The organism is Arthrobacter sp. AB6, from assembly GCF_031844545.1.
Taxonomy (GTDB): domain Bacteria; phylum Actinomycetota; class Actinomycetes; order Actinomycetales; family Micrococcaceae; genus Arthrobacter.
In genome coordinates this window covers 57672-171210 of sequence record NZ_JAUZVL010000004.1, presented here as the reverse complement: position 1 = coordinate 171210, position 113539 = coordinate 57672, and the positions used below count along the sequence as shown (strand labels likewise).

Annotated in this window: 102 protein-coding genes, 3 tRNA genes and 2 riboswitches (2 of these 107 only partly in view); of the genes, 32 read left to right on the top strand and 73 right to left on the bottom strand. The window is 66.8% G+C overall.

Annotated features, from left to right (window positions below; all coding sequences use genetic code 11):
- From Q9R30_RS04780 to Q9R30_RS04770, 3 genes are all read left to right on the top strand, one after another.
- A protein-coding gene (locus Q9R30_RS04780; RefSeq protein WP_311216920.1) for a DUF4439 domain-containing protein crosses the window boundary here: on the top strand, window positions 1-735 show its 3' portion. Its footprint begins 489 nt before the window's first position; the window shows 735 of its 1224 coding nt (coding positions 490-1224); its start codon lies beyond the left edge, outside the window; its stop codon occupies window positions 733-735.
- Window positions 736-930: 195 nt separating this feature from the next.
- The gene (locus tag Q9R30_RS04775) at window positions 931-1632 is read left to right on the top strand and encodes a VIT family protein (protein ID WP_104999674.1); all 702 of its coding nucleotides are present in this window, start codon (window positions 931-933) and stop codon (window positions 1630-1632) included.
- Window positions 1633-1681: 49 nt separating this feature from the next.
- Window positions 1682-2725 (top strand): aminoglycoside phosphotransferase family protein, encoded by a 1044-nt coding sequence (locus Q9R30_RS04770; protein WP_311216919.1) that lies wholly within the window; start codon window positions 1682-1684, stop codon window positions 2723-2725.
- Between the two features lie 17 nt (window positions 2726-2742).
- Here Q9R30_RS04770 and Q9R30_RS04765 read toward each other — a convergent pair whose 3' ends face one another.
- From Q9R30_RS04765 to Q9R30_RS04755, 3 genes are read right to left on the bottom strand one after another with little or no spacing between them, the layout of a single operon-like run.
- Window positions 2743-4134 carry a pyridoxal-dependent decarboxylase gene (locus tag Q9R30_RS04765; protein WP_104997383.1) on the bottom strand — a complete coding sequence of 464 codons (1392 nt, stop codon included), beginning with the start codon at window positions 4132-4134 and terminating at the stop codon, window positions 2743-2745.
- Between the two features lie 58 nt (window positions 4135-4192).
- A complete protein-coding gene (locus Q9R30_RS04760) occupies window positions 4193-4987 on the bottom strand; it encodes a TSUP family transporter (RefSeq protein ID WP_104997382.1) in 795 nt (264 codons plus the stop codon).
- Window positions 4988-4994: 7 nt separating this feature from the next.
- Entirely contained in the window at window positions 4995-6806 is a 1812-nt protein-coding gene (locus Q9R30_RS04755) for a proline--tRNA ligase (RefSeq protein ID WP_104997381.1), read from the bottom strand.
- 425 nt (window positions 6807-7231) lie between these two features.
- Here Q9R30_RS04755 and Q9R30_RS04750 point away from each other — a divergent pair, with 425 nt between their 5' ends.
- From Q9R30_RS04750 to Q9R30_RS04740, 3 genes are read left to right on the top strand one after another with little or no spacing between them, the layout of a single operon-like run.
- The gene (locus Q9R30_RS04750) at window positions 7232-8071 is read left to right on the top strand and encodes an ABC transporter ATP-binding protein (RefSeq protein ID WP_311216918.1); all 840 of its coding nucleotides are present in this window, start codon (window positions 7232-7234) and stop codon (window positions 8069-8071) included.
- Window positions 8072-8082: 11 nt separating this feature from the next.
- Entirely contained in the window at window positions 8083-8826 is a 744-nt protein-coding gene (locus Q9R30_RS04745; protein WP_104999672.1) for an ABC transporter permease, read from the top strand.
- A complete protein-coding gene (locus Q9R30_RS04740) occupies window positions 8823-9461 on the top strand; it encodes a TetR family transcriptional regulator (RefSeq protein ID WP_199775350.1) in 639 nt (212 codons plus the stop codon). The genes Q9R30_RS04745 and Q9R30_RS04740 overlap by 4 nt, the downstream gene beginning before the upstream one ends.
- Here Q9R30_RS04740 and Q9R30_RS04735 read toward each other — a convergent pair.
- The 7 genes from Q9R30_RS04735 to dxr all read right to left on the bottom strand — a co-directional run bounded on the left by Q9R30_RS04735 (window position 9458) and on the right by dxr (window position 15741).
- Entirely contained in the window at window positions 9458-10348 is an 891-nt protein-coding gene (locus Q9R30_RS04735) for a GNAT family N-acetyltransferase (protein WP_311216965.1), read from the bottom strand. The two genes, Q9R30_RS04740 and Q9R30_RS04735, sit on opposite strands and share 4 nt — an antisense overlap.
- Complete coding sequence (gene ispG, locus Q9R30_RS04730) at window positions 10311-11477, bottom strand: flavodoxin-dependent (E)-4-hydroxy-3-methylbut-2-enyl-diphosphate synthase (RefSeq protein WP_235521789.1); 1167 nt, start codon at window positions 11475-11477, stop codon at window positions 10311-10313. Before ispG ends, Q9R30_RS04735 begins: the two co-directional genes overlap by 38 nt.
- Window positions 11478-11511: 34 nt before the next feature.
- Window positions 11512-11805, bottom strand: coding sequence for a YciI family protein (locus Q9R30_RS04725; protein ID WP_104997377.1), 294 nt, complete (start codon window positions 11803-11805; stop codon window positions 11512-11514).
- Window positions 11806-11880: 75 nt separating this feature from the next.
- Complete coding sequence (locus Q9R30_RS04720) at window positions 11881-12396, bottom strand: hypothetical protein (RefSeq protein WP_311216917.1); 516 nt, start codon at window positions 12394-12396, stop codon at window positions 11881-11883.
- On the bottom strand, window positions 12393-13082 hold the full coding sequence (locus tag Q9R30_RS04715) for a MarR family transcriptional regulator (RefSeq protein ID WP_104997375.1): 690 nt from the start codon (window positions 13080-13082) through the stop codon (window positions 12393-12395). The genes Q9R30_RS04720 and Q9R30_RS04715 overlap by 4 nt, the downstream gene beginning before the upstream one ends.
- Window positions 13083-13207: 125 nt before the next feature.
- Window positions 13208-14539 (bottom strand): site-2 protease family protein, encoded by a 1332-nt coding sequence (locus Q9R30_RS04710; RefSeq protein WP_311216916.1) that lies wholly within the window; start codon window positions 14537-14539, stop codon window positions 13208-13210.
- 17 nt (window positions 14540-14556) lie between these two features.
- Window positions 14557-15741 carry a 1-deoxy-D-xylulose-5-phosphate reductoisomerase gene (gene dxr, locus Q9R30_RS04705; RefSeq protein ID WP_311216915.1) on the bottom strand — a complete coding sequence of 395 codons (1185 nt, stop codon included), beginning with the start codon at window positions 15739-15741 and terminating at the stop codon, window positions 14557-14559.
- 109 nt (window positions 15742-15850) lie between these two features.
- Between dxr and Q9R30_RS04700 the strand changes: the two genes are divergently transcribed.
- Window positions 15851-17320: a lipase maturation factor family protein gene (locus Q9R30_RS04700; protein ID WP_311216914.1), complete on the top strand. Its 1470-nt coding sequence runs from the start codon at window positions 15851-15853 to the stop codon at window positions 17318-17320.
- A gap of 11 nt (window positions 17321-17331) precedes the next feature.
- Here the strand turns inward: Q9R30_RS04700 and Q9R30_RS04695 are convergent, their stop codons facing one another.
- From Q9R30_RS04695 to Q9R30_RS04665, 7 genes are read right to left on the bottom strand one after another with little or no spacing between them, the layout of a single operon-like run.
- Complete coding sequence (locus Q9R30_RS04695; RefSeq protein ID WP_104997372.1) at window positions 17332-18171, bottom strand: CoA ester lyase; 840 nt, start codon at window positions 18169-18171, stop codon at window positions 17332-17334.
- Window positions 18168-18713 (bottom strand): MaoC family dehydratase, encoded by a 546-nt coding sequence (locus tag Q9R30_RS04690; RefSeq protein WP_311216913.1) that lies wholly within the window; start codon window positions 18711-18713, stop codon window positions 18168-18170. The genes Q9R30_RS04695 and Q9R30_RS04690 overlap by 4 nt, the downstream gene beginning before the upstream one ends.
- Complete coding sequence (locus tag Q9R30_RS04685) at window positions 18710-19477, bottom strand: CoA transferase subunit B (protein ID WP_311216912.1); 768 nt, start codon at window positions 19475-19477, stop codon at window positions 18710-18712. Before Q9R30_RS04685 ends, Q9R30_RS04690 begins: the two co-directional genes overlap by 4 nt.
- Window positions 19478-19479: 2 nt before the next feature.
- Window positions 19480-20289 carry a CoA transferase subunit A gene (locus Q9R30_RS04680; RefSeq protein WP_104997369.1) on the bottom strand — a complete coding sequence of 270 codons (810 nt, stop codon included), beginning with the start codon at window positions 20287-20289 and terminating at the stop codon, window positions 19480-19482.
- Window positions 20290-20309: 20 nt separating this feature from the next.
- Complete coding sequence (locus Q9R30_RS04675) at window positions 20310-21485, bottom strand: acyl-CoA dehydrogenase family protein (RefSeq protein ID WP_104997368.1); 1176 nt, start codon at window positions 21483-21485, stop codon at window positions 20310-20312.
- A gap of 2 nt (window positions 21486-21487) precedes the next feature.
- A complete protein-coding gene (locus Q9R30_RS04670) occupies window positions 21488-23659 on the bottom strand; it encodes a biotin carboxylase N-terminal domain-containing protein (protein WP_311216911.1) in 2172 nt (723 codons plus the stop codon).
- A gap of 8 nt (window positions 23660-23667) precedes the next feature.
- Window positions 23668-25275: a carboxyl transferase domain-containing protein gene (locus Q9R30_RS04665; RefSeq protein WP_311216910.1), complete on the bottom strand. Its 1608-nt coding sequence runs from the start codon at window positions 25273-25275 to the stop codon at window positions 23668-23670.
- A 144-nt stretch (window positions 25276-25419) separates the two neighbouring features.
- On the opposite strand from Q9R30_RS04665, the gene Q9R30_RS04660 reads away from it, so the two are divergent.
- Window positions 25420-26100, top strand: a complete 681-nt coding sequence (locus Q9R30_RS04660; RefSeq protein ID WP_104997365.1) for a TetR/AcrR family transcriptional regulator — start codon at window positions 25420-25422, stop codon at window positions 26098-26100.
- A gap of 46 nt (window positions 26101-26146) precedes the next feature.
- Here the strand turns inward: Q9R30_RS04660 and Q9R30_RS04655 are convergent, their stop codons facing one another.
- From Q9R30_RS04655 to pdhA, 3 genes are read right to left on the bottom strand one after another with little or no spacing between them, the layout of a single operon-like run.
- Window positions 26147-27541 carry a dihydrolipoamide acetyltransferase family protein gene (locus Q9R30_RS04655; RefSeq protein ID WP_311216909.1) on the bottom strand — a complete coding sequence of 465 codons (1395 nt, stop codon included), beginning with the start codon at window positions 27539-27541 and terminating at the stop codon, window positions 26147-26149.
- Window positions 27542-27549: 8 nt separating this feature from the next.
- On the bottom strand, window positions 27550-28560 hold the full coding sequence (locus Q9R30_RS04650) for an alpha-ketoacid dehydrogenase subunit beta (RefSeq protein ID WP_104997363.1): 1011 nt from the start codon (window positions 28558-28560) through the stop codon (window positions 27550-27552).
- Window positions 28560-29729, bottom strand: a complete 1170-nt coding sequence (pdhA, locus tag Q9R30_RS04645) for a pyruvate dehydrogenase (acetyl-transferring) E1 component subunit alpha (protein ID WP_104997362.1) — start codon at window positions 29727-29729, stop codon at window positions 28560-28562. The genes Q9R30_RS04650 and pdhA overlap by 1 nt, the downstream gene beginning before the upstream one ends.
- 194 nt (window positions 29730-29923) lie before the next feature.
- On the opposite strand from pdhA, the gene Q9R30_RS04640 reads away from it, so the two are divergent.
- Window positions 29924-30397, top strand: a complete 474-nt coding sequence (locus tag Q9R30_RS04640) for an Lrp/AsnC family transcriptional regulator (RefSeq protein ID WP_311216908.1) — start codon at window positions 29924-29926, stop codon at window positions 30395-30397.
- A 160-nt stretch (window positions 30398-30557) separates the two neighbouring features.
- The gene (locus Q9R30_RS04635; RefSeq protein ID WP_311216907.1) at window positions 30558-31124 is read left to right on the top strand and encodes a hypothetical protein; all 567 of its coding nucleotides are present in this window, start codon (window positions 30558-30560) and stop codon (window positions 31122-31124) included.
- Between the two features lie 117 nt (window positions 31125-31241).
- On the opposite strand, the gene Q9R30_RS04630 is transcribed toward Q9R30_RS04635, so the two are convergent.
- Complete coding sequence (locus tag Q9R30_RS04630; RefSeq protein ID WP_104997360.1) at window positions 31242-32858, bottom strand: cation acetate symporter; 1617 nt, start codon at window positions 32856-32858, stop codon at window positions 31242-31244.
- A complete protein-coding gene (locus tag Q9R30_RS04625; RefSeq protein WP_104997359.1) occupies window positions 32855-33235 on the bottom strand; it encodes a DUF485 domain-containing protein in 381 nt (126 codons plus the stop codon). Before Q9R30_RS04625 ends, Q9R30_RS04630 begins: the two co-directional genes overlap by 4 nt.
- 182 nt (window positions 33236-33417) lie before the next feature.
- Between Q9R30_RS04625 and Q9R30_RS04620 the strand changes: the two genes are divergently transcribed.
- The 4 genes from Q9R30_RS04620 to Q9R30_RS04605 all read left to right on the top strand — a co-directional run bounded on the left by Q9R30_RS04620 (window position 33418) and on the right by Q9R30_RS04605 (window position 37218).
- Window positions 33418-34614, top strand: coding sequence for a sensor histidine kinase (locus tag Q9R30_RS04620; protein WP_104997358.1), 1197 nt, complete (start codon window positions 33418-33420; stop codon window positions 34612-34614).
- Between the two features lie 66 nt (window positions 34615-34680).
- Window positions 34681-35397, top strand: coding sequence for a LytTR family DNA-binding domain-containing protein (locus tag Q9R30_RS04615; protein ID WP_104997357.1), 717 nt, complete (start codon window positions 34681-34683; stop codon window positions 35395-35397).
- Window positions 35394-35744 carry a hypothetical protein gene (locus tag Q9R30_RS04610; protein ID WP_311216906.1) on the top strand — a complete coding sequence of 117 codons (351 nt, stop codon included), beginning with the start codon at window positions 35394-35396 and terminating at the stop codon, window positions 35742-35744. The genes Q9R30_RS04615 and Q9R30_RS04610 overlap by 4 nt, the downstream gene beginning before the upstream one ends.
- A 7-nt stretch (window positions 35745-35751) precedes the next feature.
- Complete coding sequence (locus Q9R30_RS04605; RefSeq protein WP_104997355.1) at window positions 35752-37218, top strand: cation acetate symporter; 1467 nt, start codon at window positions 35752-35754, stop codon at window positions 37216-37218.
- A 29-nt stretch (window positions 37219-37247) separates the two neighbouring features.
- On the opposite strand, the gene Q9R30_RS04600 is transcribed toward Q9R30_RS04605, so the two are convergent.
- The 6 genes from Q9R30_RS04600 to rpsB all read right to left on the bottom strand — a co-directional run bounded on the left by Q9R30_RS04600 (window position 37248) and on the right by rpsB (window position 42245).
- A complete protein-coding gene (locus Q9R30_RS04600) occupies window positions 37248-37832 on the bottom strand; it encodes a DivIVA domain-containing protein (protein WP_104997354.1) in 585 nt (194 codons plus the stop codon).
- 89 nt (window positions 37833-37921) lie between these two features.
- Window positions 37922-38845, bottom strand: coding sequence for a phosphatidate cytidylyltransferase (locus Q9R30_RS04595; RefSeq protein WP_104997353.1), 924 nt, complete (start codon window positions 38843-38845; stop codon window positions 37922-37924).
- Window positions 38845-39402: a ribosome recycling factor gene (frr, locus tag Q9R30_RS04590; protein ID WP_066274709.1), complete on the bottom strand. Its 558-nt coding sequence runs from the start codon at window positions 39400-39402 to the stop codon at window positions 38845-38847. The genes Q9R30_RS04595 and frr overlap by 1 nt, the downstream gene beginning before the upstream one ends.
- Window positions 39403-39531: 129 nt before the next feature.
- On the bottom strand, window positions 39532-40269 hold the full coding sequence (gene pyrH / locus Q9R30_RS04585) for a UMP kinase (RefSeq protein WP_104997352.1): 738 nt from the start codon (window positions 40267-40269) through the stop codon (window positions 39532-39534).
- A gap of 140 nt (window positions 40270-40409) precedes the next feature.
- Window positions 40410-41246, bottom strand: a complete 837-nt coding sequence (gene tsf / locus Q9R30_RS04580) for a translation elongation factor Ts (RefSeq protein WP_104997351.1) — start codon at window positions 41244-41246, stop codon at window positions 40410-40412.
- Between the two features lie 129 nt (window positions 41247-41375).
- Window positions 41376-42245, bottom strand: coding sequence for a 30S ribosomal protein S2 (rpsB, locus tag Q9R30_RS04575; protein ID WP_104997350.1), 870 nt, complete (start codon window positions 42243-42245; stop codon window positions 41376-41378).
- A 468-nt stretch (window positions 42246-42713) separates the two neighbouring features.
- Here rpsB and Q9R30_RS04570 point away from each other — a divergent pair, with 468 nt between their 5' ends.
- Window positions 42714-43292, top strand: coding sequence for a M23 family metallopeptidase (locus tag Q9R30_RS04570; protein ID WP_311216905.1), 579 nt, complete (start codon window positions 42714-42716; stop codon window positions 43290-43292).
- 36 nt (window positions 43293-43328) lie between these two features.
- Here Q9R30_RS04570 and Q9R30_RS04565 read toward each other — a convergent pair whose 3' ends face one another.
- A complete protein-coding gene (locus Q9R30_RS04565) occupies window positions 43329-44519 on the bottom strand; it encodes an acyl-CoA dehydrogenase family protein (protein ID WP_311216904.1) in 1191 nt (396 codons plus the stop codon).
- A gap of 713 nt (window positions 44520-45232) precedes the next feature.
- Here Q9R30_RS04565 and Q9R30_RS04560 point away from each other — a divergent pair.
- Window positions 45233-46075 carry a class I SAM-dependent methyltransferase gene (locus Q9R30_RS04560; protein ID WP_311216903.1) on the top strand — a complete coding sequence of 281 codons (843 nt, stop codon included), beginning with the start codon at window positions 45233-45235 and terminating at the stop codon, window positions 46073-46075.
- Between the two features lie 148 nt (window positions 46076-46223).
- Here Q9R30_RS04560 and Q9R30_RS04555 read toward each other — a convergent pair whose 3' ends face one another.
- Entirely contained in the window at window positions 46224-46589 is a 366-nt protein-coding gene (locus Q9R30_RS04555) for a hypothetical protein (RefSeq protein ID WP_311216902.1), read from the bottom strand.
- Between the two features lie 606 nt (window positions 46590-47195).
- Between Q9R30_RS04555 and Q9R30_RS04550 the strand changes: the two genes are divergently transcribed.
- On the top strand, window positions 47196-47630 hold the full coding sequence (locus Q9R30_RS04550) for a tyrosine-type recombinase/integrase (protein WP_311216901.1): 435 nt from the start codon (window positions 47196-47198) through the stop codon (window positions 47628-47630).
- A 92-nt stretch (window positions 47631-47722) separates the two neighbouring features.
- Here the strand turns inward: Q9R30_RS04550 and Q9R30_RS04545 are convergent.
- From Q9R30_RS04545 to Q9R30_RS04525, 5 genes are all read right to left on the bottom strand, one after another.
- Window positions 47723-47796, bottom strand: a tRNA-Ile gene (locus Q9R30_RS04545).
- A gap of 77 nt (window positions 47797-47873) precedes the next feature.
- Window positions 47874-49070 carry a glycosyltransferase gene (locus tag Q9R30_RS04540; RefSeq protein WP_104997344.1) on the bottom strand — a complete coding sequence of 399 codons (1197 nt, stop codon included), beginning with the start codon at window positions 49068-49070 and terminating at the stop codon, window positions 47874-47876.
- Window positions 49071-49225: 155 nt separating this feature from the next.
- On the bottom strand, window positions 49226-50134 hold the full coding sequence (locus Q9R30_RS04535; RefSeq protein WP_104997343.1) for a DMT family transporter: 909 nt from the start codon (window positions 50132-50134) through the stop codon (window positions 49226-49228).
- On the bottom strand, window positions 50134-50757 hold the full coding sequence (locus Q9R30_RS04530) for a CDP-alcohol phosphatidyltransferase family protein (protein WP_104997342.1): 624 nt from the start codon (window positions 50755-50757) through the stop codon (window positions 50134-50136). The genes Q9R30_RS04535 and Q9R30_RS04530 overlap by 1 nt, the downstream gene beginning before the upstream one ends.
- Window positions 50758-50853: 96 nt before the next feature.
- Window positions 50854-51705: a phage holin family protein gene (locus Q9R30_RS04525; RefSeq protein WP_311216900.1), complete on the bottom strand. Its 852-nt coding sequence runs from the start codon at window positions 51703-51705 to the stop codon at window positions 50854-50856.
- 176 nt (window positions 51706-51881) lie between these two features.
- Between Q9R30_RS04525 and Q9R30_RS04520 the strand changes: the two genes are divergently transcribed.
- From Q9R30_RS04520 to Q9R30_RS04510, 3 genes are all read left to right on the top strand, one after another.
- Window positions 51882-53105 carry a multidrug effflux MFS transporter gene (locus Q9R30_RS04520; RefSeq protein ID WP_311216899.1) on the top strand — a complete coding sequence of 408 codons (1224 nt, stop codon included), beginning with the start codon at window positions 51882-51884 and terminating at the stop codon, window positions 53103-53105.
- Between the two features lie 4 nt (window positions 53106-53109).
- On the top strand, window positions 53110-53301 hold the full coding sequence (locus Q9R30_RS04515; RefSeq protein ID WP_104997340.1) for a hypothetical protein: 192 nt from the start codon (window positions 53110-53112) through the stop codon (window positions 53299-53301).
- Window positions 53302-53384: 83 nt separating this feature from the next.
- The gene (locus Q9R30_RS04510; protein ID WP_104997339.1) at window positions 53385-53792 is read left to right on the top strand and encodes a hypothetical protein; all 408 of its coding nucleotides are present in this window, start codon (window positions 53385-53387) and stop codon (window positions 53790-53792) included.
- Between the two features lie 51 nt (window positions 53793-53843).
- Here the strand turns inward: Q9R30_RS04510 and Q9R30_RS04505 are convergent.
- The 6 genes from Q9R30_RS04505 to Q9R30_RS04480 all read right to left on the bottom strand — a co-directional run bounded on the left by Q9R30_RS04505 (window position 53844) and on the right by Q9R30_RS04480 (window position 60194).
- Window positions 53844-53919 (bottom strand) — tRNA-Asn (locus tag Q9R30_RS04505).
- A 124-nt stretch (window positions 53920-54043) separates the two neighbouring features.
- A tRNA-Asn gene (locus tag Q9R30_RS04500) sits at window positions 54044-54116 on the bottom strand.
- 72 nt (window positions 54117-54188) lie between these two features.
- On the bottom strand, window positions 54189-56117 hold the full coding sequence (dnaG, locus tag Q9R30_RS04495) for a DNA primase (protein ID WP_311216898.1): 1929 nt from the start codon (window positions 56115-56117) through the stop codon (window positions 54189-54191).
- Window positions 56118-56169: 52 nt separating this feature from the next.
- The gene (locus Q9R30_RS04490; protein ID WP_104997337.1) at window positions 56170-57468 is read right to left on the bottom strand and encodes a deoxyguanosinetriphosphate triphosphohydrolase; all 1299 of its coding nucleotides are present in this window, start codon (window positions 57466-57468) and stop codon (window positions 56170-56172) included.
- The gene (dusB, locus tag Q9R30_RS04485; RefSeq protein WP_311216897.1) at window positions 57452-58630 is read right to left on the bottom strand and encodes a tRNA dihydrouridine synthase DusB; all 1179 of its coding nucleotides are present in this window, start codon (window positions 58628-58630) and stop codon (window positions 57452-57454) included. The genes Q9R30_RS04490 and dusB overlap by 17 nt, the downstream gene beginning before the upstream one ends.
- Before the next feature lie 55 nt (window positions 58631-58685).
- A complete protein-coding gene (locus Q9R30_RS04480) occupies window positions 58686-60194 on the bottom strand; it encodes a YibE/F family protein (RefSeq protein WP_199775398.1) in 1509 nt (502 codons plus the stop codon).
- Between the two features lie 85 nt (window positions 60195-60279).
- On the opposite strand from Q9R30_RS04480, the gene Q9R30_RS04475 reads away from it, so the two are divergent.
- Window positions 60280-61035 (top strand): alpha/beta hydrolase, encoded by a 756-nt coding sequence (locus Q9R30_RS04475; protein ID WP_104997334.1) that lies wholly within the window; start codon window positions 60280-60282, stop codon window positions 61033-61035.
- A gap of 97 nt (window positions 61036-61132) precedes the next feature.
- Here the strand turns inward: Q9R30_RS04475 and Q9R30_RS04470 are convergent, their stop codons facing one another.
- The 3 genes from Q9R30_RS04470 to Q9R30_RS04460 all read right to left on the bottom strand — a co-directional run bounded on the left by Q9R30_RS04470 (window position 61133) and on the right by Q9R30_RS04460 (window position 64701).
- Window positions 61133-62167 (bottom strand): GNAT family N-acetyltransferase, encoded by a 1035-nt coding sequence (locus Q9R30_RS04470; RefSeq protein WP_311216896.1) that lies wholly within the window; start codon window positions 62165-62167, stop codon window positions 61133-61135.
- Window positions 62168-62169: 2 nt separating this feature from the next.
- A complete protein-coding gene (locus tag Q9R30_RS04465; protein ID WP_104997332.1) occupies window positions 62170-63555 on the bottom strand; it encodes a glycine--tRNA ligase in 1386 nt (461 codons plus the stop codon).
- 144 nt (window positions 63556-63699) lie between these two features.
- Window positions 63700-64701: a DMT family transporter gene (locus Q9R30_RS04460; protein ID WP_104997331.1), complete on the bottom strand. Its 1002-nt coding sequence runs from the start codon at window positions 64699-64701 to the stop codon at window positions 63700-63702.
- A 33-nt stretch (window positions 64702-64734) separates the two neighbouring features.
- Between Q9R30_RS04460 and Q9R30_RS04455 the strand changes: the two genes are divergently transcribed.
- Window positions 64735-64962 (top strand): RNA-binding S4 domain-containing protein, encoded by a 228-nt coding sequence (locus Q9R30_RS04455; protein ID WP_104997330.1) that lies wholly within the window; start codon window positions 64735-64737, stop codon window positions 64960-64962.
- Between the two features lie 42 nt (window positions 64963-65004).
- Here Q9R30_RS04455 and Q9R30_RS04450 read toward each other — a convergent pair whose 3' ends face one another.
- Window positions 65005-65655, bottom strand: coding sequence for an alpha/beta hydrolase (locus tag Q9R30_RS04450; RefSeq protein WP_104997329.1), 651 nt, complete (start codon window positions 65653-65655; stop codon window positions 65005-65007).
- 151 nt (window positions 65656-65806) lie between these two features.
- On the opposite strand from Q9R30_RS04450, the gene Q9R30_RS04445 reads away from it, so the two are divergent.
- The 3 genes from Q9R30_RS04445 to Q9R30_RS04435 are packed head-to-tail and all read left to right on the top strand — an operon-like array spanning window position 65807 to window position 68332.
- Window positions 65807-66604, top strand: coding sequence for an SGNH/GDSL hydrolase family protein (locus Q9R30_RS04445; RefSeq protein ID WP_396136695.1), 798 nt, complete (start codon window positions 65807-65809; stop codon window positions 66602-66604).
- 44 nt (window positions 66605-66648) lie between these two features.
- Window positions 66649-67839: a winged helix DNA-binding domain-containing protein gene (locus Q9R30_RS04440; RefSeq protein ID WP_311216895.1), complete on the top strand. Its 1191-nt coding sequence runs from the start codon at window positions 66649-66651 to the stop codon at window positions 67837-67839.
- Window positions 67840-67852: 13 nt separating this feature from the next.
- A complete protein-coding gene (locus tag Q9R30_RS04435) occupies window positions 67853-68332 on the top strand; it encodes a hypothetical protein (RefSeq protein WP_311216894.1) in 480 nt (159 codons plus the stop codon).
- A gap of 99 nt (window positions 68333-68431) precedes the next feature.
- Here Q9R30_RS04435 and Q9R30_RS04430 read toward each other — a convergent pair whose 3' ends face one another.
- Together Q9R30_RS04430 and mmsB are read right to left on the bottom strand one after the other, a co-directional pair.
- Window positions 68432-69916 (bottom strand): CoA-acylating methylmalonate-semialdehyde dehydrogenase, encoded by a 1485-nt coding sequence (locus tag Q9R30_RS04430; RefSeq protein ID WP_104997327.1) that lies wholly within the window; start codon window positions 69914-69916, stop codon window positions 68432-68434.
- A 12-nt stretch (window positions 69917-69928) separates the two neighbouring features.
- On the bottom strand, window positions 69929-70831 hold the full coding sequence (mmsB, locus tag Q9R30_RS04425; protein ID WP_104999666.1) for a 3-hydroxyisobutyrate dehydrogenase: 903 nt from the start codon (window positions 70829-70831) through the stop codon (window positions 69929-69931).
- Between the two features lie 114 nt (window positions 70832-70945).
- On the opposite strand from mmsB, the gene Q9R30_RS04420 reads away from it, so the two are divergent.
- Window positions 70946-71869, top strand: coding sequence for a LysR family transcriptional regulator (locus Q9R30_RS04420; protein WP_311216893.1), 924 nt, complete (start codon window positions 70946-70948; stop codon window positions 71867-71869).
- Between the two features lie 22 nt (window positions 71870-71891).
- Here Q9R30_RS04420 and Q9R30_RS04415 read toward each other — a convergent pair whose 3' ends face one another.
- From Q9R30_RS04415 to Q9R30_RS04400, 4 genes are all read right to left on the bottom strand, one after another.
- Window positions 71892-73010 (bottom strand): zinc-dependent alcohol dehydrogenase family protein, encoded by a 1119-nt coding sequence (locus Q9R30_RS04415; RefSeq protein WP_104997325.1) that lies wholly within the window; start codon window positions 73008-73010, stop codon window positions 71892-71894.
- Between the two features lie 109 nt (window positions 73011-73119).
- A complete protein-coding gene (locus Q9R30_RS04410) occupies window positions 73120-74502 on the bottom strand; it encodes an MFS transporter (RefSeq protein ID WP_104997324.1) in 1383 nt (460 codons plus the stop codon).
- Between the two features lie 180 nt (window positions 74503-74682).
- Window positions 74683-75798 carry a homoserine O-acetyltransferase gene (locus Q9R30_RS04405; RefSeq protein WP_104997323.1) on the bottom strand — a complete coding sequence of 372 codons (1116 nt, stop codon included), beginning with the start codon at window positions 75796-75798 and terminating at the stop codon, window positions 74683-74685.
- 12 nt (window positions 75799-75810) lie between these two features.
- A riboswitch (SAM riboswitch) is annotated at window positions 75811-75926 on the bottom strand.
- Between the two features lie 95 nt (window positions 75927-76021).
- Complete coding sequence (locus tag Q9R30_RS04400; RefSeq protein ID WP_311216892.1) at window positions 76022-77347, bottom strand: bifunctional o-acetylhomoserine/o-acetylserine sulfhydrylase; 1326 nt, start codon at window positions 77345-77347, stop codon at window positions 76022-76024.
- Window positions 77348-77390: 43 nt separating this feature from the next.
- A riboswitch (SAM riboswitch) is annotated at window positions 77391-77506 on the bottom strand.
- A 433-nt stretch (window positions 77507-77939) separates the two neighbouring features.
- Between Q9R30_RS04400 and Q9R30_RS04395 the strand changes: the two genes are divergently transcribed.
- From Q9R30_RS04395 to Q9R30_RS04385, 3 genes are all read left to right on the top strand, one after another.
- A complete protein-coding gene (locus Q9R30_RS04395; protein WP_311216891.1) occupies window positions 77940-80084 on the top strand; it encodes a S8 family peptidase in 2145 nt (714 codons plus the stop codon).
- Window positions 80085-80198: 114 nt separating this feature from the next.
- The gene (locus tag Q9R30_RS04390) at window positions 80199-80837 is read left to right on the top strand and encodes a VOC family protein (RefSeq protein WP_104997321.1); all 639 of its coding nucleotides are present in this window, start codon (window positions 80199-80201) and stop codon (window positions 80835-80837) included.
- 132 nt (window positions 80838-80969) lie between these two features.
- On the top strand, window positions 80970-82439 hold the full coding sequence (locus Q9R30_RS04385) for a DUF222 domain-containing protein (RefSeq protein WP_311216890.1): 1470 nt from the start codon (window positions 80970-80972) through the stop codon (window positions 82437-82439).
- Window positions 82440-82551: 112 nt separating this feature from the next.
- Here Q9R30_RS04385 and Q9R30_RS04380 read toward each other — a convergent pair whose 3' ends face one another.
- The 6 genes from Q9R30_RS04380 to tdh all read right to left on the bottom strand — a co-directional run bounded on the left by Q9R30_RS04380 (window position 82552) and on the right by tdh (window position 88975).
- Entirely contained in the window at window positions 82552-83331 is a 780-nt protein-coding gene (locus tag Q9R30_RS04380; RefSeq protein WP_311216889.1) for a CPBP family intramembrane glutamic endopeptidase, read from the bottom strand.
- Window positions 83332-83442: 111 nt separating this feature from the next.
- On the bottom strand, window positions 83443-84231 hold the full coding sequence (locus Q9R30_RS04375; RefSeq protein WP_104997318.1) for a DeoR/GlpR family DNA-binding transcription regulator: 789 nt from the start codon (window positions 84229-84231) through the stop codon (window positions 83443-83445).
- A 98-nt stretch (window positions 84232-84329) separates the two neighbouring features.
- Complete coding sequence (gene hutI / locus Q9R30_RS04370) at window positions 84330-85541, bottom strand: imidazolonepropionase (protein ID WP_104997317.1); 1212 nt, start codon at window positions 85539-85541, stop codon at window positions 84330-84332.
- A gap of 11 nt (window positions 85542-85552) precedes the next feature.
- On the bottom strand, window positions 85553-86671 hold the full coding sequence (locus Q9R30_RS04365) for an FAD-dependent oxidoreductase (protein WP_311216888.1): 1119 nt from the start codon (window positions 86669-86671) through the stop codon (window positions 85553-85555).
- A gap of 40 nt (window positions 86672-86711) precedes the next feature.
- Window positions 86712-87920 carry a glycine C-acetyltransferase gene (locus tag Q9R30_RS04360; RefSeq protein ID WP_311216887.1) on the bottom strand — a complete coding sequence of 403 codons (1209 nt, stop codon included), beginning with the start codon at window positions 87918-87920 and terminating at the stop codon, window positions 86712-86714.
- Window positions 87921-87928: 8 nt separating this feature from the next.
- Window positions 87929-88975 (bottom strand): L-threonine 3-dehydrogenase, encoded by a 1047-nt coding sequence (gene tdh, locus Q9R30_RS04355; RefSeq protein WP_104997314.1) that lies wholly within the window; start codon window positions 88973-88975, stop codon window positions 87929-87931.
- Window positions 88976-89102: 127 nt separating this feature from the next.
- Between tdh and Q9R30_RS04350 the strand changes: the two genes are divergently transcribed.
- Entirely contained in the window at window positions 89103-90014 is a 912-nt protein-coding gene (locus tag Q9R30_RS04350) for a LysR family transcriptional regulator (RefSeq protein ID WP_104997313.1), read from the top strand.
- A 57-nt stretch (window positions 90015-90071) separates the two neighbouring features.
- Here the strand turns inward: Q9R30_RS04350 and Q9R30_RS04345 are convergent, their stop codons facing one another.
- The 5 genes from Q9R30_RS04345 to Q9R30_RS04325 all read right to left on the bottom strand — a co-directional run bounded on the left by Q9R30_RS04345 (window position 90072) and on the right by Q9R30_RS04325 (window position 95920).
- Window positions 90072-90653 carry a DUF5666 domain-containing protein gene (locus tag Q9R30_RS04345; protein WP_311216886.1) on the bottom strand — a complete coding sequence of 194 codons (582 nt, stop codon included), beginning with the start codon at window positions 90651-90653 and terminating at the stop codon, window positions 90072-90074.
- Between the two features lie 214 nt (window positions 90654-90867).
- A complete protein-coding gene (gene gatB / locus Q9R30_RS04340; RefSeq protein ID WP_104997311.1) occupies window positions 90868-92376 on the bottom strand; it encodes an Asp-tRNA(Asn)/Glu-tRNA(Gln) amidotransferase subunit GatB in 1509 nt (502 codons plus the stop codon).
- Window positions 92376-93956 carry an Asp-tRNA(Asn)/Glu-tRNA(Gln) amidotransferase subunit GatA gene (gene gatA, locus Q9R30_RS04335; RefSeq protein WP_311216885.1) on the bottom strand — a complete coding sequence of 527 codons (1581 nt, stop codon included), beginning with the start codon at window positions 93954-93956 and terminating at the stop codon, window positions 92376-92378. Before gatA ends, gatB begins: the two co-directional genes overlap by 1 nt.
- 4 nt (window positions 93957-93960) lie before the next feature.
- Window positions 93961-94257 (bottom strand): Asp-tRNA(Asn)/Glu-tRNA(Gln) amidotransferase subunit GatC, encoded by a 297-nt coding sequence (gene gatC, locus Q9R30_RS04330; protein ID WP_104997309.1) that lies wholly within the window; start codon window positions 94255-94257, stop codon window positions 93961-93963.
- A 145-nt stretch (window positions 94258-94402) separates the two neighbouring features.
- Window positions 94403-95920, bottom strand: a complete 1518-nt coding sequence (locus Q9R30_RS04325; protein WP_311216884.1) for a CitMHS family transporter — start codon at window positions 95918-95920, stop codon at window positions 94403-94405.
- A gap of 216 nt (window positions 95921-96136) precedes the next feature.
- Here Q9R30_RS04325 and Q9R30_RS04320 point away from each other — a divergent pair, with 216 nt between their 5' ends.
- Both Q9R30_RS04320 and Q9R30_RS04315 read left to right on the top strand, forming a co-directional pair.
- Complete coding sequence (locus Q9R30_RS04320; RefSeq protein WP_311216883.1) at window positions 96137-97867, top strand: ATP-binding protein; 1731 nt, start codon at window positions 96137-96139, stop codon at window positions 97865-97867.
- On the top strand, window positions 97860-98525 hold the full coding sequence (locus Q9R30_RS04315; RefSeq protein ID WP_311216882.1) for a response regulator: 666 nt from the start codon (window positions 97860-97862) through the stop codon (window positions 98523-98525). Before Q9R30_RS04320 ends, Q9R30_RS04315 begins: the two co-directional genes overlap by 8 nt.
- Before the next feature lie 16 nt (window positions 98526-98541).
- On the opposite strand, the gene Q9R30_RS04310 is transcribed toward Q9R30_RS04315, so the two are convergent.
- The 11 genes from Q9R30_RS04310 to Q9R30_RS04260 form a co-directional block, all read right to left on the bottom strand.
- Window positions 98542-98925 (bottom strand): RidA family protein, encoded by a 384-nt coding sequence (locus Q9R30_RS04310; protein WP_311216881.1) that lies wholly within the window; start codon window positions 98923-98925, stop codon window positions 98542-98544.
- Window positions 98926-98971: 46 nt separating this feature from the next.
- Window positions 98972-99475 (bottom strand): GNAT family N-acetyltransferase, encoded by a 504-nt coding sequence (locus Q9R30_RS04305; RefSeq protein ID WP_104997304.1) that lies wholly within the window; start codon window positions 99473-99475, stop codon window positions 98972-98974.
- A gap of 68 nt (window positions 99476-99543) precedes the next feature.
- Window positions 99544-100353 (bottom strand): inositol monophosphatase family protein, encoded by an 810-nt coding sequence (locus Q9R30_RS04300; protein ID WP_311216880.1) that lies wholly within the window; start codon window positions 100351-100353, stop codon window positions 99544-99546.
- Window positions 100350-102590: an NAD-dependent DNA ligase LigA gene (ligA, locus tag Q9R30_RS04295; RefSeq protein WP_311216879.1), complete on the bottom strand. Its 2241-nt coding sequence runs from the start codon at window positions 102588-102590 to the stop codon at window positions 100350-100352. Before ligA ends, Q9R30_RS04300 begins: the two co-directional genes overlap by 4 nt.
- Before the next feature lie 40 nt (window positions 102591-102630).
- Window positions 102631-102912, bottom strand: coding sequence for a hypothetical protein (locus tag Q9R30_RS04290; RefSeq protein ID WP_158677196.1), 282 nt, complete (start codon window positions 102910-102912; stop codon window positions 102631-102633).
- Window positions 102913-103362: 450 nt separating this feature from the next.
- Entirely contained in the window at window positions 103363-107808 is a 4446-nt protein-coding gene (locus Q9R30_RS04285; RefSeq protein WP_311216878.1) for an FtsK/SpoIIIE domain-containing protein, read from the bottom strand.
- Window positions 107805-108509 (bottom strand): hypothetical protein, encoded by a 705-nt coding sequence (locus tag Q9R30_RS04280; RefSeq protein ID WP_104999665.1) that lies wholly within the window; start codon window positions 108507-108509, stop codon window positions 107805-107807. The genes Q9R30_RS04285 and Q9R30_RS04280 overlap by 4 nt, the downstream gene beginning before the upstream one ends.
- Before the next feature lie 65 nt (window positions 108510-108574).
- Window positions 108575-110293, bottom strand: coding sequence for a serine/threonine-protein kinase (locus Q9R30_RS04275; RefSeq protein ID WP_311216877.1), 1719 nt, complete (start codon window positions 110291-110293; stop codon window positions 108575-108577).
- A complete protein-coding gene (locus Q9R30_RS04270) occupies window positions 110290-112149 on the bottom strand; it encodes an FHA domain-containing protein (RefSeq protein ID WP_311216876.1) in 1860 nt (619 codons plus the stop codon). Before Q9R30_RS04270 ends, Q9R30_RS04275 begins: the two co-directional genes overlap by 4 nt.
- Window positions 112136-113068, bottom strand: coding sequence for a protein phosphatase 2C domain-containing protein (locus tag Q9R30_RS04265; RefSeq protein ID WP_311216875.1), 933 nt, complete (start codon window positions 113066-113068; stop codon window positions 112136-112138). The genes Q9R30_RS04270 and Q9R30_RS04265 overlap by 14 nt, the downstream gene beginning before the upstream one ends.
- Window positions 113065-113539: the final stretch of an RDD family protein gene (locus Q9R30_RS04260; RefSeq protein ID WP_311216964.1), read on the bottom strand. Its footprint extends 770 nt past the window's final position; the window shows 475 of its 1245 coding nt (coding positions 771-1245); its start codon lies beyond the right edge, outside the window — the gene reads right to left on this strand; it ends in the stop codon at window positions 113065-113067. The genes Q9R30_RS04265 and Q9R30_RS04260 overlap by 4 nt, the downstream gene beginning before the upstream one ends.

The window sequence follows — 113539 nt, the reverse complement described above, 5'->3', positions numbered from 1 at the left end:
CTGGCCCGGCTGCTGGCCGGTGCCGGCACCGCCCAACTGCTCGCCGCCGAGGACGTGGCCGCCGCCGGCGGCGTCGCCGTGGAAACACTGCCGCACGCAGCCGCAGGGACGCCCGCCGGTGCCTCTCCATCCACAGCCGCCACACCCGCAGCCAGCCCCACGCGATCCCCGACGGAATCCGCCTGCCCGCCGTTTCTTCCGGCGCCCGCGGGTCCTCCCACGGCCGCGGCTCCGGCATCTGCTGGACAGGAAACAACCGGCACAGGGACGGTTGCAGCTGTCGCCAATGCGCTTTCGGCGGCCCTGGCCGCCGAACAGCAGAGTGTCTACGCCTACCAGGCGGCACTCCCCCGGCTGGCAGCCAAGGACACCGGCGCGGCGGGAGCCTTCCTTGCCGCGCATGAAGACCTTGCCGCCGAAGCCGCGGCGCACTCCCGGGCAGCATGCAGTGCCGCACAGATGCAGCAGCCCGGCTACGTACTGGACCCGGAATTCCTTGCCCACCCGGCTGCCGGGCTTGCCCGCCTGGAGCTGGTGTCGCTTCCTGCCTTCGGGGACGTCGTTGCCCTTGCCGACGGCGGCACGCGGGAGTGGGCCATCTCCGCCCTTCAGGCCGCGGCACGCCGCGCTGCCCACTGGGGCGCGGACCCGGGGCCGGTTCCCGGCGTCGTCCTCGACCAGGACCAGCTGCCGGACCTTCCCGCCAGTTCCGCTCCTGCGCCGGCAGAGCCATGAACTGAGGGGACGCGGCAGCTCCCATAATTACGGGAGTCAGCACCCCCACTCCGATGAACCCGGCCAGGGCGCCGCTTTCCTGTCCGTGCCGGGTGGCCCGGGACAGCTTCTGATGGTTTGCTGAAGAGCATGGACGCACATGAACCCGCGGAACAGGGTGCAGCGGACACCGGGGCCCCGGAACTTCGCCGCCACATGGAGACCGAACCGCACGGCAACGATACCGCCCAGCGGCTGAACTGGCTGCGTGCGGGCGTCCTGGGTGCCAACGACGGCATCGTCTCGGTGGCGGCGATCGTGGTTGGCGTGGCAGGGGCCACCGCCGAGTCCGGCCCCATCCTCGCTGCCGGGGCCGCGGGGCTGGTGGGCGGCGCGGTATCCATGGCACTGGGTGAGTACGTATCCGTGAGCAGCCAGAGCGACAGCCAAAAAGCCCTGATAGAGAAAGAGCGCCGGGAGCTGGCCGAGGAACCGGCGGAGGAACTGGCAGAACTTACCGCCATCTACCTCGCCAAGGGCCTCAGCCCCGAAACAGCCGGCAAGGTGGCCGAAGAACTCACGGCCCATGATGCCCTGGCCGCGCACCTCTCCGCCGAACTCAACATCGACGAGACGGACATCGTGAACCCCTGGCACGCGGCCTTCGCTTCAGCCATGGCTTTTGTTATCGGCGCGGTCCTCCCGATGCTGGCAATCCTTCTTCCGCCGCCGGAGGTCCGTGTTCCCTTGACCTTCGCTGCTGTCCTGGTTGCACTGGCCCTGACGGGAGCATTGGGCGCCTGGATCGGCGGCGGTTCCAAATCCAGGGCCGCGGTCAGGGTGGTGGCGGGCGGCGCCCTGGCCCTCGCCGCCACGTTCAGCATCGGCAGCATGCTCGGCGCCACGGGCGTGGTGTAGCGCCCGCCGCCCCCGGGACAGCACGGCCGTTGCCCTTAGGCTGGGACTGATGAGCCAGCCAACGGTACTCCCCATTCCTCCGGACCTTGCCGCGCGCTACGGCGGCACCCCGGAAGGCCGGGCCTGGCTGGCTTCCTTGCCCGGCATCGCCGAAAGCCTGCTGGCCCGGTGGCATCTTGCCTCCGGCCTTGGTCCCGGCGTCGTGCCCTGGAACGGCCACGGTGCGGTCGTGATTCCGGTGGTCCGGGAGGACGCCTCCCCCGCTGCCCTCAAGATCGCCTTCCCCCACGACGAAGCGAGGGTGGAGCGGCATGCGCTGTCACTGTGGAGCGGGCGGGGCGCCGTCGCGCTGCTGGCGTCGGACACGGGCACGTGTTCCATGCTCCTCGAAAGGCTCGACGCCGGCCGCCCGCTCAGCAACGTGCCGATGGCTGACGCCGTGGTGGTATGGGGCGGGCTGGTCCGCCAGCTAAGCCTCCTTCCCGATGACCGGCCGCAGTGGCGGGAGTTCGAGCACATCGCCGCCCGTGCCGAACAGTGGAGCGACGACCTGCCCGCGGATTGGGAACAGCTCGGCCGCCCCTTTCCACGGTGGCTGCTGGAAGCGGCGCTGGAGGTGTGCCAGATACGGGGCGCGGTGGGGCGCCGCTCGGCGCGGGACGTCCTGGTCCATACGGACCTGCACTACCTCAATATCCTGGCCAGGCCGGGCACCCGCGCAACAAACGGAAAACCGGCGCCGGACGGTTTCGCAGCCATCGACCCCCAGCCCATGATCGGCGAACCGGAATTCGGCGTGGCACCGCTGTTATGGAACCGCCTGCAGGACCTGCCGCTGAACCAGCCCGAAGCCGGCCTGCGTGGACGCTGCGCGGACTTCAGCGCCGCAGCCGGCCTGGACCCCGAGGCCGCCCGGCAATGGGCCGTGGCCAGGGAAGTGGCCAACGCGCTCTGGTACGCCGGGAAGCCCCGCCATCGCGGCGATTTGGCAAGGTCCCTCTGGGTTGCCAGTACCCTCGCCGGGCGCACCCTGGAAGGACTGCCGCCGGCACATGCTTTGCCGGAGCCCGGTCAGGCCGCGGGTCCGACCTGACCGGCCACGTTCCCAGGTCAGCTGCCGCGCACGGCGGCGAGTGCGGAACGGATGGCGTCCACGGCAGTGCCGACCTCGTCCCCTTCGGTGCGCCAGTTGCTGACCGACACCCGGAGGATGTCCCGGTCCCGCCACCGTGACCCGGACATCCATACCCTGCCGTCCCCGATGACGCGGGCCGTCACCGCCCGGGTGGTGGCGTCGTCGCCGAACGCCACGCAAACCTGGGTGTAGCCGACGTCGTTCAACACTTCCACGCCGTCCAGCCCGGCCAGCCCCGCGGCGATTTCCGAGGCCGCGGCGGCCATTCCCTCCACCTGGGCTGCCACGCCGTCGGAGCCGAGGCTCTTCAGGGCCGCCCACACCGTCACGCCGCGCGCCCGCCGTGACAGCTCCGGGACCTTTTCGAAGGGATCGCCGGGACCTTCCGCGTCATGCACCAGGTAGCTGGCGTGCAGGCCCATGGCAGAGCGAAGGGCTGCAGCATCCCGGACAATCGCGATGCCGCAGTCGTAGGGAACGTTGAGGGTCTTGTGGGCATCCGTTCCCCAGGAGTCCGCATCCTCATAGCCACGGATCAGATGGCGCAGTTCGGGGGCTGCGGCGGCCCACAGGCCGAAGGCGCCATCCACATGGACCCACGCTCCGTGTTTCCGGGCAACGCGGATGGCTTCGGGGAACGGGTCAAAAGCGCCTGAATGGACGTTCCCTGCCTGGAGGCAGACTAATGCGGGGCCTGAGCCTCCAGCCAGTGCTGCGTCCAGGGCTTCGGGGATCAACCGCCCCTGGCTGTCGGAGTCCACCACCGCGGGCTTGCCCAGGCCCAGGTAGCGCAGGCCAAGGTCCACGGTGTCATGCCGTTCCCGCCCCACCAGGCAGCGGATCCTCGGAGCGCCAGACAGCCCGTCACTGTCCAGGTCCCAGCCGGCGTCCGCAAGCAGCCGCCACCGTGCGGCGGCCATGCAGGTGAAATTCGCCATCGTGGCGCCGGTAACGAACCCGACGTCGGACTGTCCAGGAAGTCCCAGCAGTTCCAGGAGCCAACTGCCCGCGCCCTCCTCGACCGCCGCCATGGCAGGGGTGGCGTAGCGCAGTCCGGCGTTCTGGTCCCAGGCACTCACCAGCCAGTCGGAGGCAAGGGCGGCAGGTAGCGTCCCGCCGATCACCCAGCCGAAGAACCGGCCGGAGGGCATGGCCATGAGCCCCGGTTCTGCCGTCTTCGCCAGCAGGTCCACCACTTTCTCAGCCGGCATCCCCTCACGCGGCAGCGGGCCGCCAAAGGCGCCGGTGAGGTCATGGGCGGCCGCCGCCGGTCCCACGGGCCTCTCGGGAAGGCTTCGCAGCCAGGCCGCGGCGTGGCCTGCCGCTGCCGCCAGGGCCGGGGCGTACTCGTCATAGCCATGTGACATAGTCTGCATGCTACGCCTCCGCCGGCCGGGCCTCCGAGCCTGCTTTTCCAGGGCAGTTTCAGGCGAAGTTTTCCTGCCAGACGTCGTAGCCGAGCTTGATGATGAGGCCCGACACCACCAGCAGGAAGACCGCGCGGACAAAGCGGCTTCCCTGTTTGACTGCTGTCCTTGCTCCGAGGTAGCCGCCAGCCATGTTGGCAGCTCCCAGCAGCAGGCCGAGGCCCCACAGGAGGGAGCCGTGGGGCAGGAAGAACAGCAGTGCGCCCGCATTGGTGGCCATGTTGACGATCTTGGCTTTGGCGCTGGCTTCCAGGAAGGCATAGCCCATCGCCGAGACCAGGGCGATGACCAGGAAGGAGCCTGTCCCCGGGCCGATGAGGCCGTCGTAGAAACCGATGACGGCCCCGATCAGGCAGGCAATCACGTAGTGCCTACGGCCATCGTGCCGCAGCACGGTGATGCCGCCAACGTCCGGCTTCAGTGCAGTGAAAAGGGCGACGGCGACCAGCGCCGTGACGATGATGGGCTTGAAGACCGTAGCCGGCAGGGTTGCTGCCAGCACGGCGCCGCCAAAGCTGCCCGCCAGGGCGATCACGGCCATCGGCAGCGCCGTCTTAAGGTCCGGTCCCACCCGCCGGTAGTAGGTGGCAGCACTGGTGGCGGTGCCGAAGATGGACCCCATCTTGTTCGTCGCCAGCGCTTGGACGGGGGTGATCCCCGGGACCAGCAGCAGGGCGGGGAGCTGGATCAGCCCGCCCCCGCCCACCACTGCGTCCACCCAGCCGGCAGCGAAACCGGCTAGCACGATCAAAAGGAGTGTTGTCAGCCCGAGGGATTCGAGTCCGGACTCCACTGCCGGGTCAGCTGGTGCGGACAGCGTTGACTACGTAGTCAACTGCCTTGTCCACTGCCACGTTCTCGGCGTCACCACTGCGGCGGTCCTTGATCTCGACAACACCATCCACCAGGCCGCGGCCAACGGCCAGGATGGTGGGAACGCCCACCAGTTCGGCATCGCCGAACTTGACCCCGGGCGAAACCTTCGGCCGGTCGTCGAGCAGGACATCCAGGCCCGCTGCCTCAAGGTCGGCTGCCAGTCGCTCGGCGGTGGCGAAGATCTCCTCACCCTTGCCCACCGCAACAACATGGACATCGGCCGGGGCAACGGCACGCGGCCAGACGAGCCCCCGCGCGTCGTGGTTGGCCTCGGCCAGCGCCGCAACGGCCCGCGTGACTCCGACGCCATAGGAGCCCATCGTCACGGTGACCTGCTTGCCGTTCTGGTCCAGGACCTTCAGCTCCAGCGCTTCTGCGTACTTGCGGCCGAGCTGGAAGATGTGCCCCATCTCGATGCCGCGGGCGGTCTCCAGCGGGCCGGAGCCATCCGGGGCGGGATCGCCTTCGCGGACCTCCGTGCACTCGATGACACCGTCCCAGGTGAAGTCCCGGCCGGCCACCAGGCCGTATACGTGCTTGCCTGCCTCGTTGGCGCCGGTGATCCAGGTTGTGCCGCGGACCACGCGGGGGTCCACCAGGTACAGGAGCTTCGTTGAACTTTCGGCTCCCAGCAGGGGCTCCTCCAGGGACAGGCCGGGGCCGAGGTAGCCCTTCACGATGAGCGGCTGCTTCTTGAGGTCGTCGTCGTTGGCGGCTTCCAGGCCGATCTCACCGCCGATGGGCAGGAAGGAACCGATGTTCGCTTCGACGCGCTTCAGGTCCACGGCGCGGTCGCCCGGCACCCCGATAACCACCAGCTGGCGCTCGCCGGTGGGCAGGGTAACGGCGAGCACTACGTTCTTAAGGGTGTCGGCGGCGGTCCAGGCACCGCCGTCGGCTTCGCTGCGGGGGGCGAGTGTATTGGAGGCTGCCACCAGGGTGTCGATGGTGGGGGTATCCGGGGTGTCGAGCACCTCGGCGGCCGGAGCGCCGGTGAAGTCGATCTCAGCCGGGGCCACGGTGGTCACCGCTTCGACGTTGGCTGCGTAGCCGCCGGCAGACCGGACGAAGGTGTCCTCGCCGATGTCGGTGGGGTGCAGGAACTCTTCGCTCTTGGAGCCGCCCATGGCACCGGCCGTCGCGGTTACCGGGATGACCTCCAGGCCGAGGCGCTCGAAGATGCGCAGGTAGGCGCCGCGGTGGGCGGCGTAGCTGGCGTCCAGGCCGGCGTCGTCCACGTCGAAGGAGTAGGAGTCCTTCATGATGAACTCGCGGCCGCGCAGGAGGCCGGCACGGGGACGCGCCTCATCGCGGTACTTGTTCTGGATCTGGTAGAGGCTCAGCGGCAGGTCCTTGTAGGAGGAGTACAGGTCCTTGACCAGCAGCGTGAACATTTCCTCGTGCGTGGGGGCCAGCAGGTAATCGGCGCCCTTGCGGTCCTGGAGCCGGAACAGGCCCTCGCCGTATTCGGTCCAGCGGTTGGTGGCCTCGTAGGGCTCACGGGGAAGGAGGGCCGGAAAGTGGACTTCCTGCGCCCCGATCCCGGCCATCTCCTCGCGGATAACGGCTTCCACCTTGCGCAGGACGCTCAGTCCCAGCGGCAGCCAGGTGTAGATGCCGGGGGCCGCGCGGCGGATGTAGCCTGCGCGGACCAGGAGCCGGTGGCTGGCCACCTCGGCGTCGACGGGATCTTCGCGGAGGGTGCGCAGGAATAGCTGGGACAGTCTTGTAACCACGGGTGGGTATCCGTTTCTGGGGAGTGCTGGAGAGCAGGGCCGGGATTTCGTCTGGTACTAATCTACCGGCTGGCCGGGCCACTCCCCGCTGGCGGGTACGCATCGCGGCAGGCCGGCACTTACCCGGAACGCAGTTGAGCCACGCCCGGAGATGCAAAGCCCCTGGCCCCCCATGAGGCTGGTCATCGCATCCGGGCGTGGCTCGACGCCGTTATCGCCTAAGTACTGGTGAGGACTGGTGAGACCGCCCACGCCACTCCAGCGCAGCTAGATCGAACCTATGTGATGGCGGGCACATTGACAAGTGTTTCTCCTTTTCTTGCTGTTGACCGGACCCTTCCGGCACCCTAGCCTTAATTCATCAGGTGATGAATTACGGTGCCTCCAGGTGCCGGCAGGCCTGCTCCCGGCAATGGAGTGCGATCATGTCCCATGCGGCAGCAATACCGGAAGTTCAAGGCAGAACGGCCGGGGACGCCATTGTCGCCGCCGGACTGGATGTCACGCGGGGCAAAGTTCCCGTTCTTCGCGGACTGGACTTCACAATCCCGGCCGGCAGGATCACCGGGCTGCTGGGCCCTTCCGGAAGCGGAAAGACAACCCTCATGAGGGCCATCGTTGGAGTCCAGCGGCTGACGTCGGGAACGGTGCAGGTCCTGGGCCTGCCGGCCGGCAGCGCTGCCCTGCGGCACCAGGTGGGCTATGTGACCCAGTCGCCAAGCCTGTACCCGGACCTGACGGTGGAAGCGAACGTCCGCTACTTCGGAGCCATGCACCGGAAAAGGAAGCTTGAGGCAGCGGAGGCGATTGCCGCCGTCGGGCTTGAACGCCAGGCCCGGCAGAAGACGGCCGACCTGTCCGGCGGCGAACTCAGCCGCGCATCCCTCGCCTGCGCACTGGTGGCGCGTCCCCCGCTCCTGGTGCTGGACGAACCGACCGTAGGGCTCGACCCGGTACTGCGGGCGGACCTCTGGAGCAGGTTCCAGGCCATGGCAGAGGCTGGAACAACCCTCCTCGTGTCCAGCCACGTGATGGAGGAAGCCAGCAGGTGTGACGATTTGCTGCTCCTCCGTGGGGGCAGGCTGCTTGCCCGGCTGACGCCCAGGGAACTCAGCCGGCGCGGACACAGCAGCGATCTTGAGAGGGCGTTCCTCCACATCATCCAGGAGACGACGGCGGCGGATGCGGAGGCGGCGCCGGAGACGCCCGGGGCTCCGGCTGCGGGCACCGGGGAACCCAAGGCACAAGGTAGGAGCGTGCGGTAGTGGACCTCAGAATGATGCTTGCCACGACGCAGCGGGTGCTGGACCAGCTCCGCCACGACCACCGCAGCATCGCCATGATCCTGGTGGTGCCTGCCCTGCTGCTCACTGCGGTCTATTTCCTGTACGAGAACGAGTCGCTGCCCCCGGGAGTCCCCCGGACCTTCGACCGGGTAGGCCTGATGATGCTGGCCATCTTCCCCTTCGTGGTGATGTTCCTGGTCACCTCCATCACCATGTTGCGTGAACGGACCTCCGGAACCCTGGAACGGCTGCTCACCACACCCGTGCACAAAGCCGACCTCCTTTTTGGCTACGGCCTGGCGTTTTCGATCATGGCCGCCCTGCAGTCGCTGGTGGCCACTGCCGTTGCCTACTGGATTTTCGATCTCGACATCCAGGGGCCTCCCGGCTATGTGGTCCTGGTCGCCGTGATCAATGCGGTCCTGGGCGTGGCCCTGGGACTGCTGTGTTCAGCCTTCGCCAGGACCGAGTTCCAGGCAGTGCAGTTCATGCCCGTGGTGGTGGTGCCGCAGATCCTGCTGTGCGGACTGTTCGTGGCCCGGGACCGCATGAACGATGTCCTTGAAGCAATCTCCAACGTACTTCCGCTGACATTCTCCGTGGACGCGCTGCAGGAGATCGCTGCCAACACGGAAGCCACGGAACAGCTGTGGCAGGATGCCGGGATCATGGTGGCCATTGTTGTGGGCGTCCTGGTGCTGGCTTCCCTCACCTTGCGCAGGCAGAGCGCGTGAGCGCATCGAATGGACCGCCCCCGGCTGTGCGGCGGGGACGCCGGGGCGGGACAAACGCATCGCGGGGCCACATCCTCGAGACGGCCCGGCGGCTTTTCGCCGAGCACGGTTTTGAGGGGACCAGCCTGCGGCAGGTGGCGCGGTCGGCAGGGGTGGATCCGGCCATGATCCACCATTTCTTCAACGGGAAAGACGAGCTCTTCGCCCTCAGCGTGGAGCTTCCGGCGAATCCCGGGGAGGTGTTGGCCGGCGTGGAGGATTCTCCCCCCGGCGAGCGGGCCGAACTCATCGTCCGGGCAGTGCTGCGCCTGTGGGAGAGCCCTGCCCAGCCAGGACTGGTGGCATTCTTGCGCGGCACCATTGGATCGAAGGCGAAGACTGCCCTCCTTCGGGAAACCGCCACCCGGGCCATCATCAGCCGCATCATGGCCGGCGTGCCCGGGCCGAAGGAGGACGTGGCGCTCCGCGGCGACTTGGTAGCCACGCAGATGGTGGGATTGATGATGGTCCGCTACGTGGTCCGGCTGGAGCCGCTGGCATCCGCGGCACCCGAGGACGTGGTGCGGCTGGTCGCACCCAATGTGCAGCGCTACCTGACGGGAGACCTGGACAACCGGAAGAGGGAGCGGTCCTAGAAGAGAACGGTGGCGAAGGTCCCGACCTGCTGGAAACCGACCCGCTCGTAGGTGGCCCGGGCACGGGTGTTGAAGCCGTTGACGTAGAGGCTTGTGGTGGGTGCCACTTTCTGTGCCTGCTCCACCACTGCCGCCATATACCCGGAACTCAGCCCTTGGCCGCGGTAAAGGGGGTTCATCCAGACGCCCTGGATCTGGGTTACGTCGGAGGTGACGGCGCCGAGTTCGGCCTTGAACACCACTTCGCCGGCGTCATTCAGGTGCACCAGGGAGTGGCCTTGCCGAATCAGGCTTTCCACCCGGCGGCTGTAGAACTCCCTGCCGCCAAGGAAAGGGGAGTATCCCACTTCTTCCTCGAACATCGCTGCGCACGCCGGCAGGATGCGGTCGAAGTCGGCAAGGTTTCCCAGCCCCAGTCCCGGGTTCGGCTCAACGGACGGGGGGCCGGCGATGGTCATCAGCGGCTGGTCCGGGCGCACCTCGTGGGCCCGGTGCCCCAGCTCAACCAATTCGGCGTGAAGGGCCAGTACGGAACTGGCGGGGCCGAAGGCGGAGGCGTAGCGGCGTCCGGACGCGCTCGCCGCCGCAGCCACCGCTCCGGCCAGGTCCGGGTCCAGCTGGACGGGAACGAGGTTGGCCCCTGCCCAGCACGCACCTGCAAGGACGCCGTCGTCGAACACGCCGAAGACCCCGGCTCCGCCGCTGGTGGCTGCGGCGGAACCGGCGGCACGCAAGTGCGCCAGGATGAACACGTTCGTGACTGGATCACGCTGCGCCAGGCGCCTCAGCGCTGCAGTGTCCTCCCGCTCCAGGATACGGACGGAGATCCCCGGCGGGTCGGGGACGTCCTTACGAGACGCTAACCACGGGGCTACCCTTGACAGCATCTTCGCCATCGGCCTCCCCCATCTCTTCCGCGATACGCATGGCCTCTTCGATCAGTGTCTCAACAATCTGGCTCTCAGGGACAGTCTTGATGACCTCGCCCTTCACAAAGATCTGGCCCTTGCCGTTGCCCGAGGCAACGCCAAGATCTGCTTCGCGGGCTTCGCCCGGGCCGTTGACCACGCAGCCCATGACCGCTACGCGCAGCGGAATCTCCATTCCTTCAAGCCCGGCCGTAACCTGCTCGGCCAGCGTGTAGACATCCACCTGGGCGCGGCCGCAGGAGGGGCAGGAGACGATTTCCAGCTTGCGCGGACGCAGGTTGAGGGACTGGAGGATCTGGTTTCCCACCTTGATTTCCTCCACCGGCGGGGCGGAGAGGGAAACCCGGATGGTGTCGCCGATACCCCGGGACAGGAGCGCCCCGAAGGCCGTGGCCGACTTGATGGTTCCCTGGAACGCCGGGCCGGCCTCGGTGACGCCGAGGTGCAGCGGCCAGTCGCCCTTTTCGGCAAGCATCTCGTACGCAGCCACCATGATGACGGGGTCGTTGTGCTTCACGGAGATCTTGAAGTCGTGGAAACCGTGCTCCTCAAAGAGGGATGCTTCCCAGACGGCAGACTCCACGAGCGCCTCCGGGGTGGCCTTGCCATACTTCTTCAGGATTCCGGGCTCCAGGGAACCGGCGTTCACGCCGATGCGGATCGATGTTCCGTGGTCGCGGGCAGCCGCGGCGATCTCCTTGACCTGGTCATCGAACTTCCGGATGTTGCCGGGGTTCACCCGCACCGCCGCGCAGCCGGCCTCGATCGCCGCGAAGACGTACTTGGGCTGGAAGTGGATGTCCGCGATGACGGGAATCTGGGACTTCCGGGCGATGATGGGCAGCGCCTCGGCGTCGTCGGCGGACGGGCAGGCAACGCGCACGATGTCGCAGCCCGACGCCGTCAGTTCCGCGATCTGCTGGAGGGTGGCGTTGATGTCCGTGGTGGGCGTGGTGGTCATGGACTGCACGCTGATGGGCGAGTCCGAGCCGACCCCCACGGAACCAACTTTGATCTGCCGCGTCTTGCGGCGGGGGGCAAGGACGGGTGGCGGTGCTGCGGGCATTCCCAGGCTGACCGAGGTCACGAGGACTCCTTGAGATTCGAAAAGTTGAGGCGGCTTATGCGGCGAGGCCGGCCAGCACGCCGGTAATTGGCGACCATTCGGTGATGCGGGTTCCGGCGATGACTCCCGCTGCCGCGAACGGATCCTGCTTCAGGATCGAGTTGAGGGCGGCTTCATCAGCTGCCTTGAAAATCAGCAGCGCTCCGGCACCGTCACCGTACGGCCCGCTGGCCAGAATGGCGCCGTCCTGGGCCAGGCCGGCGGTCCATTCACGGTGCGCAGGCCGGACGGCATTGCGTTCTTCAGTGGATTCGGCGGCATAAACGTACTCAACGGCAAAAACAGTCATACCGCTACCCTATCGCCCTGCCTGCCTTCGCACGTATCCTGCGGGCTGCCTGCCACGGAAGGGGCAGACCTTTTGTCACGTCAGGAAGATGACCTTGACGGCCGCGGCCGTTCCTGCCGCCCACAGCATGGAGGTCAGTGTTCCGATGATGAACCGTTCAGCCGCCACGGGCGTTTCCTTCAGCTCCGCGAACCTGCCCAGGCCCTTGATGGCCACGATGTAGGCGATGGCCACCGGCTGGCCGGTAAGGATGGCAAGGCATACTCCGAGCCGCTCCAGGATTCCAATGATGGCGCCGCCCCGAAGGATCCGCTGGGTGGGAGCCGCCGGCTCGGAGCCGGAACCGCCCGACGGCGATGCGTTCCCCACGGCGGTCAGCTCATCGTCCACACTTTGGCCCCCTAGGGAAGGCGGGGGGTCGACGGTGACGTCCGCGGACGGATCGTCGGCTGCCCTCCCGGCTTCCTCGGCCGCTTTGGCGGCGTCCGCCTTGTCGTCGATGGTCTTGGCGAGCCGGAACACCAATGCGGTCACGGGCCAGCCGGCGAATCCTGCCACGAGCAGCGCAACCGTGATCCACAGTGCGTTCACTGGTTTCCTTCCGTCCGGGTGCCTGCAATCACGGACTGCGCATAGTCAAGGAGCATTGCCGCTGCAGGCCTTGCCGCCCATTCTTCCTGCCAGCCGGACCTCAGCACGGCACGGCTCACCGACTGCTCGGTGATTCCCAGGTCCCGGGCCACCTGCTTCTGGCTGCCGTGCCTGCCGTCACCCTGCACGCGCAGTTGGTCCACCACCCGCCACTGGGCCTCCGTACGCTGCTGCACCAGGCGCCCGATCAGGCGAAGCACTGCCTGTGCGTTGGAGCAGGCCATGGCGCCTTCCTGCGCCGAACTTTTCTGTTGCGGGGACCGAATGTCCTTTCCACGGACCATGGTGCCGGACACCACTGACAACGGGACCTGGCCGGCCGCGCCCTTGGCGAGTTCCACTGCCTTGCGCGCCGCCACGAAGCCGCTTCCGGACCCTTCGCGCGGGCTGGCACCCGGAACGAGGTTCACGGCGCCTATGCCGATCCCCACGTACCAGTACCCGCTGCGCAACGCATGCAAGGCGATGTCCACCACGTCCGCAGCCTGTTCCACGACACCCTGGAGTTCGTCACCCACTGAGCGCTCGAACGGAACCCGGGTGCGGCTCCGCAGCTCGGCGATCAAATCCGGGACGCGGTCCACGTCCGAGGTGCTCCCCCGCTGGTCAATGGTGAGAACGTACATGTTCCAACCTTAGGCAGCTGATCCCACAGGATCAACCACCTTCGGCTGATTATTAGATATCAGTCACATTGGGCTGAGAAGTGGTTTATCAGCCGCGAACTGCCCCTTCGAAGGAGTCGCCGGCGTCAGCCGAAGAGGTTCACGGGCTTCACGATGTCGGCATAGATGAGGAGCGCGCTCATCCCCATGAGCAGGGCGGCCACCACATAGGTCACCGGCAGCAGCTTGGCAATGTCGAAGGCTCCCGGGTCCGGCTTGCCGAGCAGCTTGGCCACGCGGCGCCGTGCACCCTCATACAGGGCGCCGGCAACGTGTCCGCCGTCCAGGGGCAGCAGCGGTATCAGGTTGAACACAGCCAGCGCGAAGTTCAGGCCTGCGAGCAGCCCGATCAGTGCGGCCAGCCTGGACTGCACCGGGATTTCTTCCATGGCGGCCACTTCACCGGCCACCCGTCCCACGCCCACCACGCTGATGGGGCCGTTCGGGTCACGGGGCTCCTCGCTGAAGGCAGCCTTCGCCACGCCTACGACGCGTGCGGGCAGGTTGAACACCACCCCCGCCACCTGGCGGATGTTCTCCCCCGCCATCGGAAGGACGGACGACGCCGGCTGGGCCACCAGTTCAGTCTGCGAACCGATGCCCAGGAAGCCTACGTCCTGGTAAAGGAGGGTGCCGGCGTCGTCCGTTGCCTGGCGCCCGTCCGCCCCGATGACGGGCCGGGCCGACAGCACCGGCGTCACCGTGGTGGACACCCGTGTGCCGTCCCGCTCAACGGTAATCCCCACCTCACGCCCTGCGGAGGCCCGGATCCATTCCGTCAACTGGTCCCAGCTGGTCACGGTCTTCCCGTCGAAGGAGGTGACCCTGTCGCCGGGCTTGAGGCCGGCCGCCGCGGCGGGGGTCAGCCGGCAGTCCGCCGAGTCGGGGTCCACGGTCTCCCCCGCCGCCACCTGGCACTTGGAGACGTCGGAGATGGTGGTGGTGGCCGTGGCTACGCCAAAGCCCATCAGCAGGACGGCGGTAAGGAGCACGCCGAGCACCATGTTCATGGCCGGCCCGCCCAGCATCACGATGATCTTCTTCCAGACCGGAAGCCGGTAGAACACCCGCCCCTCATCGCCGGGCCCCACTTCCTCATGGGCCGCGGACCGGGCTTCGGAGGCCAGTGTCTGGAACATGCCCGTGCTGGAGGGCCGGACCGAACCGTCCTCCTTGTTGGGCGGATACATGCCGATCATGGAGACGTAACCGCCCAGCGGGATGGCCTTCACGCCGTACTCGGTTTCGCCTTTCCGCCGGGACCAGAGAGTGGGGCCGAAGCCGATCATGTACTTGGTGACGCGGACCTTGAAGAGCTTGGCTGGTACCAGGTGCCCCACTTCATGGAGCGCGATGGAGGCAGCGATGCCGATCGCCACAAAGACGACGCCGAGGACAAAGAGGAGAACGGGGGTCATTGACGTGCTGCTGCTTCCTAGAGACTGCTGACTGCTAAACGTTCGTGGGCGCGGGTGCGTGCCCAATCCTCAGCATCCAGCACTGACTCCACCGTCAGCCCGGAGGAGCCTGAATGTTCGCTGAGGACGGACTCGATGGTGTCCACGATGTCGGTAAACCTGATGCGTCCGGCATGGAAGGCCGCCACGGCTTCCTCGTTGGCGGCGTTGAACACGGCGGGGAACGTACTGCCCTGCTTCGCGGCGTCCTTGGCGAGGCCGACGGCGGGGAAGGCTTCCGTATCCAGCGGCTCGAATGTCCACGTGGCGGCCTGCGTCCAGTCACAGGCCACCGCCGCTTTGGGCACCCGGTCCGGCCAGCCCAGCCCCAGGGCAATGGGGAGGCGCATGTCCGGCGGGGACGCCTGCGCAATGATGGATCCGTCGATGAACTGCACCATTGAGTGCACCACGGACTGCGGATGCACCACCACGTCTATCCGGTCCAGCGGAACATCGAACAACAGGTGCGCCTCGATCACTTCCAGGCCCTTGTTGACGAGGGTTGCGGAATTGGTGGTGACCATGACTCCCATGTCCCACGTGGGATGCGCCAACGCCTCCTGCGGAGTTACCCCGAGCAGGTCGTCCCTGCTCCTGCCGCGGAAGGGACCGCCGGACGCGGTGAGGATCAGTCTTTCCACTTCCGCGGCAGACCCGGAACGCAAGCACTGGGCGATCGCCGAGTGCTCGGAATCGACCGGCACGAGCTGGCCTTCGCGTGCAGCGGCCTTCACCAGCGAGCCGCCCACAATCAGGGACTCCTTGTTGGCAAGCGCCAGCGTGGCACCGGATTTGAGGGCGGCCAGGGTGGGCGCCAGCCCGATGGAACCGGTGATTCCGTTCAGGACCACGTCAGCCTCGACCCCCGCAATACGGGTGGAGGCGTCCGGTCCGGCAATGATTTCCGGCCGGTAATCCTGCCTGCCCGCCGCGGCTGCGGCTTCGGCCACCAAGGAGGCCAGTTGACCGGGGTCCCCGCCGGCGATGCCAATGACAGAGGCACCCGTGTGGACCGCCTGGCGCGCGAGGAGTTCCAGGTTGCCTCCCCCGGCACTGAGGGCCACCACCTCGAAAAGGTGCGGGGCGCCGTCGACGACGTCAATCGCCTGGGTGCCGATGGAACCGGTGGATCCGAGGAGGACGATTCTGCGTGGCTGCATTGCTTAAGTATCCCGCACCGCACTGCCGGACAACCGCAGCCCCAAACGGAGGTACACATCCCCTTGCCCCAGTGGCAGCACTGTTGGGAGCGGGCGTAACGTGGACTGCGTGGACTGGCTCTCCTGGTTTGATGCGCCGGAATACGAATTCGCCCGGCAGGTGCTGCAGCGCGGCGTGGCGGCACTGTATTTCGTTGCGTTCCTGTCCTCGCTGAACCAGTTCCCGGCGCTGCTGGGCGAACGAGGCCTTCTCCCGGCCCCCGAATACCTCTCCGGCTTCAGCCGCCTGCGCCGGCCCACCCTGTTCCTTTGGCGGTATTCGGACCGGCTGCTGCGCTGGGTATGCGCCGCAGGGCTGCTGGTGTCGGCGCTGCTCGTGGCCGGCATCCCGCAGCAGGGCCCGCCGTGGGTTCCGCTGATAGCGTTCCTTATCCTGTGGCTGCTGTACATGTCAATCGTGAACGTGGGCCAGACCTTCTATGGGTTCGGGTGGGAGATGCTGCTCCTGGAGGCGGGCTTCACGGTGGCCTTCCTGGGCTCGGACCAGACAGACCCGCCCCGCACCATCCTGGTCCTGATCGTGTGGCTGGTGTTCCGGCTGGAGTTCGGTGCCGGGATGATCAAGATCCGCGGCGGCCGGGAATGGCGTGACCTGACTGCCCTCTACTACCACCATGAGACGCAGCCCATGCCGGGTCCGCTCAGCCGGCAGGCGCACCTGCTGCCCAAGCCGCTGCACAAGGTGGAAGTGCTGGGCAACCACTTCGCCCAGCTGGTGGTGCCGTTCTTCCTGTTTGCTCCGCAGCCTGTTGCCAGCGTCGCGGCAGGCATTGTCATCGCCACCCAGCTCTGGCTGGTGGCCACAGGCAACTTCGCGTGGCTGAACTGGATTGCCATAGTGCTGGCCTTCGCCGCCGTGAGTGATCCGGTTGCCCACGCCGTCCTGCCGGCCATTCCGGTGGACTGGCACGGAGCGCCGGGCGTGGACCGGGAGACGCCGCTCTGGTGGCTGGCCATTACGCTGGCTGCCACGCTGCTGCTGGTTGTGCTCAGTTACTGGCCGCTGCGCAACCTCTTCTCCCGCCGGCAGCTGATGAATGCCAGTTTCAACCGGTGGCAGCTGGTCAATACCTACGGCGCGTTCGGTACGGTCACCAGGCAACGGATTGAAATCGTGGTGGAGGGCACCCTCGACGAGGACCCGGACAACTCCTCCGAGTGGCGCGAGTACGGTTTCAAGGGCAAGCCGGGTGACCTCGGGAGGCTCCCCCGGCAATGGGCGCCCTACCACCTCCGCCTGGACTGGCTGATGTGGTTCCTGCCGCTAAGGACGGTCCATGAGGAGTGGTTCTACGCTTTCCTGGGCAAGCTCCTGGAGGCGGACAGGCAAACGTTGCGGCTCCTCCGCCATGACCCGTTCGACGGTGCGCCGCCGCGTTGGGTGCGCGTGCGCAGCTACCACTACCGGTTCGCAAGCCGCAAGGAGTTCCGGGAGACCGGGAACCGGTGGGTGCGGCGGCTGCTGTACGAGCCGATCCCCCCGCTGTCATTGCGGCGGTCGCAGGGGCAGCCGGGATGAGGGCGGACCAGCTAGCCCACGGCCTGGGCGCGGCGGATGATTTCCTGGGCGTGCTTGAGGAGGGGCCCGTCGATCATCTTCCCCTGGTACTTGAACACTCCTGACCCCGCTGACTCAGCGGCCTCCAGGAGGGCTTCAGCCGCCGCCACCTCAGCGTCGGACGGCGCGAAGGCGGCCCGGACCACGGCTGCCTGGCTCGGATGGATGCACGCTTTGGAGCTGAAGCCGGAGGCCACGGCGTCAGCCGCTTCCTCCTCCAGCCCGGAAAGGTCCGGGATGTCCGTGTAAACCGCATCCACCGCCTCCTTGCCGCAGGCGCGCGCAGCCAGCAGCACGGCGGAACGGGCGTGCATCGCCACGGCCCGGTAGCCGCCGTCGGCCTTCCTGCTGGACGTACCGCCCAGCGATGCCAGCAGGTCCTCCGCCCCCCACATCAGGCCCACCACGTTGGGGGCGGCTGCAATGGCGGGGGCGTTCAGGACCCCCAGGGCCGTTTCACACAGCGCGATCACCTGGTATCCGTCAAGGGCTTCGAGCTGCTGCGCGGTTTCCGCCTTGGCCAGCATGATTGTCCGGTAGGGGGTGTGGGCCAGGCAGTGCAGGTCCTTCTCGAACTCCTCCGTGCCTGCCGGGTTGACGCGCACGATGGTGCAGCTGGGTTCAAGCTCCGGTTCCACGCCGGTGGTCCCCAGCTGGGCGAGGATGGCACCGCGGGCGCGCTGCTTATCCGCCGGCGCCACCGCATCTTCGAGGTCCAGGATGACGGCATCAGCCCTGGCGGCCGCCTTCTGGTAGCGCTCCGGCCGGTCGGCAGGGCAGAAGAGCAGCGCGGGGCCCATCACAAAAGTCATGATTGCATTGTCTCCTGTCCGTGGTCCTGCCGCTTGGCATGGGCCTCGCGGGTCCACATCAGGCAGCTTCGGGTGGCCAGGGCCACCACCGTCCCGTCCTGGTTGCGGCCGGTGTGCTCCATGGTGACGATTCCCTGGCCCGGCCGGGAACCCGAGAGCCGCTTTCCGCTGATCACCGTCTCGGTGTAGAGGGTGTCGCCATGGAGGAGCGGATGCGGGAACGAGACATCGGCCAGGCCCAGCTGGGCGATAATGGTGCCCTGGGTCAGCTGAGAGACGGACTGCCCCACCATGGTGGCCAGGGTGAACATCGAGTTCACCAGCCGCTGGCCGAAGGGCTGCCCCGCGCTCCAGGCGGCATCCAGGTGCAGCGCCTGGGTGTTCATCGTCAGCGTGGTGAACAGGACATTGTCGGCCTCCGTCACCGTGCGGCCGGGACGGTGGGCGTAGGTGACACCCTCCTGCAGCTCCTCGAAGTACAGCCCGCGCTGCTCAATGACGAGCGGCTCGCCGCCGACGTCCTGCTTGTCTCCCCCGCTCATACCGTCAGTTCCCGGTCTTCCTCGAAGAGGTCCGCCCCGGTGGCGGCGGCCACGTCCTCCACGGAGACGTTTGGCGCCAATTCGCGCAGTATCAGCCTGGACCCGGACTCGTCCGCAACAACGTCGATGACCGCAAGGTCCGTAATGATCCGGTCCACGCAGCCCTTGCCGGTCAGCGGCAGGGTGCACCGCCTGACAATCTTGGGATTCCCGTTCCGGTCCACATGCTCCATCATCACGATCACCTTCTTGGCGCCGAACACCAGGTCCATGGCGCCGCCCATGCCCTTGACCATCTTGCCCGGGATCATCCAGTTGGCCAGGTCACCGTTCTCCGCCACCTCCATGGCACCGAGGACGGCAAGGTCCACATGGCCCCCGCGGATCATGCCGAAGGAAGCGGCCGAGTCAAAGAAGGCCGCGCCCTTGTTCACTGTGACGGTTTCCTTTCCTGCGTTGATCAGGTCGGGATCAACCGCATCCTCCGCGGGATAGGGCCCGACGCCGAGGATCCCGTTTTCGGAGTGGAGCACCACTTCCACGCCGTCGGGAATGTAGTTGGGAATGAGGGTTGGCATTCCGATGCCCAGGTTGACGTACTGGCCGTTGCTGAGCTCCTTCGCCACGCGGGCGGCGAGTTCATTGCGGGTCCAGCCTTTGGCGGCGGTCCCGTCTGCCTGGACCGCGTGCTGTTGGACTGCCGCCCGGCGGTATTCGGGGCGGACGCCTTCGGGCCGTGGAGCGTAGGGGCTGTTGGGATCCATGGCTATGCTCCTGCCTGCTGGTTGGTGCCGGCGCCAATCCCGGACGTTCCGCTGCCCGGCCGGGGAAGGGCAACGGTACGTTTTTCAATGCGTTTCTCCGCGTTGGCGGCCAGCACCACCCGCTGGACGAAGATCCCTGGAGTGTGGATGTGTTCCGGGTCCAGTTCGCCAGGCTCCACCAGCTCCTCCACCTCGGCGATGGTGATCCTGCCGGCCATGGCGCAGAGCGGATTGAAGTTCATGGCGGTGGCGTGGAAGACCAGGTTTCCATGCCGGTCGCCTTTCCAGGCGTGGACCAGCCCGAAGTCCGGGGTCAGCGACTCCTCCAGCACGTAGTCCACACCGCCAAAGGACCGCACTTCCTTCGGCGCGGACGCGATCGCAATCCCGCCCTCTGCGTCGTACTTTTGCGGCAGCCCGCCTTCGGACACCTGCGTGCCCACCCCCGCCTTCGTGTAGAACGCCGGGATGCCGGCGCCGCCGGCGCGGAGCTTCTCGGCCAGGGTGCCCTGCGGGGTGAGCACCACCTCGAGTTCACCGGCCAGGTACTGGCGGGCGAACTCCTTGTTTTCGCCCACATAGGAGCTGATGGTGCGGCGGATCCGGCCGTCACGGAGCAGGATGCCCAGCCCCCAGTCGTCCACGCCGCAGTTGTTGCTGACGGTTTCAAGTTCCGCTGTTCCTGCCCGGTGCAGCGCGTCGATGAGGGTCACCGGGATACCGCAGAGGCCAAATCCGCCCACGGCCAGGGACGCTCCGTCCGGTATGTCCGCGACGGCTTCGTCAGCGCTGGCAACAACCTTGTCAATCATCGGTGATCCTCTCAGGCCGGCTACAGTCCCAGTTCGCGGGCGATCAGCATCAGCTGGACCTCCGTGGTGCCCTCCCCCACTTCAAGGATCTTGGAGTCGCGGTAGTGCCGTGCCACGGTGAACTCGTTGATGAAGCCATAACCGCCGAATACCTGGGTGGCATCCCGCGCGTTGTCCATGGCCGCCTCGCCTGCGACCATCTTAGCGATGGCTGCCTGGGTCTTGAACGGCTTGCCGGCAAGCATGCGGAACGCCGCGTCGTAGTAGGCAAGGCGGGCGGTGTGGGCCCGCGCCTCCATCCGCGCGATCTTGAACGAAATGGCCTGGTACTTGCCGATGTTTTGCCCGAAGGCGCTGCGTTCCTTGGCGTACTTGACCGACAAGTCCACGCAGCCCTGCGCTGCGCCGGTGGCCAGTGCCGCGATGGCGATGCGGCCCTCGTCCAGGATGGACAGGAAGTTGGCATAGCCGCGCCCTTCCACCCCCAGCAGGTTGGCCTCCGGGACGCGGACATCCTTCAAGGTCAGCGGATGCGTGTCCGAGGCGTTCCAGCCCACCTTGTTGTAGGGTTTCTCAGCCTTGAAACCCGGGGTATCGGTGGGCACGAGGATGGTGGAGATGTCCTTCTGCACCGAGCCGTCGCCGCGTTCCTTCCGGCCGGTGACGGCGGTGACGGTGACCAGGCGGGTGATGTCCGTTCCGGAGTTGGTGATGAACTCCTTGTTGCCGTTGATCACCCACTCTGTTGTGCCGCCGGCAGTCTCGCGCCGGGCGTGGGTCTTGGTGCCGCCCGCGTCCGATCCTGCCTCCGGCTCAGTCAGGCCGAAACCTGCCAGCGCCTGGCCGGATGCCAGCATGGGCAGCCACTCCTGCTTCTGCGCGTCCGTACCGAAACGGTAGATGGGCATGGCGCCCAGCGACACTCCCGCTTCGAGGGTGATGGCAACAGACTGGTCCACCCGGCCCAACTGCTCCAGGGCGAGGGCAAGGGCGAAATAGTCGCCGCCCATTCCGCCGAATTCCTCGGGGAAAGGCAGTCCGAACAGCCCCATCTCTCCCATCTGCTTGACCACCTCGTAGGGGAAGCTGTGCTCCTCGTCGTGCTTTGCGGAAACGGGTGCCACCACGGTGTCCGCGAAGTCCCGGACGGTGTCGCTGAGCTCCTGGTATTCCTCGCTGAGTTCAAAACCTGCCATGTCTAGGCTCCTTCGCCGTTGAGTAAGTCTGTGTCTGTGTCTGTGTCTGTGTCTGTGTCTGTGCCTGCGGTGCGGGGGTGGACCGTGGCCAGGACCTGGTCCGCCTTAACCAGGTCTCCAGGCCGGATGCTGAGGTGCACCGTCCCGTCAAGCGGAGCCAGCAGCTGGTGCTCCATCTTCATCGCCTCCACCGAAACCAGCACCTGCCCTGCCGTGACAGCCGCACCGTCGGTGACCGGAACGGACACCACGGTTCCCGGCATGGGTGAGCGCACCGCCGGGTCGGCAGCACCCTCCTCCCGCTGTATCGCTGCAAGTACCCGCTCCAGCCGCGTCTCACGCGTCAGGACTTCCAGCCGGCAGGACCAGCCCTCGCTGCCAAGGAAAAGCGCTGAAGATCCCGGCACGACGGCGTACGCGGTGGTGCGCCCGTTGAACGTCAGCGCAACACTTCGCGGGGAAATCATTTCCAGCCGTGCCGGACGGGGCGGTCCGCCGCCCACGGCCACCAGGGCACTGTCTTCCGGGACAGCGCCGTCCCCTATCGGGCCCGCCGCGTTGCTGCCGCTGATCCGCACCGTGGCCACGCCGCCGTCGGGCGTTCCCAGGCTGACGCAGCGCGGCGCCGGCGTGCCAAGGCGCCAGCCGTTGCGGGCATGCCAGACGCCGGGCGGCAGCGGGTTGTTCTGTTCCTCCGCATGGAGGGTGAAGAGCGCCGCCGCCGCCAGCTCGGCCTCGCCAACGCGGCGGAAGGCGAGGTGCGGCAGTTTGCGTTCAATCAGGCCCGTGTCCAGGCGTCCCGCGCGGACATCGGCATCATTGATCAGCAACCTCAGGTATTCCACGTTGGTGTCCAGCCCAAGCGCCGTGTAGCCCGCGAGCGCCGCGTCCAGGGTGTCCAGGGCAGCTGAACGGTCCTCGCCCCACGCGATCACCTTGGAGATCATGGGGTCGTAGCTGGACGATACCTCCAGTCCTTCCGCCAGGGACGAATCCACCCGCACCCTGCCGGCCGCCTGCCCGGGCAGTTCATCCAAGAGGAGCACTGTCCCGGTGGAAGGCAGGAAGTTTTTCTCGGGAACCTCGGCGTAGACGCGTGCTTCCACCGCGTGCCCGCTTAGTTCGACGTCGGCCTGCCGGATGGTGAGTTCCCCGCCGGCGGCGATCCGCACCTGCCATTCGACGAGGTCGATGCCGGTGACCATTTCGGTGGCGGGATGCTCCACCTGCAGCCTGGTATTCATCTCCATAAAGTAGAACTGGTCCGGCGCGTCGTCCGAAACGAGGAATTCGACGGTCCCGGCACCGCTGTAGTTAACGCTGCGGGCGGCATTGCAGGCGGCCTCGCCGATGCGGGCGCGAAAGGCGGCGCCTTCCGGGTGCGCTTCGAGCAAGGGCGACGGCGCCTCCTCGATGACCTTCTGGTGGCGCCGCTGCAGCGAACATTCACGCTCGCCCAGGTGTATGACGTTGCCGTGGTTGTCCGCGAGCACCTGCACCTCGATGTGCCGCGGGGTGGATACCAGGCGTTCCAGGAACAGGGTATCGTCGCCGAAGGCGCTGGCAGCCACCCGCCGGGCGGTAGCCAGCGTCGCGGGGAGGTCCGCCGGGCGTTCCACCACGTGCATGCCCTTGCCGCCCCCGCCTGCGGAGGGTTTGATCAGCAGCGGAAACCCCACGCCGCCGGCCGCCTGCAGCAGCTGCTCATCCGTCATGCCGGGCTCCGCCACTCCCGGCACCACGGGGACGCCGTAACCGGCCACGTGGTTCTTGGAGCGGATCTTGTCCCCCATCACGTTCAGCGCATCAACACCGGGGCCAATGAAGGTTATGCCGGCCCGGTCCAGGGCGCGGGCAAAGTCGGCGTTCTCGCTCAGGAAGCCGTAGCCCGGATGCACCGCCTCCGCTCCGGACCTGCGGCACGCATCGATGATGGCCTCGATCTTCAGGTAGCTCTCCGTGGCCGCGGCGGGGCCGATCCGAACGGCTGTGTCGGCCTCGCGCACATGGCGCGCGCCGGCGTCGGCATCGCTGTAAACCGCAACCGCCCGGATGCCCAGGGCGCGGAGGGTGCGGATCACACGGCAGGCGATCTCGCCGCGGTTGGCCACCAGGACAGTGCTGAACATGGGCCTGCTTGCCGTGGAGGTGCCGGTAAAGGAAGGGGTGGTCATGTGCTGGCTCACATCCTGAAGAGGCCGAAGGAGGTTTCCGGCAGCGGCGTGCGGGACACGACGTCCAACGCCAGGCCCAGCACGGTGCGCGTATCGCCCGGATCAATCACGCCGTCATCCCAGAGGCGGGCGGTGGAGTAGTACGGGCTGCCCTGGTCCTCGTACTGCTGCCGGATGGGCGCTTTGAATGCCTCCTCGTCCTCGGCGGACCACGCCTGGCCAGCGGCCTCGTACTGGTCGCGCTTCACCGTGGCCAGCACGCTTGAGGCCTGGTTGCCGCCCATCACCGAGATCCGTGCTGCCGGCCACATCCACAGGAACCTCGGGGAATAGGCACGGCCGCACATGGAGTAGTTGCCGGCGCCGAAGGAACCGCCGATGACCACCGTCAGTTTGGGCACCCGGGCGGTGGCTACCGCCGTCACCATCTTGGCGCCGTTCTTGGCGATGCCGCCCTGTTCAGAATCCTTGCCCACCATGAAGCCGGAGATGTTCTGCAGGAACACCAGCGGGATGCCGCGCTGGTCGCAGAGTTCGATGAAGTGTGCGCCCTTGAGGGACGACTCGCTAAAGAGCACGCCGTTGTTGGCCACGATGCCCACCGGGTGCCCGTGCAGGCGGGCGAAACCGGTCACCAGGGTGGCGCCGTATTCCTTCTTGAACTCATGGAACCGGCTGCCGTCCACCAGCCGGGCGATCACCTCATGGACGTCGTACGGGGCATTCACGTCCGTGGGCACGGCACCGTACAGCCCCTCAGGGTCTGCTGACGGTTCGACGGCGGCCTCCACCTCCCAGGCGGGCGGCGCCGGCGGCGGGAGGGTGGACACGATGTCCCGGATGATCTGCAGCGCGTGTTCGTCGTTTTCCGCCAGGTGGTCCGTCACACCCGAGATCCTCGAGTGGACCTCTCCGCCGCCTAGCTCCTCCGGCGTGACAATCTCGCCGATCGCGGCCTTCACGAGCGGCGGCCCGCCTAGGAAGATGGTGCCCTGGTTCCGGACGATCACCGTTTCATCGCTCATGGCCGGCACATAGGCGCCGCCGGCGGTGCAGGAGCCCATCACCGAGGCGATCTGGGGAACCTTGGCCGCGGACAGCCTCGCCTGGTTATAGAAGATGCGGCCGAAGTGCTCCTTGTCCGGAAAGACCTCGTCCTGCTTTGGCAGGAACGCGCCGCCGGAATCAACCAGGTAGATGCAGGGCAGCCGGTTTTCAAGGGCGATCTCCTGGGCCCTCAGGTGTTTCTTGACGGTCAGCGGATAGTACGTTCCGCCCTTGACCGTGGCATCGTTCGAGATCACCAGCACGTGGCGGCCGTGGACCAGCCCGATGCCGGCGATGACGCCGGCGCCGGGAGCCTCGTTGTTGTACATTCCGTTGGCGGCGAGCGGCGCGATTTCGAGGAACGGACTGCCGTCATCGAGCAGCTGGTCGATGCGCTCGCGAGGCAGCAGCTTCCCCCGGGCCACGTGGCGCTGCCGGGATTTCTCCGGTCCGCCCAGCGCAGCGTCCGCCAGCCTTTTCCGCAGGTCCTCCGCCAGTTCCAGCTGCGCTTCGCGGTTTGCCGCGAAGGTCCCGCTGGAGGGATCAAGCCGGGTGGCAATGGTCTCCATTGACGCATCCTGTTCATCTTGGGGCCGGTCGGCGAAAACCAACTCGGTTAGTATTGAGTAACTGAAATTCAGGTTAGTCTCGATTAACTGTGATGTCCAACACAGGGACTGCCTTGCTAGACTCTCCGGGTCCGAGGAGGAATTGTGCCAAGCACAGATGCGGCGCCGGCCGGCGAGCGCAGCAGTACAACACAGCGCAGCGGCAGTACAACGCAGCGGAGCAGGGCGAAGGAGAACCGCCGCCAGGCGCTGCTGTCCGCTGCCGCGTCACTCTTTGCCCTGCACGGCTTCAACCGCGTGTCCCTGGAGGACCTCGGTGCTGCGGCGGGCGTCAGTGGCCCGGCCGTTTACCGCCATTTTCCGGGCAAGCAGGCGGTGCTGGCCGACCTGCTGGTTACTGTCAGCCAGGAGCTGCTGGACGGCGGGCGCCGGGTGGTGGCGGACAATGCCGATCCCTTGGCAGCCCTGCGGGGACTGGTGGAGTTCCAGGTGGATTTTGCCCTGGGCAAGCCGGACGTCATCCGTGTCCAGGACAGGGACTTCAGCAGCCTGTCCGAACAGGACCAGGAGGCCGTGCGGATCCTCCAGCGCAGTTATGTGGAGGTCTGGGTGGACGTCCTCGCGAGGCTCCATCCCGCGACGGACGGTTCGGAGCTCCGGATGCGGGCCCACGCCACGTTCGGCCTGATCAACTCCACACCGCACTCGGTCCGCAGCCACGGCCGGAAGGTGGCCGCCGGAACCGCCCGCCCGCTGCTTGAGAGCATGGCGCTGGCAGCGCTGTTGGTTGACGCCAAGTCCCACGAACGGCCCCGGACCGCATAAGCGGTGCCGGGCAGCAACGCTCAAGCGGGCCAGGGCCGTCCATGGCCTAGACCATCGTGAGGACCATGCCGGGGTCGGCCAGGATGGCACCCACATCGGCAAGGAAACGCGAACCCTGTTCGCCATCCACCAGCCGGTGGTCAAAGGACAGGCTCATGGTCATCACCTGGCGCAGGGCAACCTCCCCGCGATGCTCCCAAGGCACCGTCCGCACGGCTCCCAGCGCCAGGATCGCCGCTTCCCCCGGGTTCAGGATGGGGGTGCCGGCGTCGATACCGAAGACGCCGATATTGGTGATGGAGATGGTGCCTCCGGACAGGTCCGACGGCGGGGTCTTGCCGGCCCGGGCGGTTTCCGCGAGCGCCGTCAGTGCTTCTGCCAGCCGGGCCAGGGACAATGAGTCCGCGTCCTTGATGTTAGGCACCATGAGGCCCCTCGGCGTGGCGGCCGCTATGCCGAGGTTGACGTAGTTGAAAGTGACGATCTCCTGGGTTTCCTCGTCCCAGTGCGAGTTGAGCGACGGATTGCGCCGGAGGGCTATAAGCACCGCCTTTGCCGCCAGGGTCAGCGGGGTCAGCTTGTATCCCGCGAATGCCCTGCTGTCCCGAAGCCGGGCAAGCAGTTCCATGGCGGGAGTGACGTCGATGGTCAGGAATTCCGTGACGTGCGGTGCAGTGAAAGCACTCTGCACCATGGCGGCGGCCGTGAGCTTCCGGACGCCCTTGATGGGGGTGCGGGACTCCCGTCCATCCGGATGCGCCTGCCACGCCGCTGAAGTGGCTGCTTCGTGGCCCGCGCCAGCGCCTGCACTAATGCCGCGGGATTTGCCATCCACAAAGTGCTGCACGTCCTCGCGGGTAATCAGCCCCTGCGGACCGGTCCCGGCCACCTCCGCCAGGTCCACCCCGAGGTCTTTCGCCAGCTTCCGGACCGGCGGCGTGGACCGGGGGCGGTCGGCCGTGGTCTCGGCAGGACTGGTTTGGGCAGGTTCGGTTTGGGCAGGTTTGGTGTCGACAGGACTGGTGTCGACAGGCCTGGCGACACTCTCAGGCACCGGGATGTTTCGCGGCCGCCGCGCGGGCCGGCCGGTGCTTTCCGGGACGGCGCCGTAGCCCACCAGGTTTGGCTCCCTTTTGGGCGCCCCCGACGCTGCCCCGGATGCCGCCTCCCCCGTTCCCCCCGAAGGTGCCTGCCCGGCGTCGTCCGCTACCTCGAAGGAGACGATAGGCTTGCCCACCTCCACCACCGAGCCCGGCTGCTCGTGCAGTTCCTTGATGACCCCGGCAAACGGGGACGGGAGCTCCACCACTGCCTTCGCCGTTTCAACTTCCGCAATCACCTGGTTCAGGCTGACGGTATCGCCCACTCCCACCTTCCAGCTGAGGATCTCCGATTCAGTAAGTCCCTCGCCCAGGTCCGGCAACCGGAATTCCTTGATCATGGTGGCGCTCATCCTTCCAGCCCGCTGAGGGAGTTAGGCCGGCCAAGGGCACGGTCCACGCCGTCGAGGATTCGGTCCAGGCCTGGCAGATGGTGCATTTCAAGCTTGGAGTAGGGGTAGGGAATGTCGAACCCGGTGACGCGGACCGGCGGGGCTTCCAGGTAGTAGAAGCACCGCTCGGTAATGCTCGCCGCCACTTCTGCACCCAGGCCGCCCGACTGCCCGGCCTCGTGGGTAATGACCATTCGTCCGGTTCGGCGCACGGAGGCAACAACCGTGCCATAGTCCACCGGCGCCAGCGAGCGAAGGTCGATGACCTCGATGGAAATCCCTTCGTCGGCGGCCGCGGAAGCTGCATCGAGGGCCGTCTTGACCAGTGGGCCGTAAGCCACCAGCGTGACGTCGGTGCCCTTGGCCAGGACGCGCGCCTGGCCCATGGGCGCCGCGGTGGCAGGGTCCAGTGCCTCGTCAACCTCGCCTTTGTCGTGGTAACGGCGCTTGGGTTCAAAGTAGAGCACGGGGTCGTCGCAGGAGATGGCCTGCTGGATCACCGTGTAGGCGTCCTGCGGATCCGCAACGGTCACCACGCGAAGGCCGGACGTGTGGGTGAAGTAGGCCTCCGGAGATTCGGAGTGGTGCTCGGGTGAGCCGATGCCGCCGCCGAACGGAATCCTGATGGTGATGGGCATCTTCACCGCTCCGCGGGTGCGGTAGTGGATCTTGGCCACCTGGCTGACAATCTGGTCGAATGCGGGGTACACGAAACCGTCGAACTGGATTTCCACCACCGGGCGGAAGCCCCGGTAGGCGAGGCCGACGGCGGTGCCCACAATGGCCGATTCAGCCAGTGGCGTATCAACCACGCGGTGCTTCCCGAAGTCCTTCTGCAGCCCGTCGGTCACACGGAACACGCCGCCGAGGGTGCCGATGTCCTCGCCCAGGAGCACCACTTTGGGATCGTTCTCAAGGGACTTCCGGAGGCCGGCATTGATGGCACGGGCAAAGGTCATCTGGGTCATCAGCGTGCACCTTCTTCTGGGACGGCCCCAGCGGGATCACCGAAGGAGGCGAGGTAACGGGCGTAGTGGTCCTGCTGACGGTCCAGCCAGGAGTTGGGTGTGCTGTAGACGTGCCTGAAGACGTCCAGCGGTTCGGGGTCCGGCATGGTGATGCACCCCGTGCGCATCTCGCGCGCCACGGCGTCGGCCTTGTCCTTCACCTGCTGCTGCAGTTCTTCGGTCAGCAGGCCCTTCCGGTCCAACAGTGCGGCAATCCGGCTGATCGGGTCCTTGGCAGCCCAGTCCTCGAGTTCGTTGGGGTCGCGGTAGCGGGTGGGGTCATCCGCCGTGGTGTGCGGGCCCATCCGGTAGCTGACCGCCTCGATGAAGGTCGGGCCGCCGCCGCGCCGTGCCCGGTCCAGGGCCACCCGCGTTGCCGCCATGACCGCCAGGACGTCGTTGCCGTCCACGCGCAGGCTGGGGATGCCGAACCCGGCAGCCCTGTCCGCGAGCTGGATGTGGGACTGGAGCCGCACAGGCTCGGAGATTGCCCAGTGGTTGTTGGTGCAGAAAAACACCACGGGGACCTGGAAGCTTGCGGCAAACACCATTGCCTCGTTGACGTCACCTTCGCTGGTGGCGCCATCGCCGAAATAGGTCACGGCCACCGAATCTGCGCCATCGTCCTGGATGCCCATGGCGTAGCCGGTGGCATGCAGGGTCTGGGCCCCGATGATGATCTGCGGGGTGGCCATGTTGACCGTATAGGGATCCCAGCCCGAGGACGCGTTGCCGCGCCACACCCGGACGAGGTCCGTCAGGTCCACTCCGCGGCAGTACGCCACCCCGTTCTCCCGATAGCTGGAGAAGACGAAGTCGTCGCTGCGGAGCGCGCGGCCGGAGCCAACCTGCGCCGCTTCCTGTCCCAGCAGCGGCGGCCACAACCCAAGTTCGCCCTGCCGCTGCAGGGCCGTTGCCTCGACGTCGATGCGCCGGATGACGCTCATGTCCTCAAAAAGGGAACACAATTGCTCGTCGGTGATGTCCCGGACCCAGTAGTCGAATTCCGGATGGCTGACCCGTTCTCCGGAAGGGGTGACCAACTGGACCAGGTCCCGTCCTTGTCCATGGGGTAACCGGGCACTGATGGAGGCGGTGGATCCGCCCTGGCCCGTTTCGTCTGTAGACACGATAGCCCGCAATCTTCTCACGTGGTTGACCCGCGGTTTGGGGACTTGTGGTCCCGCCGGCCGCCGGCCGCCCGGGCGCCTTTGCCCCGGATATTGTGACCCTACTCACAATGCTCAGGAGGTACAACCACCGGCGCGATCATTGAGCAAAATGCTCTGCGCGGCGGCCCGCGACCGTGCTAACGTTGCGCATTATGCAAGCCCTGGATGGCACCGACACCCGCCTGCTTTCGGCCTTGGCCCAAGACCCCCGGAAGACGGTGGTGGCGCTGGCCCAGAAGCTTGGCCTGTCCCGGAACACCGTGCAGGCGCGCATGGCGCAGTTGGAGAAAAGGCACGTCTTCCTGTCCTTCGAGCGGAGGATCAACCCCGCTGCCCTGGGCTACCCGCTGATGGCTTTCATTTCCGTCCACGTCCAGCAGCAACGGCTCGCCCAGCTGGCAAAGGAACTTGCAGCCATCCCCGAGATCCTTGAGGGCTACGGCCTGACAGGTTCGGCGGACCTGCTGCTGCGGGTGGTGGCACTGGACGCCGAGGACCTGTTCCGGATCAACGGGAAAATCCTGGCGTGCGCAGGCGTGGACAGGACTGACACGGCCCTGGCCATGGGGGAACTCATTCCGTTCCGGGTGCAGCCCCTGCTTGACCGTGGTTCCGAACGCCGCTAGCGGGCGTCCCGCATCGACGTAAAGTACGACGGCGGAAGGCGGACCGGAGTACGAGGCCGGCAGCCCGCGCTATAGGCTGGTGCCAGTTAATTGGCGGGGCCGGCACAGGATCCCCGCCACCGAGCGGTGCGCAGCACCACTTTTCCCGAAAGGCTCCATTTTGAGCACTCCTCAGGAACCGTACCAGCCGGGCCACACCGGTCTTGGGTCCCGGCAGCTGCCCCAGCAGCCGCACTTCGGGCAGGACCCGGACTCCGCGCCCTTCGGGCTCCCGGGGCAGCCGCCGCCAAGGACGCCAAGGAACCGGCGGAAACTGTGGATCATTGCGGCCGGCGCCGGCGGCGTCCTGCTGCTGGTGATCCTCGGGATCATCATCCTGGTCAACATAGCGGGCAGCGCCACCAACCAGGCGCGGGGCCTGGCGGACGGTTTCACGAAGCTGGTGATCGCCGGGGACAGTTCCAAAGCATACGACGAGTACCTCGACCCGGCGCTGCAGGAGCAGCTGTCCAAGGAGGCCTTCATTTCCGGCGTCAAAAGCCTGGAGATGGACCGATCCTGCAAACCGGCCTACACCGACCTTAAGGTTGCCACCGAGAACGGAACCAAGTCGGCAGATATTGTCGGACTCATTAGCTGCGAGGGCAAAGAGGTGGACCTCGCCTACCGCTTTGAAGGAGCCGACGAGCTCAAGATGACCAACATCAAACTGAGGCCCGCGGGCTAGCAGCTCCGGCAGGAACGGAAGAGCCTCCGTACCAGGAATGGAATGTTCCCGGTACGGAGGCTCTTCGGTGTTCTTGCCCTCGGCCGGCGGTTGATGACGGCCAGGGGCTGGCGCAGGTCAGTGGCTGGTGGCCTTTTCGGCACCCACCCCCGTGAGGGACCGGACTTCCATTTCGGCCTGCTTGGCGGTGTCCTCGCGCTTTTTGTCGAGGACGGTTCCCAGCCAGCCCAGCAGGAACGCGAGCGGAATGGACACGATGCCGGGGTTGCTCAGCGGGAAGAGCGCGAAGTTCGCGTCCTTGATCATCGATGTTGCTGCGCCGGAGACCACCGGCGAGAAGATGATCAGGACGATCGCGGAGCCCAGGCCGCCGTACATGCTCCAGACCGCGCCCTGGGTGGTGAACCTGCGCCAGAACAGGGAGTAGATGATCGTGGGCAGGTTGGCGGAGGCTGCGACGGCGAATGCGAGCGCCACGAGGAACGCCACGTTCTGTCCGTTGGCGAGGATGCCGCCCAGGATTGCGAGGACGCCGATGACCACGACGGTGCGCCGGGCCACCTTAACTTCCGTGTCGGCGTCGGCCTTCCCCTTGGAGATGACGCTGGCGTAGATGTCATGGGCAAAGGAAGCCGCAGCCGTGATGGTCAGGCCGGCCACGACGGCGAGGATGGTGGCGAACGCGACGGCTGAGATGAAGCCCAGCAGCAGCGGTCCGCCAAGGTAGAAGGCCAGGAGCGGGGCAGCCGAGTTCACGCCGCCCGGGGCGCTCTTGATGGTGTCGGCACCCACCAGGGCAGCGGCACCGTAGCCCAGCACCAGGGTGAAGAGGTAGAAGAGGCCGATCAGCCAGATGGACCAGACCACGGACTTGCGGGCTTCCTTGGCCGTGGGGACCGTGTAGAAGCGCATGAGCACGTGCGGCAGGGCGGCCGTGCCGAGGACCAGGGCCAGGCCGAGTGACATGAAGTCGAGCTTCGAGGTTTCGGTCTTGCCGTACTGCAGGCCCGGGTTGAGGACGGCCGGGTTGTTGGCCGTCTCCACTGCGGCGCCCAGGAGGCTGGAGAGGTTGAAGCCGTAGATGGCCAGGACCCAGAGTGTCATGACGGCGGCGCCTGCAATGAGCAGGATTGCCTTGATGATCTGCACCCAGGTGGTGCCCTTCATGCCGCCGATGAGGACATACATGATCATGAGGGCGCCGACGACGATGATCACCAGTGCCTGTCCGCCCCAGTCGCTGATGCCGAGCAGGAGCGAAATCAGGCTTCCGGCGCCTGCCATCTGGGCGAGGAGGTAGAAGAAACAGACGGCGAGGGTGGAGATGGCGGCAGCGATGCGCACGGGCCGCTGCTTGAGCCGGAAGGACAACACATCGGCCATGGTGAATTTGCCGGTGTTGCGCAGGAGTTCGGCCACGAGCAGCAGCGCCACGAGCCAGGCCACCAGGAAGCCGATGGAGTACATGAAGCCGTCATAGCCGTTGATGGCGATGGCGCCGGTGATGCCCAGGAACGAGGCCGCGGAGAGGTAGTCGCCCGCGATGGCGGTGCCGTTCTGCGAGCCGGTGAAGGAGCGGCCGGCAGCGTAGTAATCCGCGGCGGTCTTGTTGTTCCGGCTGGCACGGAAGACGATCACCATGGTCACGGCCACGAACAGGCCGAAGATCCCCATGTTCAGCAGCGTGGTGTCCTTGAGGGCGGCCACGTCCACCGCGGTGGCGATGCCGATCATTTGTTTGCTCCGCTCACTCGGTTGCCGTGCTTATCAAATTCGTGCCCTTCGATTTCGTTGCGGATTTCGGCCGCGATGGGGTCCAGCCGCCGGTTGGAGTAGCTGACGTACCAGCCGGTGATCGCGAACGTTGACACGAACTGGAGCAGGCCGAGGATCAGGCCCACGTTGATGTTGCCCCAGACCTTCGTGGACATGAAGCCCACGGCGTAGTCGGCGAGCAGGACGTACGCGAAGTACCACAGCAGGAATGCGACTGCCATGGGAAAGACAAAGCTGCGGTGACGCTTGCGCAGTTCCTTGAACTGCTCCGTCGACTGGACCTGCTCGAAGTCCACGGACGCCGCTGCGTCCGGAGTGTGGGCATCGTTACCCATCGTTCCTCCTCGTTGAGACTTGCCTGGACACACCCAACGGCAGGCCCCGAAGACGGGGTACCGCAAATGTGACTACAATCACTCTGCTGCGTGCGGGGTGCCACATTCCAGACTTAGCCGCCGGCGGTCGCTCAACGGTTGGGATGCTGCGACAAACGGCACCCGCGGCTACGCTGGGCACCATGCCGGACTCCCCCCTCCTGACTGCCGCAGCCGTGGCCGTCATCGCCATGGCCATCGCCGTCGTCGTCGGCGTGGGACTCAAGGTGCTCCGGTCCTTCCGGGACCTGGGCACCGACGCCGAGCGCGCCACCTACCACACGCTGCACGCCGCCTCCCAGGCGGGCCAGCACCTCCGCCGCGGACTCAACCCCGCGGGCGCGGCCAAGGCCAGCCGCCAGCTGCGTGCCCTGCTGGGCTGCGATGCGTTGGCGATCATGGACACCTCCGGCGTGCTGGCGTGGGACGGCGCCGGTGAAGACCTGAAACCGCGGATGATGGACCTTGCCGCCAGCGTCCTGGCGAGCGGCCGGACGGCTGTGCTCCCGGCCGGGGACGCAGGCCCCGCCACGGACACTACGGGGGGCCCGTTCGCAGCCGTGATCGCGCCGGTGCGGGCCGGCTCCCGGGTGGTGGGCGCCGTCGCAGCCTTCGCCCCGTCCGCCGGCGCGGGACTTGTCCGGGCCACCAGCGAAGTGGCGGACTGGGTGGCCGTACAGGTGGAGCTCGCGGAACTGGACGCCTCACGCACCCAGCTGATGGAGGCCGAAGTGCGGGCGCTGCGGGCCCAGATCAGCCCCCACTTCATCTACAACTCACTGAACGCCATCGCGTCCTTCATCAATACGGATCCCGCCCGTGCCCGGGAGCTCGTGGTGGAGTTCGCCGACTTCACCCGCTATTCCTTCCGGCGGCACGGGGACTTCACCACGCTCGCCGAGGAGCTCCGCTGCATCGACCGGTACCTGCTCCTGGAACGGGCGCGGTTCGGCGAGCGCGTCCAGGTGAGCCTTCGCGTGGCACCGGAGGTACTCAGCACCGTCATCCCGTTCCTGAGCCTGCAGCCGCTGGTGGAGAACGCGGTCCGGCACGGGCTCGAGGCCAAGGAGGGGGCCGGGCACATCAGCATCACGGCCAACGACGCCGGCGCCTTCGCCGAGGTGACCATCGAGGACGACGGCGTGGGCATGGACCCCGGCCAGCTCCAGTCCATGCTGGCCGGCCACACCGACGGCGAGCATGTGGGCCTGCGGAACGTCGATGCCCGCCTCCGCCAGGTCTACGGCAACGACCACGGGCTGGTGATCGAGACCGCCCCCGGAGAGGGAACGCTGATCACCATGCGGGTCCCGAAGTCGCAGCCGGGCCACGATGCGTGACCGGCCCCGGCCTGCGCCGACCGCCTCCGGCGCCAACTGCAGGCTCCGGAAAGCTACCCTAGGAGCATGATTAACGTCCTCGTCGTTGATGATGAGCTGCCCGCCGTTGAGGAACTGGCGTTCCTGCTGGGAAGGGACGAACGCGTGGGAACGATCCTCCGGGCAACCTCCGGCAGCGAAGCCCTCCATGCCCTCTCCTCCGTCACTGTCGACGCCGTCTTCCTGGACATCCACATGCCCGCGATGTCCGGCCTGGACATTGCCCGGGCCATCGCAGGGAGCAGCCGGCCGCCCGCCGTCGTGTTCGTGACGGCGGACGAGGACCACGCGCTGGACGCTTTCGAACTCGCCGCGGTGGATTACCTGCTCAAGCCGGTGCGGGCCGAGCGCCTGGCCCGCTGCGTGGGGCGCATCAGCGAACTGCGCGACGGCGGCGCCGCGCCGGAGATGATTACGGTGGACCAGGGCGGGACCACCAAAATGATCAGGCGCGACGACGTCACCTACGTCCAGGCGCAGGGCGACTATGCGCGCCTCCACACCGCCGAGGCCAGCTACCTGATCAGGGTTCCGCTGGCTGACCTCGAGCAGCAGTGGGCGGACGCCGGATTCATCCGGACGCACCGCTCCTACCTGGTGGCCCTGAAGCACGTGACCTCGATGAAGCTCGCGGCCGACGGTCCCAGCGTCACGGTGGCGGGCGCGGGCCTGCCCATCAGCAGGCGCCACCTTCCCACGGTACGGGAGAAGCTCGAGGCCACCCGGATCAGGCCCAATACATGACCAGGGTGCGGGTAACGGCACCGCGGACTGCGCTGCGGCCGGCAAAGGAGACGCGGGAAGCCGCCCAGGACTCCGAAGTCGGACAGGTTTTTGTCAGGTCCCTGATCCGGTCCCAGCTGCGGCTGGGCCTGGTGGTCGCCGGAGGCTTCCTGGTGATCCTTGGTGCCTTTCCCCTGCTGCTCACCACCGTCCCCGGGCTGGCCGAAACCCCTGTGGCCGGCATTCCGTTCGCCTGGCTCCTGCTGGGGGCCGGCATCTACCCGGTGATCGGGCTCAGCGCCTGGCTGTACATCCGGACGGCGGCGCGCAACGAGGCACGGTACCGGGACCTGGCCGAGGACCAGTGAGGGAACCGTGAACCCCGGCATCGCACTGGCTGCCCTGGTGGGTGTCTCCCTGGCCACCGCCGTGATCGGCTTCTACGGCCTGCGCATATCGCGGACCACGGGTGATTTCTACGTCGCTTCCCGCACGGTCCGGCCATGGTGGAACGCGTCCGCGATCGGCGGCGAATACCTGTCCGCTGCCAGCTTCCTGGGTGTCGCCGGGCTCATCCTGCTGTCCGGAACGGATGCGCTGTGGTTTCCGGTCGGGTACACGGCAGGGTACCTGATGCTGCTGCTCTTCGTGGCAGCGCCGCTGCGGCGGTCCGGCGCCTACACCATCCCCGACTTCACCGAGGCCAGGCTTGACTCCCGGCCGGTGCGGCAAGTCACCAGCCTGGTGGTGGTGCTGGTGGGCTGGCTGTACATCGTGCCCCAGCTCCACGGCGCTGCCCTCACCATCCGCATCACCACCGGGCTGCCGTCCTGGGTGGGGTCCGTCGCGGTGGTGATCGTGGTATGCCTCACCGTGGTGGCAGGCGGCATGCGCTCCATTACGTTCGTCCAGGCGTTCCAGTACTGGCTGAAGCTCACCGCACTGGCCGTTCCCATCCTGTTCATCATCTTCGTTCTCGCCGGCAGCGGGGCCCCTGCCCTCGCTGCGCCTGCGGTTAATCCCACGGGGGCGCCCCCTGCGGGACTCTACGAGAACGTATCGTTGCTGGTTGCCCTGCTTTTTGGAACCCTGGGCCTGCCGCACGTGCTGGTGCGCTTCTACACCAACCCCGACGGCCAGTCCGCCCGCCGCACCACGCTGATCGTCCTGGGCCTGCTGTCCGTGTTCTACCTGTTTCCCACCGCCTACGGGCTCGTGGGGCGGATGTTCGCTCCGGGGCTGGCGCGCGCCGGCCAGGCGGACGCCATGGTGCTGCTGCTGCCCGGGCAACTCGTGGGCGGTACGGCGGGCGACCTGCTGTCCGCGCTGGTGGTGGCGGGGGCCTTCGCGGCCTTCCTTTCCACCACCTCGGGGCTGGTGGTTTCCCTGGCCGGCGTCATCAGCCAGGACGTCCTGGGCGCAGGCGTGGGCAGCTTCCGGCTGGCAGCCGTCATTTCCGCCGTTGTCCCCTTGGGCTTTGCGTTCATGACCGACTCCTTCGCCCTGGCAGGGAGCGTCGGGCTGGTCTTCGCCTTTACCGCCTCCACGGTGTGCCCGGTGCTGCTGCTGGGGATCTGGTGGCGGGGGCTTACCGACGCCGGCGCCATCGCCGGCATGCTGACCGGCGGAGTCCTGTGCGGTGGGGCAATGATCGTCGGGGCCGTCGCCGGGGCAGCCAACACCCCCGGTTGGCTTGCCCAGCCGGCGGCATGGACGGTACCCACGGCCTTTGCGGTAATGGTCATCGTGTCCCGCGCAACGGCGCAGCGGATCCCGGGAACCATGGCCAGGGTGATGACCCGGCTCCACACCCCGGAGCGCCCGCTCGCCACCGAGCGCTGAGCTCCCCTGCCGTCCGGAAGCCGGGCGGCTCAGTCGATGGCAGCCATCAGCTCAACCACGCGGTCCAGGAACGCATCCACCTGCGATTCCTCGTACCCGTCCCTGCCCACGGCCGGGCGGAACACTGCCCGGCGCACACTGTCCACGCTGAGGGGCTTGTCATGCTCAAGGTAGGCAATCAGCTCGCGGCACAGCCGGTCGACGTCGGCCGTGTTGTAGCTGCGCGCCTTCTTCTTGGCGGGGCGGCGGAAGCGGTCGCCGTCCGGGCGGTGCAGCCGCCCGCGGAGGATGCCCGAAAGGTTGCCGATCTCGCGCAGCCAGGCCTCCTCCCCGCGGGCTGCGATCAGCTCGTCCCGCTCCCGGCGGGCGAAGGCGTCCTCGAGCCGGTCCAGCGCGGCATCCACCACCGCGGCAGAATACCCGCCTTTGACGGGATCGAAGGAGACAGCCCGGACGTCTGAACTGTTGACGGGCCGGGCCGCTGATTCCGGGGTCTCCAATGACACCCGGGCACGCTGCAGGAACTGGTCCACCTGTTTGGCGTTGTAGCCGTACTCACCGCGCTTCACGCGCTCAAAGGACGCAGGGATCTGCCGATGAATGTCCAATGCCACTTTTGCTTCCTTCAGTGCTCTTCAGCCGTAGTACTTCTGCACCAGCTTATTTGTGCCGGGGGTGATCTGGCGTTCCGGCGGGGTTTGTGTCAGGCACCGGCCACCAGCCCGTAGAGGACGAACGCTGCCGGCGAAGCAAAGACTATCGAGTCCAGCCTGTCCATGACTCCCCCGTGTCCGGGCAGGATGCTGCTCATGTCCTTGATGCCCAGTTCGCGCTTGACCATGGATTCAGCGAGGTCACCGGCGGTGGAAGCGGCGACCAGGCCAACCGCCAGGACGATGCCCACCCACCAGGGTTTGTCGAGTACAAACAGGCAGGCAAGGATACCGATGAGCATGGCCCCGCCGATGGATCCGGCGAATCCTTCCCAGGACTTCTTGGGGCTGATTTTTGGCGCCATGGGGTGCTTGCCCAGCGATGCCCCCACCAGGTAGCCGAAGGTGTCGTTGGAAACCACCAGCAGGAGCATCACCGCTACCTGCCAGGCGCCCTGGGGGATGGTTCCGCCCGGCCACAGTCCCAGCGGGGTTGCACCGCCCGCGGCGTGCAGCGGCAGTACGGCGAAGCTGATGAAGAACGGCACCCAGCCCAGGGTGAAGACGCCCGCGAAGATGCTGTTGGCCGAGCCGGCGGCACTTTCGATGGACCGCCAGAGCAGCACGGCCACCGAGCTCAGCAGCATGGCAAACAGGAGGCTTTCGATGCCCCCAAGGTAGGCGGCGAAGGGCATGGCCACCGTGCCGGTCATCACCGGCACGATGGGCATCCTGGTCCCGTTGGCTTCCAGGGCGCGGTAGATTTCCCAGACGCCGAAGATGGCGAAGGTGGTGGTTACCGCAACGAAGCCGAGCGGGAGCAGCAGCAGGCCGCCCAGAACGGCAAACAACATGGCCAGACCCACCACGACGGCGGCCGGAAGGTTACGTCCGGCCTTTGGTGTCGGGTTGCTCCTGGGCTGCTTCCCCCGTGTGCGCGCCCTTGCTGCCGGGGCCTGATCTGCCTGCCCCATCAGACTTCGAGCAGCTCTGCTTCCTTGCGCTTGAGCAGCTCATCGATGCCGTCCACGTGGGCTTTGGTAAGGCTGTCCAGCTCCTTCTCGGCGCGGGTGCCCTCGTCCTCCCCGGCCTCGCCGTCCTTGACCAGCCTGTCAAGGGTTTCCTTGGCCTTGCGGCGGATGTTGCGGATGGACACCTTGGCGTCCTCGCCCTTGGTCTTGACGATCTTGACGTATTCCTTGCGGCGTTCCTTGGTCAGCTCCGGGATGGTGATCCGGATGACGTTGCCGTCGTTGGACGGGTTGGCGCCCACCTCGGAATCGCTGAGGGCACGCTCAATGTCGCGCAGGGCCGTCTTGTCGAAGGGGGTGATGAGGATGGTGCGGGCGTCCGGGATAGCGAACGAGGCAAGCTGCTGCAGTGGAGTGGGCGAGCCGTAGTACTCCACCAGGACCTTGTTGTACAGGCCCGGGTTGGCGCGGCCGGTGCGGACGGAAGCGAAGTCTTCCTTGGCTACCTCTACTGCCTTGTCCATCTTTTCTTCGGCTTCGAGCAAGGTTTCTTCGATCACGGTCTCTCCTGAAGGTCCTGGTGCAGTCCGGGTGGCCGGGTCCCTGCACACAACGTGGTTCTCTGTTGCTGGTCCGTCCGTGTCCTTAACGGCACCGACGGAACTGTCCTGAAAACATCCTAGCCGCAGCTAGGCGGTCACCAGCGTGCCCAGCTTTTCGCCGAGGATGGCGCGGGTGACGTTGCCTTCGCCTTCCATGCCGAAGACCACCATGGAAAGGTTGTTGTCCTTGCACATGGTCATGGCCGTCTGGTCCATGACCCGGATGTCCCGGCGGAGCGCGTCGTCGTAGCTGAGGGTTTCCAGCCGCTCGGCTGTGGGGTCCTTCTTGGGGTCGGCGGTGTAGACGGCGTCCACACCGCTCTTGGCCATCAGGACGACGTCGGCGTGGACCTCGAGGGCCCGCTGCGCCGCAACGGTGTCGGTGGAAAAGTACGGCAGCCCGGCGCCGGCGCCGAAAATGACCACGCGGTCCTTTTCCATGTGGCGGATGGCGCGGCGGGGAATGTACGCCTCGGCGACCTGGCCCATGGTGATGGCACTCTGGACTCGGGTTTCGACGCCGGCCTGTTCCAGGAAGTCCTGGAGGGCAAGGCAGTTCATCACGGTGCCGAGCATGCCCATGTAGTCGGCGCGGGAGCGGTCCATTCCGCTCTGGGAAAGTTCGGCGCCGCGGAAGAAGTTGCCGCCGCCCACGACGATGGCCACCTCCACCTGGGGTACGGCTGCGGCGATCTGCTTGGCGACGTCGCGGACGGTTTCCGGGTCAACGCCCAGCTTCCCGCCGCCGAAGACCTCGCCGGAGAGCTTCAGGAGGACCCGGCGTCGACTTTTCTCTGGCTGGACTACAGTGTTGACGGCTTCCATGATGCCTTCCCGTTGGTGAACTCTAAAAAGGTTATCCTGCTGCGCGGCCAAAAGGTCCCATACGGGCCTGTCCCGTACGGGGCCTCCCCGCGCATGCAAAAGGGGCGGCCACCGAAGTGGCCACCCCTTTGCAGTTTCGGCTAGGAGCCGACGCGGAAACGCGTGAACGCGGTTCCCTTGACACCGGCCTCAGCGAGGACCTGTGCCACGGACTTCTTGGCGTCCTTGGCGAATGCCTGGTCAACCAGGACCTCACCCTTGTAGAAGCCGGTAACGCGGCCTTCCACAATCTTGGTGAGGGCGGCTTCGGGCTTGCCCTCGGCCTTGGCGGTTTCTTCGGCAATGCGGCGCTCGGACTCAACCAGGTCGGACGGAACGTCCTCGCGGGTCAGGTAGTTCGGGGCCATGGCCGCGATGTGGACTGCGACATCGTGGGCTGCGGTGGCAGCAGCTTCGCCTTCACCGTCAACAGCGAACAGCACGCCAACCTGGGCCGGCAGGTCCTTGGAGGTCTTGTGCAGGTAAGCGTCAACCGTTGCACCCTCGATGCGGGAGATGCGGCGGACAACAACCTTTTCGCCCAGGACTGCGCCTTCTTCGACGACGACCTCGGAGAGGGGCTTGCCGTCAACATCGGTGGCGAGAAGGGTCTCGAGGTCGGCAGCGCCGGACTCGACGGCAACGGCCAGGACCTTGTCGGCCAGCTGGATGAACTTGTCAGCCTTGGCAACGAAGTCGGTCTCGCAGTTGACCTCGATCATGACGCCGACGCCGTTGCTGACCTTTGCGGCCACCAGGCCTTCAGCGGTGGAGCGGCCTTCGCGCTTGGTGGCGCCCTTGAGGCCCTTGATGCGGATGATCTCGATGGCCTTCTCGGCGTCGCCGTTGGCCTCGTCAAGAGCCTTCTTGACGTCCATCATGCCGGCGCCGGTGCGCTCGCGCAGGGCCTTGATGTCCGCGGCAGTGTAGTTCGCCATGTGAACCCCTCTGTCTAGAAATTTGTTGTGGTGTACGGACCGACAGGACGGCAGCCCGTGGCGGGCCGCCATCCTGTCAGCAGCTCCGGCTACCGCAGGACGGCGCCGGAAAATCCGGATTTACTTGTGTTACTTGGCTTCTTCGGAAGGAGCAGCAGCTTCCTCCGCCGGAGCGGCAGCTTCAGCGGCGGCGGGTGCCGCAGCTTCTTCTGCCGGAGCTGCAGCTTCAGCCTTGCTGCCTTCGAGGAGTTCGCGCTCCCACTCGGCCAGCGGCTCTTCCGGAGCTTCAGTAGCGCCCGTGCCACGGCTGTTGCGGGCGATGAGGCCTTCGGCAACGGCGTCTGCAACAACGCGGGTGAGGAGGTTGACGGAGCGGATGGCGTCGTCGTTGCCCGGGATCGGGAAGTCGACCTCGTCCGGATCGCAGTTGGTGTCCAGGATGGCAACAACGGGGATGTTCAACTTCTTGGCCTCGTCAACGGCGAGGTGTTCCTTCTTGGTGTCCACGATCCAGAGCACGGACGGTGCCTTGGTCAGGTTGCGGATACCGCCGAGGTTGGACTCCAGCTTGGTGAGTTCGCGCTTGAGGAGCAGCAGCTCCTTCTTGGTGTAAGCGGAACCGGCGACGTCGTCGAAGTCGATCTCTTCGAGTTCCTTCATGCGCTGGATGCGCTTGGCGACCGTCTGGAAGTTGGTCAGCATGCCGCCGAGCCAACGCTGGTTGACGTAGGGCTGGCCAACGCGGGTTGCCTGCTCGGCAATCGCTTCCTGGGCCTGCTTCTTGGTGCCGACGAAGAGGACGGTGCCGCCGTGGGCAACGGTGGCCTTCACGAATTCGTAGGCGCGGTCGATGTAGGACAGCGACTGCTGAAGGTCGATGATGTAGATGCCGTTGCGCTCGGTGAAGATGAAGCGCTTCATCTTCGGGTTCCAACGGCGGGTCTGGTGTCCAAAGTGGACGCCGCTGTCAAGCAGCTGGCGCATGGTTACGACGGGCATTCCGACGCTCCTTATTTTCCGGCAGGTCATTCATGAGAAAACCCGGAGGCTTCTTACCCTGCCAATAGTTGACGGTTGATTAGCGTGGCCCGGACGGGCCGTGCTCCTGGCATCCATCAGGCTTCCCATCAGGACCGGAGTCCCGACCGCAAGAGGCCTGATCCTCCGCCAGCTCGGCCGGGGCGTCGCTAAGGAGGGCTGGATGCGCGTAGTCAGCTGCCGCTCCCCCACACTCCTGAATGAGATGTGCCGACGCCGCCCGGACAGGAACATATACCTTTGGAAGAACCACTGGATAGCCGCTGGACGGGAGGCATTGAGGGCGCAGCAAACTGCTCCATCAAGTGTACTACAGGCACCCTCGGCCAGAGGACACTGACGAGGACAGGAACGACGCCGGCGCGCACCTTATCCACATAGCCGCACCTGCCGCTCGCGGCACGATCAAGGCGGGCGCACGCTGGTGGCATGAGACCACCATTGCTGCTCGCGGCGTTCCTCCTGATGCCCGCTTCACTGGCCCCCGCCGGGGAGCCCCTCACCGCGGCGCCCGCCTACGGTGGACCCTTGGGAGCCGTGGAGGGGGCGGCTCCGGACGCCACCGCCGGCGTGGCAGACGCGGCCGCACCCTCCTGGCAATGGCCCCTCAGCCCCCGCCCCCGGGTGTTGCGGGATTTTGATCCGCCCCCGAAGCCCTGGCTCAGCGGCCACCGGGGCGTGGACCTCGGAGCAGCCTTCGACGGCGCACACGTCACCTCGCCGGCTGCGGGCACCGTCAGCTTCGCGGGGGTGGTGGTGGACCGCCCGGTAATCACCATCGACCACGGCAACGGGCTGCGGAGCAGCTTTGAGCCGGTTGCAAGCACCCTCGCAGCAGGCAGCGTGGTATCGGCCGGGCAGCCTGTCGGCACGGCACGTCCGGGGCATTGCCCTGCAGCGCCCTGCGTGCACTGGGGTGTGCGGCGCGGCGATGACTACGTCAATCCGCTGCAGTTCGTCATGGATCTCCGGCCGTCCATCCTCCTGCCGCTCGAAGCGCCGCCCTAGTACCTGGCCCGAGTATGCCGCGGCAGGCCGGGAAGGCTAGACAATCGCGGAGATGCCGGTGATCGCGCGGCCGGTGACCAGTGTGTTGATCTCGTGCGTGCCTTCATAGGAGTAGATGGCTTCAGCGTCGGCGAAGATCTTGGCCATCTCGAAGTCCGTCACAATGCCGTTGCCGCCCAGGATGCTCCGGCCGATCGCCACGCTTTCGCGCATCCTCGCTGTTGTGAATGCCTTCGCGAGGGCGGACTGTTCGTCGCGCGCCTGTCCTGCGTCCTCCAGCTGGGAGAGCCGCACCATCATGCCCATGGAACTGACGGCGTTGCCGAGGATCTGCACCAGCTGGCTTTGCACCAGCTGGAAGGATGCGAGCGGCCGGCCAAACTGGTGGCGTTCCACGGCATAGCGCCGGGCCACGTCGAAGGCGGCCAGCTGCTGGCCCACGGCCTGCCACGCGACGCCCAGCCGGGTGACCTTCAGGACCTTGTTGACGTCGCGGAAGCTGTTGGCGTGTGCCAGCTTGCAGAAGTCCGGGACCAGCACGTTGTCCAGGGCGATGTCGGCGTTCTGGACAGTCCGCAGTGCGATCTTGTTCTCGATCTTGGCAGCACTGAAGCCCTCCAGGGTGGTGTCTACCAGGAAGCCCTTGACCTGGTTGTCGTCCACATCCCTGGCGTAGATGACCACCCAGTCGGAGAACGTTGCGTTGCCGATCCAGCGCTTTGCTCCGTTGAGGATCCAGCCGCCGCCCTCCCGCCGTGCGGTGGTGCGGGTGCCGCCGGCAACGTCGCTGCCGCCCAGGGGTTCGGTCAGCCCGAAGGCGCCGATCTTGTTCAGGGCGTAAATGTCAGGAAGCCAGGCGTCCTTTTGTTCCTGTGATGCCAGCGCTTCAATGGAGCCGGTGAACAGGCCGTCGTGGACGCCCATGAAGGTGGAGATTGAGGCGTCGGCCCGGGTCACCTCTGCGTGGACCAGGCCGGCGAGGAAGTTGGAATAGCCCTGACGGCGCACCGGACTGACCAGGTCGATGTTGGCCAGCTTGGGGATGAGGTCCATCGGGAATTCACCGCGGTTCCAGAAGTCCACGGCGATGGGTTTGACCTCCCGCGCCAGGAACTCCCTGACCTCTGCCAGCCGGTCCTGTTCCTTTCCGGTGAGCAGCTGCTCAAAGGCGAAGAAGTCGCCGTCAGCGTAGGGAAGGTCGTTGAGGCCTGCAGCGGCTGTGGACATGGTTACCTCACAAGTGATCAGCGGTGACCGGTGCTCCGTGGAAGAAGCACGGTAAGTTACTGATGAGTAACATACCGCACATCGTGGCCTTAAGGAAGAAAACCGCGGCCGACGATGATCGTCGGCGCGGTTTTCCGCAGATGTAGGGCTACTCGGACTTGAACCGAGGACCTTAGGATTAGCCATTCCTGCCTTTCGTCCGTTTCCGGTGGATTCCATCACCCCGCGGATCCCAAGCAGTAGCGCCCCTCGAGCGATTCCAGCTGATCATTGCCTTCCGATCCTGCTCGTTGTTTCCGGTGGGTTAGCGGTGGACGAAAGCCACCGAATGTGCCTACCCGCAGCCCATTCGATGGAGGGCCGTCGGCAAGGATCTCGGTAGGCGGCGTCAGACGGCCGGGGAGCCTGGCACCCAGGTCGCCCGTGACCTCGGCAGGTCCAGGGCGACCCTGTACCGGCGGTCCGAGAGTTGCCGCAAGCGACGACCATCTGAGTTCGCCTTCTGCGGTGGATGGGTGGCGGTCTACAGGCATCTGTTGCGTCCCTCCGGGCCCGCCTACAAGCAAGACAGCTCAGGCTGTCATCTATCGGTGCATCAGTCGCCAGCGCGCCAACGTCGCGACACCCTCCAACGACGTTGAGCAGCGGTTTTGTCGGAGGTGCCGTGCATCCTGATCTTACGAGACCGGACGCACGTAACTAGGAGAAGACAGATGACTGAGGGCCGGATTACCCAGCAGGACCTGGATTGGTGGCTGGAGTTTGCAACCTCCCGGGAGTGGACGTTCGCTAGGACCTATGCCGAGACGGCACCCCACCACTACATCGTCGAAGGGCGCACCTCGGGCGTGACCCACGAGGACATGGTTCGCGCCGCGCGCGTGATCCACACCTTCGGGCAGCCGGGCAAGTACTACTCGCTGACCAAGATCTATCTCCTCAGCCCCGACGGGAAGTACCGCTGGTGGACCGAGGACAACCATTTCACCGACACCACACTGGTCAACCGCGCAACCACTCGGCTGTTCTACGGAATCCAGAACGCACCCTCCACGGTCAGCGACATCGAGTCGCCGTACGACGCGGTCGCCACTATCTGGGACGTCGAGCACCCCATCGGTTCCGGGGAGTCGAACCGTGTCAAGCGGCTCCTCGATGGTGTTCGGGGAAAGTACCCGCCCCACGTTCTCGACATCGGCTGTGGCACCGGTCGAGTGCTCGATCTTGGGCTCGCCAGTGCGGACCGCTACGCGGGCGTTGACTCTAGTCAGGCGATGCTCAACGTCCTGATCCGCAAGCATCCGAAGGCCGCAGCGATCTACCCGGTCGATGTCCGCGATGCACTCACCGCTAACACTTTCTCTCCGGGCCAGTTCGACTGGGTCTTCCTCGACGCTGCGGTCGAGATGACGGCCGAGCAGCACGTCCAGATAGAGCACATCGCCCGACTCGCGATGATCGTGGTCGACGGGCACGTGTGGACTCTTCGTGATGTGGGAGAGAACTCTGCGGAGCGCATCCGCGCGGAGTCCGGCTCGATGAGGGCCGCGTCATGAACCGGACATCGGAGCCTTCATCGCTCTAGACCCTAGGGCTTACGGATGGGGTTACACCCATCTCCCTGCCGCCGGCAGTCTCCGTTACGATGCGCCATTTTGGAGCGAAGGTCGCAAACGCTTCGATTGCGGCGTCCTGCAATGACCGTCAGAGGCCCTCAACTGCCAACGAGCGCACCAGTCGCACGCAGAGCTGTATCCGGTCCTCGCTATCCACTAGCCTGCCGCCTTCGGGATTCTGCTGGATCAGAACTCGCAACTGGTTCTCGGAGTTGAACGCCGTCAGCGCCCTGGCGACCTTGGTCTCGACGGTCTCAGGGTCGTCTGGAAGGACGAGTTCGAAGGAGTCGTCATGACAGCGAATCTGGATGCGGGACTTCTTGAGCGTGAGGCCGGGGTCGTGGCTGTGCCACCAAGTTGGAGTCTCTGCATCAGAATCGAGCGAGCCGTGGATCCAGGCCGCATGTAGCAGCGCGTCGCTGAAGGGGGCGGTGTAGTTGCTGCCGTGAAGCATCCGGAGGCGCTATAAGCGAATCCGCCGGTCGTGCTGTCGTAGGTGCCGTGGTAGTAGCCGTCGCCCTTCGAGCTGCGGGCGCCGGTGTAGCGGACGAGGTAGTAGCGCCAGTCGTAGAAGTTGCGGGACTCGCGTTCAGCGAGCCACTGGGCGCGGATCGCATCGAGGGTGTCGCCCGGATGGTTCGTGCCGGTCGCCGCCCGTGTGGCGACGTCGTCCAGCAGAGCCATCAGCGGCTCGCGGATGTTCGCGAGATTCGCCCGAGACCCCGTGGTGAGCATGTCGGTCCAGGAGTCGTCTTTCTGGGAACTTCCGAGCTGGCGACGCCTTCCGGCCCAGCCAACATCGCGTGAGTAGTCCCCTTTCGTGAGCAGCGCGGCGTCGAGCAGGAGCGACCCAGTCGCTTCGGAAGGCCCCTGAATCCTCCAATTCGCCGTGAACGATCAGCTTCTCGGTCTGTGCGACGTAGGCAGGCATGCGATTGGAGTCGAGGAATGCGGCAGTGACATTGCGTAGAGAACGCAGGGGCTTGGCGATCTCGTCCTGACCGATCGGGTCGTAGGCCTGCCGCGCGAGCAGGACTCCGCTGCCCGCCCCACTGTCACGGTGAACGGGACCATCGTCTACATGCCGAAACAGGGCCTGACCATCCAGGAGCACCCTAAGACCGCCCATTCCCGCCAAAGGTACTTCCTGCCCGCCTTCGCAGTGGAAATGCTCCTGAGGCGGCAAATTGGGCAGCTGGAGGCCAACCCGTGGGACGTCGTGTTCCCCTCGGCCGTCGGCTCGCTCCGAGACCCCTATAATTTTCGGAAGCAGTGGCGCTCAGCGCGTGACGAGCTCGGCTTTGAGTGGGTCACACCGCACACCTTCCGAAAGACGGTAGGAACCCTGTTGGAGGCCTCCTCAGGCATGGCCGTTCCATCCGCCCAGGTGGGCCATTCCAGCGAGAACGTCACGCGGAAGCACTACGTCCGAAAGACCCACGAGGCACCGGACAACACGACTCTGCTGGAGGCATTCGGCCAGAGCACGGAATGATTCCGGTGGGTTTCCGGTGGATGCCTACCTCGGAACTTCAAAAGAGAAGAGCCCCTGATCCGCGTTTCCGCAGGTCAGGGGCTCTTTCCGGGTAGGGCTACTCGGACTTGAACCGAGGACCTTAGGATTATGAGTCCCGCGCTCTAACCAGCTGAGCTATAGCCCCGAATCCCCGCGGCGGCCCGCCTCAAAAGCGATGCGTGCCTGCAGGGCAAAAACACTCTAGCAAACCCGGGAATGCGTTCAGACCACTTTGTCCTCGAACGCCGCACCCCGGTAAAGGTCCTCAAAGGTTTGCAGCGTTCCCTGGATGCTGTGCGGCTCCACCATCTGCCGGCTGGCATGGCCCATGGCAGCACGCTCAGCGGCCGGCAGTTCCAGGATGCGCGTGATCTTCTTGGCGAGGTCGTCGCTGTCATTGGGCGTAAAGAGGTACCCGTTTTCGCCGTCACGCACCAGATGCGGCAGCGCCATGGCATCCGCCAGCACCACCGGGGTGGAAGCGGACATCGCCTCCAGCGTCACCAGCGACTGCAGCTCGGCAGTTCCCGGCATGCAGAAGAGGTCCGCCTGGATATAGGCCTTCCGCAACTCCTCGTCGGTGGCAAGCCCGAGGAACTTCACCCGGTCCCCCAGCCCGAGCCGGTCGACAAGCTCCTCCAGGGCGGAGCGCACCTCGCCGCCGCCAACAATCTCCAGGTGCACGTTCAGCTCCGGCGGGGTTTTGCCGATGGCCTCGATCAGCACATCCACGTGCTTCTCCTCCGCCAGCCGGCCGGCGAACATCACTGTTGGGTACGGGTGGGGATCGATCTGCTCCCCGGGCTGCAGTTCGTAGGCTGCGGAGTCGATGCCGTTGGACAGCGGCAACACCTTGTGCAGGAAGGCGTGCTGGTGCATGGCCTTTGCCGCAAGGGGGGTGGGCGTGGTGACTACGTCCGCCTTACCCATGACCTTGCCCATGTCCTTCCACGAGATACGGCCGATGATGTCCTTGAACCACTGCGGAAACGGCAGGAACGGGTTGAGGTTTTCCGGCATGAAGTGGTTCGTGGCAACAATCCGCACACCGCGCTTCACGGCCTCGTACAGGACGTGCTCGCCGATCATGTAGTGGCTCTGGATGTGCACCACGTCCGGCTGCACGCGGTCGAAAAGAAGGCTGATTTCCTTCTTGATTTCCCAGGGGAGGCAGATCCGGAAGTATTCGTGTGTGGGAACGCCGTGGGAACGGAGCCTGTGGACCGTTCCTTCCGGGCGGAACTCGGTGAAGCTCTTTCCGTTGTCCGCGCGGCAGGCCAGGACGTGCACGTCGTGTCCCCGGCCGGTCATTCCCTTGGCCAGGCGGTAGCCGAACTGGGCTGCTCCGTTGATATGGGGCGGATACGTGTCCGCGGCAATCAGTATGGTCAGGGGACGCTGGTCGGCGGGCGTGGTCACGTGGAGAGCTCCTGATGGTCACGGTGCGGACAGCATGAACTGGCAGCACAGCTGGCCGAAGCACGTGGTGCCTGGCCTCGTGGTGAATTTGGGTTGACTGGATCTGGGCTGGAAATCTGCTGGTATTTGCTGGACAAGATATGTTGGACAGCCGGCTAACGCACCGCCCGGCCCACGGCCTTCCGCGCGTCCTTCTTGCGCTTCGTGACCTCGGGGTGGTGCCTGGAAAGGGCGATCACCCCAACGATAGCAAGGGAGGCCGCGGTTCCCATCGCAATGGCCATCACGGCGTGGACATCCGGGCGCAGTTCACCGAGGATCACAATGCCGATCGCGATACCCACCAGGGGGTCAATCACCGTGAGTCCTGCGATCACGAGGTCCGGCGGGCCGGAGGAATAGGCGTTTTGGACAAACCAGGACCCCAGCCCGCCGGCGGCGATAAGGGCCACCACGGAGTACCACTGAACGTTCAGCAGGAACAGCCCGTTCGGGTCGAGCAGATGCTTGCCGATGATCCGGGTGAGGACGGCCACGAAGCCAAAGAGCACCCCGGCGCCCAGGATGTAGACGAAGGCATTGATCCGGTGTTTGAACATGACGGCGAGCGTGCCGAAGACTCCAACGGCGAGGGCAAGCAGCAGCACGATCGTGAGCTCGTCCTCCACGCTCACGTGGTGGTTTTCCTGGGTGACGTTGACCGCCAGGAGGACAAAGAGCGCGGAGCCCGTCACGCAGGCGGCGATGGCCACCACCGTTGCCCGGTTGATGGTGAGGTCCTGGTCCCGTGCATTGATGATGGTGGTGATCACCAGGGCGATGGCACCGATGGGCTGGACGACCGTCAGCGGGGCGGATACGAGCGCCACCGCGTTCATGGCCATACCGGTGCACAGCAGCAACAGGCCGAACACCCAGCGCGGATTCCGAAGCAGGCGCAGGAAGCCGTTTGAGCTCAGGGCAAGGCCGCCGGTGTCCGCCTTGACAGCGCTCCCCTGGCGTTGGGCGCCGAGGGCCAGGCAGAAGGCGCCAAGCAGCGCAAGCACCACCGCCATCCACACCATCAGGTTGTCCCGTCGTCGTGTTGCCGGGCCATTCTGCCCTTTCGCAGGATGGCCCAGAAGTAGTTGTAGGCAGCAATCCAATGGCCAACCAGCCCAAGACCAAGCACTATCCAGGCGGCAACGAACAGCTCGCCGGAAAATCCCGTATCCAGCCGTGAAAGGACCAGTATCGGCGTTCCGAGCAGCAGCAGGCCGGTGCGCACCTTGCCCACCATGCTTACCGGGAGGTCCGGGTGCCCCCGGAAGAAGGACAGCGTCAGGGCGAGCAGGACGGCATCCGGGATCACCAGCGCGGCCAGGTACAGCCAGTGGACGACGCCGGCCATCACCAGCGTGACAGCCACGGCGATCAGGGCGAGGCGGTCGGCGATGGGGTCCAGGACCCGGCCGAGCCTGGAGGCCTGATCGAAGCGGCGGGCGATGTAGCCGTCAATCCAGTCCGTGCCGGCCATGACCGCCAGCACCACTACGCCGGCACCGTATTCCTTCTGCGCCAGGACAAGCCAGATGAAGAGCGGGACGCCCATGAAGCGCACCACGGTGAGCAGGTTGGGGATAGTGAACACCCGGTCGTGGTCCACCTGGGGGCGTCCGGGACGGGAGCCGGCACCAATGAACTTCACCCCGTGCCCCTTTCCTTCCTGCCGCCCCCTGCGAGCGCCTTGCCGTTCCAGCCATGGACCTTCTGCGGGTTCCCGCGACGGGCCCGCCACCTGCCCCTAGTACGTCCGCAGGAGCTTTCGGACGAGCACCAGGAAGGCCGTCCCCGCGGCGATGAAGGCCGCCATCGGCTTCCATCGCTTCTCGAGGTCAGCGGACCCGGCCAGGGCGGCAAACTTCTGCCCTGCAACATCCCGGCCGCGGCCGGCCAGGGCCTGCCCTTCGCGCAGCTTGTCCTGGGCGGAGGCCAGCAGGTACCGGGCTTGGGTCTTGACATCCAGCTCAGTGCCGAGTTCGTCGCGTACTTCGGTGAGGTGGTGGCGGCGCTGGTTGAGGCGGCGGGCCAGCTCGGGCTCGGATGCGTGCGGGAATTCCTTGTCGTGGTCAGCCGCTTTGGCTGCCTTCTCGGCCTTGGCCTTTGCCGCGGCTTCATCCTTCGCGGCTTTGGCGGCTTTGCCTTCCGGACTCTGGGGATCCAGGACTGCGGCGTTGAAGGCGGACCCGTCCTTTGCCACGCCGATATCGTGCTTGATGCCGCGGATGGTCTCCTCCGGCATGAGCGGCATGGCCTTCTTGAATTTCCTTGCACCGATCAGGCCGCCGATCAGCGCTATCAGCAGGAAGGCCGCCGACACCAGGAGCGCGGCCAGCCAGGCGGGCATGATGGTTGCCAGGCCCATGATTGCCGCCACGATGAGGCCCACCACCAGGAACAAAAGGAACACGAGGGCTACAGCAAAGAACGCAGCGGCTACTCCGACCTGCATTCCCTTGCGCTTGAGCTCGATCTTGGCGAAGGCGATTTCGTCATTGAGCTGGCGCGGCGCCAACCGGAAAAGGAGTTTTAGCGTCCTTGGGAGCGCTGTGATGCGCAATCCCTGGCTGGTACGCCCGCTGTGACGTCCGCTCATCGGTTCCGCCTAACTGGTTATGGGTCGAATCGGCTTCCGTGTGCTGCGGGAAAGTGCAGCCGCACAGTCCCCGCACCAAAACTATCATTCAGGTTAAGGACGAACTTCGGGGCTTGCCGGACGGCACCGCCTACAACGCTGCAAAGTTGGCCGGTGCGGGCCTAGGATTGATCTCCGTGACCATCCCCCGCAATCCGGGCGACCTCTTGAGCCGCCGCCGGAAACTCCTGTACATCCTCCTCCTCGGTGCCCTGACCGCCCTGGGTCCGTTCACGATCGACCTCTACCTTCCTGCGTTCCCCGCCCTGGAGGCGGGCCTGGGAGTGAGCGAGGCGCAGGTTCAGCTGACCCTGGCGGGAACTACCGTGGGCTTTGCCATCGGCCAGCTGGTGGTGGGCCCGTTCAGCGACAGGTTCGGCCGCAGGACGCCCCTGATCCTGGCCACGGCATTGCACATCGCAGCGTCCCTGGGGGCTGCCCTGTCCACGGACATCACCGCCCTGGGCATATTCCGCGTCCTAATGGGCGTGGGTGCTGCCGGCGGCGGTGTGGTGGCCATGGCGATGGTCCGGGATCTGTTCTCCGGCTACGCGATGGTCAAGATGTTTTCCCGGATGTCCCTGGTCAATGGCCTGGCGCCGATCCTGGCACCAGTGATCGGCTCGCAGCTGCTCCTGGTGATGGCATGGCCCGGGATTTTCGTCTTCCTTGCGGCCTACGGCACGCTGGTGATCATCGCCTCGCTGTTCCTGGTGCGTGAGACCCTTCCGCCGGAAAATCGCCGGCATGGCGGGATGACCGTCCGCCAGCGTTACCGGATCCTTTTCGGCGACCGGGTCTTTGTGGGACTGCTGATGGTGGCCGGCCTGAACTTCGGCGGCCTGTTCACGTACCTTTCGGCCTCGCCGTTCCTGTTCCAGGACATCTTTGGCTTCTCGCCCCAGCAGTACGGCCTGCTCTTTGGCATCAACTCGCTGGGCATTGTTGCCGGAATCCAAACGAGCTCCCGCCTCATCCGGCGGGTGCCGCCGCAGTGGATCCTTGCCGGCGCCACCGCCTGGATGTTCGTGATGGCCATGCTGATCGTGGTGTTCGACCAGTTGGGTTTTGGCCTCTGGGGAGTCATGGTTCCGCTGTGGTTCTACATCATGGGGACGGGCTTCATGTTCCCCTGCGTGCAGGTGCTCGCCCTGGCCGGCCACGCCGCCCAGGCGGGAACTGCAGCTTCCCTGCTGGGCTTCTCGACCTTCATGATGGCCGGCCTCATCTCCCCTGTGGTTGGCTGGCTGGGCATCACCAGCGCCGCTCCCATGGGAGCGGTGCAGGCAGTGTGCATCCTGCTGGCCATCACGGCGCTTTGGCTGGTAGTCCGGCCGCGCACCGTCCCATCGATCCACTGACGCCATGAAGGACACTGCCGGACGAAAGCCGCACCGCAACCGCCGGGGACTCTTCCTCGGGGCGGTGATTGGCGCCGTCGTGGGCTACTTCGCCGGCCGCGCGCTGGGGAATCCTGCCATGGGCATTGTGCTGGGGATGGTGGCCGGATCGGCCCTGCTGTACCGGGTCAACCCCGGCCCTTGGAACCGTCCCTGACCCTGCCGTGCCTCGGGCTTGCACCCCGAGCCGCGCGGGCTGGCTCTGCCGCCGAACCCCGCCCGCGCGATAAAATGTTGTCCGTGCCCAACTGGCAGGATCAACCGCCGCTTCCGGCCACGTGGCAACGGTGCGATAACCGGATACTGCCACTGTGGTGGGACCGGTTGTGTGCCCAGAGCGGCAGCCAGTCCGCCGCCCTCTACGCCGCAGGCCTGTTCACCGAAGACCGCCGCCGCCCCATTGCCCAGTGGTACAACCCCGCTTTCAAAGCCGCGTTGCTGGTGGCTCCGGAAACATCCCCCGAATGGCCCGTGCAGCGCTTTGGAATCTTCTATGCCCCGCCGGAAACCGGCTTCGTCCGGATCCATTCGGCACCCCACGAGTGGAACCCCCGCCAGCCACGGAAGTCCCCCACCGAGCAAGAGGCGTTCATCGCCGCCATCGCCGAAGCGGAGCGCTTCCTGCAGGTGGAAATGGACTTCGTCTAGGAAGACAAAAATCCCCGCCCCTCCACACGGGAGGAACGGGGATTTTTTTGATGGCTCCTCCTGCTGGACTTGAACCAGCAACCCTTCGATTAACAGTCGAATGCTCTGCCAATTGAGCTAAGGAGGAATGAAGCAGGTATGACATTAGCAAAGGTTTCCGGCCAAAGTGAAATCGGCGTTCCCGCCCGCCCGGGACCGCTTTCCGGCACATAAAAATCCCCGCTCCGGAGGACCGGAACGGGGATTGTGCGCTCCTCCTGCTGGACTTGAACCAGCAACCCTTCGATTAACAGTCGAATGCTCTGCCAATTGAGCTAAGGAGGAATGAAGCGGGTATCAGCCTAGCAAAGACCCCGGCTGGAAACGAAATCGAGGGAGCGGCCGGGGGTGCCGCGGCTAGGCTTCCGCCCGCAGGGACCGGCGTTCCATCTCCAGCATCATCAGTTCCCGGTTAAGGCGCTGGTACGTTTCTGGATCCGTTGCAGGGTCCAGCCGCTGGAGCTGGCCCATCTTGTCCGCCTTGACGCGTGTGATCTGAAGCTCGAACAGCCGTGACAGGATGTCGCGGCAATACTTCTGGACGGCTTCCTCGGTGCTCGCGGGCAGCGGCACCACGGCCAGTTCGGACACCAGGGGCCGCAACGGTTCGGGGACCTCATGCATCACCTGCTCCACCCACCGGACGGGGTCGCCGGTCAGGGCAGGGTCCGTGGCACGCATGGCATCATGGACCGCCTGGAAGGCGGGGGTGACGAACCGCGCGGCCGAAAAACGCTCCCAGATCCCACCGGCAAGCAGAGACGGTTCCTGCAGGGCAACCTCAAGGGCCTGCCGCTCCATTGACGCCACGGGGTCCCGGGGGTCCGGACGGTGGTAGGAAGGAACAGCGCCCGACGGCGGCCCGGCAGCCACGCCGGGTCCGCCTGCTTGGGCAGTGGCGGCGGAGGACCGTGGCACCTGCCCGGGAGCACCGCCCTGGTCGCCGCGCTTGCCGGCGTTTTTGACTTCGGCGTTGACCAGCCGCAGCACCTCGTTCGGGTCCGGCATGCCCAGCCAGCCGGTCAGCGCCTGGCAATAGCCCGTACGGGTGGAGGCGTCACGGATGGCAGCCACCACGGGCACGGAGGCCTTCAATCCCTGCACCCGGCCTTCCACCGTGTCCAGGTTGAACTGCTTCAGGGTGGTGCGGATGGCAAACTCGAACAGCGGCCGGCGGGACTGGACCAGGGCGTGCACGGCTTCGTCGCCCCTGCTTTGGCGCAGGTCGCAGGGATCGGCGCCGGAGGGCTCCACAGCCACATACGTCTGGGCGGTAAAACGCTGGTCCTCCTCGAAGGCACGCAGCGCGGCCTTCTGCCCCGCGGCGTCGCCGTCAAAGGTGAAGACGACTTCTCCCCCGGTGCCGTCGTCGGACAGCAGCCGGCGGGCGATCTTGATGTGCTCGGTGCCGAACGCCGTACCGCAGGTGGCCACCGCCGTCGTGATTCCCGCGAGGTGGCACGCCATGACGTCCGTGTAGCCCTCCACCACCACCAGCTGCCGGTCCTTGGCGATGCTGCGCTTGGCGAGGTCGATGCCGTACAGGACCTGGGATTTCTTGTAGAGCGTGGTCTCAGGAGTATTGAGGTACTTGGGGCCCTGGTCGTCCTCGTAGAGCTTGCGCGCGCCGAAGCCGATGGTGTCCCCCGCGATGTCCTTGATGGGCCAAATGAGGCGGCCACGGAAACGGTCATAAATCCCCCGGTTGCCTTCGGAAAACATGCCCGTCAGCTTCAGCTCGGCGTCGGTGAAGCCGCGGCCGCGGAGGTGCTTGAGCAGCGCGTCCCAGCCCTGGGGCGCATAGCCGACGCCGAACTGCTCCGCCGCCGCCCGGTCAAAACCCCGGTTGTGCAGGAACATCCGCCCTTCGGCAGCACCGGGCGTCAGGAGCTGGGCGCGGAAGAACTCGTCCGCGATCTTGTGGGCATCCAGCAGCCGCTGCCGCCGCCCTACTTCCTCCCGGTTGGGGCCGGTCCCGCCGTCCTCGTACCGGAGCTCGTAGCCGATCCTTGCGGCGAGTTTCTCAACAGCTTCCTGGAATGAGCTGTGGTCCTGTTTCTGAACGAACGCGATGACGTCGCCGTCCTCACCGCAGCCGAAGCAATGGTAGCGGCCCACCTGCGGCCGGACAGTGAAGGAGGGGGAACGTTCATCGTGGAAGGGGCACAGGCCTTTGAACGTCCCCAACCCCGCGCCCTTGAGCGTGACGTAGCCGTCAACAACTTCCTTGATATCCGTGCGCTGGCGTACTTCGTCGATATCTTCGCGTTTGATCAGCCCAGGCACAGAGCCATCCTAGCCCCGGGGCCGGACATCCAACGCGCGGGCATAACGCAGCTCACCACAGGGACGGCAGGCTCCCCACCAGGCGCTCGTACATCGCCAGCGCGGAGCCGTCGGTCAGCGAGGCCACCTGGTCGATCACCACGCGGAGGCGGGCGCCGTCGTCGGGCGCATCCCGCCAGTCGGCGGCAAACATTGGTTCCAGGTGCCGGTCGCCGGTGGCGCTCAGCGCCGTGACCAGGGCGTGGAGCACCTCGCGCTGGCGCTCGTAGATGGGCTGGCGGTGCTCGGTGGTCATCACGAAGGTGGTGGCCAGGCCCTTCATGACGGCGATTTCCATGACTGTTTCGTCCGGCACCATCAGCTCGGCGCTGTACCGGGTCAGGTTCTCCGGGCCGTAGACGGCACGGGTGGTTTCCAAGGCACTTTGGCAGAACCGGCCGATCAGCTGGCTGGTCATGTTCTTCAGCGCAGCCATGGACTTGCGGCTGCCGTCGGCCTCGCGCACCCAGACGTCCGTGGCTTCAAGCCGGGCCAGGGCGGCGTCGATGGCGGCCGGATCGTTGTGCGGCAGGTACCACTGCTTGGCATACCCCACAACCCGGGCGCGGTGGTCCGGGTTGTCCATCCAGCGCAGCTGGAAATGCCCGGCCACGATCGCGTCCTCAACGTCGTGCACCGAATAGGAGATGTCGTCGGCGAGGTCCATGACCTGGGCTTCCAGGCAGGACCGGCGCTCCGGGGCACCCTCCCGGATCCAGTTGAAGATGGGGAGGTCGTCCTCGTAGGCGCCGAACTTGCTGGTCCGCTGGCCGTGGATCACCGGGGCCTCCAGCGCGGACCACGGGTACTTTGCGGCCGCGTCGAGGCTGGCCCTGGTGAGGTTCAGCCCCGCCGGCTGCCCGTCCGGGGTCAGCACCTTGGGTTCCAGCCTGGTCAGCAGCCGCAGGGTCTGCGCGTTGCCTTCGAATCCGCCGATGGCGTGGGCCACCTCGTTGAGTGCCGATTCACCGTTGTGGCCGAACGGCGGATGGCCGAGGTCGTGGCTGAGGCAGGCGGTGTCCACCACATCCGGATCGCAGCCCAGGGCACGGCCCAGTTCACGGCCCACCTGGGCCACTTCCAGGCTGTGCGTAAGGCGCGTCCTGACAAAGTCGTCCGTGTCCGGGGCCACCACCTGGGTCTTGGCGCCCAGCCGGCGGAGCGCCGAGGAATGCAGCACGCGGGCGCGGTCCCGCTCAAAATCCGAGCGGTAGACGTTCTTGGGCGGTTCCTCCACCCAGCGGGCGGAGTCATGGGTGTCGTAGCCTGGCAGGACGGGGGCGGCAGTGCGCGTTTCAGCCACCGGAAACATCCAGTTCCGCCGCCGAGATGTCCCGGGTCTGGTCGGCATTGAGGGCACGGGATTCCAGCCAGTCCTTCGGCAGCGCCGGCCTCTTGGGTGAGCCGGCGCGGCCGCGGGGACCTTCGGCGTCGCCGCCCGGGTAGGGCGAGTCGGCATCCAGCTCGTCCAGCGCGGCGCGCAGCTCCTCAAGGCTGTTCACCAGCGCCATCCGCGTGCGGAGTTCGCCTCCCACCACGTAGCCCTTGAAGTACCAGGCGATGTGCTTCCGAATTTCCCGCAGCGCCTTGCCTTCGTCCCCGAAAGTCTCCACCATCAGTTCCGCGTGCCGGTAGACGCCCTGCGCAACCTGGCCCAGGTTGGGCCTGTGCCGGGTGTCGCTGCCCTCAAACGCTGCCTGCAGGTCGCCGAAAAGCCAGGGCCTGCCCTGGCAGCCGCGGCCCACCACCACACCGTCAACGCCGGTTTCGCGGACCATCCGGACCGCGTCCTCCGCGGACCAGATATCGCCGTTGCCCAGCACCGGGATATCCGGAAGCGCCTCGCGGAGGCGGGCGATGGCGGACCAGTCGGCCTGCCCGGAGTAGAACTGCGCGGCCGTCCTGCCGTGAAGCGCGACGGCGGCAACGCCGGCATCGCGCGCAATGCGGCCGGCGTCGAGGTACGTGAGATGGTCGTCGTCGATGCCCTTGCGCATCTTGATGGTCAGCGGGATGTTGCCCCTTGAGGCTTCCTTGACGGCCGTCTGCACAATCGACGTAAACAGGTCGATCTTCCAGGGCAGGGCCGAGCCGCCGCCCCGGCGGGTGACTTTGGGAACGGGGCAGCCGAAGTTGAGGTCGATATGGTCCGCGCGGTCCTCCTCGACGAGCATGCGTACGGCGGCGCCTACTGTCACCGGGTCCACGCCGTACAGCTGGACGGACCGGACTTTTTCGTCGTCGTCGTGGGAAATGATCCGCAGGGACTCGGGGGTCCGCTCCACCAGCGCCCGGGAGGTGACCATCTCTGCCACGTACATGCCGCCGCCGTACTCCCGGCACAACCGGCGGAACGCCGAGTTGGTGATGCCGGCCATGGGTGCCAGGATCACCGGCGTGTCCACGGTGATGGGACCCAGCTTCAGGGGCGGGAGTTCCAGCTTGGGGGCGGGAGTAGTTGCTGCAACAGTCACCTGTCTATTGTTGCAAAGCCGGGCAAATCGGGAGTCTACGCCCGTGCGGGACCGGTCAGCCCCGTTCCGCCCGGCGTCCCCGCCGGGTGGGCGGCTCGGTGCCCTCCCCTGCGGCCGACCGCCGGGAGCGCCCCTCCAGTGCGGCGGCTGCGAGGGCGCCTGTGTCCTCGACGTCGTCCACGATCGTGTGGCCGCCGTTGCCGTTGGCTGAGCCGGCCGGTGTCCAGCCCGGCCCGGCCGCTGCCATAGCAGGGGCGGCGGCCCCGGCGTCCGCCCGGATGCCGGTGGCCTTGACCACCAGGACCGCGATCAGCGTGGTGACGGGGATGGCCAGCACCAGGCCGATGGAGCCCACCAGGGTCCGGATGACTTCCTCTGACAGCTCCGCGCTGGTGAGCGTGTCCGCGAGCGGGCGGTCGTACAGCATCACGATGATGAGGATGGGCAGGGCCGCGCCGGCGTACGCGAAGGCGATGGTGTACACCGTGGAGGCGATGTGGTCGCGGCCGATCCGCATGGCTGAGGTGAACAGCTTCCGGGCACTGCTCCCCGGTGCCAGTTCATAGAGTTCCCAGACGGCGGAGGACTGGGTGATGGTCACGTCGTTGAGGACACCCAGCCCGGAGATGATGAGCCCGCACAGGATGACGCCGGAGATGGAGATATTGGCAGAAGTGTTCACCAGGGTGGTGGCATCGTGGCTGCCCACCCCGGCGAGGTTGGCGGCGCCCGTGGCCCAGGCGGCCAGGAGCGCCGTGATCCCCAGTCCGAACATGGTGCCCAGCAGCGCGGTGGAGGTCCGTGCCGAGAATCCGTGGGCGAAGTACAGGACGCCAATCATGATCACCGTGGAGCCCACCAGGGCCAGCAGCAGTGGCGGTTTCCCCTCCACCAGCCCCGGGAGCATAAAGCTGGCCAGCACGAAGTAGGCGCCGACGAGCCCGATCAGGGCACGCAGGCCCCGCCAGCGGGCCACCGCAATCACCACCGCCGCATACAGCAGTGCGAGCAGGACGATCGGCAGGGTCCGGACGAAGTCCACAAAAATGAACGCCGGCGAACCCTGGCCCGCGGAGGCGCCCTGGGCGTTGGACAGGTTGAGGTACCGGATCTGGTCACCGGGCTTGACCCCATGGGACTTGGCGACGTCCGGGTTGATGACCACCTTGACCGGGCTGCCTCCCTTGTCCGGCTCCGTGAAGGCGAAGGTGCAGTCCGATCCCGGCTGGGATTGCTGGCCCTGGGACTGGTCGCCCGTACCCTGGCCGCCCGAACCCTGCTGGCTTTGGCCCTGCTGTGACGCGCCCTGCATGCAGTCCTCCGTCACCACGCTTTGGATGGTGCCGGTGTCGAAGGTGACCCCGGGGGCGGCGGAGTAGGGGTTGGCCAGGGAAATACCCTCTTTGCTGCCCGAGGGCCAGAGCATCGCCATTCCCGCGAGCGTGAGCAGCGTCAGCGGGATCAGCACCGCCGCCAGGATGCGGTTGGCTTTCCGTCGGGCGGCCATCGCTTCCGGCGTCGGCTCCGAATGGCCTGTGGAAGCGTGGGAGTGACCGGACCCCATCAGCAGTAGAACCTCATACATTGAACTCTACGTCCGGCACCGTAGGGTTGATAAATGGAACTTTGGGGACTGGGAGGTACCGGGCATGGCCAGCAGCAGTACTGAGGAAAACGGCGGATCCCGCCCTGCCGGTGCACCCGCGGTTGCCCGGCAGGCAGTGCTCCGCGTCCTTCAACCGGCGGCTCCCACCCGGGGTGTTGCCCTGGTCCTGCATGGCGGCAAGTCCCAGAGCCGCGAGCCCGTCGAGGCCCGGCACCTGAGTCCGGCGAGGATGGTGCCCTTCGCGCGGCACCTGCACCGCGCCGGCCGCAAGCATGGGCTGGCTGTGTGGTCCCTGCGCAACAGCGTCCGCGGCTGGAACGGCGCTGAGATGACCCCGCTCCAGGACGCCCGCTGGGCACTTGGGCAGATCCAGGAGCAGCACCCGGGCGTGCCGATCTTCCTGGTGGGCCATTCCATGGGCGGGCTCACCGCCGTCTGCGCCGCGGACCAGCCCGGGGTGGAGGCCGTCGTCGCCCTTGCTCCCTGGCTCAGCCCGGGAACTCCCGTCTCCGCGGTTGCAGGCCGCAAGGTGCTTATTGTCCATGGCACCAGGGACAGGTGGACCAGCCCCGCGGCGTCGCAGTTGTTCGCCCGGCGCGCTTCGGCCGGCGCCGCGAGCATGCAGTACGTGGCGCTCAAGGGGGCAGGCCACTTCATGCTCCGCAAGATCGGGCTGTGGCAGACGCTCACTACGGGCTTCGTGATGAAGGCTTTCGCCGAAAGCACCGGCGCTGACGTTGCCCTGCCTGCAGCCTTCGCCCGGCTGCTCCCGGAATCAGCGGTCCAGGTGACCCTGTAAGCCCCTGCCCCCAGCCCCTCCCCCAACCAGGTAGCGCTAAGTGTCGTTTTGAGGCCCCATAACGACACTTGGCGCTACCTGGTTGGGCTTGGCGGGGCTAGTCCGAGACGATGAGGGTTTCCGGGCCGGCAAGCCGCGCCTTGCCGCTTTCCAGCAGGGGCTCGACGGCGGCACGGAGGGCCGTCATGGAGTCGTCCAGTTCCAGCATCACCGGGTGCTGGTACGCGATCAGCGCGAGCATGTCCCGGACCGCTTCCGCAGCATCATCCGCGGCGAGGCCGGGTTCATGGCCGACGAACACGTCCGTGGGCGCTTCAGGTCCGGCAGCTTCCTGGCCTGGTGCCGCGTCCGGGTTGGCGGGCGCGGCGTAGCTCACGGCGAAGGCCCGGATCCGGCCCTTCCTGGTGGGCGCCACGCCGGCGCCGAACGCAGACTCTGGCCGCGCCCGCAGCACGATGGCGCCGTGGGCACCGGTGAGGTCGTCCAGGAACAGCTTCTGCACCTGCCCCACCGAGAGCACTCCGGGCGAATCCCAGCCGTGGATCGAGGTGTAGTACCTGCCCACAACGTCGGTCAATTCAACGGACCCTGTTGCGAGGTCCATCACGATGTCGGAGCCCGCATTTGCATCGTTGGCGGGCCCGCCGCCGTCGTCCCCGGCAGGGAACACAGGAAGCCGCAGGGCTCCCGGTTCTATGACCACCAGCCGCGAACGCTGGATGGGCGCAAGCTCGAAGGCCTCCGCGAAAGCGGCCCCCGGAGTGCCCGGCTCCACTTTGGCGCGGAGTTTGGAAACGCCCGACGGCGACTGGCCGGCCTCGCGGCGCAGCATGGTCAGGAGGGTGGCACCGATGCCGGAACGCCGGTGGTCCCGGGCCACTTCGATGTAGGCCCAGAGCCGTTCAGGGTGCAGCGACGCCTCGTAGACCACGCCCGCCGCCACGGGGATGCCGACGCCGTCGATCACGTCCTCGGCAACGATGCAGCGGCGCCACGGCGTGCCGCCGCTCCCGTCGGAGGACAGGGTCAACGCGCCCCGGAACTGGCGGGCCTGCTGGGTCTCCGGGTCGCCCCAGATCTCCAGCAGGGCCAGGTCGTCACCTTCCCGCCATTCGCGGTATTCGATGGCCATGGCTAGGCGCCGATCAGGCGTGCGGCCAGGTAGCCCTCCACCTTGTCCAGGGAGACGCGTTCCTGGCTCATGGTGTCCCGCTCGCGGATGGTCACTGCCTGGTCCTCGAGGGTGTCGAAGTCCACAGTGATGCAGAACGGGGTACCGATTTCGTCCTGGCGGCGGTAGCGGCGGCCAATGGCGCCGGCGTCGTCGAAGTCGATGTTCCAGTTCTTGCGCAGCTGCGCACCCAGGGCCTTGGCCTTCGGGGACAGGTCCTCGTTGCGGCTCAGCGGCAGGACGGCGGCCTTGACGGGGGCAAGGCGCGGATCCAGCCGCAGGACGGTGCGGACGTCCACGCCGCCCTTGGCGTTAGGGGCCTCGTCCTCGGTGTAGGCGTCCACCAGGAAGGCCATGAAGGAACGGGTCAGGCCGGCCGCCGGCTCGATCACATAGGGGGTGTAGCGCTCGTTGGTGGCCTGGTTGAAGTAGCTCAGGTCCGTGCCGGAAGCCTTGGCGTGCGTGGAGAGGTCGAAGTCTGTGCGGTTGGCGATGCCTTCCAGTTCGCCCCACTCGGAGCCCTGGAAGCCGAAGCGGTACTCGATGTCCGTGGTGCCCTTGGAGTAGTGGCTCAGCTTCTCCTGCGGGTGCTCGAAGAAGCGCAGGTTTTCCTCGCGGATGCCCAGGCCGGTGTACCAGGCCATGCGCTCGTTCATCCAGTACTTGTGCCATTCCTCATCGGTGCCGGGCTCGACGAAGAACTCCATCTCCATCTGCTCGAACTCGCGGGTGCGGAAGATGAAGTTGCCCGGGGTGATCTCGTTGCGGAAGGACTTGCCGATCTGGCCGATGCCGAACGGCGGCTTCTTCCGCGAGGTGGTGAGGACGTTGTTGAAGTTCACGAAAATGCCCTGCGCCGTCTCCGGACGCAGGTAGTGCAGGCCCTCTTCGCTGGCAACCGGACCCAGGTAGGTCTTGAGCAGGCCGGAGAATTCCTGCGGTTCGGTCCATTCGCCGCGGGTGCCGCAGTTGGCGCAGGCGATGTCCTTGAGGCCGTTCTCGGCGGGGCGGCCCTTCTTTTCCTCGTACTCTTCCTCGAGGTGGTCTGCCCGGTAGCGCTTGTGGCAGGAGAGGCACTCCACCAGGGGGTCGGAGAAGACCTCCACATGCCCGGAGGCTTCCCACACCTGGCGGGGCAGGATGACGGAGGAGTCCAGGCCCACCACGTCCTCGCGCCCGCGGACCATGGACTGCCACCACTGGCGCTTGATGTTTTCCTTCAGCTCGGCGCCAAGGGGGCCGTAGTCCCAGGCAGAGCGCGAACCTCCGTAGATCTCACCGGCCTGGAACACGAATCCCCTGCGCTTGGAGAGGGAAATGACCTGGTCGAGAACGGATTTTGCTGCCATGGGGGTAACTCCAATTTCTACAGGGCCGCTGGGTGCGGTCCGCGGTTTGCTGGCCCGGTGGAACCAGCGGTGGGATATCTCTGGTTGCCGGGCGGGGCGGATGAAGGGAAAGCGAAAAAGCTGCGTGCCCTAGCCTACCGGCCGCTACCTGCGCAGCGCGCCCCGCGGCCATGGCAGCGTGGCAAGGATGATGGCGGCGAGGGTAAGGATGGTGCCCAGCACCGTGGCCGGCGCCACTACCGTCCCCGGAGTTGGCAGCACGACATCCAGGGCGAGCGAACCCAGCAGTTGCCCGGCAATCATGCCCAGTCCGGTGACCAGGACCCCCAGGCTGCGGACCAGCAGCGCGCCCAGCCCGATGAACACGCAGCCCATGGGACCGCCCACGTAGTACCACCACTCCCCCGGCAGCGGATTGCCCCATCCGGCCACCGAGACTTTGATGGCGTACGCGGCCCACAGTACGGCGGAGCCGGCCACGAAGTTGACCAGCGTTGCAGCGATGGGCGTGCCGTAGTGGACGGTGGCTGTTCCGTTCATGGCCTGCTGGAAGCTCATCAGGAACCCTGCCGCCACCGGCAACAGGAGCGGAACAAGCAGGGCCGCCGCGCCGCCGCCTGGTCCTGCGCCGGCGTCGGAGGCCATGCCCGTTGATCCAGTGAAGCGGGGCGAAACGGCCCAGGCCACGGCGGCAATGGTCAACAGGCAGCCAACGACGCGGATGCCGGTGACGGGTTTCCGGCCGGCCGGTCCGATGCCCAGCCGGTCCACCAGCAGCCCGCTGACGGTCTGGCCGGTGACCGTGGCGACCGTGAACAGGGCAACGCCAAGGAGTGCCACTGTGAAGGACTGGGCGAAGACGAAGAGCGCGCCGATGCCGCCGGCCAGGACGTACACGCGCGGAAAAGCCCTGCTCCGGACTGCGGGCAGGATCCTAGCCAGGCCGGCCCGGCCGCGCGGCAGGACCAGCGAGATGAGGATCATCAACACCAGTCCGGTGCTGAAACTCACCACTGCGGCGGCGATGCCGTCGTTGAGGCGGGCTCCAAGGGCTCCGTTGATACGGCCCTGGACGGGAATGGCGAGGCCCGCGCCCACCGCCAGGGGAAGGCCTGCGATCAGCGGCAGGCGGGGGCTGGGGGTCATTGAATCCACCTTACGTCAGGCATCATTGCTTCTATGAGCAATGTTGAAGAGATCACCATCCGCGACAGCATGATCCGCCTTGGCCAGCTCCTGAAGCTCGCCAACCTGGTGGAGGACGGGGTGGAAGCGGCGGAGCTCATTAAGAACGGGCTCGTCAAGGTCAACGGGGAAATCGACGACCGCCGCGGCCGGCAGCTGCACAACGGGGACACCGTCACGGTGAACGGGCAGACTGTGCGCGTGGCAGCGCCCGCAGCCTGACGCCGAAGGGCGGCACTGGCCCGCCGCCCGGCGTCATAGGTCCTACTTCTTGAGGACCTCGTGGGTGAGGAACTCGCCCACGTGCCCGATCTCCTGCTGGTTGATCCCGTGCCACATGCCGGTGTAGAGCACCTTGGTGAGCCTGACGTGCTTGCGGACCCAGGCCATGGTGAAGTCGATTTTGTCCGGGGTGATTACGGGGTCCTGCTGGTCACGGCCCCAGAACATCGGAATAGTTCCGTCCAGCTCGTCATCCCGGAAGCTGGGATCGTCGCCGGCGTCCACCACAAAGCCTGAGAGTCCGACGACGGCTGCGAAGTCCGTGGGCCGCTGCCGCAGGAGCGTGGTGGCCATGGCCATGCCCATGGAGAAACCGAGCAGGGACACCGACGGGTGCCCCGCCCTGATGGTGTCGATCCAGTCCAGCACGAAGGAGGACGCGGCTTTGACCCGCTCGAGCGAGTAGTCAATGGACGCGGTGAGCGGGAACCAGGTGAACCCGGGGCCCATGGCGATGGGCGCCCGGATCGAGGCGACCGCGAAGTCGCCGGGCAGCAGGTCGGCCAGGCTCAGCAGGTCCTGCTCGTTGGCTCCGTAGCCGTGCAGCAGCACCAGCAGCGGCTTGCCGTCGCGCTGGTCCTCCGGATGGGACCACAAAACGACAGGGGCAGGAAATACTTCGGCTTCAGTCATGGTTTCCATTCTTACCAGTTACTAAGAGGTAACAACCTACGTTCGCGTAGCCAGAGAAGCGAAAGGCAGGATGGAGACCGTGACTGAAGAAAGTGCTATCCAGACCCCGCCCGCGCATTCCGGATCCCACCCCTGGACCCGCTACGTGGCCATGGGCGATTCCTTCACCGAGGGCATTGGAGACCCCGAACCCTCAAGCCCGGGCGCGTTCCGCGGCTGGGCAGACAGGGTGGCGGAGGAGCTCAGCCGCACCAAGCCGGACTTCGCCTACGCAAACCTGGCGGTGCGCGGCCGGCTGCTGCAGCAGATCGTGGACCAGCAGCTCGCTCCGTGCCTTGCGCTGAAGCCCGATCTGGTCACCCTTTCCGCCGGCGGCAATGACCTGCTGCGTCCGGGCGGGGACCCCGACGCCCTCGCCGAGAAGCTCGACTCGGTGGTCCAGATCCTGGCCATGGGCGGTGCCACCGTGGTGCTCTTCAATGGTCCGGACACCGGCACTTCCGTGCTCGGCAGGATCCGCAGCAAGGTTGCCATCTACAACGAAAACCTGCGGACCGTCGCCGCCAGGCACGACGCCGTGATCGCGGACATGTGGTCCCTCCGCCAGCTCAGCGATCCCCGGATGTGGGACCAGGACCGGCTGCACTTCTCCCCCCTGGGCCACCACACCATCGCCGCCATGGTGCTGGACTCGCTGAACGTGGAGCACACGCTGGAGCCGCTTCAGCCCAAGCCGTTTCCGCCACGGACGTGGCGCGAGGCGCGCTCGGGCGACCTGGTGTGGGCCCGGCAGTACTTCGTGCCGTGGGTGCTTCGGCGGCTGCGCAACCAGTCCTCCGGTGACGGCATCACCGCGAAACGGCCGACGCCGGGCCCAGTCTTCGGGCCGGGCGTTCCGTTGGGTTCCGGCGAGGGCCCACTGGGCAGCACCGAGGCTGCCCGGCGATAGCGCAGGTTTCCGGGATAGGGCATCAGGCAGCGGATTAGCTGGCAATGGACATGGAACCGGACGCGGCAGTGCGGCTGCGGCTTCATGCCCAAATGCTCCGGGAACCCGCCGCCCCCTCGCCGGAGGCCGCACTGCGGAGCCTGCTGGCCCTTCAGGCGCAGGAGTTTCCCTATGCGAGGTGGAGCCTGGCGCAGCGCGTGTCAGGCACCGCCAATCCACCCGTTACCGCCTTGGACATCGAGCAGGCCGTGGCCGACGGCCGGATACTGCGCACGCACATCCTCCGGCCAACCTGGCATTTTGTCCACCGGGAGGACCTCCGGTGGCTCCTTGCATTGTCGGCGCCCCGGCTTGGGCAGGCCAATGCCCCAACCTACCGCCGCACCGGCATTGACGCGGCAACGGCCGCCCGCAGCGCGCAGGTCCTGGCCCGGGCAGTCGAGGACGGAAACCACCTTCCGCGCGAAGGCCTCGCCGAAAAACTGCGGGAAGCCGGGTTTGCGGCCAAGGGCCTGGAGCTCGCCTACCTGGTCATGCACGCCGAAATCAGCGGCGTCCTGGTGAGCGGAACGCCGGTGCGCAGCGCCGGGGGTGCCCTAAAGCAGACGTATGCGCTGTTCGACGAACGGGTTCCGGCCGGACCGGAGCCGGGCCCCACCCGCGCGGAAGCGTTGGCTGAATTAGCCCGGCGCTACTTCACCAGCCGTGGTCCCGCCACCGTCAAGGACTGCGCGGACTGGTCGGGTTTGACAATGACGGAGGTGCGGGAGGGCCTGAAACTCACCCTGGCGGCACAGCCCGCAACGCTCGCCGAAACGGCGATTGACGGCGTCGTGCACTACCACCGTGCAGACGCCGCCGTTCGCCCTGCCGGCACTGCAGCGGAGGCCGGGCCACGGATCGACCTGATCCAGTGCTACGACGAATACATCATGGGCTACTCCGCTACCCGGCACTATATGGGCGGTGGCGTCCCGGCCTTCCCCTTCCAAGGCCAACCGATGCACGTGGTTTTGCTGGACGGGCGGATGGTGGGGTCCTGGCGGCACACGCTGCTTCCCCGCAGGTGCGAGCTTGATATCCGGCTCCCTGGTCCAGGTGATTCTCCGGGACCGCCATTGCCGGCGGCAGTGTTGTCAGCCGCAGTCCAGGAGGCCGTGGACCGGTACGCCGCTTTCCTCGCGCTCCCGGCCGTCCGCGTCCGCTACGGGGCTAAGCTGGAAGGACACACATGAGAGGCACGGCACCGTGAGCAACTTGTTTTTCTGGATCATCATTTTGTCATTCCTGATCCCGATGGCCATGCGGATGTACCGGAAGTCCGTGGCCCGCCGCAACCAGGATCAAAGCTTCTCCGGACGGTACCCCGAACAGTCCCCGGGCGGCGGAATCTTCCCCGGCTCCAACGGCCCGCAGAGCAAGCAGCCCCGGGACGGCTTCACCCAGCAGGACTACTTCAGCGGCGGATTCCGCCAGCTTGACCGGCCCGCGCCGCTCCCGCCGATGGACCAGCAGTTTCCGCCGTACGGCCAGCCCCTGCCGCCCGTACAGCCGGCCCCGCACGCAGAAGCCCCGCAGCAGCCTGCGGCCCCGGCGACTCCCCCGCCGCCGTCGGCCCCGCAGGGCTACCGCGCCCGCAAGCTTGCCGAACTTGATGAGAAGTACAGCAACGGGGAACTTTCCGTGGAGGAGTACATGACCCGCCGCGGCGAAATCATGAACGGCTAGCCTTCCCGCAAAAGCAACGCGGGGTCACTTCATGCCCGATATCCGGTCTCGGACGGGCGTGAAGTGACCCCGCGTTGCTGTTTCGGGATGCCGCTGGTTTCAGTCCACCTGCGGGAAGCCCAGGTCAATCACGGACGTGGCAGGGTCCGGCCACCGCGTGGTGACCACCTTGCCCCTGGTGTAGAACCGGATGCTCTCCGGCCCGTACATGTGCGTGTCCCCGAACAGCGAGTTCTTCCAGCCGCCGAAGGAAAAGGTGCCCACCGGTACCGGGATGGGCACGTTGACGCCCACCATGCCCGCCTCGACGTCGAACTCGAACTGCCGGGCGGCGCCGCCGTCGCGGGTGAAGATGGCAACCCCGTTGCCGAACTCGTTGTCGTTGACCAGGCGGACGGCGTCGCTGTAGGTGTCCACGCGGACCACGGACAGGACGGGGCCGAAGATTTCGTCGTCGTACACCTTCATTCCCGGCTTCACGTGGTCCACCAGGCTGACGCCGATGAAGAACCCGTTTGAATCGAACTGCTGCGAGCGCCCGTCAACAACCACCGTGGCGCCCTCGTTTTCAGCACCTGCCACGTAGGAAGCAACTTTGGCGCGGTGTTCGGCGGTGATCAGCGGGCCCATCTGCGAAGCAGGGTCGGTGCCCGGACCGATCTTCAGGGTGGCCATCCGGGTTTTGATGGCCGCGACGAGGTCGTCGGCGATATTGCCGACGGCGACGAGCACGCTGACCGCCATGCAGCGCTCACCCGCGGAGCCGTAGGCCGCCGAAATGGCCGCGTCCGCTGCCATGTCCAGGTCCGCGTCAGGCAGGACCACCATGTGGTTCTTGGCGCCGCCCAGGGCCTGGACCCGCTTGCCGTGGTCCGCTGCGCGCTTGTAGATCGACTGCGCGATGGGCGTTGAGCCCACGAAGCTGACGGCTTTGACGTCCGGGTGCTCGAGCAGGACGTCCACAGCCTCCTTATCGCCCTGGACCACGTTCAGCACACCGGCAGGCAGGCCCGCCTCCGCGAAGACCTCCGCGATGAACACGGCTGAGGAGGGATCCTTTTCGCTGGGCTTCAGGAGCACGGTATTGCCGCAGGCCAAGGCACTGCCGATCATCCAGAGCGGCACCATGGCCGGAAAATTGAACGGGGTGATGCAGGCAACGACTCCCACAGGCTGCCTGACGGAGTGGACGTCCACGCCGCTGGACACCTGCTCTGCGCGTTCGCCCTTGAGCATGTGGGACAGCCCGGTGGCGAACTCGATGTTCTCCAGGCCGCGGGAAATCTCCCCTTCAGCGTCGGAGAGTACCTTGCCGTGCTCGCTGGTGAGGATGGCCGCCAGCTCAGGCTTCCGCTGGGTGAGGATCTCGCGGACGCGGAAGAAGATGTTGGTCCGCTTGGCCAGGCTCGTTGCCCGCCAGGCCGGCAGCGCGGCCTTGGCAGCGGCAATGGCTTCCTCCACCCGGGCCGCGGAAGCCAGGGCCACCTGCTTCTCCTGTTCCCCGGTGGCGGGGTTGAAGACGGGGCCGAAGCGTTCGGCGTCGGCAATGCGGTTGCCGTTGATGTAATGCGGAATGGTCTGCATGATGTCTCTCTTCTACTTTTCTGAATCCAGCGAGCCGTCAACGAGCTTGATGATCATGGAGCAGTCCTTGCCGGACTCGCCTGCGTCAATGAGGCGCTGGTAGAGCTGCTGGACGTGCTTGCCGATTTCCAGCGGCGTGCCGGTGTCCTCGGCAGCGCTGATGGCCAGGCCGATGTCCTTGTTCGCCAGTTCGGCCGTAAACGTCGGTTCGAAATCGTTGTTGGAGGCGGCAGTGGGGACCACGCCGGGTACGGGGTACCAGGTGCGCAGGGCCCAGCTGTCGCCGGAGGATACGGAGGCGATGTCCCAGAACACCTTCTTGTCCAGGCCGAGCCGGTCCGCCAGCACGGCTCCCTCGGCGGTGGAGGCCAGATTGATCAGGAGCATCAGGTTGTTGCAGATCTTGGCCGCCTGGCCGGTGGTGGCTCCGCCGGTGGGGATGATGTTGGCGGCCATCGGTCCGATGTAGGTGGTGGCGTCGGCCACGGCTCCCGGTTCACCGCCCACCATGAATGTCAGTGTCCCTGCCTTGGCGCCGCTCATCCCGCCCGAGACGGGGGCGTCCACGAAGCGGAAGCCGGCGGCAGCGGCGGCGTCGTGCAGTTCCTTCGCTGCGGCGATATCGATGGTGGAGGAATCCACCAGCAGTGTGCGGGCGTCGGCATGCGCCAGCACGCCATCCCCGCCCAGGTAGACGGCCTTGGCGTGCTCGCCCTTCGGAAGCATGGTGAAAACGACGTCCGCTCCGGCCACGGCCTCGGCGATGCTCCCTACCGGCTTCACCCCTCCGGCCTCCGCTGCGGCGAGCGCGGCAGGGTTGAGGTCAAACCCCCGTACGTCGTGCCCTGCCTTCGCGAGGTTCCCGGACATGGAACCGCCCATGTTTCCCAACCCGATCCAACCGACAACTGCCATGGCATAAGCTCCTTTGCTGTGCATCCGGCCGAGGGCGGCCGGGAGGTCCGTGTCCACCATCACACCCTGCTACAGTGCAATCAAGGGGAAAAATCACAGATGGTATGTGCACTGATGCACACGAATGAAAGGCATGCGGTGGCGCGGCTTCCAAGTCCGGACGACCTGCTGATTCTGTTGACCGTGGCCCGGCTGGGGCGTTTCAACGCCGTCGCTGAAACGCTGGGCACCACGCACACCACCATCTCGCGCCGGATCCTCGCCCTGGACAAGCAACTGGGCGGACGGACCCTGGAGCGCAGCCCGCATGGCTGGGAGTTGACGGAACTCGGCGCGTCGGCCGTCGCTGCGGCGGAGACTATTGAGGAAACTCTGGGGTCGCTGGCCGCCGTCACGGGCCAGGACCGGGACGCCCTGTCCGGCATGGTGCGCATCAGCACCTCCGACGGCTTTGGCGCCGAATTCGTAACGCCTGCGCTGGTCCGGCTCCAGCAGCGGCACCCGAAGCTGGATGTGGAGATGCTCAGCGCCACGCGCAAGGTCAGCCAGAACCGTTCCGGCGTGGACCTTGAGGTGGTGGTGGGCCGCACCGACGTGAGCAACGCGCAGACCATCTTCCTGACCAACTACTTCCTCAGGCTCTACGCCAGTCCCGCCTACGCGGCCGCCCGCGGCCTGCCGGAAACGCCCGACGGCGTGGGGCAGCATGGCTTCGTCTCTTACGTCGAGTCGGCCCTCCAGGTTGCCGAACTGGGCCACCGGTCCTCGCAGCTGCCGACGCCGAAGTCCAGCTTCCAGGCCACGAGTATCTTTGCCCAGGTTGAGGCGGTGCGCCGCGGCGGAGGCATCGGGCTGCTTCCCAACTTCATGGTGGCGCGGAACCCTGAATTCGTCCCGGTGCTCCCCGACGCCTTCGAACGCCAGATGCCCATCTGGGCGGTGGCCCGGCCGGAATCGCTGCGGTCCGCCCGGGTGCAGGCCGTGATTACCGCCCTCAAGGAGGAAGTGGCGGAGCGCCAGGAGCTGCTGGCAGCATAGGCTCCGGGCGCCTTGGGCCTGTTCAGGCCCGGAATAGCCGCCTGACCACCTGACCCGCGGCGAGCGCGTCGAGGCCTTCGTTGATCTCGTCAAGCGGCCGGGTGTCTGTGTGAAGGAGCTCAACGGGAAGCCTGCCCTCGCGCCAATATTGCAGGTACAGCGGAATGTCCCGCTCCGGCACGGCATCACCCATGTAGGAACCGAGCAACCGTTTCCCCGCCCCCGCGAACTGGAGCGCGGGGACCGTCAGTTCCGCGGTGGGGTGCGGCAGCCCCACTGAGACGACGGCGCCGCCGCGCGTCACGTGCTCCAGGCACGCAGCGATGACCCGGGCTGATCCCACGGCTTCGACGGCGATGTCCACGCCGTCACCGGTGGCTTCGGCAATCAGCCGGGGGGCGTCGTCGGGGGTTCCAACGGCGGTTGCGCCGCACTTCAGGGCGAGCCCGTGCTTGCCCTCGTTAGGATCGATGGCAATCACGGCGGATGCTCCCGCGAGCGCCGCGGCCATGACGGCCGAAAGGCCCACGGCGCCGAGCCCGAAAACGGCCACGGCCTGGCCGGGCTGGGCAGCCGCCGTGTTGAGCACGGCCCCCATTCCGGTGAGCACGGCGCAACCGAACATTGCGGCAACCGTGTCCGGGACGTCGTCGTCAATAGCCACCACGGATTCCCGGGCCACCACGGCGTAGTCGGCGAAGGCCGACACCCCCAGGTGGTGGTTGATCCGCTCCCCCGCCGGCGTCCGCAGCAGGGCCTCGCCATGCAGGAGGTCCCCCGATCCGTTGACCTCCGCCGCACGGTGGCACAGCGCGGGACGGCCAGCCCGGCAGGCACGGCAGCCGCCGCAGCTGGGGACGAACACGAGGACCACGTGGTCTCCCGGGGTGACGTCGGTGACGCCTTCGCCGACGGCGTCCACCCGTCCCACCGCTTCATGTCCCAGCGCCATGGGAAGCGGCCTGACGCGGGACCCGTCCACCACAGACAGATCGGAGTGGCAGAGGCTCGAATACGTGATGGTCACCCCCAGCTCCCCGGCCCGGGGTTCGGGGCGCTCAAGCTCCTGGACCGCCAGTGGCTTTGCCTCGGTGTAGTTGGTGCCGGACGGGACGGTGGCGTAAAGAACTGCTGCTCGCATGGCGGGTCCTGACGTCGAAGTGATGTGGGGCTGGCATGCGGCTGCCCGGACCTGCGATGGGCGGGTCCGGGCAGCTGCGGTGCATGGGTGTTGTTCTGTCCTGCCGCTGCTACTTCTTCTGGGCGGCCAGGAGGTCTGCCGTGCCCTTGGCATCGGCGGCGTCGACGTCGTGCAGGGAGATGCCGCGCGTTTCCTTGAGGAAGAAGACCGAAAGCCCTGTTACCACGCAGGCGCCCAGCAGGTAGAACGCCACCGGAACGGAGGACTTGAAGCTGCCCAGCAGGGAGCTGGCGATGATCGGCGCGAGCGAACCGGCCACGATCGAGGTCACCTGGTAGCCGAGGGAAACGCCCGAGTACCGCATCCGGGTGGGGAACATTTCCGCCATGATGGACGGCTGGCCGGCGTACATGAGCGCGTGGAACAGCAGGCCGATGGTGATGGCCGCCAGGATCATCATTTCGTTGGCGGTGTCCATCATGGGGAAGGCGAAGAAGCCCCAGGTTCCGGCGAGGATGGCACCGGCCATGTAGACGGGACGGCGGCCGAACGAATCGGACATCTTGCCCACCAGCGGGACGGCGCAGAAGTGGATGAAGTGGGCAACCAGCAGCAGGAGCAGGATGCGGGACGTGTCGGTCTGGACGACGACCTTCAGGTAGGTGATGGAGAACGTCACCACGAGGTAGTACAGGATGTTCTCCGCGAAGCGCAGGCCCATGGCGGTGAAGACGCCGCGCGGGTACCGGCGGAAGACCTCGGCCACGCCGTAGCCCTTGTGCTCAACCGTGACTTCCTTGCGTGCCTCGATGAAGATCGGCGCATCCTGGACCTTGGTGCGGATGTAGTAGCCGATGATCACGATGACTGCGGAGAGCCAGAAGGCCACGCGCCAGCCCCAGCCGAGGAAGGCTTCCTGGGACAGGGTGGAGGACAGGGTGAACAGCACACCGGTTGCAAGGAGGTTACCCATGGGAACCGCCGACTGCGGCCAGCTGGACCAGAACCCGCGGGACTTGTTGGGGCTGTGCTCGGCCACCAGCAGCACGGCGCCGCCCCATTCGCCGCCGACGGCGAAGCCCTGCACGAAGCGCAGGAACACCAGGAGGGCCGGGGCCCAGTAACCGATTTGGGCGAAGGTGGGCAGGCAGCCCATGAGGAAGGTGGCAACGCCCACCAGGATGATGCTCAGCTGCAGCAGTTGCTTGCGGCCGAACTTGTCACCGAAGTGGCCGAAGACGATGCCGCCGATGGGGCGGGCAACGAAACCTACGGCATAGGTGACGAAGGCGGCGATGATGCCGTCCAGTTCCGTCCCTGAATTGGGGAAGAACATCTTGCCGAACACCAGCGTGGCGGCCGAGGCATAGAGGAAGAACTCATACCACTCAACCACGGTGCCGGCCATGGAGGCCGTGACCACTTTCCTCAGGCCTGTGGCCTTGACGTCGGTTTCCTCTGGCCGCCGTGCGGCGGAGCTTTCCGTGCTCATTAGTGAACTCCTTCGGCGTCGTCTTCGACACCACTGGGACAGGCTGTGGCGGGTGCGTGTGATTTTGGACACGAACCGCCGGGTCCCAACGAGTATGGACCGCTTGGACGCCGAGCTCAACGGCGAATCATGCAGAGGCTGTCTGCAATAATGCACATTCCGCGGCGCCGGGGCGCGATGTTATGCCGAAAGGTGCTCCCGCAGCTGGCTGCCCAGCTGGCCGATTTCGGTGAGGAAGCCGTCGTGTCCGATGGGCGCCTCGATGAGGTGGACGTCCACGTCCCCGGGGAGTGCCCGCGCCAGCTCGCGGGATTGGGACGGGAAGTAGAGCCGGTCTGAATCCACGGCAGCCACAAAGAAGCGCGCCCCGGAGCGGGCCAGGGCCTGCTCGAGCGGCCCGCGGCCCCGGGACACGTCATGGCTCATGAGGGCCTCGGTGATGGCGATGTAGCTGTTGGCATCGAACCGCCGGACCAGCTTGTTGCCCTGGTGGTCCAGGTAGCTCTCCACCTGGTAGCGTCCGCGGGCAGCGAGCCGGTCACCCTGGAACGGGGATTCGGGGGCCTGCGGCGCGCGGCCGAACCGTCCATCCAGCTCCCCCGGGGAACGGTACGTGATATGGGCGATCCGCCGCGCCAGGGCAAGCCCGTCCTCCGGGAAAGGACCGCCGTAGTAGTCGCCGCCATTGAAATTCGCGTCCTGGCGGATGGCGAGGGTCTGTGCCTGGGCGAAGGCAATCTGCTCGGCAGTACTGGCGGCCCCCACGGAGATGACCGCGCAGCGGTGCACGCGGTCCGGGAACGTGATGGCCCATTCCAGGGCTCGTGCCCCGCCCATGGAACCGCCCAGCACGGCAAACCAGCTCCCGATCCCCAACTGGTCGGCCAACCGGGCTTCCGCTACCGTGCTGTCCCGCAGGGTCACGAGTGGAAAGCGCGAACCCCAGGGCGTTCCGTCCGGCGCGGGCGAGGACGGACCGGTGGACCCGTAGCAGCCTCCCACTATGTTGATGGACACCACGAAGAACTTGTCCGTGTCCACTGGCGCGCCGGGGCCGGCCAGCTGTTCCCACCAGCCTTCTTCGTCCGTGTCGCCGCGGGTCACGTGGGTGCTGCCGGTCAGGGCGTGTTCGATCAGGATGGCGTTGCTGCCGTCCTCGTTCAGGGTTCCCCATGTCTCGTATGCGAGGACGACGTCCGGCAGGTAGCCGCCGGCCTCGAGCTGCAGTCCCCCGATGGAGGCATAGCGGACAATCCCATGTTCGGGAACGGTAGTACGGGCGACGGTAACCGTCATGGCAAGACCTCTTCTACGCGCTTGCCCGCCGTCGAATGACCGGCAGGCCAGGTCTTCACCCGGGGCACCCCACCGCGGAAGGAGGGTTGCCGGCCAGCAAGCCGGGGCTGTCACTGGCACTCATGACCTGGTTCGAGTGTACGAAACAGCCCCTGCCTGCCGCCAAGAGTGTGACTGGTTGTGACTTCCCCGGCTTGCCGCCGTGCTGGGCGGCCGGGTGCTGCTAGGCTCCGGTTGCCTCCTTGGCAGCACGGAAGCCGGCTTCCAGGTCCGCCAGGATGTCGTCAATGTGCTCGATCCCCACCGACAGCCGCACCAGGCCCGGAGTGACCCCGGCCACCACCTGCTGCTCCGGAGAGAGCTGGCTGTGGGTGGTCGACGCCGGGTGGATCACCAGGGAGCGGACGTCGCCGATGTTTGCCACGTGGGAGTGCAGTTCCAGCGCGTCCACGAATCGTTTGCCGGCTTCGGCTCCGCCGGCGAGGTTGAACGACACAATCGCGCCGGTGCCCCTGGGCCCGTACTTGCGGCCCCGCTCGTACCACCGGCTGGAGGGCAGGCCGGCGTAGGCGACGGACTCGACGTCGTCACGCCCTTCCAGCCACCGCGCCACTTCGAGGGCGTTGGCAACGTGACGTTCCACCCGAAGGCTCAAGGTTTCCAGGCCCTGGGCGATCAGGAAGGCGTTGAAGGGCGACACTGCCGAGCCCAGGTCGCGGAGAAGCTGGACGCGGGCCTTCAGGATGTAGGAGAGGTTGGCGCCCAGGGCCCCGTCCTTGCCAAGGTCCCGGGCATACACCAGTCCGTTGTACGTGGGGTCGGGGGTGTTGAAGCCCGGGAATTTGGCAGGGTCCTGGCCGAAGTCGAACTTTCCGGAGTCCACGATCACCCCGGCGATCGCGGACCCGTGGCCGCCCAAGTACTTCGTAGCCGAGTGGACCACGATGTCCGCTCCCCATTCCAGGGGCCGGATCAGGTACGGGGTGGACAGGGTGTTGTCCACGATCAGGGGCACGCCGGCATCATGGGCGATGCCTGACACGCCCTCGATGTCCAGGACGTCCTGGCGGGGATTGGACACCGCTTCGGCGAAGAACAGCTTGGTGTTTGGCCGGACCGCGTCACGCCACTGGTCCAGATTGTCCGGGTCCGCCACGAAGGTCACGGAGATTCCGAACTTCTTCAGGGTGTGGGCGAAAAGATTGTACGTTCCGCCGTACAGGCTGGGGCTGGCAACGATGTGGTCCCCCGCCTCGGCGATATTAAGGACAGCCAAGGTCTCGGCTGCCTGTCCTGAACTCAGCAGGAGTGCTCCCAACCCGCCTTCAAGGCTCGCGATCCGCTGTTCCACGGCGTCCTGGGTGGGATTGCCGATGCGGGTGTAGATCGGCGCCAGTTCAGCAAGGGCAAAGCGGTTGGCGGCGCTTTCCGCACTGGGGAACACGAAGGACGTGGTCTGGTAGATAGGGAGCGCACGGGCGCCGGTGGCACTGTCCGGCTCCTGCCCTGCGTGGATCTGGCGGGTTTCAAAAGACCATCCGTTGGACAACTAAGGCTCCTTTGACATGGGCCCGGCATGCTGGAAGCGTCGCGGGCCGCGCTTGCCGCCCGGCCGTTGCCGGACAGCCAGGTCCTCACCCGGGGCACCCCACCGCGGATGGAGGGTTGCCGGCCAGCGAGCCGGGGCTTGGCGCTGGCACTCATGACCTGAGCCCAGTGTAGGAACAGCTCGCACCGACGTCACGAGTATGACTGGGTGTGACTTCCGCACGGGGTCAAACCAAGAAAATCAACTGCCTTCCTCAGATTTGCGCAAGGTCCCCGCAGGATCTCTTGAGGTTTGGCGTCCGCCGCCTCCGCTTCCGATAGATTGAGCTTCGGAATCTTCACTAGCCTGTTTCTCTATTCAGAGAAGGAACAAAATTCAATTGCCCCAGCCCTTTCTCCTGGCTCGCCACGCATTCCTTTCGTCTGTCGCGCTTTGCCTCATCAGCCTGGCAGGTGGGATCGTGGCGCCGCCCGTGGCAGCCGCGACCCCGACAGCCCCCCACGAAAGTGACAGCGGGCGCTACATCGTCCGATTCGCTTCTGGAACTGATGTCCGTGGTGAGGCGCGGACCCTGCGGGCCCAGGGAATCGAAGTGAGCCGCACCTTCGAAACGGCATTCCAGGGGGCTGCTGTCCGGGCGACACCAGGGCAGGCCGCCGCTGTTGCGCGTTCCGGACGGGCTGTGGCCGTGGAACCTGACCACATCATCAAAGTCTCCGAGACACAGCTAGACGCTCCCTGGGGACTTGACCGCGCCGACCAGCAGGCACTTCCCCTCTCCGGGACGTATACGCCCCCTGCCACCGGACTGGGTGTCAGCGTCTACGTAGTGGACACCGGGGTCCTTGCCTCACACGTCGACTTTGGCGGCCGGGTTGCAGCAGGATGGAGTGCAATGGCTGATGGACTGGGATCAGGCGACTGCAACGGCCACGGAACGCACGTTGCAGGAACCGTCGCTGGCCATGTCTATGGTGTCGCAAAATCGGCCACCGTCATTCCGGTGCGGGCACTCGCCTGCGACGGCTCAGGCCTCTACTCGGACGTAATCGCAGGCCTGGAGTGGATTGTAGGACAGCACCGGGAGGGAGCTCCCGCCGTGGTCAACCTCAGCATCGGCGGGCCAGCCAGCAGTACGCTCGACGCGGCGGTCCAAGCTGTCATTAAGGACGGGGTCTCCGCGGTCGTCGCTGCGGGGAACAGAGCCACCGATGCCTGCTCCGCATCCCCGGCCCGCACGCCAGATGCGGTAACGGTGGCAGCCAGCGATACATCCGACAGGCACGCCCCATTCTCCAACCATGGAAGCTGCGTGGATCTCTACGCTCCGGGGGTGGGCATCAAAGCTGCTTGGCACACCTCCCCTAATAGCACGGCTGCGCTTAGCGGAACATCTATGGCTACACCGCATGTGGCTGGCGCGGCAGCACTTCTGTTGTCCGGAAACCCACGGCTGACTCCTGCACAAGTGGCTGAGGCAGTCATCGCCTCAGCTACAATGAGTCGCATTGCTGGAACCAGTCTCGGAACGCCAAACCGTTTGCTGCATATCGCACCAGCGGTCGAGAGCAACATCACGTCCGGTGCGGGCAGCTTCTCGTCCCAGATACCTTTCAGGCAGCTAGACACCCGCAACGGTACCGGAGGAACCACCGGCCTCGTCGCCCCCGGCGCCACAATCCGCGTGCCCGTAACCGGACGCGGCGGCATCCCGGCCACCGGAGTGTCAGCCATCGCAGTCAACGTCACCGTCACTTCCCCAACCAGCGTCGGAAACATCACCGTCCACGCCGGCGGCACAACCGCCCCCGGGACCTCCAACCTGAACTTCACCCCCGGCCAAACCACCCCCAACCTCGTCATCAGCCCCGTAGGCACCGACGGAACCATCGCACTGACCAACAACTCCAGCGGCACCGTCCACCTCATCGCCGACACCTCCGGCTACTACATCGACGGGACACCCTCAAATCCGGGAGCGTTCTCGTCCCAAGTACCTTTCAGGCAGCTAGACAGCCGCAACGGTACCGGAGGAACCACCGGCCTCGTCGCCCCCGGCGCCACAATCCGCGTGCCCGTAACCGGACGCGGCGGCATCCCGGCCACCGGAGTGTCAGCCATCGCAGTCAACGTCACCGTCACTTCCCCAACCAGCGTCGGAAACATCACCGTCCACGCCGGCGGCACAACCGCCCCCGGGACCTCCAACCTGAACTTCACCCCCGGCCAAACCACCCCCAACCTCGTCATCAGCCCCGTAGGCACCGACGGAACCATCGCACTGACCAACAACTCCAGCGGCACCGTCCACCTCATCGCCGACACCTCCGGCTACTACATCGACGGGACACCCTCAAATCCGGGAGCGTTCTCGTCCCAAGTACCTTTCAGGCAGCTAGACAGCCGCAACGGTACCGGAGGAACCACCGGCCTCGTCGCCCCCGGCGCCACAATCCGCGTGCCCGTAACCGGACGCGGCGGCATCCCGGCCACCGGAGTGTCAGCCATCGCAGTCAACGTCACCGTCACTTCCCCAACCAGCGTCGGAAACATCACCGTCCACGCCGGCGGCACAACCGCCCCCGGGACCTCCAACCTGAACTTCACCCCCGGCCAAACCACCCCCAACCTCGTCATCAGCCCCGTAGGCACCGACGGAACCATCGCACTGACCAACAACTCCAGCGGCACCGTCCACCTCATCGCCGACACCTCCGGCTACTACATCGACAAATAAATCGGCGGGAGCTTCTTCCGACCCCACCCCGCCCGCAGGCACCGCCGGGATCAGAAGTCTCCAGTTAGGATTACCTAAGCTGAGAGGCCGATCACAAAGTGCCAAGATGTTGGCATGCGCATGGATCACGTCTCTTACGCCTGTGAACACGATGGCCTGGCTGCCACCACCGAACGTATTTCCTCTGCCCTCGGCGTTGAGGCAGTGAAGGGCGGGGTACACCCGCGGTTCGGAACCCGGAATATGATCATCCCGCTCGCGGGGCACAAATACCTTGAGGTGGTGGAGGTCCTGGACCACCCCGCTTCCGACAAGGCCCCTTTCGGGCAGGCTGTGCGTGCACGGTCTGCCGCGGGCGGCGGCTGGATGGGCTGGTGCGTCGAGGTGGACGACCTCGCTCCCTTTGAGGAGCGGCTGGGCCGCTCCGCCGTCAACGGCAACCGCAAGTTCCCTGATGGCCGCGAACTGGTCTGGAAGCAGATCGGCATCCTGGGCCTGATTGCCGACCCCCAGGTTCCGTACATGCTCAAATGGGAGGGGGATCCGTCCCTGCACCCGTCCAACGCCTACGAGAGCAACGTCAAGATGAGCTGCCTCACCATTGCCGGTTCCGCGGCCCGGGTTACGGAGTGGCTGGGCGAACCGGTCGAAAAGCCGCTGGAGGACGTCGCCGTAGAGTGGGTGGCGCCGCACGGAACTCCCGGGATCCTCTCAGTAACGTTCGAGACCGGCAACGGAGCCGTCACCATCTGACCCGCACTCCTGGCCTTCGGCCGCCATCAGCACGTGACAAAGGCGTCACCTGCCGATGGCGGCCGAATCCATTTCTCCGGCTCTCTGACGCCCGGACCCTTAAATGTCGTAGGCCGTTGCCATGATGGCTGTATGGGGAAAGCGGCGGTGGAAAAGGCGTTTGAGGACATCAATGCCGCTCTTGCCGTGCTCAATGCGGAGGCGGATGGGTGCGGTTCGGAACCTTTCTCGGCTGCTGATCCCTTGGCCGGGCTGGCTGACGGGTGCCTGGACATCCTTGCCGGCTCCCGGGAGGCGGAGGCCCGGTTCGCAGGCCTGAAGGCCCGTGCTGCCGCGAAGTATGCGGACACCGCCCGGGCCATAGCGCCGGACGCGCCGGTGCAAGCGCAGGAAGTGGCCATCGCTGCGGAAATCGGCAGCCTCCTGGCCGTCGGTTCCCGGGCTGCGGGTTCATTCCTGGCGGCAGCCCACGCCCTGACCAAGGAGTTGCCGCTGACACTCTCGGCGCTGCAGACCGGGACAATCTCGTGGCAGCACGCCACAGTCATGGTGGACGAAGCCGCCACCCTTGACCCCGCAGGCGCCGCCGCCCTGGAAGCCCACTTCCTGGACCCGGACACAGCAAGACCAGCCACGGCCGCCCCGATCGGCGAGATGCCCGCCTACCGGTTCCGGGCCAAAGCCCGGACCTGGCGGGAACGCCACCACGCCGACTCCATCGAAAAACGCCACGCCAAGGGTATGGCTGACCGGCGGGTCGAATACCGGCCCGACCAGGACGGCATGGCCTGGCTCGCCGCCTACCTGCCCGCCCACCACGCCTCCGCGATCTGGAACCGGCTCACCGCCATCTCCCGGGGCCTGCAGGGACCTGCCGAGGCCCGCACCCTCACCCAGCTCCGGGCCGACACCTTCACCGAAGCGGTCCTCAACGCAGGGCTCCTCACCAGCTGCACCACCAGCGGAGGCAACGGGACTGCCTCGCCCCGGGCCGAGGTCCTGGTCACCGTGCCCGTGTTCTCCCTGCTGGGCCTGACCGGGGAACCGGCCATGCTGGACGGGTACGGGCCCATCCCGGCGTCCATGGCCCGGGACCTCTTCGCCGACGGTGCGAACTCTTTCTACCGGGTGCTGGTGGACCCGCGGGACGGGGCGCCGCTGGAAATCGGCCGCACCAGCTACCGGGTCAGCAAGGCGATGCGGAACTGGCTCAGGCTAAGGGACGGCAAATGCCCCTTCCCCGGCTGCAGCAACCACTCCCTCGACAACGAAACCGACCACCTCCTCGCCTGGCACAAAGGCGGCACCACCGGGGTATCAAACCTCGGACAGCCCTGCCCGAAACACCACAAACTCCGGCACACCAGCGCCTGGAAACCCACCCCCGCCACCAAAACCGAACCACCCGGCTGGACCTCACCCACCGGCCGGATCTACAAGAGCGAACACCAGGACTGGGAACCACCCCGCTGGCCCCAACAATCAGGGTCCGTGACTAGCGAATCAGAAGCCGTGACCGGCAGACCGCCGGACTATGCCTACCTCGGGCTGTCCCCGGGAGAAGAAGCCATGGAACGGTTCCTGCACGCCCCGCCCGCCTGACCGCGTGCCGCCGTCGTCCTTCTCGTATGCCGTCCTGCTCGTATGCCGTCCTGCTTGTATGCCGTCCACGTCGCATCCCGCCCCGCATGCCTACCGTGTGCTGTCCGGGCGCCTAGCCCAGTCCTACGGCCTTGCCAAAGAGGCTGAAGCCTACAAAAGCGACGATATCCAGCAATGCATGGGCAATGACAAGCGGCATCACCCGCCGTGTCCGGGTATACAGCCACGCGAAAACCACACCCATCACGAAATTCCCGAGGAAGGGCCCGAACCCCTGGTACAGGTGGTAGCTGCCGCGCAGCAGCGAGCTCACCACTATGGACAGCGGCACGCTCCAGCCGAACTTTGCAAAGCGGTTCAACAGGTACCCCACCACGATGACTTCCTCCACCACCGCATGGCGCATCGCGGACAGGATGAGCACCGGCACCGTCCACCAGTACGCGTCCAGCGCGCTGGGAATAATGGCCGTCGTGATTCCCAGCGCCCTGCCGGCGGCGTAGAGCCCAAGGGACGGGATGCCGATCAGTGCCGCCAACCCCAGGCCTTGGAGCAGGTCCCGGCCCGGGCGGGCGAAGTTGAAGCCCAGTTTCTGGAAAGCAGAACCAGAGCTGGCGCCGTCACCCGATGCGGCCTGTCGTTGGTCGCTGAGGAAGTAGATCACCAGCATCACCGGCACCAGCGCAAAGAATATATCCAGCAGCTGGTACGTCAGGTCAAAGTATTCGCGCGTGCTCTGGGAGCGGTTGAGTGTGGAGGTGCCTTCCACCAGCGGCGCCCGGGTCATCTTGTCCAGGAGCTGCACCACCGAGTACACCGCAGACTGCCCCAAGGACAGGCCCAGGACAATCCAGACTTCGAGCCGCAGTCGGCGGCGGGAGGGAACCAGCATGTTCCCATCTTGCCTTCAGTTTCTGGATCCGGGCTGATTACCGCTTAGTGTCCTGTACCCGTCAGCGTCCTGCCTGCGCCGGAATGGCCGGGAGCCGAACAGCCCCTTGCCTCAGCTGCCGGCGACGATCACTTCGGTGCCGTTGGCCTCGAACGCTGCCTTGTCCCGGGCGGAAATCCCGGCGTCGGTGATCAGCCGGGTGAAGTTGTACCCGTCCATGGTGGCGAAGGCGCGCACCCCTACTTTGGAGGAGTCAGCCAGCACGTAGGAGACGCGCGCCCTGCTGGCGAGCAGGGCGTTGACCGAGGCTTCGCCCTCCCCCGTGTTGGTTGGCCCCACTTCGGGATCGATGCCGTTGACGCCGATAAAGGCAATGTCCAGCACCACCTTCTGCATGATGATGTCCGTGTACGGCCCCACCAGTTCGTACGAGCGGGGGTTGAGGATGCCCCCGGTGACCATCACCTTGATGTTGGGCCGGACCGCCAGCTGCCCTGCGATGTTGATGGCGTTGGTCACCACCGTCAGGGTGGGCTGGTTGGACGGCGCGTTGAGGTCCTCGCGGGTGGCCAGGATCTGCGCCAGGGCGGTGCTGGTGGTGCCGCCGCAGAGGCCGATCACGGCCCCGGGGGCAATCAGCGCAGAAGCGGCCTGGGCGATCTGTTCCTTGGCCTCGGCATGGTCGTCGCGGTTGTACCGGCCCGGCAGGTCATAGGCGAGGGCTCCCGTGGTGGCGCCGCCCCGGGTCCTGGTGAGCAGCCGCCGCTTGGCAAGACTGTCGAGGTCCCGCCTTGCGGTGGCAGGCGAGACATTGAGCGTACTGACGATCTCGTCGACCTCCACCTGGCCGGTCTTGGCCAGGAGGTCAAGGATTGCCGTCAGACGGTCGGTGCGGGTCATGCAAGGCCTCCAAAAGCTCCCGCCACCGGGCTGTGATGACGTTTTCTGATCATAACAGAACCCTAATGATCACCTAACGTCAGTTGATCGGCCACGAGCTACCGCTCCCGCCGGCCGGCCCGCCATACAGCGTACGTCAGGGGCATGCCAGGCCGGTAGGCGAGATGGGTGGCCGAGGGCGCGTTCAGCAGGTGCAGGTCCGCGCGGTGTCCGACGGCGACCGACCCCACCGCACGCTCGCCGTCGGCGTCGTTGCCTTTGTCCTTGTGGAGGGCCAAGGCGCCGCCGTACGTCGCGGCACGGACGGCTTCATGGACGCTGAGCCGCATCTGCAGCACCGCAGTGGTGACACAGAATGCCATCGAGCTTGTGTAGGAGGTGCCTGGATTGCAGTTGGAGGCGAGGGCCACCTGGACCCCGGCATCCAGCAGCTCCCGCGCGGGCGCAAGTGGCTGGCGCGTGGAGAGGTCGCACGCCGGCAGGCAGGTTGCCACGGTTCCGCGCGTCCCCGTCCCGCTGCCGGCATCCCAGCCGCCCCAGGTGCCGGCCAGCGCATCCACATCCTTGTCCGCGAGGTAGTTCACGTGGTCCACGCTGGCTGCTTCGAATTCAACGGCAAGCTGCACGCCCGGGCCTTCGCCGAGCTGGTTCCCGTGGACCCGCAGCCCCAGCCCCGCATCACGGCATGCCTGCAGGACCCGGCGGGACTGCCCGGCCGTGAAAGCCCCTTCCTCGCAGAAAACATCGGCCCACTGCACGTAGGGCCGGACGGCGGTGAGCATGGGGCCGCACACGAGGTCCGTGTAGGCATCCGGGTCCTGCCCGGAAGGGACCAGGTGCGCCCCGAGATACGTCACCTGGTCCGCCACGGTGGAAGCTATGCGGGCACTTCGGGCCTCGTGCTCCACGTCGAGGCCGTAGCCGGTCTTCGTCTCAAGGTAGGTGGTCCCCTGCGAGACGGCCTCGGCCACGCGGCCCAGGGCCAGGCGGGTGAGGTCGAAATCGGAGGTGGCACGGGTGGCGTTCATGGTCACCGCAATCCCGCCGGCCGAGTAGGACTCCCCCGCCATCCGCGCCTCGAACTCTGCCGTCCGATCACCGGCAAACAGCAGATGGGTATGGGAATCCACCCAGCCGGGAAGCAGGGCCCGGCCGCCGGCGTCCACGGCGTCGTCCGCGGCCGGGGCATCGGCTGCTGGACCGATCCAGGAGATCCGCTCACCTTCGACCACCACTGCGGCGTCCGTCAGGACCCGGTGCTCCAGGTCCTGCGTCATCAGCTCGGCGATATTGGTGATCAGCGTACTCATACAGCCATTGTTCAGCGCCGGACGGACCAGCGGGTGGCCGCCAGGGCCTGCGCTGTCCGGGATGCCGGACCATCCGTGCCGGCTGCGGCACCCGCACCGCCCTTGCCGGCCAGGATCTGGGCGGCCGCGAGCTCAGCCATGGCCGAAGAGGTCTGGAAACCGTAGCCGCCCTGGCCGGCCAGCCAGTAGAAGCCGGGCGCTTCGGCGTCGAACCCTGCCACGGGGACGCCGTCGGCAGCTTCCGTCCGCAACCCTGTCCACGCCCGGCGGATGTCCTTGATCCCGAGGGTGGTCACCTGGTTCAGCCTGCCCACCAGCCGCTCGATGTCCCCCGGCCGCGGACGGGCGTCCTCCGGCCCGCTCGGTTCCGATTCAGATGGCGAGATCAGCACATCGTCCCCATCCCGGCGGAAATAGAACGTGTTGTCCGCTGCCGCCACCATGGGACAGCGTTCAGGCAGGGGATGTTCGACGGCGGCAATCGCCGCGGTGCGCCGGTACGGCTGCAGCCCCAGCTTCTCCACACCGCTGATGACGGCGAACTCGTCCGCCCACGCTCCGGCGGCGTTGACCAGGACGCCCGCCTGGAAGCCCTCCGTCCCGGCACCCACCTGCCAGCCGGAGCCAAGGCGCTGCGCGGTGTGCACCCTGGCGCCAGTGATGATGTCCGCTCCGGCAGCCGCAGCGCGCTGCCGGTGGTCCTCCAGGAGCAGTGGCGCATCGCATCCGTAGGACCCGGCGTCCAGTCCTGCCGCCTGGAATGTGCCGGGGACCAGCGCCGGGCACAGTTCCAGCGCTTCAGCGGGCGTGATGGGCTGCATGTGCCCGCTGGCTTCGGCTGCCACTACTTCCTCGGAGCCGATCAGCATGAAGCTGCGCGGCGTAAGGACTGGCCGGGGCAGCTCGGCATCCCGGGCGGCAATCAGCTCAAGTGTCCGCACGGTCAGTTCCTGGACAACCGGCGGGCCGTAGCTGGGGATGAACTGGCGGGCCGAGCGGGAGGAAGTGTGGTACGCCAGCTCCTGCTCAGCCTCTACCAGCGCCACGCTGCAACTGTCCGCCAGCGCGGACGCCAGGGACAGTCCGGCAATGCCGCCGCCCACGATCAGGACATCGTAATGTGCTGCCATTTCTCCATCCTCGCAGAGTTGGTGCCCGGCCTTTCCTGTCTTAGCCTGCCACTTCCGCCCGGCTGGCGACGAAGGCACGCACGCAGGCTTCGACGTCGTCCGCTGAATGCGCAGCTGAAAGCTGCACCCGGATACGGGCGGCACCCCGCGGAACCACCGGAAAGCTGAACGCGGTGACGAAGACGCCATGCTGCAGCATCCGGTCAGCGACCTTGGCAGCCATCACGGCGTCGCCGAACATGACCGGAACAATGGCATGCTCGCCGGGCAGGAGGTCAAAGCCCTCCTCCGTCATCTGGCGCCGGAACAGGGCGGCGTTTCCGAAGAGCGTGCGCCGCAGGTCCGCCGAGTTCTCCACCAGGTCCAGCGCCTTGATGGTGGCGGCGACGATCGCGGGGGCCAGCGAATTGGAGAAGAGGTACGGGCGGGCCTTCTGCCGGAGCATTGCCACCACTTCGGCGCGGCCGGACACATAGCCCCCGGATGCTCCGCCCAGCGCCTTGCCGAACGTGCCGGTGTAGATGTCAACGCGGTGCGAAACTCCTGCGTGTTCGGGCGTTCCGGCACCGGTGGCGCCCATGAAGCCTACGGCGTGCGAGTCGTCAACCATCACCATGGCGTCGTACTTCTCGGCGAGGTCGCAGATGGCTTCAAGCGGGGCAAGGTAACCGTCCATGGAAAAGACCCCGTCCGTGACGATGACCTTGCGGCGGGCGGGCTGGTCCTGCGTGGAAGCCTCCACAAGCTTCGCCTCCAGGTCCGCCATGTCCTGGTTCGCGTAACGGTAGCGCTGCGCTTTGCAGAGGCGGATGCCGTCGATGATGGACGCGTGGTTCAGGGCATCGGAGATGATGGCATCCTCCGGCCCGAACAGGGACTCGAACACCCCGCCGTTGGCGTCGAAGCAGCTGGAGAACAGGATGGTGTCCTCGGTGCCCAGGAACCGGGAGACGCGGGATTCAAGGGCCAGGTGCAGGTCCTGGGTGCCGCAGATGAACCGCACGCTTGCCATGCCGAAGCCGCGTTCATCCATGGCGTCCTTGGCCGCGCGGATGATGTCCGGATGGTCCGCCAGGCCAAGGTAGTTGTTGGCGCAGAAGTTCAGCACGTCCGCGCCCTGCTGCCCCATCTGCCCGGCGGTGATGTGGCTGGACTGCGGGGAACTGATGCTGCGTTCTGTCTTGAAGAGGCCCGCGCTGCGGATGTCCTCCAGCTCTGTGCGCAGCTGGTCCTTGATCGAGGTGTACATGGCGTTCCTTAGAGTTGGGTCCAGTCGAGGACAACTTTGCCACCTGTGCCGCTGCGGGCAAGGGCGAAGCCTTTTTCCCATTGGCCGGCAGGCAAGGTGTCAGTAACGACGGCGGAAATTCCGGCGTGCAGTACGGGGTTGGAAGAGAGCATGGCGCTCATGGCGTACCAGGTCTCATACATTTCGCGGCCGTAAATGCCTTTGAGCGTGAGCATGTGGGTGACCACCTTGCTCCAGTCGATGATGATGTCCTGGCTGGGCAGCCCCAGCATGGCGATCCTGCCGCCGTGGTTCATGTTGTCGATCATCTCGGGCAGCGCGCCGGGGTGGCCGGACATTTCCATTCCGATGTCAAAGCCCTCGCGCATTCCCAGGCTGCGCTGGGCGTCGCGGACGCGGGTGGTGGAAACGTCGATGGCAAGGTCGGCGCCCAGCTGGCGGGCAAGCTCCAGCCGGGGGCGGGACACGTCGGTAATGGCGATCTTGCGGGCACCGGCATGGCGGGCGACGGCGATGGCCATTAGCCCGATGGGGCCGGCGCCGGTAATGAGGACGTCCTCGCCCACCAGGGGAAAGCTCAGCGCCGTATGCGTGGCGTTGCCGAAGGGGTCGAAGATGGCGCCGAGCTCCGGGGTGACCGAAGGGTCGTGGTGGACCCAGACGTTGGTCTCGGGAATCACCACATACTCCGCGAAAGCGCCGTCCCGCTGCACGCCTACGCTCACGGTGTGGATGCACATCTGGCGCCTGCCGGCCCGGCAGTTGCGGCAGATGCCGCAGACAACGTGGCCTTCGCCGGACACCCGGTCGCCCACCTTGACGTCGCGGACGTCTTGGCCAGTCTCCACTACTTCACCGTAAAACTCATGGCCGGGGATGAGGGGAGCTTCAATGATCCCCTGCGCCCAGGAGTCCCAGGACTGGATGTGCAGGTCCGTGCCGCAGATCCCGGTGGTCATGACCCGGATCTTCACGTCCGCGGGGCCGGCCTCGGGTTCGGGGCGCTCCACCAGTTCGAAGCCCGCCTGTGGGCCGGCCTTGTACAAAGCCTTCATCGGCTTCCTCACTCTTTGTCTGTCTCTGGCATGTCCTGCCTTCCCCATTACAGCGAGGGGAAAGCTTTAGCACAACAGTGGAATTCTCAATCGACGATGTAGCTTGCCTAATGCGTAGACTGGCGGGATGGAAATCCACCAGCTTGAAATCCTCCGGGAACTCGGCGCCTTGGGAAGCGTCAAGGCCGTGGCCGATACCCTCATGGTCACCCCGTCCGCCGTCTCCCAGCAACTGGCGCTGCTGCAGCGGAAAATCGACGTTCCCCTCACCCGCAAGGACGGCCGCAACCTGGTCCTTACCGAGGCAGGCCAGGTGCTGGCCGACGCCGGGGCAGCCGTCGTCAGTGCCATGGCCGACGCCCGGGGCGCCATCGGGAACTATCACGGCTCGTCGGCCGGGCGGGTGACCCTGTGCGGGTTCCACAGTGCCGGCCAGGCGGTGTTCGCTCCGTTGGCGCGGATCCTTGACGCCCCGGGCCAGCCGCGCATAGAACTCTCGGATGAGGACGTTGCCCAGCAGGACTTTCCCGCCCTGACCGCACGCTATGACCTGGTGCTCGCCCACAGGATGGACCACAGCCCGCGGTGGCCGGCAGAGCGCGTCACCGTGATACCACTGGCGCACGAACCGCTGGATGTGGCCTTGCCGGCCGGGCATCCCCTCGCGGCCAAGGCTGCGGTGACGGCGGACGACGTCGGCGGCGAGGCCTGGGTGACCAGCCACACCGGTTACTCTCCCGCCGACGTGCTGTCCGCCGTCGCCGCGGTTTCCAGCCGTGAGCCGAACATCGTCCACCGGATCAACGACTACTCCACGGTGGCGGCCCTGGTTGCTGCCGGCGGAGTGGTGGGCCTGCTCCCGAGGTACACCGCCGGCCCGGTGCTCAACCCGGACATCGTGCTGCGGCCGCTGGCTGGCATCAGCACCCGGCGCCGGATCGACCTTTTGGCCCGGCCGGAGAACCTGAAGCGCCGTTCGGTCACGATCGTCTCCGAGGCGCTGCAGAAGATCATGGCCGGGCTGGTGGAACGGGGCTGACCCAACTAGGTAGCGCTAAGTGTCGTTTTGAGGGGTCAAAACGACACTTGCTGCTACCTACTTTGCATGGCGTTTGCCGTGGCCTTTTTCGTGGCCCCGGCCCAGCCCGAGTCCCGGACCGTCACCGGCTCCTTCAACAATCCGCCCGGCCGTGGCCTGGTCCCCATTCCTGACGCCGGAAATCCGGACCGTGTCGCCGGCGGCGATGTCCGCGATGGTTCCGCCCGACGGCTTAAGCCGCTTGCCGCCGTCGGGCGTTGCCGAAGAGCCGTTGGCGGCGGGGGCAGGTACCTGCTTGATCTTCGTCTCCGCGTTGACAGCGTAGGTCTGCGAGTAGCCGTCCTCGCTCTTGACGGTGATCGAGGTGTCACTGACTGACTCCACCGTGCCGCGCTGCTCGAGGACAGTCTGGAAGGTGCCGTCCGCTTTCTTAACCACGCCCTCGCTGTGCAGGTGCTGCGGCCGCTGGGTCTTGTCCGGTTTGGCCGGCCGGTTCTCCTGCCCCGGCGCCGACTGCGACGGGGAGGGCTGCGGCGAGTCGGCGGCCCAGGCAAAGGCGACCCCGGCCCCCGTCAGGGTCAGGGCCACGGCTCCGGCGAGCAGGGCCTTGCGGATCTTCAATGCATCCCTGACGGACATGTCCATTCCTCCCACACAGCATCTCCCACAACACCGGCCTGCTTGTTCCTCGAAGCGGTGTCCTGCGGTTCAGTGTAGGACCGCGGCCGGCCAGTGAACATAAGTACTTTCGCGGCGCACGCACCTGAGTACTTAAAACAAAAACCGGGTAGCGCCAAGTGTCGTTATGGGAGCCCATAACGACACTTGGCGCTACCCGGTTGGGATGGGAGGGCTAGACGGTGACGCCCAGCTTCTCCAGGATCAGCTCGCGGACGCGCGCGGCATCGGCCTGGCCGCGGGTAGCCTTCATGACCCCGCCCACGATCGCGCCGATAGCCTGGACCTTGCCGCCGCGGATCTTGTCCGCGACGTCGGGCTGCGCGGCCAGGGCGGCGTCGATGGCTTCCAGCAGGGGCCCGTCGTCGGAAACAACGGCCAGGCCGCGCTCCTCCACGATCTCCGCCGGCGTGCCTTCGCCGGCGAGGACGCCGTCCAGCACCTCGGAGGCCATCTTGTTGTTGATCTGGCCTGCCTCCACCATTCGGGCGAGCTCCACGATGGTGGCGGGCTGGACGCCGAGCTGGCCCGGGTCCACGTCAGCGTTCTTGGCGCGGCCCACGATCTCGCCCATCCACCACTTCCGGGCCACGGAGGCCGAGGCTCCGGCGGCGATGGTTTCTTCGATCTCGTCCATGACGCCGGCGTTGACCACGTCGCGGAATTCGAGGTCCGAGTAGCCCCAGTCTGCCTGGAGGCGCTTGCGGCGGGCGGCCGGCGGCTCGGGCAGGGTGGCCCGGAGTTCCTCAACCCATTCGCGGGAAGCCACCACGGGAACCAGGTCCGGTTCCGGGAAGTAGCGGTAGTCGTCGGCATCGGACTTGGGTCTGCCCGAGGTGGTGGTGCGGGTGTCCTCGTGCCAGTGGCGGGTTTCCTGCACCACGGGGTTGCCGGCGTCCAGGACGGCGGCGTGGCGCTGGATCTCGTAGCGGACGGCGTGTTCGACGGCGCGCAGCGAGTTCACGTTCTTGGTTTCGGACCGGATGCCGAACCTTTCCCGGCCGTGCGGGCGCAGCGACACGTTGGCGTCGCAGCGCACGTTGCCGCGTTCCATCTTCGCGTCGGACACGCCCAGGTTCTTGACGATCTCGCGGACGGCGGCAACGTAGGCCTTGGCCAGCTCCGGGGCGCGGGAGCCTGCCCCCTCGATGGGCTTCGTGACGATCTCCACCAGCGGAACGCCGGCGCGGTTGTAGTCAACCAGGGAGAAATCGGCCCCGTGGATGCGGCCGGTGGCCCCGCCCATGTGGGTCAACTTCCCGGCGTCCTCCTCCATGTGCGCGCGCTCGATTTCCACGCGGAACACGGTGCCGTCGGAGAGCTCGATGTCCAGGTAGCCGTCGTATGCGATGGGCTCGTCATACTGGGACGTCTGGAAGTTCTTGGGGGTGTCCGGGTAGAAGTAGTTCTTCCGGGCAAACCGGCAGCTCTCGGCAATCTTGCAATTGAGCGCCAGGCCGATCTTGATGGAGGACTCCACCGCCGTCTTGTTCACCACCGGCAGGACGCCCGGCATGCCAAGGTCCACCTCGTTGACATTGGTGTTGGGCTCGTCGCCGAAGACGTTCGGGGCGGAGGAGAACATCTTGGTCTTGGTGTTGAGCTCAACGTGGACCTCGAACCCCAGGACGGGATCGTACTTCTCCATGGCCTCTTCAAAGCTCAGGATTGCTTCAGTGTTCATTATTTTGCCTCCTGGCTTCCAACAAGGGTTTCAACGGGCCCAACCGCCGAGGCGGCCAGCGCCGGGGCCTGGGCCAGCAGCGGGCCGCCCCACTTGGCCTCCAGCAGCGACTCCAGGACGGCGCCCACGCGGTACAGGCGGGCGTCCTCGCGGGCAGGGGCCAGCAGCTGGATGCCCACGGGCAGCCCGTCCTCGTCCGCCAGGCCGCCCGGCAGGGAGAGCCCGGGAACGCCGGCGAGGTTGGCCGGGATGGTGGCGACGTCATTGAGGTACATGGCCAGGGGATCGTCCAGCTTCTCGCCGAGGCGGAAGGCCGTGGTGGGGGCCGTAGGAGAAATCAGGACGTCCGCCACGGTGAACGCGGCGTCGAAGTCGCGCTGTACCAGGGTCCGGACCTTCTGCGCCGAGCCGTAGTAGGCGTCGTAGTAGCCGGCGGACAGGGCGTAGGTGCCCAGGATGATGCGGCGCTTCACCTCATCGCCGAAACCGGCGGCGCGGGTGGCACCCATGACGCGTTCGATGGTCATGGGGCCCTCTTCGGGGAGGACGCGCAGGCCGTACCGGACGCCGTCGAACTTGGCGAGGTTGGAGGACGCCTCGGAGGGCATGATCAGGTAGTAGGCGCCCAGGGCGTACTGGAAATTGGGGCACGAAACCTCAACGATCTGCGCGCCGGCCTCCTTGAGGAGTTCCAGGGCGTCGTTGAAGCGGTTCTCGACGCCGGCCTGGTAGCCCTCGCCGTGCAGCTCCTTGATGATGCCGATCCGCAGGCCCTCAACGTTGCCGGTCTTGGCAGCGGCGACGAGGTCGGCAAGCGGGTCCGGCAGCGAGGTGGAGTCGCGGGGATCGTGCCCGCCGATGACCTGGTGCAGGAGCGCGGAGTCAAGGACGGTCCGGGAAACCGGCCCGATCTGGTCCAGCGAGGACGCCATGGCGATGGCCCCGTAACGGGAAACGCTGCCGTACGTGGGCTTCACGCCCACGGTGCCGGTGACGGCGCCGGGCTGGCGGATGGATCCGCCGGTGTCGGTGCCGAGGGCGAGGGGCGCCTCAAAGGCGGCGACGGCGGCCGCGGACCCGCCGCCGGACCCGCCGGGAATGCGGTCCAGGTCCCAGGGGTTGCGGGTGGGGCCGTACGCGGAATGCTCGGTGGAGGAGCCCATGGCGAACTCGTCCAGGTTGGTCTTGCCCAGGATGGGCATCTTCGCGGCCCGCAGGCGTTCGACGACGGTGGCGTCGTACGGGCTGTGCCAGCCTTCGAGGATCTTGGATCCCGCGGTGGTGGGCTGGCCGATGGTGACGATGAGGTCCTTCACTGCGATGGGCACGCCCGCGAGGACATGCAGCGCTTCGGCCTCCGCACCGCCGGCGGCGCGGATGGCGTCCACCTCGGCGGCGACGGCGAGCGCTTCCTCTGCATTGACGTGCAGGAACGCGTTGACGCCGCGTTCACCGCCGTCCACCGCCGCGATCCGGTCCAGGTACGCCTGGGTGGCCTCGACGGAGGTGACCTCGCCGGCGGCGAGCTTTTCGGCCAGCTCGGCGGCGGAGAGGCGGATGAGTTTGTTCGTGTCAGTCATGGGTTTATGCCTCATCCAGGATTGCCGGGACCTTGAAACGGTTGTCTTCGGAGTCGGGCGCCCCGGAGAGTGCCTGTTCCGCCGTGAAGGTGTGGCCCACAACGTCTTCGCGGAACACATTGCTCAGCGGAATGGGGTGTGAAGTGGCCGGGACGTCGTCGCCGGCGGCCTGACTGACGGATTTGACCGAATCAACAATGACGGCGAGTTCGCCGGCCATCCTGTCCAGCTCTTGGTCACTCATCTCAATGTGAGCGAGCCGCGCGAGGTGCGCGACGTCGTCACGGTTGATCGCAGCCATGGATCTCCCCTGCAAAGTTTGAATTGATTTCCGATCCATTCTAGTGGGGAAACGATGATGCCCGTCTGACGACCCCCAGCGGGCGTCAGACGGGCACCTTCTTGCCGGGTCCCGCCACGAATGGCGGCAGCACGGCAGCTACAGACTAACCGATTCCAATGGCTCCAGTCAGCATGCCAATTCCCAGCATGACCAGGGACACTACCGCGCTGCGCCACAGGACTTTCTTGTGGTGGTCGCCGAGGTCCACCTTCGCCAGCGATACCAGGAGCAGGATGGCGGGAACCAGCGGGCTCTGCATGTGGAACGGCTGGCCGGTGATGGAGGCCCGGGCCATTTCGGCGGCGGTGATTCCGTAGTGGCCTGCGGTCTCGCTGAGCACGGGCAGGACGCCGAAGTAGAAGGCGTCGTTGCTCATGAAGAACGTCATGGGGATGCTGAGGATGCCGGTGATCACGGCCATCAGCGGGCCCATGCTGGACGGGATGATCTGTACAAGCCAGGCGGACATCGCTTCCACCATGCCGGTACCGGTCAGGACACCGGTGAGCACGGCTGCGGCCATGACCATGCTGACCACGGCAACGATCGACGGCGCGTGGGCCACGATCTGCGTGGCCTGGTCCTTGACGCGGGGGAAGTTCACCAGCAGGGCGATGGCCGATCCCACCATGAAGACGTAGGGCAGGGGCACGAGATCGGCGATGAGCATGCCCATCACGGCCACCGTGAGGGCCAGGTTGAACCCGAACAGTTTGGGCCGGAGCGTGGAGCGGTTGGGGTCCAGGGCCGTGTCAGCCAGCCCGGCATCATGTACGTCCTGCGAGCGCTGTGCGTCCTGCGAGCCCTGTGCGTCCTGGGGAGTTTCGGTGCGGTCCAGGACTGCAACGGAGGACCCCTCCGGGGACACACCGGCCGGGGCTGCTCCGCCGGGGTTGGTCTCCTTGCGTCCGCGGGCGGTTCCCGAACCACTGGCCCCACCGGAAGGCTGCGTGCCGCCGTCGAACCCTTCGACGGTTTCAGGGACAGACCAGATTTCCGGCGCCGTGGCGCGGAGGCGGTTGCGTTCCTGCAGTCCCAGGACCCAGGCGAAGGCCATGACCACGGCGACGCCCCCGAGGAGGGACGGGATCATGGGGACGAAGACGTCATTGACGTCGATCTTCAGGGCGCTGGCGGCGCGGGCGGTGGGGCCGCCCCACGGCACGATGTTCATGGTGCCGTTGGCCAGGCCCGCCACGCAGGTGAGGACCACGGGGCTCATCTTCAGCCGCAGGTAGATCGGCAGCATGGCTGCGGTGGTGAGGATGAAGGTGGTGGAGCCGTCGCCGTCAAGGGATACAGCTGCGGCGAGGATGGCGGTTCCCAGGACAACCTTGGCGGGGTCATTGCCCAACTTGCGGAGGATGAAGCGGACCAGCGGATCGAAGAGCCCGACGTCGATCATCAGCCCGAAGTAGATGATGGCGAACATGAGCAGGGCTGCGGTGGAGGTCATGGACTTCATGGAGTCCATCACCATGTCGCCGATGCCCAGGCCGGCACCGGCAAAAAGGCCAAAAACAGTGGGGACGATGATCAACGCCAGCACCGGCGTCAACTTCTTCGTCATGATCAGCACCATGAATACCGCGATCATGGCGAATCCAAGTAATACCAGCACGGCCGGCTCCTTCTTGTGAACAGCGGCACAGCGGTGTGACGCGTGCTACAGACTGTAGGGTGGCCGCCGTCACGGCAGTGCCTTTGGCTCAATTGATTGGCATACTGCTTATTGGGAGCATTTTGCTCATTGTGCTCACGTCGGTTTGTGTTCACTGCGGCCCGGCCACCTGCAGCGGGTCGGCACTGCCCGCCCGGACCCACATCAAGGAGGATCATGCAGCGCCCTGCGCCCCGGCCGCCGCTGCGGTTCTCCACCCAGACCCTCCTGCTGCAACTGTCCGTGGTGCTCCTGGTTGTCCTGTTCAGCGCAGCCGTCCACGCCTGGCTGACCTATGACCGCGCGGGCAGCGAGGCGGAAAACCGGGCCCTGACCCTGGCCAGGACGTTAGCCTCGGACGCCTCGGTGCGGGCGGACGTGCTGGCAATCAGCCAACAGCCGGGTACTCCCCCGGCCGCGGAACTGGCCGCGGGTCCCCTCATGGAGGCAGCCGAAGCCGCGCGGGCCCGGACCGGCGCCCTTTTCGTGGTGATCACCGATGAGACCGGCCTCAGGCTGGCCCACCCGGACCCGGAGCGGCTCGGCGAAAAAGTCAGCACCGATCCGTCCGAGGCCCTGGCAGGCCGGGAGGTCACCACCCGGAACACCGGAACGCTGGGCCCCTCCGCGGGGGCGAAGGTTCCCGTCTACGCTCCGGACGGCACCACCGTGGTGGGCGAAGTCAGCGTGGGGTACTCCATGGAAACCGTGGGACAGAGCCTGGTCCGCGACATCGGTCCGGTGGCCGTCACGGCGGCCGGCGCGCTGCTCGCCGGCGTGCTGGGTTCGTTCCTGCTGCGCCGCCGGCTGCAGCGGCTCACGCTGGGGCTGGAACCGGAGGAGATCAGCACGCTGGTCCACGACCAGGTGGCCGTGCTCGAAGGCGTTGACGACGGCGTGATCGGCGTTTCGGCCGACGGCCGGATCAGCGTGTTCAACTCCGCTGCGCAGCGGCTGCTGGGGTTGCCGGACCTGGCCGGAAGCCGCTGGGAGGAGGCGCCGGTTCCGGACCAGCTGAAATCGCTGACCCGGCCCGGTTCCGGCGGCCCGGAGGCACTTGAGCTCGTGGCGGGGGGACGGGTGCTGGTGGCCAATGCCCGCAAGGCCCTGCACCGGCGGGAGGACCTGGGCTGGGTGGTGATGCTCCGGGACCGCACGGAACTGCAGCAGCTCACCAGGCAGCTGGACGCCGTGGGAACCATGTCCACGGCGTTGCGGGCCCAGCGCCACGAGTTCGCCAACCAGCTGCACACCATTGCCGGCTTCATGAGCATCGGCCAGCACCAACAGGCCCGGGAGTACCTCGGCCGGCTGGCGGCCACCGGGCCGCTGAAGTTCCCGGTAGACCAGGCGGAGCTGCTCCAGGACCCCTACCTGCAGGCGTTCGTGGGGGCCAAGGGCGTGGAGGCGGACGAGCGGGGCGTGGCGCTGCGGATCGGTCCGGAGACCCTGGTCCGCGGGCAGGTGGCCGAGCCTCAGGACGTCACCACCGTGCTGGGCAACCTGATCGACAACGCGGTCAACGCTGCGGTGGCCGGCGCTTCGGAGGACCGCTGGGTTGAGCTGGAGGTGCTGGACGAGCCGGACGACGACGGCGGCACCCTGCACATCGTCGTCGCCGATTCAGGTGACGGGCTGGCGGTGGGAACGGACCGGGAGGCCTTCTTCGCCGAAGGGTTCAGTACGGCGTCCGGACCCGGACCCCACAGCGGCCGCGGCGGCGGCCAGGGTTTTGGCCTGGCGTTGGCACGCCAGCTGGCGAGGCGCCGCGGCGGCGACGTCAAGGTGCTGGATCCGGGCACCAAGGGCGGGCCCGGCGCAGTCTTCATGGCCACACTTCCGCGGACCACGGCAGCACGGGCCGGCCGGAACACCACGGGGCAAACCGGAAAGGACACCAATGCCTGAAGACTTTCGGGTGCTGATCGTTGACGACGACTTCCATGTGGCCAAGCTGCACGCGGCCTACGTGGATTCCGTGGCCGGGTTCCTGGCACTGGCGCCAGTGGGCACTGTGTCGCTGGCCCTGCAGTCCATCCACAGCCTGCGGCCGGACCTGGTGCTCCTGGACGTCTACCTGCCGGACGCCTCGGGGCTGGACCTACTCCAGCAGCTGGACGTGGACACCATCATGCTGAGCGCGGCCTCCGATGCCGCCTCCGTCCGGACGGCTTTCCGCCGCGGAGCCTTGGGCTACCTGCTGAAACCGTTCACGTCGGAGGCCCTGTCCCGGCAGCTGCGCTCCTACGCCCGGTACCGGCGCCTGCTGGGGCAGCCCGGGGCGCTGGACCAGGACGCGGTGGAGCGCGCCAAACGCGCCCTGATCCCGGGCGACGTCACGGCGTCGCCAAAACCGCGTTCGGCCACGGAGGCCGCGGTGCTGGAATCGCTGGTGCCCGGGGAACAGTACTCGGCGGCCGAGGTGGCCGGCCGGGTGGGCGTTTCGCGCGCCACGGCCCAGCGGTACCTGTCCGCCTTGGCGGACGACGGCGCCGTGGACATCCAGCTGAGGTACGGGACGACGGGCAGGCCGGAGCACCGCTACGGCCTGCCCCCGACGGCCTGAGCCGGGTGGCCCTGGGCTAGCTTGCGCTCCTGTGGGCAACGAGCTCGATTTCCACGAGCATCCTGGGGTCCAGGAACGGGAGGACGTGCACCAGGGACAGCGTGGGGCGGATCTCGCCGAACACCTCGCCGTGGGCACGGCCGGCTTCCTCCCACTTGCTGATGTCCGTCAGGTACAGCTTGGACTGGACGACGTCCTCGAAGCTGAAGCCGGCGTCAGCCAGGACCTTGCCGAGTTTCTGCAGGATGTACTGGGTCTGGGTGTAGAAGTCCTCCCCCACGATCCCGTCCTCGCCGCTGGCCGCGGTGGCCGAGATGTAGAGGGTGTTGTCCACCCGGACGGCGCGGGAGTAGCCGAGGGTCTGTTCCCAGACGGAGCCGGTGCCGAAGGTTTTGCGCATGGTGGGCCTTTCAATACTGGATTGGGTCGGCACCACTGTAGGGCTGCTACAGGTCCAGCCGGTAAACCAGCAGTTTTATGTCAGTTCCGGGAACCAGCCAATCGCGCTCGGGCACACGGGTAAAGCCAGTCTTGCGGTAAAGGCCGTGGGCGCTTTCCCAAGTTTGCCCGGTGGTAAGCGCGACGGCCCGGATACCGTCCAGTTGCCTGGCGTATTCGAGGATGGCTTCCACCATGGCCTTGCCTGCGCCGGTGCGCTGCACGGCCGGGTCCACCACCAGCATCCGGAACTCCAGCTCGTCATCAAGGGCGATATCCGCGTACGGTTCCCCGGCTCGCGCCAGTGTCACCGAACCAACCACCTTGCCGTCCCGCTCGGCCACCCAGATGGTGGCGTTCGCGGCCCTCAGCGCAACGTCCTGGATTGTGCGCATATAAGGGTGGTCGGCGTCCTCGAAGTAGCCCGCCGCGAGGTAGGAATCACGCGTGATGCGGGCAACGGCGTCGTAATCCGTTGCCACGGCGGGACGGACGGTTATGTGGTGCTGCACCCGTCAATGCTAGTGGTACCCGCCGGTAGCACCCCGCGAAAATCCCCTCTCCGTGACCGAACTATCAGTCAGAGCGGAAACTTGCCGGAGAGCTCCAGCCCGCCGGCGCAGGTCCAGGCGTCCAGGCGCTCCCCGTCGGCGGGTCCGCCCTCCAGCGGACTGGCCAGTCGGGGCCGCCGGACCCAGCAGCCGGCCTCTTCCGCGATCAGTGCACCCGCGGAGAAGTCGTGCTCGTTGAGGCCGCGCTCACCGTAGGCATCGTGGGTGCCGTCCGCAACGAGGCACAGGTCCAGGGCAGCGGAACCCAGCCGCCGGACATCCGCGAAACCGTCCAGCAGTTCGGCGAGGAAGGCGGCCTGCTCGGCACGGACGGCGGGATCGTAGCTGAAGCCCGTGGCCAGGATCTGCCCCTTCCTGCCGGGGACGGGCCCGTCCAGCCGGGTAACCCTGCCGCCTTCCTCAAGCCAGGCGCCGTGGCCCCGGGCGGCGTAATAGATGCGGCCCAGCGCCGGGGCGTTGACGACGCCGGCCAGCCAGGCGCCGTCGGCATCGGCCACAGCCACGGAGGTGGCGTAGTAGACGATGTTGCGGATGAAGTTGGTGGTTCCGTCCAGCGGGTCGATGGACCAGCGGTAGCCGGTGGGTGCTTCCGGCCGGGTGGTTCCGTGTTCCTCACCGGTGATGCTGTCGTCCGGCCGCGCGGCCGAGATGACGTCCCGGACCGCATGCTCGGCGGCAACGTCGAACGAGGTGACCCAATCGCCGGCGTCCCCCTTGTTGCTGGCCTGGAGTTCCTCGGCGTTCCTGCCTGCCAGGACCTGGGCGCCCGCCGCCGCTGCAGCCTTGGCGATCTCCAGCAGTTCCGTGGGGCTGGTCATGATTCACCGCTTTCTTCCAGGGCGGCCGGGCCGCCGGCCAGAAGCCGGCGGAAGCCGTCCTCGTCCAGCACGGGGATGCCCAGTTGCTCGGCCTTGTCCAGCTTGGTGCCGGCGCTTTCGCCGGCCACCAGGTAGCTGGTGTTCCTGGACACCGAACCCGCGGCCTTGCCTCCCCTGACCAGGATGGCTTCCTTGGCCTCGTCGCGGCTGAAGTTCGGCAGGGAACCGGTCACCACCACGGTCAGTCCTTCCAGGGTCCGCGGCATGGACTCGTCGCGTTCGTCCTCCATCCGGACGCCGGCGGCCGCCCAGCGGTCAACAATCTCCTGGTGCCAGTCCTCCGCGAACCATTCCTTCAGCGCTGCGGCAATGGTGGGGCCCACGCCGTCAACGTGTGCCAGGTCTTCCTCTGACGCCTGGCGGATGGCATCCATGCTGCCGAACGCCGTCGCCAAGGCGCGCGAGGCCCGCGGTCCCACGTGCCGGATGGACAGGGCCACCAGCACTCTCCACAGCGGTTGGGTTTTGGCTTTCTCCAGTTCCTTGAACAGTTTCTCGGTGGTGGCCGTGGGTTTGGAGGGGGTTTTGGCCGTGCCCTTGCTGTAGAAATAGGGCACCAGTTCGTAATCGCCGGTGGGGACGCCCTTGGACCGCTTCTCGCGCCGGATCCGGACTCCGGCCAGGTCCTCGGGGGTGAGGTCGAAGAGCGCAGCTTCCGAGGTGAGCGGCGGAACTTCGGGTTCGGCCGGCTGGGTCAGTGCAATGGCAGCCTCCCAGCCGAGGGCCTCGATGTCGAAGGCTCCGCGGCCGGCCAGGTGGAAAACCCGCTCCCTTAGCTGCGACGGGCACGATTTGGCGTTGGGGCAGCGGATGTCCACATCGCCCTCCTTGGCCGGAGCCAGCGGTGCGCCGCAGGAGGGGCATTCGGTGGGCATCACGAAGTCGCGTACCGGCGGGTCCTGCTGGTCGCGGAGGGCAAGGACGGGGCCCACGATCTCCGGGATGACGTCGCCGGCCTTGCGCAGGATCACGATGTCGCCGATCTTCACGCCTTTGGCCTTGACCACGTCCTGGTTGTGGAGGGTGGCCATCTCCACCGTTGAGCCCGCCACTTTGACGGGCTCCATGAGGCCAAAGGGCGTCACGCGGCCGGTGCGCCCCACGTTGACCTGGATGTCCAGCAGCTTGGTGTGCACTTCCTCCGGCGGATACTTGTAGGCGACGGCCCACCGCGGCACCCGGGTGGTGTAGCCGAGGGCCCGCTGGGTGGCGAAGTCGTCGACCTTGATGACGATGCCGTCGATCTCATGCAGCAGCTTGTGGCGTTTGTCCCCGTAGCGCCTGATGAATTCCAGGACCTCGTCCAGGCTCCCCAGCACCTCGGAGTAGGGGCTGACGGGCAGGCCCCACTCCTTCAACAGGTCATAGGTTTCGGACTGGCTGCGGGCCTTGAGGCCCTCGCGTGCACCGATGCCGTGGACGAACATCTTCAGCGGGCGCTTGGCTGTTTCTGCCGGGTCCTTCTGCCGGAGCGAGCCTGCAGCGGCGTTGCGGGGGTTGGCCAGGGGCGCCTTGCCCGCTTCGATCAGCGCCTCGTTGAACTCGGCGAATTCCTTGGAGGGGATAAATACCTCGCCCCGGACTTCCATTTCTGCCGGAAAGCTCCCGCCGCGGAGCTCCTGCGGGATTTCCTTGATGGTCAGGACGTTGTGCGTGATGTCCTCGCCGGTGGTCCCATCGCCGCGGGTGGCAGCACGCACCAGTTTCCCGTCGCGGTACAGGAGGTTGACCGCCAGGCCGTCAATCTTCAGTTCGGTCAGCCAGGCCGGCTTCTGCGACCCGTTGCCCAGTTTCTCGATACTTGCTGACGCTCTGGTAAGCCAAGCCTCCAGCTCCTCGAGGGAAAAGACGTCCTCGAGGCTGTACATCCGCTGGAGGTGCTCCACTGCTGCGAAGGCGGCCGAAACTTCCCCGCCCACCTCCTGGGTGGGCGAATCGTTGGCCACGAGTTCGGGGTGGAGCGCCTCGATCTCCTCCAGCCGGCGGAAGAGCTCGTCGAATTCCGCATCGGAGACCAGCGGGGCGTCTTCCTGGTAATAGGCAAAGCGGTATTTCCGGACGAGGTCCACGAGGTTTTCGTATTCCCCGCGGACCGATTCGCTGGGGATGGCGTTCGGCTCGACGGGTTCCGTGGTGCGGGTGGCGGTCTGTTCAGCGGGGCCTGGTCCTGTACTCACAGACCTATCTTGCCATCAAGGCAGGTGAGCGGGTCCCCGGTCAGTGCGCCCGGAGGCGGTTCCTGCCCCACCATGCGAAGGATGCGGCGGCGGCGCCCAGCAGCAGGATGCCGGCAATGACTGGCAGGAGGGCGGGGCCGCCACCGGAGTCCCCGTCGGGCGCGACTGCCGCAACCCGCGTGGCCTTGGCGGACTTGGTGACGGGCGTATTCCAGTCCCGCCCGCTTGATGCGCCGGTGGGCGGTGGGGAAGCCGTGAGTCCCGTTGCCGTGGCCGAAGGGGTGGCTGAATCTTCGGCTTCCGCCGACGGGGCTGCCTGCAAGGGATCAGGTTCGGCAGGTGGCGCGACCGAAGGAGCGGGCTGCTCCGGAGGGGCCGGCGCGGGATCGGCCGGTGAAACCGGCGGGCCTTCGGGTTCCTTGGGTTTCTGGGTCCGGGTGGGCTCCGCGGGATTCGGATTGTCTGCGGGATCTTGCCCGCAGAACACGAGGCACAGGCCAGGGGACGTTGTGGACGCCGGTTCGGGTTCCGGGGACTCGGCGGTCGCCGGGCTGGCCGGGAGGAGACACAGGGTGCTGGCCAGGACAGCGGCCGATGCCGTCGCCGAGGCAGCGCGGAATCCTGGTAGGGACGGGAACATTTGCTACCTTTCGACGCGCGCAGTCCCCCCGCTGCGGCTTTCTGGTGTCCCCGGTAGTCTTCTACACCCTCGCCAGGGGCCGCAAATCAGCCGCAATTCACAGGGATCTGCGGCCCCCGCCTGGCACGATCGTCAGTCCCTGTTTTCCGGGGGCAGCGCCACCTGGATTTTCCGTGCCTTGCCGCGTCCCACCACGTAGCCGCGGCCCGGGATGAAGTCCGGGCTGATCCGGCCCAAGGAGGTGTTGAGCAGGCTGTCGCCTTCGATGTCCCCGGGGTTCAGCAGCAGTCCGCGCCGGCCCGATTTGAAAGGCTGCGCGAGGGACCAGGCCGAGGACCAGGTGGAGGTTTCGGACTCCCCCACCACCCACTGGTCGGCCTTGATGGACGCAGTCACCAGCTGCGCCACGCCCGATTCGGCCAGCGTATCCGTGAACTCGGTCAGGCCCTCAATGAAGAAAGCCAGGGAGCCGGGGTTTCCGGAGGAATGTTCAACCAGGTCCTCCACAACCTCCGCGAGATCGTCCGCTCCCACCACGGAGCGGTTCCAGATGGGCAGGGAGGCGACGGCGGAGCGCCGTGCTCCGAGGTAGATCAGCTCGGTGTCCGGGTTGGACCGCCGCAGGGCGTAGGCAAGCGTCACCAGCGCCACGGTGCGGCCCGCTCCTGGCGGGCCCGCGAGGAGCAGCGGGCCCCGCGCCATGATCTCCGCCGGCCGCAGGGTTTCGTCGTCGACGCCAATGATCGGAAGTCCGGTGCTGCCGGACGGCAGGACATCCAGGTCCACCTGGTCCGGAAGCGTTTCAATGCCCGGTGCGGCATCCAGCCCCTGGCGGCGCATGGCTTCACTGAGTTTGTGCACCTCACGTGCCTGCAGCGCCAGGTTGGAGTTACCGCCAAGGACTGCCAGCTGGACTTCCAGCCCGTCCAGGAGTCCACGGCCGGGCGGCGAGGCAGCGGTGAGGACGTCCCGGGGCACGTCCATGGACATGTAGTCGTCCTCGGAGGAGAGGCGGAGCACCAGGCGGCGCTGGATGGAAGCGAGCAAAGAGGCGGGCACGGCGTTGGGCCGGTCTCCGGTAACCACAAGGTGGATGCCAATAGTGCGTCCGTCCGTCGCCAACTGCAGGAAGATGTCCCACAGCGCGGACAGCCTGCTGTGTTCGTAGGCTTCCCGGAACGCGGACATGCCGTCCACCAGCACAAAGATGCGCTTTTCGTCAGGCCTGCCGGCCAGCTTGCGGTACTCGACAATGGTGGACGCGCGGACCTCGGCAAAGCGGGCCGACCGCTGCTCGGCGACGTCCCTCAACAGGCGCAGCAGCCGCCCGACCCGTTCAACGTCGTCGCCGTTGATGACCTCGCCCACGTGCGGAAGTTCCGCCAGCATGCTCAGCCCGGAGGAGCCGCAGTCGATCCCGTACACGTGGACCGGCCCGCCGCGGGGCGTCACTGCGGCGGCGATGGCGATGCCGCGCAGCGCGGCCGACTTTCCCGAACCGCCGGTGCCGTAGATGGCCATGTTGCCGTCCTTGTCCGGCTCGTAGAACACGGTGGGCTGCGCCTGGCGGGCGGGATCGTCGGCCACGCCGAGGAGCAGCTGTTCGTCGGTGCGGGGGTTGGGAAGCCTGGAGAAGTCGTAGGTCTTGGCGAGTTCGTCCAGCCACGGCTTGCGGGGGGCGTTGATGGACAGGGCGTCCGCTGCCCGGACGATGGTGGACGTCATCCTGGCGATGTCGTTGGGGCCGGCGGGCCCGGCCGCTTCCGGTTTCTCCGGAGCCGGCGCCTCCCAGGCGGGGCCGGAACCGAAGGCCATTTCAACGACGTCGATCCGGGGCCGCTGCGGTTTCTCCGTGGTCCAGCCGCCGGCGTAGCCGGTCTGGAAGCCCTGGATCCGCCCCGGGCCGGTCTTGGCTGCACCGCGTCCGGGGATGGCCGGATCGAAGTAGGCGGCATCGGGGACGCCGAGGATGTCCGTGGCGTCGTCCTCATCGGCCATCCGCAGGGCAACCCTGAGGTTGGTATTGGCGCGGAGGCTGTCCTTGATAACGCCGGCCGGGCGCTGGGTGGCCAGGATGAGGTGCAGGCCCAGCGACCGCCCGCGGGCTGCAACATCCACCACGCCGTCAACGAATTCGGGTACATCGTTGGCCAGCGCGGCGAATTCATCGACGACGATCACCAGGTAGGGCGGCGCGTCCGGGTCTGCTTCCCGTTGCAGGGCCAGCAGGTCCTTGGCCTTCTTCCGGTTCAGCAGGTGCTCACGGTAGTGGAGTTCGGCACGCAGTGAGGTGAGGGCGCGCCGGACCAGGTGCGGCGAAAGGTCGGTGACCAGGCCCACGGTGTGGGGCAGGTTGATGCAGTCGGCGAACGCGGCCCCGCCCTTGTAGTCCACGAACAGGAAACTGACCCGGTCCGGGCTGTAGGCGGCAGCCATGCCCATCACCCAGGACTGCAGGAATTCGGACTTGCCGGCACCCGTGGTGCCACCCACCAGGGCGTGCGGGCCCTCGTTTTTCAGGTCCAGGTACAGGGGCTCAATGCCTTTGGAACCAACCAAAGCGCGGAGGGTGCCGTTGTCCTTCCGGTTGGCCACGGCGCTGGCGTGCACGGAGTTGTTTTCCGTCCAGCGCTCGGCCACGGCCTGCGGGTTGTCCAGGAAGTCCTTGCCGATCAGCGTGGCGTAGGAGACGGCCCGCGGAAGGTCTGAATCGTCGTTCACGGGCTTGCCCACATCCATGATTGGGGCAAGCATCCGGGCAAGCTGGGCGGCCAGTTCCGCGTCGACGCTTTCGCAGCTGACGGGGTACGTGTGCCTGCCCAGGCGGACCTGCCCTGTGGTGGTGCCGTGTTCGCCGTCCACCACCATGAAGTCCCGGCAGGCGGCGGGAAGCGACTGGATGTCGGTGGCCACCCAGACCACATGGACACCGGAGTCCGGTCCCCGTTCCGCAAGGCGGGTGAGCCTGCCGCGGTCCACCGGTGCGTCGTCTTCCACGATCACCAGGACCGCCGGCAGGACAGGTTGGTCCACATCGTGCTTGGCCGGGTCCAGCCCGGGACGGAGGTCCGGGCCTGGGCGTTTGGCAGCGGCTTCCCTTGCGTCGAGCAGGTCCTCGAGCCGGGCCAGCAGCGAGGAGCCGCCGGCCGAACCGGCAGCCAGGTGGTCGCCGGTAAGGGGGCTGTGCCCCGAACCCACGTGCGGCAGCCATTGCAGCCAGTTCCAGCGTTCCCGGGACTGCGCGGATGTGATGGCCGCGAGGACAACTTCCGCGGGCGAGTGGAGGCCCGCAAGCTGCAGCACCATGCCCCGGGCGACGTCGTCCACCAGGCCGCGGGCACCGGCAACGCCCAGGGACCCGGCGGTGCGCAGCTGGGAGACGACGGGAACACCCTCGATGTCGCGGAACTGCTTCAGGCAGTCCTGGATCTCCTGCGCGTACTGCGCCTCGGTGTCGTTGCTTGGCGGTTCCTCCAACAGAACCCGCGAAGGTGACGTGCCCAGGCCGAACCGAAGGCCCAGGAAGCCGGTGTGCTCCGGACGGTGCGTCCACAGCAGCGGACCGAGCTTGTAGATGGCATCCACGGTGTCGCTGACCGAAGGCTCTTCCTGCAGCCGGACGGCACGTTCAACCTGCTGCAGTTCCGTGAGGTCCTTCCGGAAGGCGGCCATGGCTGCCCGGAAGTGCTTGAGCTGTTCCTTCTGCTGGGCCCTGCTCCGCATCTTCTGGTCCACGTAGTGGCCCACTATGAAGAGCGGCATCATCATCATGAACAGCACCGAGAGCGCGTTGCCGGTCACCGCGAAGATCACCGCACCCATCAGCAGCGGGGCGATCATCATGATGTACGGGAACGGGTGGTCCTCGGGGCGCTTGGGTCCGGCCGGGAGGACGCGTTTGGGTTCCTCGAAACGGGGAACCACACGCGGTGACCGGTTGAAGTTCACCAGGGGCGACGTCGGTGCTGCCGCCTGGTTGTGCCCCAGCGGCACCACGGTCACGGTGGTGTCCCCCAGCGTGACCGCGTCCGAGGAGTTCAGGGTGGCGCGGGTGACGGGGAACCCGTCCATCAGCAGCCCGTTGGCGGAATTGGTGTCCACTATTTCCACGCCCTCACCCACTGTGATGCGGGCGTGGCGCTTGGACGTCAGGGGGTCCGAGAGGCGGATGTCCACGTCCCGGTCCCTGCCGATGTAGCTGGTGCCGACGGGCAGGGAAAACTCGCGGCCGGCGTCGGGCCCTGAAAGGACGCGAAGGGTGGCAGCCGCGGGACCGCGGCTGCCACCCGGCACGTCGAACTGCGAGCTTACCCGGGCCAGGGAAACCACGGAGCCCGGCCGGAGGCCGGACTCGAGGAGGTTGTCCGTCCGCGTAAGCATGGTCCCGCTCAAACCGGCGCCGACGAACGCCTCTTCGATGCGCAGGGAGAGGTTGTCCGGCACCGGGGTGCCCTTCCGCCCCGGATCCGCGGCCCAGAGCACGGCGGCGGTATCGGCCACGGTGGCCAGGCCGTCCACGGTGACGGCCAGGTCCTTCGTTTCGGCAGGGTCCCGGCGGAGGGTCAGTCGGATCCTCATCCCTCGTCCACGCCCCTCATCTTCTCCAGCAGGTGCAGGTCATCCGGGGTCACCAGGTGCGAGGTGACCGCGTGCTCCACAAGCCGGGCGCGGCGGTTGGTGGCAAGTTTGCCGCCGCCGCCCCGCAACCCGGCCACGCCTACGCGGTCGAGCTTGTCGCACACATTGTCGAGCTTCCGGTTGAAACGGGTCAGCGCCCATCCCAGTGTCTTCGCGGCAGCCGCCGACGAGGGGATGGCGCTGAAGCCGGTCCCTTCCCGCCGAAGCATGGGTTCTGCGAGCGCCACGATGAGGGCCTTCTGGGAATCGGTGAACACCACCGGGCCGATGGTGGTGTCGCCGTTGCTGTCGCCCTCGCGCGCTTCCTGCCGGAAGGAGGGGGTCTTGAGGTGCACGGCAAACTCGTAGGTGGTGGGCCCGGCCGTGAAGATGATGTTCGTGTGGCTGAAGACCAGCGGGATCCGGGCTCCGGGCGACAGCCAGGCCTGCATCCCGCCGGTGGCGTCGGCCACCGTGGCCGAGAGCATGCTGCCCACGTTGCTGAGCCACCAGATCCCGTCATAGCGGGCCACCTGCAGGAACTGACGGTGCAGGTAAGGATTGTCGTCAACTTCAAGGTCGCCTTCGCGGCCGATATTGAAGACGTCCTCGTCCGATGGCTCGTACCATTCGCCACAGAAATCTATTGCTAGATCCCCCATTTTCCGTGCCTCCTCGTTGGGCAGAACTGAGTTGTTTTGGGAGCTGGTTGCAGGGCTCGCCGCGGTCATGCGCCGGCGCAGGCGATCGAGCCCTCTTCCAGCGGCGAGAAGGCTCCGTCCGAGCGCACGATCATCACCTGGATGCAGGTCTGGCCGGACGGGTTTGCCGTGACGCGGACCGGTGGCTGTTCGATGGACTGGTATTCGCCGCCGCCTCCGATGCTGTACACCCGCCATTTGTAGGTGTCACCCTCCTTGGGCTGCGGGTTCAGCCACGTGAAGGAGGCGTTGCCGTCGCCGGACACCGTTCCGGTGAGGCCTTCCACGTCGGGCACCGTCCCGTTGTCCAGCGCGTCGGCCGGCGGCCTGCCGGCCTGCAGGGTTTCCACTGCCTTCGGTGTCTGCGGTGCAGCGTTTGCCACCACCAGGCCCACCACGGCGGCAAGGGCCAGCAGGGTGCCGCCCGAGATCGCCAGCCATAGATTGCGTTTTCCGTGGTCGGCAGCGGGCCGCGGCATGTCTGCCGGCTCGTCCCGACTTGCCGGCCGGTGGACGGTAGTGTCCGCGGCGTCAGCACCCTCATCACGGTTGCCGCCCTGTGCGCGCTCGCCGGGGCGTGCCGGCGCGGCGGCACCGCGCAGGACGGTGGCGTGTGCCCACTCCTGCGGCTGCGGCGCCGGTGCAGGAGTAGCGGGGCTGCTGGTCGGGGCGGGCGCGGGCTGCGCAAACCGCGACGGCGGGGCGTCCGCTGCGGCAGCTGACCCGCCAGCTGCCTGCCCGCCGGCGGCCTGCGGCCACGTGCGGGCGGGGAAGGTGGGCGCGCTGCCCGTCTGCTCGGGATCGATCGCGGCGATGCTCCGGACCCGCGTTTCTTCGAAGCCATCATCCGGCCGGCTGTCCTCGTGCTGCGGCTCCTCAAGCACCTCAAAGGGCGTGACGGAGAGGTTAAGCTCCGCCTGGATGCGTTGCAGGGCCAGGGCGAAGGCGTGCGCTGAGGAATAGCGGGACTGCGGCGCCTTGGCCATCGCCGTCGAAAGGGCCTGTTCCAGGGACTCGGGAACGTCCGCGCGGCCCAGCCGCGGCAGCGGCGTATTGCTGATCCGGTTGATCAGCTCACGCTGTGAGTTGTCCGCACCCGGCATGACGAACGGCGAGCGGCCGGCCAGCAGGGTGTAGAGCGTGGCTCCGAGGGCCCACACATCCACCATCACCCCGTCCACGGCACCATCGGTGAACTGTTCCGGCGGGGACCACGGGATGGACATGCCCGAGTCATCGTCGCCGTCACCGGCGAGGGTGCCGGAGATGCCGAAGTCGGTGAGGGCAGGGCGGTTGTAGTCGGTGACCAGGATGTTGGCAGGCTTGATGTCGCGGTGGGCGATGCCGGCGCGGTGGGCAGTCTCGACGGCGGACGCCACCTGGATGCCGACGGCCAGGACTTCATCCACGCTGAACCGCTGCCGGCGGTACCGCACATCCAGGCTTGGCCGGGAGCAGTACTCCATGGCCAGGTACGAGTGCCCGTCGTCGGTCACCTCCGCTTCAAAGATGGTGACGATGTACGGGTGCGAGGACAGCTGCGCCATGAGGTTGGCCTCGGACTCGAAGCGGCGGCGGGCACCCTCCGTCTTCAGGTCCGAGAGCAGGACCTTGACGGCCACCTTGCGGCGCGGCCTGTCCTGTTCATACAGGTAGACGTCGGAAAAACCGCCGGAACCGAGCAGGCTGATGTACGTGAACCCCTGGATGCGGGGCGGCGGCGCTACAGGCCGTTTGGAACTCAAGGAATCTCCTCAAAACGCAACGAGATATTGTCGCCCAGTTCAGCAATGTCCCCGTCCAGCAGGATGGCTATCTCGTTCTGCGCCAGGCGGCGGGGTGGCTGGCCTTCACGCACCAGGACGGTTCCGTTCGTGGCCTTGAGGTCGCACAGCATGACGTGCCATCCCTCCAGCCGAACTTCCACGTGGGACCGGGAAATGTCGCCTTCCAGGCTTGGCACCTGGACCAGCCTGGGCATGACGCCGCCCTGGACCCGGGACACGGAGGGCTGCCTGCCGATGACCAATGACTGGTCAAGGTCCAGCAGCTCCCCGGTGGACAGGCGTACCCGTCCCAGCCGGGGGCGGGGTACCTGTACCGCATCCGGATGAAGCCCTGCCCCGCAGGCAGCGCACTGCACGCGGGTGGGGGGATTCGCGTGGCCTTGGCTGCAGGCCCGGGCCAGGACGGTCGGCCCTGCCTGGGGGTCTGCAACCCCTGCCGGGGCGGGCTGCGCCGGCGAAGCCCCGATGCTGCTTTTCATGACCGTCTGTCCGTCATGGTCGTTGTCGAAAGCTTGGCCGTTGTGGAAGGCCTGGTTGCTGTGGAGGGCCGCATTTCCGGACGGAGTCGCGGGGACAATGGCCGGGACGGGTAGAGGCTCTGCCGCGGCATCGGCCCCGGCAGCGGCGGCTGTGGCGGTGCCGCCGCTGGTGCCGCCAGCACCGGTGGCCTTCTTCCACGGCACGGAATCGATGAGCACGTTGGCGGGCGGTTGCACTCCCGCCGGGTGCACGGCCGGCGCAGGTTCCACGGCAGGCGCCGCCCCGGGCGCGCGTTCGACGGCGGACTGGGCCTCCGTCACTGCCGCCTCCGCATTTCCGCCACGCTCGGGGACCGGGGACGCGATGCGTCCCTCCGCTTCCGGAGGGCCGTCGGAACCCGCGGCGCCTGCAGCGTCGGCGGAGGTCCCGGCGTCGGCAACCTCCGCCTCCTCGCGCACTGCGGCGTCCTCGATGCTCCGGATGACCGTCCGTTCCCACAAGTGGTCGTAGGAGCTGGTCTGGTCGCTCGCCGCCGTTGCCGCTTCTGCCGGCCGGTATTCGGCTGTTTCGGCGTGGGCAGGCGGCTCTGTGCCTGCGCCCGGCCCCACCCGGGGCCCTGCCGGGTGGACGTCGCCCTCATCGACATGCGCATCGATGTACGCATCGGCGTGCGCATCATCCCCGGGCACGTCGAGAACAGTCTCCGCCGAGGCTTCCGGCTCCGGCTCCGGCTCCGGCTCCGGCTCCGGCTCCGGCTCCGGGACGATTGTTATCTCGCGCGGCTCGTCCGTGCCCGGCGCGGCCCCGCGCCGGTCCTCTACGCCTGCGGAATCGACCGCCACTGCAGCCACCGCTGCAGCCGCCGGCGCCGGCGCCAGTTCGGGCCGGGCAGGGCCCAGCCCGAGGGCCAACGACTGCAGGAGGACCACACCTTCCCGCAGCGGCAGCTCCTGCCGGTCGCCGGTACCGGCGGCCGGGCTGCTGATCCGGCAGATTCCGGGCACGGCAAACCGGCGCTCGTTCCAGGTGGTGACATCCCGCCCGTCCAGTTCCACCCGGCCGTCCGGGAGTTCCACGGCGAGGTCGAGGTCGCCGCGGAGGAACACCCGCAAGGGACCGGAGAAATCGAGGATGCCGAATGGCGGGATCCGGGTGAGTGAGCCGCCCGAGCTGCTGGTGATGGCATGGAGTACTTCGTGGACTGCCGGTTTGCTTCCCAGGAGTTCCCATACTGCACCCGCCGTGGCCTGCGGAGTGTCCGGGCCAAGGAGGACCGCGGTACGCGAGCGGACGATGCCCAGCCAGGTACCCGGGACGTAGCTAGTGCCGGTCATCGTGCGGCTCCCCGCTCTCGGGCGTAGAAGCTCCGGTGTCCTGCTGGGGCAAGGGCTGCGTTGCCGCCTGGCTCCCACGGGAGCGGGGCAGCGTGTCTGCCCCTTCTGCGTCCGGATCGTGCCGCGGCGCGGTGGTGGCGGCGCCGGCGTCGTTCAGGACGTTCCGGGCATCAACCACTATCACCGTGATGTTGTCGCTGCCGCCGTTCCGGAGGGCAGCCTGGATCAGGGCGTCGGCGGCGTCCTGCGGGTGGCCCACCGTGCTGAGGATGCGGAGGATATCCTCGTCCGCCACTTCGCCGGTAAGGCCGTCCGAGCAGACCAGGACACGGTCGCCTTCCTCCACGGGGAGCAGCCAGTAGTCGGCCTCGGTCTCGTCTCCGGTGCCCAGGGCGCGGGTGACAACGTGGCGGCGCGGATGGACGGCGGCCTGCTCTGAGGTGATCTCGCCCGCGTCCACAAGTTCCTGCACCTCGGAATGGTCCACGCTGATCTGCTCAAACCGCCCCTGGCTGAGGCGGTACGTCCGGGAATCGCCGATGTTCATGACCAGCCAGTAAGGCAGGCCCATTTGTTCCACCACCACTGCGCCGGCCAGGGTGGTCCCTGCCCTTGCACCCGTAGCCTCCCGGATGGAAGAGTCCGCCCGGAGCAGGTACTGCTGGAGGACAGCGGCCGTAACAGTGCGCTCCGCGGTGGCGAGCTGCGGAATCCCTGCCAGGGCCCTAACGCACATGCCGCTGGCAACTTCACCTGCTTCATGGCCGCCCATCCCGTCCGCCACGGCAAACACAGGATCGGAAGCAAGGTAGGAATCTTCGTTCAGCTCCCGGCGGAGTCCCCGGTCGGTGCCGTAGCCGTAGCTCAGGCTGAGGCCCGGCTGGATGGTTGAGGGAACGCTGGCGGGCTGCTGGTTCATGCCTGTCCTAGGTAAAAGGTCCGGTCTCCGAAGTGGACACTGGATCCGGGCGTAACAAAAGTTGGGACACCCGGCGCAAGCGGCGTCCTGGCGCCGTTCGGCGTGGTCACGGCGCTGCCATTCGTGGAGTTCCTGTCCGTCACCCAGATCCCCGCGCCGTCAGTCAGCAGGTGGAGGTGGGTTTTCGAGATGGAACGGCCGGGGTCGTCGACGGCCAGGAGCTGGGCATGCTGTTCACCGGCCTGGCCCACGGGATTGCGGCCCACCAGGACACTGCGGTCCAACTGGAAGTCGCGCCCGTCGTCCAGGCGGATCCGGAGGACGGCGACGGGCACAGGCCCGCCCCGCGGGCGCACCTGCGTGCGTTCGACGTCGTCGTCCACGTGCCCGCCCTGCACCGGCACGGAGCCGCCGGCGGTTTCACTGGCGGCGGCAGGCGCGGCGGCAGGCGGAGGCGCCGGTGTGGGGGAC

Excerpts from the sequence above, each read along its gene's own strand:
- Q9R30_RS04745 (WP_104999672.1), top strand. The coding sequence starts at position 8,083 with ATGATGCTTGCCACGACGCAGCGGGTGCTGGACCAGCTCCGCCACGAC.
- Q9R30_RS04440 (WP_311216895.1), top strand. The coding sequence starts at position 66,649 with ATGGACATGGAACCGGACGCGGCAGTGCGGCTGCGGCTTCATGCCCAA.
- dxr (WP_311216915.1), bottom strand. The coding sequence starts at position 15,741 with ATGCAGCCACGCAGAATCGTCCTCCTCGGATCCACCGGTTCCATCGGC.
- Q9R30_RS04625 (WP_104997359.1), bottom strand. The coding sequence starts at position 33,235 with ATGGGTAACGATGCCCACACTCCGGACGCAGCGGCGTCCGTGGACTTC.
- Q9R30_RS04710 (WP_311216916.1), bottom strand. The coding sequence starts at position 14,539 with ATGACCCCCGTTCTCCTCTTTGTCCTCGGCGTCGTCTTTGTGGCGATC.
- Q9R30_RS04690 (WP_311216913.1), bottom strand. The coding sequence starts at position 18,713 with ATGAGCGGGGGAGACAAGCAGGACGTCGGCGGCGAGCCGCTCGTCATT.
- Q9R30_RS04630 (WP_104997360.1), bottom strand. The coding sequence starts at position 32,858 with ATGATCGGCATCGCCACCGCGGTGGACGTGGCCGCCCTCAAGGACACC.
- Q9R30_RS04455 (WP_104997330.1), top strand. The coding sequence starts at position 64,735 with ATGAGCAATGTTGAAGAGATCACCATCCGCGACAGCATGATCCGCCTT.
- gatB (WP_104997311.1), bottom strand. The coding sequence starts at position 92,376 with ATGAACACTGAAGCAATCCTGAGCTTTGAAGAGGCCATGGAGAAGTAC.
- Q9R30_RS04765 (WP_104997383.1), bottom strand. The coding sequence starts at position 4,134 with ATGTCACATGGCTATGACGAGTACGCCCCGGCCCTGGCGGCAGCGGCA.
- Q9R30_RS04640 (WP_311216908.1), top strand. The coding sequence starts at position 29,924 with ATGCAAGCCCTGGATGGCACCGACACCCGCCTGCTTTCGGCCTTGGCC.
- Q9R30_RS04680 (WP_104997369.1), bottom strand. The coding sequence starts at position 20,289 with ATGATTGACAAGGTTGTTGCCAGCGCTGACGAAGCCGTCGCGGACATA.
- Q9R30_RS04475 (WP_104997334.1), top strand. The coding sequence starts at position 60,280 with ATGGCCAGCAGCAGTACTGAGGAAAACGGCGGATCCCGCCCTGCCGGT.
- tdh (WP_104997314.1), bottom strand. The coding sequence starts at position 88,975 with ATGAAGGCTTTGTACAAGGCCGGCCCACAGGCGGGCTTCGAACTGGTG.
- Q9R30_RS04490 (WP_104997337.1), bottom strand. The coding sequence starts at position 57,468 with ATGTTTCCGGTGGCTGAAACGCGCACTGCCGCCCCCGTCCTGCCAGGC.
- Q9R30_RS04320 (WP_311216883.1), top strand. The coding sequence starts at position 96,137 with ATGCAGCGCCCTGCGCCCCGGCCGCCGCTGCGGTTCTCCACCCAGACC.
- Q9R30_RS04555 (WP_311216902.1), bottom strand. The coding sequence starts at position 46,589 with ATGCTTCACGGCAGCAACTACACCGCCCCCTTCAGCGACGCGCTGCTA.
- Q9R30_RS04360 (WP_311216887.1), bottom strand. The coding sequence starts at position 87,920 with ATGTACACCTCGATCAAGGACCAGCTGCGCACAGAGCTGGAGGACATC.
- gatA (WP_311216885.1), bottom strand. The coding sequence starts at position 93,956 with ATGACTGACACGAACAAACTCATCCGCCTCTCCGCCGCCGAGCTGGCC.
- Q9R30_RS04300 (WP_311216880.1), bottom strand. The coding sequence starts at position 100,353 with ATGACCAGCCCCACGGAACTGCTGGAGATCGCCAAGGCTGCAGCGGCG.
- Q9R30_RS04670 (WP_311216911.1), bottom strand. The coding sequence starts at position 23,659 with ATGACCACCCCTTCCTTTACCGGCACCTCCACGGCAAGCAGGCCCATG.
- Q9R30_RS04315 (WP_311216882.1), top strand. The coding sequence starts at position 97,860 with ATGCCTGAAGACTTTCGGGTGCTGATCGTTGACGACGACTTCCATGTG.
- Q9R30_RS04365 (WP_311216888.1), bottom strand. The coding sequence starts at position 86,671 with ATGGCAGCACATTACGATGTCCTGATCGTGGGCGGCGGCATTGCCGGA.
- tsf (WP_104997351.1), bottom strand. The coding sequence starts at position 41,246 with ATGGCGAACTACACTGCCGCGGACATCAAGGCCCTGCGCGAGCGCACC.
- Q9R30_RS04410 (WP_104997324.1), bottom strand. The coding sequence starts at position 74,502 with ATGAGCACGGAAAGCTCCGCCGCACGGCGGCCAGAGGAAACCGACGTC.
- Q9R30_RS04450 (WP_104997329.1), bottom strand. The coding sequence starts at position 65,655 with ATGACTGAAGCCGAAGTATTTCCTGCCCCTGTCGTTTTGTGGTCCCAT.
- Q9R30_RS04515 (WP_104997340.1), top strand. The coding sequence starts at position 53,110 with ATGAAGGACACTGCCGGACGAAAGCCGCACCGCAACCGCCGGGGACTC.
- Q9R30_RS04655 (WP_311216909.1), bottom strand. The coding sequence starts at position 27,541 with ATGATCAAGGAATTCCGGTTGCCGGACCTGGGCGAGGGACTTACTGAA.
- Q9R30_RS04650 (WP_104997363.1), bottom strand. The coding sequence starts at position 28,560 with ATGACCCAGATGACCTTTGCCCGTGCCATCAATGCCGGCCTCCGGAAG.
- Q9R30_RS04265 (WP_311216875.1), bottom strand. The coding sequence starts at position 113,068 with ATGAACCAGCAGCCCGCCAGCGTTCCCTCAACCATCCAGCCGGGCCTC.
- pyrH (WP_104997352.1), bottom strand. The coding sequence starts at position 40,269 with ATGGAAGCCGTCAACACTGTAGTCCAGCCAGAGAAAAGTCGACGCCGG.
- Q9R30_RS04345 (WP_311216886.1), bottom strand. The coding sequence starts at position 90,653 with ATGTCCGTCAGGGATGCATTGAAGATCCGCAAGGCCCTGCTCGCCGGA.
- Q9R30_RS04270 (WP_311216876.1), bottom strand. The coding sequence starts at position 112,149 with ATGACCGGCACTAGCTACGTCCCGGGTACCTGGCTGGGCATCGTCCGC.
- Q9R30_RS04615 (WP_104997357.1), top strand. The coding sequence starts at position 34,681 with ATGATTAACGTCCTCGTCGTTGATGATGAGCTGCCCGCCGTTGAGGAA.
- Q9R30_RS04430 (WP_104997327.1), bottom strand. The coding sequence starts at position 69,916 with ATGCAGACCATTCCGCATTACATCAACGGCAACCGCATTGCCGACGCC.
- rpsB (WP_104997350.1), bottom strand. The coding sequence starts at position 42,245 with ATGCCCGTCGTAACCATGCGCCAGCTGCTTGACAGCGGCGTCCACTTT.
- Q9R30_RS04725 (WP_104997377.1), bottom strand. The coding sequence starts at position 11,805 with ATGACTGTTTTTGCCGTTGAGTACGTTTATGCCGCCGAATCCACTGAA.
- mmsB (WP_104999666.1), bottom strand. The coding sequence starts at position 70,831 with ATGGCAGTTGTCGGTTGGATCGGGTTGGGAAACATGGGCGGTTCCATG.
- Q9R30_RS04770 (WP_311216919.1), top strand. The coding sequence starts at position 1,682 with ATGAGCCAGCCAACGGTACTCCCCATTCCTCCGGACCTTGCCGCGCGC.
- Q9R30_RS04525 (WP_311216900.1), bottom strand. The coding sequence starts at position 51,705 with ATGAGCGGACGTCACAGCGGGCGTACCAGCCAGGGATTGCGCATCACA.
- Q9R30_RS04620 (WP_104997358.1), top strand. The coding sequence starts at position 33,418 with ATGCCGGACTCCCCCCTCCTGACTGCCGCAGCCGTGGCCGTCATCGCC.
- Q9R30_RS04445 (WP_396136695.1), top strand. The coding sequence starts at position 65,807 with ATGGGCGATTCCTTCACCGAGGGCATTGGAGACCCCGAACCCTCAAGC.
- Q9R30_RS04570 (WP_311216905.1), top strand. The coding sequence starts at position 42,714 with ATGAGACCACCATTGCTGCTCGCGGCGTTCCTCCTGATGCCCGCTTCA.
- Q9R30_RS04310 (WP_311216881.1), bottom strand. The coding sequence starts at position 98,925 with ATGCGCAAAACCTTCGGCACCGGCTCCGTCTGGGAACAGACCCTCGGC.
- Q9R30_RS04415 (WP_104997325.1), bottom strand. The coding sequence starts at position 73,010 with ATGCGAGCAGCAGTTCTTTACGCCACCGTCCCGTCCGGCACCAACTAC.
- Q9R30_RS04750 (WP_311216918.1), top strand. The coding sequence starts at position 7,232 with ATGTCCCATGCGGCAGCAATACCGGAAGTTCAAGGCAGAACGGCCGGG.
- Q9R30_RS04465 (WP_104997332.1), bottom strand. The coding sequence starts at position 63,555 with ATGGCAGCAAAATCCGTTCTCGACCAGGTCATTTCCCTCTCCAAGCGC.
- Q9R30_RS04775 (WP_104999674.1), top strand. The coding sequence starts at position 931 with ATGGAGACCGAACCGCACGGCAACGATACCGCCCAGCGGCTGAACTGG.
- Q9R30_RS04405 (WP_104997323.1), bottom strand. The coding sequence starts at position 75,798 with ATGACGGTTACCGTCGCCCGTACTACCGTTCCCGAACATGGGATTGTC.
- Q9R30_RS04280 (WP_104999665.1), bottom strand. The coding sequence starts at position 108,509 with ATGGGGGATCTAGCAATAGATTTCTGTGGCGAATGGTACGAGCCATCG.
- gatC (WP_104997309.1), bottom strand. The coding sequence starts at position 94,257 with ATGGCTGCGATCAACCGTGACGACGTCGCGCACCTCGCGCGGCTCGCT.
- Q9R30_RS04695 (WP_104997372.1), bottom strand. The coding sequence starts at position 18,171 with ATGACTTTTGTGATGGGCCCCGCGCTGCTCTTCTGCCCTGCCGACCGG.
- Q9R30_RS04460 (WP_104997331.1), bottom strand. The coding sequence starts at position 64,701 with ATGACCCCCAGCCCCCGCCTGCCGCTGATCGCAGGCCTTCCCCTGGCG.
- Q9R30_RS04565 (WP_311216904.1), bottom strand. The coding sequence starts at position 44,519 with ATGTCCACAGCCGCTGCAGGCCTCAACGACCTTCCCTACGCTGACGGC.
- Q9R30_RS04480 (WP_199775398.1), bottom strand. The coding sequence starts at position 60,194 with ATGGGGTCCGGTCACTCCCACGCTTCCACAGGCCATTCGGAGCCGACG.
- Q9R30_RS04715 (WP_104997375.1), bottom strand. The coding sequence starts at position 13,082 with ATGTACGTTCTCACCATTGACCAGCGGGGGAGCACCTCGGACGTGGAC.
- Q9R30_RS04350 (WP_104997313.1), top strand. The coding sequence starts at position 89,103 with ATGGAAATCCACCAGCTTGAAATCCTCCGGGAACTCGGCGCCTTGGGA.
- Q9R30_RS04685 (WP_311216912.1), bottom strand. The coding sequence starts at position 19,477 with ATGGATCCCAACAGCCCCTACGCTCCACGGCCCGAAGGCGTCCGCCCC.
- Q9R30_RS04390 (WP_104997321.1), top strand. The coding sequence starts at position 80,199 with ATGCGCATGGATCACGTCTCTTACGCCTGTGAACACGATGGCCTGGCT.
- Q9R30_RS04560 (WP_311216903.1), top strand. The coding sequence starts at position 45,233 with ATGACTGAGGGCCGGATTACCCAGCAGGACCTGGATTGGTGGCTGGAG.
- Q9R30_RS04595 (WP_104997353.1), bottom strand. The coding sequence starts at position 38,845 with ATGGGGCAGGCAGATCAGGCCCCGGCAGCAAGGGCGCGCACACGGGGG.
- Q9R30_RS04665 (WP_311216910.1), bottom strand. The coding sequence starts at position 25,275 with ATGGAGACCATTGCCACCCGGCTTGATCCCTCCAGCGGGACCTTCGCG.
- Q9R30_RS04420 (WP_311216893.1), top strand. The coding sequence starts at position 70,946 with ATGCACACGAATGAAAGGCATGCGGTGGCGCGGCTTCCAAGTCCGGAC.
- Q9R30_RS04470 (WP_311216896.1), bottom strand. The coding sequence starts at position 62,167 with ATGGCCATCGAATACCGCGAATGGCGGGAAGGTGACGACCTGGCCCTG.
- Q9R30_RS04610 (WP_311216906.1), top strand. The coding sequence starts at position 35,394 with ATGACCAGGGTGCGGGTAACGGCACCGCGGACTGCGCTGCGGCCGGCA.
- Q9R30_RS04675 (WP_104997368.1), bottom strand. The coding sequence starts at position 21,485 with ATGGCAGGTTTTGAACTCAGCGAGGAATACCAGGAGCTCAGCGACACC.
- Q9R30_RS04380 (WP_311216889.1), bottom strand. The coding sequence starts at position 83,331 with ATGCTGGTTCCCTCCCGCCGCCGACTGCGGCTCGAAGTCTGGATTGTC.
- Q9R30_RS04285 (WP_311216878.1), bottom strand. The coding sequence starts at position 107,808 with ATGAGGATCCGACTGACCCTCCGCCGGGACCCTGCCGAAACGAAGGAC.
- Q9R30_RS04735 (WP_311216965.1), bottom strand. The coding sequence starts at position 10,348 with ATGCTGTCAAGGGTAGCCCCGTGGTTAGCGTCTCGTAAGGACGTCCCC.
- hutI (WP_104997317.1), bottom strand. The coding sequence starts at position 85,541 with ATGAGTACGCTGATCACCAATATCGCCGAGCTGATGACGCAGGACCTG.
- Q9R30_RS04375 (WP_104997318.1), bottom strand. The coding sequence starts at position 84,231 with ATGACCCGCACCGACCGTCTGACGGCAATCCTTGACCTCCTGGCCAAG.
- Q9R30_RS04385 (WP_311216890.1), top strand. The coding sequence starts at position 80,970 with ATGGGGAAAGCGGCGGTGGAAAAGGCGTTTGAGGACATCAATGCCGCT.
- Q9R30_RS04535 (WP_104997343.1), bottom strand. The coding sequence starts at position 50,134 with ATGGTGTGGATGGCGGTGGTGCTTGCGCTGCTTGGCGCCTTCTGCCTG.